The sequence below is a fragment of the Neorhodopirellula pilleata genome (genome assembly GCF_007859915.1).
Lineage (GTDB): Bacteria > Planctomycetota > Planctomycetia > Pirellulales > Pirellulaceae > Rhodopirellula > Rhodopirellula pilleata.
The window spans coordinates 113,502-228,844 of the sequence record NZ_SJPM01000001.1; the positions used below are offsets into that span (position 1 = coordinate 113,502).

Here is a 115,343-nt window from a genome sequence, read left to right on the forward strand (position 1 = left end):
GAGGGGGGGGGGGGGGGGGAGGCGACGAAATTGCCGGAAAATGCGGATAGTGGTTCCATCTTGGCCCGTGTGGTTATCTGTGTTATCTTAGAGGTCCTGTGCCGTCAGCGGGCAAGAACCCATCTTTCCAATTATTGGAGCGTAGCCGTCCGCGCTAACAGGCATCCATGCTTTTTGGGGACTGATTCCCGTCTCTTTGTTTCGCTTCAAGGGAAGTTAACCACATGCGATTTTCTTGTTCATCTGTATCGTCAGAAAAACGATTCTTCAATTCCGCTGCGGGGATGATCTTGTTGATCGTGTTCGCGGTATTGCCCGGGTGTGGCGGCGACGGTCCATCGTCGGCTGGGACAGACGAGATTTCCGAGTATGCCAGTAGCCAAACCGAGACCTTCGATAGCGGCGCGCAGCTTGGCCAGAGTGACAGTCTCGCTGAATGAATCCAGTGGGGCCTTAGTTCATGAGCCGCTAAAGCCCGACTAATCAAAATGGCTCAGCCGTATTAATCAACGATCGAATCGGAGAAGTTATCAAATGATTACGAGTCAGCGAAATCGGGCGTTCACGCTCGTCGAACTTTTGGTGGTGATTGCCATCATCGGTGTCTTGGTGGGGCTGTTGCTGCCCGCTGTTCAGGCCGCTCGCGAAGCAGCTCGGCGAATGAGTTGCAGTAATAATTTTAAGCAAATCGGTCTTGCCCTTCATAACTATCATGCCGCTTACAACATGTTGCCTGCTCATTCGGCGGGTACGACCAACGAAGGAAACTCAGGAACACCTAATCCAGCTTTGCGTGCCAATGGCGGTGGTGGCCACAATCGAAATGAATTGAGTTGGCTTCCGGGGTTAACCCCGTTCTTCGAACAGCAAGCAATTTGGGAGCAAATCAGCAATCCGATGGATTCAAATGGCGACGGCATTATCGACTTCCAGGCGATGGGGCCGGATCCGAGAATCAATGTTTCCGATCACGGTATCGCTGGGAATCGCTATGAACCCTGGCTAACGAATATTCCGTCGCTTCGCTGCCCGAGCGATCCAGGCACGGGACTGCCCGCGCAGGGACGGACCAACTACGGTGCCTGCTTGGGAGATTCGACGCACCATATGCATGTCGGGGCAGAAGATGACCGATCGGTTTCTCCATCTACTGGATGGCATACCGCTGAACGTGCCGCTTGCCGAGGTGTCTTTGTTTCCAGCCGAAACACGGACTTCAGCGAGATTCTCGATGGCCTCGCCAACACGATCGCTGCCGGAGAGATCTGCACCGATTTGGGTGACCGTGACTCACGCACTTGGCCAGCAGACGCGCCAGGCAGCATTATGGCGAGTTCAGGGAACCCGGCGGGACCTAACAACGCGTTAGAATGTCGGCCGATGTTGGACCCTCAGCGACCTCAGTTCTGGATCGCGGGAGCACCCTATGTGAATTCGCCTGGCGTCACAGGGCCCGACGTCGAAATGGCTCGTGGATATAAATGGGCGTACGGTCGCCCATTGTTTTCAGCCATGAACACGATCTTACCGCCCAACGCGGAGATCTGTATGCAGGGAAACCGGCACGATGAGGGTATTTTGCCGCCGAGCAGCCGTCACCAAGGCGGTGCCCATGTCTTGATGGCCGATGGTGCCGTGAAATTCATCACCGATTCCATCGAAGCAGGCAATTCAACCGCCCCTCCGGCGCGGCACGACGGATGGTGCCTGACTCCCGCTGGAACCCAAAGTCCTTACGGACTTTGGGGAGCGCTTGGAACTCGCGCAACCAAAGAGACGATCGACGAAGAATTCTAGTTCGTCGATAATGTAGGCTGGGTCGAAGCGATAGCGGAGACCCGGCAAGATCGGGCTATTGGCTATTGGCTATTGGCTATTGGCTATTGGCTATTGGCTAATTGCTAATTGCTAATTGCTAATTGCCGGGTGTTCGTCGCAGAGCCTCCTCCACCCAGCCTACGAGATACGAGCTTACGACGCGAATGCGGTTTCGACGTTTTTGGTGAGGTTTAAGAATTCATCGATCGAGGGCAAGCGATTGTCCACGTTGGGCTGGATCATTCGCGTGATCACGCGCGCCAGGCGTGGATCGATGTCATCGCGTTTCTCAAGGATGTCGGTCGGTTCTTCGGTGTCGTGTTGCAACGCAGCGCGGCCCGAGACGATCTCGCCTTGCCAAGGATGACTGAACGTCAATAGGCAATAGAACGTCACACCGAGTGAGAAGACGTCGACACGTTTGTCGGTGTGACGGCGACGAACGATCTCGGGCGACATGTACAACGGCGTGCCGGTGCGATTGCCCGGTTGCTGAAATGCGGGTGTCGCCGGGACGGTCAATCCGAAATCAATTAACTTGGCTCCCGTGACTGCCGTTTGGCCTTCGGCGGGCAGTTCGCAAATGAAGTTCCGTGGGCAGACGTCGCGGTGGATGAAACCCACCGAGTGCACATAAGCGAGCGCCTCGGCCATTTCACGCATCAACGTCATGTGCATCCCTTCGATTAATTCACCGCGTTTGCGGACGATCACGTCCTGTAAACTCGGTCCACGGATGTACTCCATCACGATGATCCGTTCGCCTTTGCTGGTGACGCCATGTTCGTAGGTCTTGACCACACGATCGTGATTCATCTGCAACGCGATCTCGCCTTCCATCGGTTTGTTCAGGCCCTTGAACCGGGCTTCGAACAACTCGAACTTCTCGGGGTCTAGGATCTTGACCCCGACGTCTTGTTTTCGCTCGATGTCATAGGCGACGAAGAAATTACTCATCGTCCCGGTTGCGGCGGTACGAGAGCGAGCGAAGCGCGCGTCAACGTCGATCTTTTTGAGCGACGTCCGTTTGCCACCGCCTTTCTTTCCGCCCCCCGACAGCATCCCGCGCAGGGAATCGAACAAACTCAAAATTCATTTCCCATCAAAAGAGGTAAGCACGTCTGGTGAAGTGATTCGGTTGATTAGCCGGTTTGGCGTTAGCGGGCTGTTGATTTAATCGTAACCCGAAGCGTCAGCGAGGGATCGAACGCCATCAATTCTCTTTTAAGTATCCCTCGCTCACGCTTCGGGTTTCGATGAGGACTAAATCAACAGCCCGCTAACGCCCAAACGGCTGATTCAGTTATGCGGAAAGATTTCACCAAACGTGTTTATTTGCCGCAATAGTCGATCACGCTAGCGATTTCGGTTTTCAAGTTTCGTCGAGGCACGATGCGATCGATGTAGCCGTGTTCGAGCAAAAACTCACTGGTTTGGAAACCTTCGGGCAATTCGATCCCGATGGTCGCCTTAATCGTTCGCGGCCCGGCGAATCCGATCAAGGCCTTCGGTTCGGCAAACACCAAATCTCCCAGCGAAGCGAAGCTCGCCGCGACGCCGCCCATCGTCGGGTTGGTCAGGACACTAATGAACAAACCACCGGCTTCGTGGTACCGGGCGAGCGCGGCGGAGACCTTGGCCATCTGCATCAGCGACAAGATGCCCTCGTGCATTCGGGCCCCGCCGCCGGAGGCGCTGATGATGATCAGCGCCAAATTTTGCTCGGTCGCCCGTTCGATCAATCGCGTCAGGCGTTCGCCCACGACACTGCCCATGCTGCCCATGATGAACGCGCTGTCGGTGACCGCGAAGGCAACCCGGCGGGCCCGGATCATACCGGTGCCGGTCAACACGGCGTCGGTCAATCCGGTCCGCTTTTGTTCGCCGACGAGTCGTTCGGCGTACGAACGACGGTCTTTGAATTCCAACGGATCGGTCGGTCGGAGTTGTTCGTTCATCGGCTCGAAGGTGCCCTCGTCGAGTACCTGCGCGACACGTTCCCAAGCGCTGACATAGAAGTGATGACTGCACTTCGGACACACGTTGAGTTGTTGTTGAACTTCCTTGCGATACAACGAAGCCCCGCAGCCGTCGCACTTGAGCCATAAGCCTTCGGGCACGCCGCGTTTGCGAGCGGATTGCTTGGCGTCTTCGGGCGAGGCGGCCGATTGAGCCGCCGGTTGGGCGGCGAGTTGAGCGGCAGATTCCACAGAAGTCAGTTTAACGTTCACGTGAGGAGAGTTCTCGGGAGCATGGCGACAGGCGTTGGACGGCCATGATGTTACGATAAAATCATGTCATCAACGGTCATCCCACCGGGGATCATCGGCAAAACATGCTCTTGGTAGGGTACTTCGACGTCCAACAGGAATGGCCCCTGGTAGTCGATCATTTCCTGCAACGCGCCTTCCAAATCGGCCTTGCGTTTGACCGTCGCCGCACCGCATCCGTAGCCCTTGGCGATCTGGACGAAGTTCGGATAGCGTTCGCTGGCGTATTCGAATCGGTCCGCCGTGCTGGGGCCTTTGGCCTCTTCGTGGCTTATCGGGCCGAGGTAGGTGTGAGCCCGGTTGCGACCCATGAAGCGGTCTTCCCACTGAACGACCATGCCGAGGTGTTGGTTGTTGAGCAAGAGCACCTTGACCGGTAACTCTTCACAAAAACACGTGGCGAGTTCTTGGATGTTCATTTGGAAACTGCCGTCGCCGTCGATGTCGATCACGAGGGCACCGGGGTGGGCCGCTTGGGCGCCCATCGCGGCCGGCAAACCGAATCCCATCGTGCCCAAACCGCTGCTGGACATGAACGTCCGTGGACGGCGGAACTTGAAGAACTGGGCCGCCCACATTTGGTGTTGGCCGACGCCGACGGAGACATAGGTTTCCCGATCGGCGGTCATCTTGCTGAGCGTCTCGATCGCGTGTTGTTGCAAAATTCCGTCGAACGATTTGTCGTACGTCAACGGGAACTTCGCCTTCAGCTCCGCACAATGCTTTTGCCATTCGCCGATCTCCGGCTTTTGGACGATCCGGTTCAGTTCCGTCATGACTTGCTTGACGTCACCGCGAACAGGGATGTGGGCTTGCTTGTTTTTGTTCAGTTCCGACGCATCGATGTCGACGTGGATGATCTTGGCGTCTTTGGCGAACGCCTCGACCTTGCCCGTGACGCGGTCGTCGAAACGGACGCCCAATGCGATCAACAGGTCACAATCCTTGACCGCGTAGTTCGCGTACGCCGCTCCGTGCATGCCCAGCCAGTCGAGGGAATGGGGGTTTTCCGGTTCGACGGCACCGATGCCCATGATCGTCGTCACGGTCGGGATGCCGGTTTTCGAGATCAAGGTCCGCAGCTCTTCGCTCGCGTCGCCCAAGATCACACCACCCCCGGCGTAGATCACCGGACGGCGGGCCATTTTGATCGCGGCGGCGATTTGGCGGATCGTTTCGGGCGCGACGACCGGTGGTGCCGGATCGTAGCCCGGCAGATCCATCGGCGGGTCCAAGTCGTTTGGCATTTCGTCCATTTGGACGTCTTTGGGCATGTCGATCAAAACCGGCCCGGGGCGTCCGCTCATCGCGATGTGAAACGCCTCCTTCATCACCCGAGGCAGGTCCTTGATGTCGGTCACGAGGTAATGATGTTTGGTGATTCCGCGGCAGATTTCGACCATCGGCGTCTCTTGGAACGCGTCGCTGCCGATCGCCTTGGTCGGCACTTGGCCGGTGATGCAGATCATCGGGATGCTGTCGAGTTTCGCGTCGGCGATCGCCGTCACCAGGTTCGTCGCGCCGGGGCCGCTGGTCGCCATCACGACGCCGATCTTGCCCGTGCTGCGGTTGTAACCTTGTGCGGCGAAGGCACCCCCTTGTTCGTGTCGCGGCAGGATCGTGCGGATCGAATCGCCGAACCGCGTCAGCGCCTGGTGCATCGGCATGCTGCAACCGCCGGGGTAAGCGAAAAGTACTTCCACGCCATGGTCGACCAAGGATTTGACCAGGATATCGGCTCCGTTCATCACGTGCGGCGCGGCGGCTTGGGACGTGCTCGAAGCTGTACTCATCAGCGTTTCTTTCGAAAGAAAAGGGGAACGGTGGCGGCGGTCAAGGAAATGGACCTTGCCGTGGCGCGCGGAAACTTAGGATTCTGGACCCCTCAACGTAAATTCCACACGGCAAACTGACAATGGCGAAAAAAAGGAACTGCTCATGATCGGCTGGCCGACCCAGATCCTCGCGGTGGCCATCGGAGGCGCCCTGGGGGCGTTGTCTCGCTACGGATTGACGGTGTTATGCACACAAACCAGCGTTTCTCGGGGGATTTCCGGCCTCAGTGCCCTCGTAGGCGGAGGACCAAGTTTTGCCACGACGCTCGCTAATTTAATCGGATGTTTACTCTTGGGGATCGTCTATCAATGGAGCGAAAGTGTGGCCGCGATGGCCCAGACCCCGCTCAACCCGAAGTTGCTGCTGGCGATTCGAGTCGGTTTCCTGGGAAGCCTGACCACGTTCAGCACCCTTATCGGCGACTGCGCGGTACTCGGAAACGAAGGCCGAACCGGCGTCAGCTTGACGTTATTGAGCGTCAACCTGATCGCCGGATGGGGACTTTTCTTGCTGGCGATTTGGGTGGTCCGGGGGGTGATGTCGTGACGCGTGGTTTCTTCTCAAGCGGATGGTTTCTAGCGTTGCTCGGCATTTTCGTCCTTGGAATCTCGGTCGGCGGTTCGGTTTTGTCGGCCGCGAACCCCGATCCCTTCGATTTAGCCAGCATCAATCTGCAGCCAATTTATCTTTCATCCTCGAACTGCCGTCCCGCCGCGACGTTGCACGCCGTGGCGACCTCCCGCGATCCTTCCGCCGCGGTTTCCATCGCGGTGGGCGACGGGGGCACGATCCTGCGGTCGACCGACGGCGGTCAAACGTGGAACCCGATCGACCGCATGACGCCGTTGGCCGAAACGCCCGGCGAACACGCGGGCCAACTGCCTTTTGGTGCCAGGCAACCGCAGCGTTTTGGTGCCAAACAACCGACTCGGCGTTTCTCCGCCATCCCGTTGTGGCACTTTTACGACGTCGCGTGGTTGTCGTCCCTCGATGTGATGATTGTTGGCGGTGCGTTCGAGCCGGTAACCGGGATTAGCCGTGGAGTGTGTTTGATCAGCGATGATGCCGGCGAAACGTGGTCGATGGGAAACGCTCACGAACTTCCACGGCTCAAAAAGATCATTCGCCAACCAGGGCAACCGGTCGGAACCGTCGAAGCGATCGGCGACGCTAGCGAAGCGTCTGGGATCGATCGGTTCTTAAGTTATGACGCCGGTCGGAACTGGGTCGAAGCGAATACGTCCGGCCCGGAATTGCCGGTATCGGACGAAGCCGAAGGGCCGATTCGTGTCGGCCAGTACGGTCACATCTCGATTCACGGCCAAGGACAGCATCGCCAAGGACAGCATCGCCAAGGTCAGTGGCAAACCGTTCGTGGGAGCGGGCGTCACGCCGCCGTCGCCATCGTTGCCGCGTCGCCTTATTCGGTCGTCTGGTCGCTCGTCGGCCGGGAGTCGTTGCACGAGAACCGACGCGTGGTGATGGCTTTGGCCGATCACTCGTCAGATGCACGAGCGGCCGATCGAGTGGCCGACGCCGCCAAGCTAATCGGGGTCGGTGTTTGCGACCACCTTCGTTCAGCCGATTCCGCCGAGGCACATCAATGGTTGGTTCGACATCGTCCCGCCGTCGTCGTGTTGGACGACAAACTCCCCGACGACCAATATCAAGCTTGGATGGCGGCGATCGAACGAACCCGGCAAGCCTCGTCAAGCGAAAGCGTATTTCCACAACGCGTACTCGTCTCACGCATCTCCAGTGGCGATCCGTCGACGTCGCGGCATCCTTCGATTTGGAAACGTTCTTCGGTTCTTCGTGCTGACGCATTGCTGACTGGGCCGGGGACGCTAGCCGGGGATTTCGCAATCGACGCTTGGACGATCGCCGCGCCCGGTTGCCCGACGCCGGCGAGCGTGGAAGTCGCCACACTCGACGACGTCTCCGGGACGGTGCGCCGCGACATCGCTTTGACCGCCGGTTTAGCGCTCGACGAAGGCCAAACGAGAATCGACGACGAAGTTTACGTCGCTGCGAATCGACGGCTGCAGATCGCCACGGCGAGGATTTCGCAGACGGCGAACCTGCAAAATCAGCTTTCCGCTCTAATCGAACGGGGATCCAAGCAAGATCAATCCGCCATCAATACGTTGATCCAAAACGCATTGGCGGTTACCGCATCGGAGGACCGGACACGCCTACTGTGGGGGCAAATGACCCAAGTGATGCGAATCCGGAACGCCACCGATGTCGGCGAACTTCCCGGGTTTTCGGCCGTTCGCGATGGCTTGTTGGAACAACTCAGTCAACACGCTTCACCGGCGTCCGTTCGACGGTGGGCCGATTGGATGCGCGAGATGTTCGCGACGCCGTTGCAGCCGATCGCTGCCGCCGAGATCCCCAAGCTGACTCGGGTGCCCGATACCAATACCGAGCCCGCAGCGACGCGCGTGGCTTCGTCGTCTCGCTTGCTCTCGCCATTTCAAATCGCACCGGTCGGGTATGACTCGCCGTCGGAAAGCTCGTCGCTCAATTCGGTCTCGCCGACATCGATTCTGGTCCCACAAACCAAGCCGACCGTTTGGCAATCGTCCAGAGGAATTCACGGCAGCTTGGTTTCGCCGAAATCGATCTCGCCATCATCGGATCACCCGCAATCGTCGGATTCGGCACCGCCCCAAATCATCCAACGCGTCAATTGGGACTTTCACCCGGTCGTGATGGCGGGCCGAAACATCGACCTCGCCGATCAGAACGTCGCCGCCGCCCGCACCTCCGGCGAGCCTTCCTCCTCAGGATCGCCGTTTGTCCCGATCTCCGCCCATCGGCCGATCCTCGACGGGGAATTCGACGATGTGTGTTGGAGGAATGGCTTAGTCCTTCGAGACGATCGGCAAGTGGCGAAGATTGCCCGAGATGCCGAGTACTGGTATTTCGCGATCACTCGCCCGCCGTCGACCGGGATTCGTTTGCAGCTCGATTGCGAAGGGAACTACGTGAAGCCAATCGAGTTCCAGGTCGATCCGTCGGGAAATCGTCGTGTCACGAGCGAAAATGGACGGGTGCGGGACGCACGATGGTATGTCGCCAGTTCCTCCTCGGCGACCGGCAACGGCCTTCCGGCTCGCGATCAACGAACCGAGATCGCGATCAACCGGTCGGATCTTCCCGCCAGGGTTCATCGGATCGCCGTGGAATCCGCCGCGCCGAGCAAGCCGCCAATTTGGCGCGCGATGCCCGACCCCAAGAGATGGTTGCCTGTGACACCGAACGGATCGAATTGATCAACTCGTGCTTCATGAAGACGTGCCCGACAAAAGTCTAAGTAAGCTGAATACGGGCTCAATGGTAACCCGCAGCGTGAGCGAGGGATGGGCAGGACCAACCTGAAAGGTGCCACCCACCGTTCGCTGCTTGTACTCGAAACACGCTGCCGATTACGAGCACCGCCGAAGGCTGAGCACTCTTTCTCCTACACAAGTCATTATGTATCGCTCCCCTGCCAGCTCGTCTGGCAGGAAGCCGAGGTGCGGAAGGTGCCACCCACCGTTCGCTGCTTGTGCTCGAAACACGCTGCCGATTACGAGCACCGCCGAAGGCTGAGCACTCTTTCTCCTACACAAGTCATTATGTATCGCTCCCCTGCCAGCTCGTCTGGCAGGAAGCCGAGGTTGGCAAGCTAGACACAAGCCGCTATTTGCGCAAACCACCGAGTTTCACTTGTGCTCGCCGCTTGAAGCGGCGAGCACAAGTGAAACTCGGTGGACTGGAAGGGCGTCGGTGTCTAGCTTGCGAACCTTATTCACCCACGAGACGAGCTCGTGGGGGTCAAAAAAGGTGTGGTATGAAAGGTGCCACCCACCTTTCGCGGATCGGAGGGCGGTTCGCTATTGGGCCTGAACACCACGGCCGGTACCACAAAATGGTTATTTGTTCGTACTGTTTTCAAAACCCCAGCGTTCTGATGGGGTTTGAACTAATCTGAGCCTGCAACTGACTACCAATCCAACGGACCGACCAGTGTTGAGAACCTGCCTACTGACCCTTTTTGTGATGTCGGCTTCGATCGTCGTCGCCCAGCCTCCTGGCGGTGGTTTCGGTGAACGAGGCGGCTTCGGTGGCGATCGGGGTGGTTTTGGCGAACGCGGCGGCTCCGGCGAACGCGGCGGTTCTGGAGAACGAGGTGGCTCGGGTGAACGCGGCGGATTCGGAGGACGCGGCGGTTTCGGCGGGCCTCCCGGCGGCGGGCCTCCCGGCGGTGGCTTTGATCCTTCGGGATTTTTGTCTCGGTTGGATCGCGACGGTGACGGCAAGCTGAGCCCGGACGAACAAGAAGGGCCGGCGGGATTCATGATCCGCCGGCTCGAGTCGATCGACCCAAAAATCAAAGCCGGATCGACGATCTCCGTCAAGCGAATCACCGAAGCTTTCGAAAAGATGCGGGGCGGCGGGGGAGGTGATTCCGATCGCGATGGGCGTGGCGACGACGGCGGGCGTTCCCGAGGCGGCGATGACTCGATGGAGATCGAGCCGCTCGTGCCCGGTTTCGGCGTCGACGAGCCCGTCATGCCGGTCCTCGGGTTCGGGCCGACGGCGGAAATTAACTCGGTCCCGGCGAGCGAAGCCGACCGAAACGAGGCGAATGAAGTCTTGAGACGTTATGACCGCAATCAAGACAAAATGCTCGATAAAGAAGAAATCAGCCGCGGTCGGTTTTGGGGAAATCCTATGGATTTCGATCGCAATTCCGACGGCAAGTTGTCGGCCGATGAGTTGGCAACACGACAAGCCGTCCGCCGCAGTCGCGAATCGTCAGACGACTCGGATCGTCGCAAGGACGCTCGGCGAGGCGGTCAGGAAGAGGAACGCAAGCCCGTAACCCAAGATTTCGAAGGCCGTCGCTCGTACCGGGTCTACGCCGCGGCGACGCCTGAAGGCATGCCGAGCTTCTACGGGGAGCGGGATCTCAACGGTGACGGGCAGGTTTCGATGAGCGAATACACATCGGCTTGGACTGACGCCTTGGTCGCCGAATTTTACAATTGGGATCAAAACAAGGATGGCGTCATTACCGCAGCGGAAGTCCAAGACGGCGTTAATCGGGGCTTGGTTGCCAGCAACGCTCCACGCGGCGTTGCCATGGCTGCGTCATCGGGAGCCTCAAGGTCAAGCAACACCTCGCCTTCAACGGACGGTTCGTCGTCTTCAAACAATGCCTTGTCTTCAAACAGTGCCTCGTCTTCAAGCAATGCATCGATGTCGCCCGCTAAGAATCCAGGCGATTCCGCTGGCGATACCAGTTCCACTGTTTCCGCCGGAGGTGCTGCCCCGAGCGAAAAGATGATCAGCTACGCCCGCAACATTATCGAGCGTTACGACCAAAACAAGGACGGTGCACTCACCGCCCAGGAATGGGCAGACATGCTACTCTCGCCGGCCGCAGCGGATGGCGACGGCGATGGCCGCGTCACCGTGCTCGAGTACGCCGTTCACATGGAAGCAAAACGCAAGCGGAAATAAGAAATCCTGGAATTGGCTCACCCTCCACCCGAGGGAACGGCTGTTTTGTGACGTACTTTCGGTTACAATCGCCCCTTCAACTTTAATCGAAAGTGGTTCCAAGACGCCTTAGCGTTTGATCTGGCTCCGCTCCCACCTTGGCTCCGAGATCCCTCCCACCCCTTTGGAAACAACATGGAAAACGCACAACCTTCCCAATCCAAGCTCATTCTTCCAGCTTCGTCCGCGTCGCGGCGGACGTTTCTGAAAGGGTCGTCGGTTCTGGCTGGAACGGCTTTGAGCACCGTCGCCATTCCTCACGTTCATGCGGCAAGCGACGACACGATCCGCTTTGCCGTGATCGGCTGCGGAGGTCGCGGTTCAGGGGCCGCAGACAACATCATGAAGACCAAAGGCAATGTCAAAATGGTTGCCGTCGCCGATGCGTTTGAATCCAAGGCACAATACGCCGTCAAACGATTGGCCAGCACTCACGGCGACAAAGTCGACGTTCCCGAGGACCAAGTGTTCTCCGGTTTGGACGCTTACAAGCAAGCGATCGACGTCGAATGCGACCTGGTCGTGATCGCGACACCGCCCGGGTTCAAGCCGCAACAGTTTGAATACGCGGTCAACAAAGGTCGCCACATCTTCATGGAAAAACCCGTCGCTTCGGACGCCACCGGGGTGAAACGTGTGCTCAAGTCTGTCGAAGATTCCAAGAAGAAAAACTTGATGGTCGGCATCGGTTTGCAACGCCGTCACGAACCCCAGTACATCGAAACGATCCAGCGGATTCACGACGGTGCGATCGGCGACGTGATCTCGCAACAGGTTTACTGGAACGGCAATGGCATTTGGTATCGCAACCGCGAACCTGGTCAAACCGAAATGGCTTTCCAAACCAACAACTGGTACCACTTCAACTGGCTCTCGGGCGATCAGATCTGCGAGCAACACATCCACAACCTCGACGTCGGTTGCTGGGTCAAAGGATCCTACCCGGTCGAGTGCAACGGCATGGGTGGCCACGAGCAACGCGAAGCGGGCGACGGATCGAAGTCACAGATTTTCGACCATACGTTCTGTGAATACACCTTCGCCGACGGCACAAAGATGTTCAGCCAAGGTCGCCACCTCAAGGGCGGATGGAGCCACGTGGGTGAGTTCGCGCAAGGCACCAAAGGCACCGCCGATCCATCGGGCCGCATCTTCGGTGAAAACGCTTGGAAGTACGGCGGCGAAAAGAGTCGTGGCAACGTCAACGGCCACCAACAAGAACAGCATGACTTGATCGAAGCCTTGATGCGTGGGGAAACCTACAACGAAGGCGAGTATGGTGCGCATTCGACGTTCTGCGCGATCCTTGGTCGTGAAGCTTGCTATTCCGGCAAGGTCATCAAGTGGGACGAACTACTCGAGAAGGGTCGCGAACTTGCACCCGGCATCGACGATTACACGATCGATTCGGTTCCACCAGTGGTCCCAGGCGAAGACGGCAAGTACCCAATCCCCGTTCCCGGCCAGTACAGCCCGTTCGCATAATCACGCGATTATCCATTACTGAAATCGGCAAGCGGTAAGGCGAAAGCCTTACCGCTTTTTTCGCATCATGATCCCCCTCCAAGCCGATCGGGAGAATGATGAACGAATGATGGAAGACTGGTTCGCGAACAGGTCGCCGCACTAACACGCTCAGGCAACTGTCGGTTAGGTTATGCAGGCGGCCTGTCATCTTCCACGTCATGCTTTTATCAAACCGCGATCGCGAACCATGCCACCTCTCGCTGCCTTTCCCAAAGCGTTCATGCAAACTCTTTGTAAAGACGGTTCGATGAACGTGTCGGAATGGATTGAGTTGGGTTCCACCCTCGACGTTCAAGGTCTCGAATGGTACGCGGGTTTCATCGAAATGGAAGATGAATCGAACTGGAGTCGATTCCGCCGGGAGGTCGAAGACAACGGCCAAGTCATTCCGATGATGTGCTGTTCTCCTGACTTCACGCATCCTGACGAAAATTTTCGCAAGAAGGAAATAGCCAAGCAACATCGCTGGATCGATATGACGGCGGCGCTCGGTGGCCGTTATTGTCGCGTCCTCAGTGGCCAGCGGCGTCCGAGTTTAAGCATCGACGAAGGCGTCCGCCTGGCGGCCGAATCCATTCGCACGTGCCTGCCTTATGCAGCCGATCGCGGAATCACTTTAGTGATCGAAAATCATTACAAAGATGATTTTTGGGAGTATCCCGAGTTCGCGCAGAAGATGGATGTGTTCTGCCAATTGGTCGACCAGATCGATCACCCTCATTTCGGAGTCAACTACGATCCCAGCAACGCTTACTTGGCAGGCGAGGATCCGATCGAGTTGCTTCACAGAGTGTCTCATCGCGTCGTCACCATGCACGCGAGTGATCGCTATCTCATCGAAGGGACGTTAGAAGATTTGCGACGAGAGGAAGGAGGCTCGGTCGGATACGCCCGACGGCTCAGTCACGGCGAGATTGGTAAAGGCCTTAATGACTACGACGCGATCTTCACGGAACTGAAGCGGGTCGGTTTTGACGGCTGGATCAGCATCGAAGACGGCGTCGACGGCATGGATCAATTGGCGCGAAGCGTGACGTTCTTGAAAGGGAAGCTAGCCGAGTATTGGCAGTAGTAATCACCGGGAGTCTTGGCGACTTTCGCTACGGCCTCCACCCGAAGCTCATAACAAAAATCAACGATTTCACTTGAGAGATATACTGCCCCCCCACGCTCGATTACACTTTCCAAGGCGGCTAATGCTATTCACTTAATCGCGGAGTCAGAGCCTCAGAGATGGACTCGAATCAGAATATCGAAATGGGGTCCACTTCCACCTCACTGCTCGAACGAGTGAAGGCCAATGAACAGGATGCTTGGTGCCGCGTAACGGAGATTTACGGCCCGCTAATCTATTCTTGGTGTCGCCGATCTCGCCTCAGTCCGGAGGACTCCGCTGATTTAATGCAGGATGTTTTTCGATCGGTCGTGGTTCATATTTCATCGTTCGAGATGAATGTTGAAAACGGATCGTTTCGCGGTTGGCTGTGGACGATCACGCGAAACAAAATACGTGATCGGGTGAAAACCCGCTTGGGCAGAGCTCAAGGACAGGGTGGTGCCGATGCGCAAGAGTTCCTCAACCAAGTTGCCGAACAGGATTTCGGTGACCTGTCGTCTTCGTCGAATTCATTGCCCGACGGATTGGCGTATCGGGCCATGAATATCATTCGCAATGAAGTGCAGGAGTCCACTTGGATTGCATTTTGGCGAACGACGATTGATGACGTCGCGCCCGCTGTGGTAGCCGAGGAGCTTGGGATTTCAGTCCACAGCGTTTGGCAAGCCAAGTCGAGAGTTTTGCGTCGTGCTCGCCAATTATTGGAAATTTAAAGTTTCGTGTCAGCCGCGATCGTTGTAATCGGTAGCTAGTCGTTGCGTCCTGTGTTGGTGGCCAACGACGTTGTCTCCGATTCGTGTATCAGGACCCTGGCATGCTTCACAAGCACTGCCCCAACGCAGAACAACTCACCGATTATTCGCTCGGCCGCTTGGACGATGCGTCCTGCGAGTACTTGGACAATCATTTGTCAAGCTGCGCGGCGTGTCAGACGATTCTCACGTCAAGCAATCCGCTGGCCGACACCCTAGTTTCGCAGTTGAGGCAGGGCGTCCGTGCAGGCCAATTCGACCGCGAACCAGAATTGCTCGAAGCGATCGAGAGGCTGAACGAGCTGATTTCGTGCGATCAGACTTTGGTCGGCGAGTATTCCGTTGTTGTGCGATGTGATGATTCGGTCGAGCGAATCGGCCCCTATCGGATTCTCAGCGTTCTCGGCAAAGGGGGAATGGGGCAGGTCTATCTAGCCGAGCATTCGCGATTGGAGATGACGGTAGCGGTGAAGGTGCTGGCCGATCATCTGACCGGGAACTCCAACGCGATCAATCGATTCGATCGAGAGATGAAGGCGGTCGGTCGCCTCAGCCATCCCAATATCGTCCGCGCCACCGATGCGGGTGAACACGATGGCAAACACTATCTGGCGATGGAGTTTGTGGATGGACATGACCTGAGCCAGATTTTGCGAGCGTGTGGAAGGTTGCGAATCGGTGATGCTTGTGAAGCGGTGCGGCAGGCCGCCGTTGGAATCCAACATGCCCACGAGAATGGATTGATTCATCGCGACTTGAAACCATCGAACTTGATGGTGACCAAGAAAGGGCAAATCAAGATTCTGGATTTGGGACTCGCTCGACTGCACTCGAGCGACACGGAAGGCCTGACTTCCGATTTCCAAATCATGGGAACGGCCGACTACATGGCGCCCGAGCAAGCGTTGAAAGCCCTGCAAGTCGACTCGCGTGTCGATGTTTATAGCCTTGGCTGTACGTTGTACGCGCTTCTATGTGGAATGCCACCGTTTGCGGGCGCGAAGTACGAAACATCGATCAGCAAGATCATGGCTCACGAACATGAACAGCCGGTGCCGTTGTTCTTGCGCCGCACCGACGTTCCGGCTGAACTGTCCGCAATTGTTGACCGAGCAATGGCGAAGTCGCCCGCGGATCGTTTTGCCACGGCGGATGACTTGGCAACTGCCTTGCTGCCTTTTTCGCGGGATTCGGCTTTGGCTTCGCTCGTGACATCGGTGACCGCTTCGCAATCCCTGCCTGGAGATACCAGTGACATCGGTCGACATTCGCTCGCGACCGTCACCATGGCGTCGCCGTTACCCACCAAGCCAACGATTCCGGCAGGACCCGGTAAACGGGTGTGGGTTGGCTTGGGTTTGATGCTCGTTGGACTGATGGCCGCAGCGGCGTTCGTGTTGCACTTCAGCTCTGGCAAAGGCGCGATTGTGGTCGAAATCCATGGCGATCAAATCAGTGCACAGATCGAAGGGGAGCGATTGGTCATTCAAGACATCGCGAAAGAGAACACTTACTATTTGTCGATCGAGGGTGACACAAGTTTGCAGCCATTAGCGTCAGGCGAGTACACGATCCAAGTGGAGAACGAGGCCACCGGGCTGCGACTGGAAACCGAGGAGTTCACCATATCACGGAATTCCGAAACGGTGGTGCGAGCATTCATTCAGCCGCCAACTGTCGTCGAACCATCGATGCCAGCTGTCGTCGAACCCTCGCAACCGGTGGAGCCCATCGCGGCAACCGAGCGAGCACTGGCGGAATGGGCTATCCATAACGGGGCCATCCTGGACATTTCCTTTGACAACCAAGGAGCCTTCGTCTCGACTCTTGACGAACTGCCTCCAGTTGAATTTCGAGTTGTCACGATCAACTTCACGCCGCAACTTGGTTTAACCGATGGCGACTGGAATCGACTGCGTCAATTCCAGTGGCTGGGTCGACTTGAGTTCCAAGATCCGAAAGATCTGGTCCGCCTAGTATCGGGAGTCGAGGGAATCGAAAGTGTTACCAACCTCAAACTGCGATATGATCAAACCCAACCTGAGCAGCTTCAGCAACTTGGCCGACTTACCCGTGTCCAGGACTTCGACATCGGTGGTCAGCTCGTGGGCGATTCGGAAGCCGAAATGCTTCGGGGGCTGAAGAAGGTCTTTCGCCTAACATTCTCCGGCAGGCAGGCAACTGACGCCAGCTTGGTTCCTTTGTCACAAATGCGACAACTGACGTTCCTGTCCTTGATCTTCACGAAAGTCACCGGCAGTGGTCTGGTTCATCTTGAGAATTTGCCGCATCTCGACTCTTTGCATTTGCCATACACACCGATCGACGACGCTGGACTGACAGACATTGCAAAGCTAAGGGAGTTGATCTGGCTCAATCTCGGTTTCACACAGATCGGTGACGAAGGACTGATACCGATCTCCGGTCTGACGAAGTTGGATAATCTGGACCTTGCTGAAACTCGTGTGACCGACCGCGGACTGGCTGCGCTCAGTTCGATTGCCAGCCTGAGAACACTGAATTTGGACGGCACTCGAATCACGGATGCCGCAGTTGATCAGCTCGCCAAATTCACGCAACTGACCACGCTTTCGCTCGGCAACCGATTATCCGCCGATGCACTTGAGCAACTTGGGACGCAACTTCCCAACTGCCAGATCAACTCGATACCGCGGGACGATTAGGAGTATCGACCCCGAACTGCAGAGCGGGGAATGTATGACTGCCGGTTTGCGGGCCTGTTGATTAAATCGTAACCCGAAGCGTGAGCGAGGGATTCAACGCCATTAAATCCTCTTTAGATATCCCTCGCTCACGCTTCGGGTTACGACGCAAACAAAATCAACACGCCGTTTGACGCGAAACAACAACACATAAACCAATGCAGACCAACCCATGTTCTGCCGAAGAAATCAACCATCGAGAATGCTAGCATGAAGAAACGATCAACGCGAAACACCCGCCGACGCACGCGCACGGCGTCGACGCGAAGAACTCGCCGGATATTCTTCGAATCACTGGAACAACGCGCGATGCTGGCCGCCGACATGCTGTTCGAGGGAACGAGTAATGACGATCAGATCGTAGTGAGGGATGCCGCGACGCCAGGCATGCTTACCATCGAGTCGACGAACGGGACGTTCAACGCAGTCACGTTCGAAATGCCCACCAACTCGCTGACCATCAAAGGCCTTGGAGGAAACGATACGATCACCGTTGCTTCATTCAACTCGCCCTTCAACGGCGACCTATTGCTTGAAGCAGAAGGGATTACCGTCAACCCTGGTGTGACGATCAGTACCACTGGCAAGATCACGTTGACTGCGAAGGCCGAAGACGACGGAAAGATTGAACCCAGGGTCAACCTTGGTCTGATCGAAGTACCGTTGCCGGTCGACTTGACCGGTTTCTACTACGCGAACCCTGCGGCGCTGATCGATCTGACCGGAGCGACGTTGGTTGGTACGGCGATCACATTGAGTGCGGATGCGTCGGCACCAATCAATGCAGCACCCGCTCAATTCAATGCGTTCGAAGGCACCGGCGTTTACGTGAAGTCGAAGGCCGAAATCAAGATCGTTAACACAACCGTAACTGCCGACAGTCTGAGTGCGATCGCGACGTCCAGTGTATCGAGTGACCAAGAAGACAAAGCCGACGGTACCGTTGCCACGGGTGATGCCGGCATCTCGGTGGCAGTTGTCGACAGCGACGCACTGGCTTATGTCACGGGAACGAGCACATTGACAATTTCGGGCAACGTGAATATCGAGTCGGTGAACACAATTGGTATCCAGAGTAGCGTGGACGGCGGTGCGACCGGTACCGTGGGAGCGACTTTGGCGGTCGCTGTGGTCGGTGCAGATACTCGGTCGTATATCTCCGGCAGCAGTTCCATTGCCGACGGCGCTGACTCGGTAACCATCACCGCAACCACGAATAGCACTGCGACAAGTTCTGCAACGTCGACCGCCGGTGGTGCCGAAGAAAACACAACTCCTGGGCAATCGAAAACTCAAAAAGTGCTTTCGGACCCGGATGGAGATGGAAACACCGAAGACAAAGCTTCGACGGGCGACGGTGACATCAAGTTTGCTGGCGCAGTCGCTGTCACGGTCGTCAACAACGACACGCTTGCCTATATCGACACCAGCGGCAGCATCGGGTCCGAGGGAAAAGTTACCGTGACGTCGGCCGCGACCGACAATGCATCCGCCACCGCCAGTGGTGAAAACACCGGCGGCGGGGCAACCGGCGTGGGCGTCGCGGTTGCGCTGAACATTGTGCACGTCGACAGCAACGCTTATCTAGCAGGAACCGGCAGCTTGAAGGCCGCCGAAACGATCGACGTCAGCGCGTCGTTGGGTGTCGTCGAGGGCTTCAGCGCCTCGGCAACATCGGGGGCGGGCGCGAGCGATAAGGTCGGCGTCGCCGGTTCACTCGCAATCAATGTGGTCAACACCAACGTCAATGCCGTGGTGAAAACGGGGGCAACGCTGACGCTAAGTGGCGGTTTGACCCTAACATCCACGTCGACCACCAACACTCAAACAAACGCCGATGCACAACAGGAAGCTGCGGGCACGACTGGGATCGGTGCCTCGATCGCGCTTGGTATCGGCAACAACGACACGAACGCATTGGTCGAGGATAACGCCAACTTCACCGGTGCCAGCAGCTTATCGCTCTCGGCGTCCGGCGCTCACGCGATGAGCACCGAATCGACTGCCGGTGCCGAAGGTGGCACTGCGGTGACTCCGGTAGTTGCGATCTCAGTGGCGCTGAACGATACGGTTGCTCGTCTAGGCACTGGTGTCGCAATGACGGTCGATGGTGACGTCACGATCGAAGCCACGCAAGAAAACGAATCGACGGCAAACGCAGAGGCTTCGGCCACGGGTGATACGGCGATCGGTGCCTCGCTCGGTTTAACCGTTGCCGAAGATTCAGTCAGCGCCACGCTGATGCGAAACTTGACGACGCTCGGCGGAAGTCTGGCACTGATGGGGCGAGGTGCCGCAGCGACGCGGACGACCGCCAAGGCGGGAGCCAAGGGAGCCGAAGAAGAGGATGAGACGACGCCCGCCGACGATGACCAAGTCAATCAAGAGAACGATAAACAACTCGCGTTCGCCAACAAGCGTTCTGAAATGGCGACCGGCGAAAAATCCAAACAGACGCAAACGCCCAAAGCCGAGACTGCCGACGAAAACGGCGATGGCAAGAGCGACTCGCTCAGTGTCGCGGCTGCCATCGCCGTCAATATTCATGACGCCACCTCGACGGCAACCATTCCGGACGGTTTGACCCTGGTCATCGATGGCAATGTCACGGTAAGCACAGGCGCGAACTCCGATGCCTCTGCACTTGCCGACGGAAGCGCCGTCAGTGGCGAAGGCGGCACCAGCGTCGGAGCCGCAGTGGCGCTCAACGTCGGCCAAACCGTCAATGATGCTACCGTCGGGAACGCGGCCATCACGTCCGATGGACTGGTCATCGAGGCCCTGATGACGGACCGTGAGATCAGCATCACGCCCACATCCACGGCCACGGCGGATATTGAGAGGGACTCAATTCTGGTCGGTGAACTCGATGATTTGGCGGTCGGCGATGAAGTCATCTACAGCAACGGCGGTGGCTCGAGTATCGGAGGCTTGAGCAACAACACGACGTACTTTGTTGTCTCATTGGAAGACGGCAGGATTCAGTTGGCGACCGCTGCCGATGGCGATGCGATAGATCTGACGTCCGTCGGCACCGGGGACAAACACAAGCTCGATCGTGCCGAGAAAGATGCGATCGAGTTCAATCCCGCTGAAGAGAATTTCGCGATCGAGCTCGGTGGCGGAACCGGTTTGGAAACGGGCGATGCGATCGTATATGGCAAGGGCGATGGAGCGGTGATTGGCGGGCTGACTGATGGCGAGACTTACTACGCCATTGTCGATGGTAGCGGCAAACTCGCGCTGGCCTCTTCTTACGACGAAGCCTTGGAAGGCAATGCGGTGGAACTCACCAGCGTCGGATCGGGTGAAGAACATACGATCACCGAAGCGACACACAGCGCCGGCGCCAGTGCGACCTCCGGCGCAAGCGGTGGCAATATCGGTGTCGCCGGGTCCCTCGCAATCAATGTCACCGACGGCTCGACGCAGGCAATCTTGAAGAGCGGGGCCGGCGTGACGCTGCGTGACGGGAGCGACGCAGGCACTACCGTGGGGGACGTCGCGTTGGCGGCTAAGGCGACCACGAACAACCGGGTATTGGCAACGCCTTCCGAAGACGCATCGGGTGCTAGTTTGGGCGTCGGTCTGTCGGTCGGCGTCAATGTGGGCGATCACGACGCCACGGCGAAGATCGAAGGTAACACAACGATAACCACTGCGAACAACCTAACTCTCGAAGCGGTCGGCATTCATTTCATGGTAACCGATGCGAAGTCGGGTGCTTCGTCCGAAAAGACGGCTGCGGCGGGCGCTGTCGCGACGACCATTTCGGACAATGATACGACCGCGATGGTCACCTCAGGGGGCGCAGCCTTGGACGTTCGCGGAGACGTTCTTGTTTCGGCTGATGGCTCTCACACTCAGAACACCACTGCAGATGGACAAACCGCCGGTGCAGGAGCTGGTATCGGGCTGTCGTTGCTTTGGGAATCATGGAGGACGACGTTTTGGCCGCGCTGGATCGCGGTGTTTCAACCGGAGCGACTGCAACAGCGGGTGACATTACCGTCCAAGCCAACTCGGTTGTTGCGGTGGCAACCGAAGCGAGCGCTGGGGCTCAAGGTGCCGAGGATTCGGAGGAAGCAGAGGACACCGCCGATGCACAGACGACACGCCAAACCGGATTCGCAAAAGAGCGTGGCGGCATGTCCGATCGCACTGATATCAGTGCTCCGACCACAGGTGATCGAGTCAATGATGCGAACACCAAAGCAAGTGCGCAAACCAAGGATCCCGGCGGCGCAGGCGCTGCCGGTACGGACACCACCGGCGCCGATGCGACCACCGAAACGAAAGGCAGCACGGTCAAGGTTGCCGCCGCGATCGGAGCCAGCGTGCTGCAGCCCGAGGTCACTGCGAGAATTGCCGATGGGATTACGATCCGCTCGAGCGGCGATGTCAAAGTCTCCGCGCTGGCAGACGCCGATGCGACGACGCTAGCGAGCGGGTTAGCCGTTGCCGATGACGCTCTTGGAATTGGAGCCGCCATCACGGTGAACGTTGCGTTGCTCGACGTTACCGCCGCGGTTGGCAACGGAACCTTGAATGCCGCTTCGCTCGCCGTCGAAGCCGGCACGCCTGAAGACGAAAGCAGCGACTTCAAGTTGCGAACGCTAGCCGGTGGTAAGTCGCAAGGCGGAACAAGCATCGCCGGTGCTGTGGGTGTGAATGTTGTCATCAGCGATGTGTCAGCAACGATTGCCAACGGCGCGACCGTGACGACCGACACGGGAGCGGTGGACGTTGCATCTCGCAATGACCTCGGTATTCAAACTTTGGTCGGTGGCGCGGCGCAAAGTGAGAAAGCAAATCCAACCGATGGTACGGGAACTGGTACTGGTACTGGTACGGGTACGGGAACAACAGCGAACGGAAACAGCTTTGGTGCCGCCATCGGTGTCAATGTCGTCGAAAATAAATCCGTCGCAGTGATCGGAGCCGGTGCAACGATCAATGCTGAAGGTGACGTCTCTGTCCAAGCGGATTCCTCGATTTCGCGATTGGAAATTGATTTCCCCGATTTTCCGATCGAGGAACTCCAGGAGTTGATCACCGAGTTGCAAAAGGCGATCGTTCCCGATGTGACCATGATTGTCGCGGGTGCGGGTGCTTCTTCGGGCGGTGCCGGAGTGGCCGGTTCGGCTGCGATTAGCGTGATCAACATCACGACCACGGCGGACATCGGAGCGGGTGCCCAAGTCGAAGCCCAGGATGTGATCGTTCGCGCGGCCGATCAGCTCGCGATCACGAACTTTGCCGGTGCTTTAGCCGCTGGCTTGAAAAAGGGAGGCTTTGGTGCCGGTTTGGATGTCGTGATTGTCAATAGCGATACCACCGCCTCGATCGCCGCGTCCAATAACCCAGCCCGACCAACGTTGGTTAATGCCAGTGGCAACACATTCGTCGAGGCCCTCAGTGAAGAGGACGTCTTCTCCTTAACGGTCAACATCGGCATTGGCGCCTCGACCGGCGTGGCGGGCGGAGCAGTCGTGGTCGTTCAGAACACCGACACACGTGCGTTCATCGGCGACGATGCCAAGCTTGTCCCTGCGCCAGCGGGCATCGCGGTCGTTAGCGCAGCGGGCAGTATTTACGTTGCGGCTGATAGCAACACGTCGATCGACGCCGCAGCCGGAACCGCAACTGGCGCATCGGGAATTGCACCAGCGGATCCGGGTAGTCCGAGCGGTGGTTCAGGTGGAACCAGCGTCGGTGCATCCGTCGCCGTCGTCGTCGACGACGATAATACGGAAGCGTTTGTGGGTGCGGGTGCCAAAGTGAGCGCCTTCGGCAAGAACGGCATCGCACCGATTGATGTTCGCAACGGCACGTACAACAACGACGGTGTTCAACAAACTGACAGCATCCGTGGACTCGCCGTCACCGCAACTTCATTGGACGATGTTCTCACCGTTGGGATCGGTGCGGCTGCGGCCGCTGGAAAGGAAGGCAGTTCCATCGGTATCGGGCTTTCGGTGACCGTCAATATCCTAGAAGGCAGCACTCTGGCGCGGCTCGATAATGCCGCCATAGTCAACGAAACCAACACCGATGCGGGCACCTCTCAAACGGTCGTCATGCGTGCGTCGGATAAAACGATTCTCAACAGCGATGTTGGCGGTGCGGCGTTATCGTTGGGAACCGGTGCCTCAAAGCGTTCCATCGGCGTCGGCGGGGCCGTCGCTGTCGGAATCGTCGAAAACGATGTGCGAGCGTTGATAGATGGGGCCACGGTCAACGCAATCGGAGCGCTCGTCATGGACAGTCATTCCAAGTCGAATCTCGACACTCTGGCGATCGGCGTGGGCGGGGCTGCGTCAGGAGGTTCCGGCGGTGGACTCGCACTAGCAGGTGCTGGCAGCGGCTCGGGGAACACGATCGACAACACCGTAGAATCCGTGATTCGAAACAACTCCCGAATCAACGTCGGTGGCCCAGCCACAGTGACCGCTGTCGACGATTCGTTGATCAACACCGTCGCGGGCGCAGCTTCACTGTCATTGTCTTTCGGCAGCAAGAGCAAAGCAGGTGCGGTTGGCGTCGCCGTGGCAGTCAACGACGTTGATAACATCGTCCGCGCAGAAATCGATTCTTCGACCGTCACTTCGGCGGGCGGTCTGACATTGACGTCCGACTCAAGTCCAACGATCAAAGCGCTGACGGTCGGAGGTGCAGTAGCGGTTGCGGCGGGCGGTGGAACCGGCGGGGCACTCGCCGGTGCCGGCGCTGCGGCTATCAACAACATCGGAGGCAGCGTCGAAGCTATCCTTCGCGGAAACAGCACCGTTACCGTTTCAGGTTCCGGTGAGCTGGAATTGTCGGCCAAAGATCGCTCGAAGATTACCTCGGATGTTGTCGGAGCGTCGATCGCGGCCTCGGCCACCGGCGGCAACTCTGGGGCACTCAGCGTCGGCGTCTCGATCGCCCGAAACGAGATTGATAATGACGTCAACGCATTCATCGACGGTGCGTCCGTGACAACCACTGCGGGCGGTATTGAAGTGCTCGTGCAGGAATCTTCCGAGGTCAACGCGATCTCGGTTGCCGCATCGGTCGCGCTTAGCGGCGGCGGATCCAACAGTCTTGCGCTCAGTGGCGGCGGTGCCGAGGCCAGCAACGTGATCCTGACGAAGGCGAATGCGTACGTGAAGGATAGCACGCTCACAAGCGGCAGCGATGTCGCGATCACCGTGACGAACACCGCGTCGATCGATGCGAAGGTCGTGGCCGCATCCGCCAGTGTTGGCGGCGGTGGATCCAACGCCGCAGCGGCCTCGATTGGTGCGGCGCGTGCCCGCAACTTTGTCGGCTGGAAACTAAACGGCGATTCTTCGCCTGCCCAGTCGCAGGCCTATGTGATGAATTCGAGCGTCAATACGGCGGGCGATTTGACCGTTCGCTCGATCGCCGACCAAGATATTAATGCGACCGTGATCGCTGGCTCAGCAGCCGTCTCGGCCGCTGGCAGTAACGCATTGGGATTGAGCGGCGCCGGTGTCGAAGTCAACAATAAGATTCGGGTCCTCAGTAACGCCTTCATTGACGGAGATGGCGCAACGGGCATCGAAGCGAACCAAATCACAGTTAGCACCGACGATAGCTCGCGAGTCACAGCATTGGGTGTTGGCGCTTCGCTGGCCGTTGCGGCGGCAGGGACGAACGCGGGTGCCTTGTCGATCGGAGTATCGTTGGCGCAGAATGAGGTTGACAATGATGTGCAAGCCTTCATCCAAAATGCTGATCAACTCTCGACACGTGCGGGCAACTTAACGGTATCGTCGGTCTCGCGTGGCAAGAAGTTGTTTGATCTTGATGCCACCGGTGCACAACTCGTGACGTCGGCCGAGCTCGACGACTTGGCGGTCACGCTCGAAGACGCCCTAACGACTTCGGAGAACGAGCAAGAACAAGACGTGGCGAATGATGCAGCGATTTTTGCGAAGTTACGATCGCAATTCGCGAGCAAAGGCCATGCCTTGTCCGAAGATCTGCGACTGACGGGAATCGACGACGAGGCCAGTTGGTCGCTGGTGGATTCCGGCGACAACCAACAGGCTTACCAGATTACGCAACTGCCCAGCGGTGCATTGGAAGTTTCCTACATGACCATCCAGGCGATTGCCGTTGCCGCATCGGCCGCCGCTGGGTTCGGAGGCAACGCAGGCGTGGCACTCAGCGGTGCCGGGGCTGACGCCAAAAACGTGATCGCCACGGACACGAACGCCTTCGTCGCCAACAGCGTGATCACGGCCAGTGGCAATTTGGAATTGGACGCAACCAGCTCGCAATCCATGATCGCGACGGTCATTGCCGCCTCGCTCGCCGCTGCGGGAGGCGGCCAGGGCGGAGCCGGAGCTTCGATCGGCGCGTCGCTGGCTGAGAATTTCATCGGCTTCGACCAATCTGGCGGAACGGATGCGAACAAGGCCGCTGAGGTACGCGCCTACATCGTCGATTCCAGTATCAACGTGGGCGGTGACCTTTCGGCGTCCGCGATCGCAAATCAAGGCATTGTGGCAGTCGTTTTTTCGGGTTCCGTAGCGATCGCCGCTGGCGGTAGAGGTGCCGTGGGGCTCGGCGGATCGGGCGTCAATGCGAAGAACAAGATTGGCTCGGTGGTCGAAGCTTCGATCACCGGCGATGGCGCAAACGGTATCACGGCGGACAACGTAACGCTGATCGCGAGGGACACTTCCGACTTCAAAGCTGACGCCGGGGCGGTTTCGCTAGCTGCCAGCTTCGCCGGCAAGGGTGCCTTGTCGTTGACGATCGGTGTGGCGCTGGCCTCGAACGAGATCAGCAACCAAGTCGCCGCGTTCATCAGTGGTGCTGATAACACGCTTCGTGCGGAAACGGGAGGTGTGGTGATCGAAGCAAGTGAGATGGCATCGATTCGGTCGCGAACGGCTGCCGCGGCCGCTTCCCTTGCGGTTTCTGCTGCGGGCATTGGGCTCTCCGGAGCCGGCGCACAAGCCACCAATGTGATTCTGGGCGGAGTGAATGCTTACATCCAGGACAGTCTCGTTACGAGTGCAAGTGCCATCACAACCAAGGCGTCGAACGACTCACTGATCAACGCGCAAGTGATCAGTGCCGCTGCCTCGCTGGCATACGGGGGGGCAATCGGCGTGGCGGTATCGGTCGGTGCTTCGATCGCAGAAAATGCAATCGGCTTCACCAGTTCTGGTTCGAAGAACCCGTTTCAGGTCCGCGCCTACACCGACAATTCGACACTGGATGCGACGGGCGCCATCGTATTCGATGCGTCGACAAACGAGAAGATTCAAGCATTGACCTTTGCAGGATCGGTTTCTGTCGCAGGTGGAGCCGGAACTCTTGCCGGTGCTGGTAGTGGCGTGAACACGACGAACAAGATAGCCAATGCCATAGAAGCGTACGTTCAAGGCAATCAAGCGATCATCACTGGTTCAACAGTGACTCTGCAAGCTCAAGACCAATCCGTCATTGACGCGACGGCCGATGCCGCTTCGATTGCCGCAGCCTTGGGACTCGGCGGCGCGGTCTCAATCGCAGTCACACTGGCGGAAAACGTCATTGAAAATGATGTCAAAGCTTTCAATCAAGGTGGCGCAATCACGGCCAAAACAGGTGACGTCCTTGTCAATGCGATTTCCAAGCCAACGATCGATTCGAAGGGCCGAGCTGGTGGCGTCGCTGTTGGTGTGGCCGTCGCAGCGGCCGCTGGCTTAAATGTCAAGAACACCGTCGGTGGATCAACGTCAGCTCGCGTCAACGGCGGCAGCGTGACGGCCACAGGTGGTGAACTGAAAGTCGTCTCTGAATCGATCGCCAAACCCAGCGTGGATGGTGCAGGCTTGGCGGCTGCCATCGGACTCGGTAGTGGAACCGCATTGGGCGCGGTCTTTACCGAGTCAACGGCTTCCGGGGTCACCGATGCGGATGTGGGTGGAACGATTATCGTTGATCGCTTGACGGTTTCCGCCAGCGGTACTACCACTGTCAACGCAAGTTCAACAGCGCTAACGGGCGGAATCTTAGGTGTCGGTGTCAATCAAGCTAGCACGACAAACACTCCACGCGTCACAGCAACCGTCGCTGATCAGGCGGACATCAAGGTCACGAACAGCGCAACGATCACCGCCGTGGCTTCGGCATCCGCCGAGTCCAAGTCGATGGGCGTGACAGTGGGATTGAATAACGTCGGACTGTCGATGGCCGATCTCACGCTGAAGCCCACCGTTCACACCGTTATCGGTGATCGAGCCAAATTGGTTGCCGACGGCAAGGTCACCATCGCTTCCCGTCTCACGGAAAACATGGGGAATGTAACGACGTCGGCATCCGGTGGTGGCATCGCAGGGGCCAGCGGAGCTTTATCGAAACAGACGGTCGTGGCCGATGTGCAGACCGTCGTTGGGCGAGCTGCCATGCTTGCCGGATCAACCGGGTTGGATGTGCTTTCCAGTTCTCTGGTCGAGCTGGTTGATGAAAGCAAAGTCGAGATCGGCGGTGGCGTGTCTTTGCAGAAGGCGGAAACCAAAGAAACCATCAACACCACCGCCCGCACGATGATCGGTGGAGCCAGCCAGTTGCATTCCGCTCGCGGGACCGTCAACGTCGATGCCACCAACCAAGCCGACGTGAAGTCGGAATCCAAGACTCGCTTCTACGGACTGGGATCCGGTGCGATCGCCAACGCGACGACGCGGATCACGGGCATCGCGGGGGCCGAACTCGCCGAAACGGTGTTGGGCGCCGGCAGTTTACTCAGCGGTCCTCGTGTCGACGTCGGCGCCTCGGTCTCGACAATCAAAGTTGATTCCGACGCCGACGGTCAACAATTTTCCGCTGGCGGCGTCGTCCACACGATCTCGGTGGTGGATGTCGCTGGGACTGCCGCCGTCGAGCATCAGACGGGTTCGCGAATCAACGCGGGAGCCGCCAACATCTTGGCCGAACAAGGCGTGATCGATATCAATGGCCTCGGCGAACAAAGCAAAGGCTTGGGGCTCGCACCGGTGCATGACGGTAACGTGATTAACGACGTCTCGCTGTTTGCCGAGGTCAGGGTGGGTGCGGACGCGGAAGTGGCCGCCAACACGATCGATATCAAAGCCAAAGGCGCGACCGGCAACGTCATCAACGACAAGAACAACGATGCGGTCGGAATTCCGGTCAGTAAGATTGATGTCGGCGCGAATGTCAACACCGGCGCGACGGTGCACGTTGCCGGACAACTGCTGCCCGGCAGCAACTTTGCCAACCTCGTCATTGACGATGGCGGGGCAGTGCTATTCAACCAGGGTTTTGACGGCCCCAACTTGACAACCGGCACCACGATCACGGGTGCCGATGCGACCATCAATGGTTTGCAACCCGCCGAAGCAGCACGATTGACAATTCGCGCCGAACGATCGCAACTGAACGTCAGTACCAACGAGGACGTCATCGCGTTGGGCACCAACGAAGAGGACTTCCGCAACACGCAAGCCCAAACCGTCACGATCGATAGCGCCGCTTCGTACGCGGTTCCCGATCGCTTTGCCTCGGTCACGATCGACAACCGCTCCGGCAAGCATCTGGACATCAACGGCATCGACGTCTTGCTGACTGGAACGACCGTCACCCCGGTCATCTCACCGGCGGCGACGCTGACCGATGCGGGCGTGAAAAAACTCAGCGGCGCGATCATCGAACTGAAGAACAATAGCGAAACGGCGACGGCGAATATTTTCCTGGACGGCGCGATCAACAATCCGACCGGGATGACCACGATTCACACCACCAGCGGTTCGATCCTCGATCGCGAGACGGGTGCCACGTCACGAATCAACACGGCGACACTGGACTTGAGTGCCGGATTGAACTTGGGTGAAACGACCGCCCCGATCCAAGCCGATGTCAGTCAGGAAACCGGTGCGACGCCCACGCCGACACTCAAAGCCGTGGCCGGTGGCAGCACGCACTTGGCCCTGGCGGCGACCACTCCGGTGCAGGCACTTGCCGTTCTGGGAATTGAAGGACAGACCGGAAACGTTGCGGCCGACTTTGCGGGTAAACCGATCACCCTCGCTGGAGCCATCCTGGCCGCTGATGCCGGCACCATTACGCTCACGAACGTCGCCGCGATCACCGACGAAAACGCGAACGGGCCGGATCTTTCCGCCGGCGGTCTTTCGATTCAAGCTAGCACCGGCGATGTCGGCGCATCAGCGAATCCGCTGGAGACGTCACTGAGCAACATCGAAGTCACGACCAGCGGCGGGTTGTTCCTGGACAATAACCAAGCCTTGACGGTTGGTGGTGTCGGGCCCGCAGTCGGTTTGAATGTGGGTGGTTTAACAAGAATCGCGACCAGCGTCTCGCTCAATGTCAACGAGAACGTCAGCGGGACCGGTGATGTTCGATTGAGCGTCCGCGACGAAGCCGATGCGACCGCTAATCAGATTGTGCTCGCTGACAATGTCCAAATCGAAAGCACCGGTGGGAATCTGCAATTGCTTTCCGGCGACACCATGTCCTTGCGTCCTGGTCACAAGTTAATTGCCAACAACGGTGCCGGCGAACTGACCATCGCGATCGACTGGTTAAACGCCGATCCTGGCGTGGCCAACGCGTTCATCGTCCCAACCTCGGCGGACGACATCATACGCGCCGCCCATCTGCGTGTGGTCGGCAACAGCGATGATGATTCCATCACCATCAATGATCTGTTTATGCCGATTTCGGTGGAGGCGTCCGCTGGTCAAGACCGCGTGAATGTCAAATTGATCACCGCGCCGGGAGCGTTAACACGATTAACCAACATCGACGTCGAGACGATCGATTTCCAACACATCAGCACGGCCGCAACGAATTGGCAGCTCGACGCGGAGTTTTCCACGCAATCGATCCCGTTGTTTGCGTTACCCAACGCGATCGTGAATGTGGCTCATCTGTCCTCCGGTGCCAATCGCATCGTGCAAAACATGCACACGGTGGGATCGTCTTTCGAAAACTTGGACGTTGATTACACCCTTGGTGACGGCGTCGACACGGTCACGGTGCTCGCCATGCGACATCCGGCGTTGCTCAATCTGGGCGGCGGCAACGACCAAGTCACCGTCGGCGGCATGCGGGGCAGCGGCCCGGACGCCGTACCGGTCGATCCAGGCAATGTGCTGCGCCCGCTTTCGATCGTGGGCGGTGCTGGACAAGATACCTTTGTCTTAGTCGAACCACGCACCGGTGCCAACGTCGTTCCGATCGGACGACTCGGCCGCACGCCCAGCGGTGCCGGTCTGGTCCAAGATTACGGAAGCCTGGAAACGGCCGGCTCACCACGACGAGTCGAATTCAGCCAATTCGAACAAACGACCGTGAATCTCGGTGAGACAGCCTCGATCTTCACCATCTTCGACACCGTTACCGCGACGACCATTAACTCGGGAACCGCCGACGACGTCGTGAACGTTCGCAAGTTGTCTTCGCCGACCATCGTGAACTTGCAAGCCGGCAACGACACCGTCAATATCCAAGGTGGAGGTGCCTTGTTGACGATTGACGGCGGTAACACGGAGGAAAAGTCGATTGACTTACCCGACGGTGGCGATCGTGTCTTGTTGGGAACGACTCGATCGTTCGACAAAACCGTGGTGAATGTGGCCGATGGACTTAACGCGATCAAGTTGTTCGGCACCGGATGGGAAGTCGGGCAAGAGTTGATCTTGATGTCCGACGACGTCGCACCCGGCGGACTGGTTTCCGGTGGGATTTACTACGCGGTCCCATCGGGACGTGACATCATCCGCTTGGCGCGAACACGTGCCCAAGCGCTCGCGGCCAGCCCCACCGCCGAGAACGATCCCAATATCATTCCGCTGACCGATGGCGGACAAGGCCAGCATTACTTCACGCTCGCCGTCGATGGCAAACCTCTGTGGCCGACGATCCAAGGCAGTTTGACCGGCACCGACGCCAGCCCGCTGTTGTCGTTTGCTCAACCCGGCGAAGTCGGCGTGACGGGAACCGCCACGTTCACCAACATCGAAAAAGCCAACGTGTTGCTGGGCTTCGGTGATGATACGTTCGAGGTCAACAGTACGATCGAGACCCTCGCGATTGAACTGCGTGGCGGCCCGGGCGACGATGAATTCTTATTACGCAATGTCCCCGGACGTTCGATCGTGATCAGCGGTGACAGTGGCAAGAACGACCGCGTGCGAGTGCTCGTCAACGGTGACCCCATCGCGGATCAGTTCACGTCCTTGACCATCGGCGCCGGCATCGAACGGTTGGTGGTTGACAACACGTCCAACAACGCGGCCATGGACTGGATCGTTTCCCAAGGCTCGATGCATTTTGTTGCCGGTCAGTCGACGGCGACCGCTGACACGGCGACGCACACCTTTACCTACGACACCACCGCCTTTGCGGCTTCGCGATTGGGCTCAAGGCCTCTGGCCAACGGGGACTTGGTGCTACTCAGTTCGACCGGTGAGCTACCGCAAACGCCTTTGCTGACTGGACCTTCACCGCGTCCGCTTGTCTCGCTTGACGCCAGTCAGTTTTATGTCGTTCGCGAGCTCAATGGCAGTACGTTCAAGTTGTCGTTGCCTGGTGTGACGACACCTTTCGACCTGACGACCGGAGCGACGGGGACGATGTCGATTCGGCGGGTTTCAGAACTGGTCAGTTTGGAAGTGGCCGCGAACTCAGACTTGCTCGCCGGAGGTAACGATGTGGCGACGTTGTCGGTCGTGACGCCAGGAGACACGACCGTGGACGTCAACGCGAACCAACTCCGCATCATCGAGGGTGCGCGAGTTCTCGATCACGAAAGCAATCTGTCTCGGCAAAGTTTCCCCTCCGCACGTGTCGACGGATTGCAGGGCGTTCGCAGTGTGGTCACCACCCGTAACCACTTCGTCTTCGCGGCGGGCACGGCCGAAAACAAGATCGCGATGTTTGTTCGGCAAGTCGATCCCAACGACCCATCCAAATCACTGTTGACGTTCGTCAAAGCGATCGAAACGGGGCAGGAAAGTGGTCCCAGCAGTCCGAGTGTCTTGAAACTGAGTCCCGATGAGCGATTTTTGTATGTCATTGGCGGCGCAAACTTCAGTGTCTACGCCATTGACAATGTCAACGGTCGCCCAGATTTGGTGTGGGTTCAGGATGTGTACGAAGACGGCAGCGGCGGAATTTTGTCGTTGTCACCTGCAACACCCGACGGTCAGTTGCTGCCCCAGTCAGTCAACTTGCACCTGCGATTACAAAACCCGACGGACCTGGATTTCAGCCGCAGCTTGGATCTTTTCGGTAACGAAGACGACGGTGGAACCCACGTTTATGTCACCGACGCCGGCGACGAAGACGGCATCGCGGTTCTTCGTCGCGATCTCAACAGCGGCATGATCACCGGTGCGGTTCAGAAACTGCGAGCCGAAAACAGCTACGGCAAATCGATCGATGTCGGCAATGATGTGGTGGACCGACCGAATTTGGATCTGATATCGGGTGCCACGCATATTTTGGACGAGCCGATCCCGGGCACCATCTCGACCCGCGGTGTTTATCAGTTCTATGCCAGACCCGGTACCGTCGGGCAACGCATCACTCCATTGCTGCTCCAGCCGATCGGAGAGGATGACCATACTTCACCAACGAATCGCCAATTCCAAATCTTTGCCATTGGCGAAACTCGCACGATCGAACAAGTGGGCGTCAATGAGTTCGAATTCAAGCTGCCGAGTACGCCGGCGCAATTTGGTTCCGGTCTGTATTTCGGTTGGACCGATGGGTCGTCCTCTTTGACTGGCAATGCGATCGTCCCCTACACCGATGGCACGTCGAGTAATACCTATCTCTTCAATTCAGGCTATAGCGTTGGCAATGCGACGCCGCTGACCTCGTTCCAACCTGGCCGGGCATACTCCATGGATGCCAATTTCCAGACCGCAGTGGTTCAAGGTTTAGACAACCCTCTTTCCATTGCTGTTTCACCCGATGGCAATCGTTTGGTGACGGGCGACAGCTTGGGGCGAATCGCCACCTGGGTTGGGGCAACCGGTCAACCGTTTCGATTGCAGGCCAACTCGGGTTGGTTCCCCGAAACGGCGGGCCTCCCCACAGCGGTCAACAACCCTGATTTGGGGCGTCAAATTGACGTGAGCTTCACCGCGAACCGTGACTTGCGGATCGTGGCTGACGACAATTTGGTCCCAAGCCAAGTGCCGGCCGGATTCGTACTTTCACCGGCTACCGCATCGGCCGGTGACATCGTTTACGGAGCCTACTTCAATCCGATCACAAAACTCCAAGTGATCGTCAATCGTGCCAATCCCGGAATTGCGTTGGCTCAAATTCCAGGAGGTTATATCTCGTTGCCCAACGGCGAATCCGCCGGCGCGCTCTTTGATATCGATGGACCGATCGCTTCGATGGCCTCCAACGGCAGCTTCCTGTTCGTGGGCCTGCCGGTTAGCGATCGATTGCGACCGGCTGGCCAAGAGGCCGACGATGTTGGCGTTGTGCAAGTCTATTCAATCGGTGCCCTGGGTCAGCTCACTCCGTTCCAACATCTCGTCGCTTCGACCGATCTGAATGTGCTGAGTAAAAACTTCGGAGCGAGCATTTCAGTCGATGGCAACCGAGCGGTCATTCCTTATACGGCCCAAGATGGCTCGCAAAGGCTTCAAATTTGGGAACTCACCAATGGTATTTGGGTGCGAAGCGCTGACTTGGCCGGCGGCAGCTTAGTGGATCTGGATCGTGACACGTTCATCGTTGGTCGTGAACGATTCAATCCCGGCGATGGAAATGCGACCATCTTTCGACGCAATGTTTTTGGACTTTATCAACCAGAATTGGTGGTCAACGTGGATCCCATTGCCGTTTCGATTGGTGGCAATACTGCCACGATCGTGGGTGAAGATGGCACGGTTTACATTTACCGCCAAACCGCCACCGGCTGGGAAGAACGCGATGTCTTTGACTCGATCGCAACAAGATCCGTCGCAAGCATTCAAGAAAACGGATCGCTTCCGCAACGAACACAAATTCGTATCACGGGACTCCAGGTCAATGCCACCAACGAAGGTAGCACTAACGAATGGCAGATCCTGGTGCAATCGCCCGCCAACACAGGCCCTATCGTAGGTGACTACAAATTTGATTCGACAACGACGGGCGGGGGCATCATCAATCTCGACCTTCCGATTTTGGAGGTGACCAGCGACATTCGCATCGTTGTCATGGAAAGAGATACCGGGCTGGGTGATTCGGATGACTTCATCGGCCAGTTTTATCTTGGAAACGGAACCGGGTTGCCAAGAATTCCCGCAACCACTGCTTTCTCACCCAACTTGACAGGCGAAGATGCCAATGTCCGCGTTCGTTACGATGGCATCCACATCGACGATATGGACGACATCACCATGACGACCGATTTCATCGATTCACTCGGTGATCTTGTCGTAATCGGTGTGCCACGTACGCCTGGTTTTGCCGGCATCAATTCACCCGGTGAGGTCATTGCGTACCGCGAAGCCGAACAGCAATCGGGCTGGTTCTCCTCCGGTGGACAAATTTCTGACATCGCATTCAGTCCCGATGGCACGACGGTGTACGCCACCGACGTGTTTGGCAAGGTCTTCGTGCTGCACGATGACAATGGCAGCGACGTGCGGACACCTGCTTCGCTGCTGCTGGACCCATTGCAGAATCCAATCGATACGAATGCAATTCCATCGCTCGCCGGTGCTAGCTCGGTCCATGTCAGCCCCGATGGCAACCGCGTCTATGTGACCGCCGAACAATCCGGCGCGGTGACGGTCTTTGATCGAAATGGCGCACTCGCCACACCAAACGATTTGGGTACCAATACGTTGATCCCGAATAATGGCGGCAACTTGAACGGAGTTGCCGATTCGGCGCTCGAGTCTCCCTTCAATGTTCAAGGCGGTTTGCAACAGTTTTTGGTCACTGCCAGTTCCGGTTCGTCAACGCTTGCCACGTTTGAGTTGGTTGGGAATCAGTTCGTTCCCTCTCAAGGCAACAATCCCAACGGTGGCAACGGTCTGGGTGATGGCAATCCGCTCGACAGCGTCACCCGCGTCCAAGCGTTGACGATCAACCCTCTCAACAGCAACGTCAATAACGTCAATCAAGTCTTCTACGCGGCGGCACCGCTCGATGACGCCATCTTTGTCTTCAACCGCAACGCCGCCGGCGACACCCGAGTCGTCCAGCGACTCAAGGACGATCGCGCCGGAGCATCCGGGCAAGATGACCTGAGTCTCGCCGGCGCGAGCGACATCGTTGTCAGCCCCGATGGTAAGTTCGTTTACATCGCCGCAGTCAAAGAGGGCACGTCAGGCGAAATCAGCGTCTACGAACGCGTCACGCTTAACGACGAAACCGGCACTCCGTTTGACGGCTTACGCTATGTTGGTAAGACGCCTACGAGCGTATTCAATGCGACGGGTAACAACGACGTCATTACATTGCGTGCTCCCATCAATGGCGGTCACGTTTACGCCAGCGGCCCCAACGGGCTGCAAGTCTTCGCCCGCGATGTGACTAACGGCAACCTGACGAACGTCGCCGCAACACTGCCAATTACCGTTTCGGACATCAAGTTCGCGAGTACTTCGCGGGCTTATGCGGTTCGTCCGTCGACCAACGAACTGCTGGTCTTTGATCGCGCCGCCAACGGCACATTGACCCAAGCGGCAGCCTACACGACGCGGCTTGATAACCCTCGATCCGTTGAAATCGGCAACGCGATCAACGGACAAGAAATTGTCGAAGCTCGCTTCGTTTATGTCGCTTCGGCGGGAACGAACTCCATTTCGGTGTTCGACGAGTTCGCCGCCGATGGCAGCGATACGCAAATCAACGGTACTCTGCATCATGTGCAAATCATCCGCGAAGGTGTCGGCGGAGTCCGCGGTCTCGGCGGCGTCCACGTGTTGCAAGCCAGTGCAACAGTCAACGACACCGTGTTGCAGTTTTCCGGCAGCGAATTGGACGTGGCCGAGTCAACGATCAACACCGATTTGCCTCATGGATTGCGTACCGAACAACTGGTTTCGTTCCGAACGGCAAGCGAAGCTCCCGGTGGCGTGCAAACCGAAGACACGACGCTGTATTACGTTCGCAAGATCGACAAGAATCGTTTTCAACTCTTCACGACGCCCGAGTCCGCCCGCAGTGGCGATCCCACGGGCCGAGTCGCGTTCACTGCAGGCGATGGCAGTTACGCGTTGCACACGAGCTTGCCCGAAGGAGCTTTCCTCTACGCGCTGGGTCATGATGCAAACTCCATCGTCGTGTTCCAACGCGAGTTGGATGCGGCGAGTCCCGATGTCGGTCAATTGACGTTCCTGCAAGTCATCCGCAATCGAGTCGGAAACGCCACCGGTGGCGCGAACAACGGTTTGTTCCGCCCCGATTCGATCGTGGCCCCGAGCGGTGATACCTCGACCGTGTTTGTCAGCTCCAGCTTTGATCCGCTGCTCGTCGGCGCTCCCGGAGGATTCGTCTCGTTGCACAACAACGCCGACGATAGTCCGTCGTTGCCCCCGATCGAAACCCGATTATCCTTCTCGGGAATCAAGTCACTCAACGTGACGACCGGCAGCGGTTCGGACATCATCACGGTCAATCAGGCTCCGATGAGCGGCGGCGGAGTGGGTGCCACCTCGATTCCGATCACCGCAAACACGGGTGGTGGCGTAGATTCATTGACCCTCAATGATGCTGCCGAAGGCGTGTTGACACAGGCGGACCTTGGCGCGGGCGACGATGCGTTCACGATCCGCACGCTAGGCGATGCCGCGTCGAACATTCAGGTTCGTACGGGCGATGGAACCGACTCGGTGTTGATTGAACAGGTCGCAACTCGCTCCGGCGTGACGGTCTGGACCGAAGGCCCGACTGACAACAGCGATTGGGAAGATTTCGTGCGGGTCGCCGCTCGCGGAGTCGGACGTGACGGCAACGTAACGTTGAATGCATCGAGCGAAGATCAATTTTCCTACGAAGTCGAAGGCGAAGAAGGCAACGACCAAATCGTCAATGCCAACAACGCTGCCGGCAACCAACTTCAACTTTTCTGGAATGACGAAAACGCGAGACTCGGTAGCGTCTTCACCATGATTGATGATAACGCGCAATTACCCGGAAACATCGAGTACCAGACCTCCGACAGTGTCGTGTTGGCTTCGGTGGCGAACCCCGGTGCGATCGAACAAGGATCTCAAGTCACGTTCGCCAGCAACAGCACCGGCGTCGATGATCAAAATGGCAGCTTCGTCACGTACGCCTGGGATCTCAACGGCGACGGCCTGTTCACGGAACTAATCACGACCGAGCCCTCGGTCACGTTGTCGTGGCAAGACTTAACCGAATTCGGCTTCGCCGCTCGCGGTGGTGGCGACTATCGAGTTCCCCTTCGCGTGACTCGAAACTTCGAGACGATCGACCCGAACACCGGCGAAACTCGAGTATCTAGTACGCAGCAGAGCGATTCCGAAGTCACCGTCACGGTCAATGACTCCGCCCCGGTTGCCTTGGTCAATGGAGGTCAAACCGAAACAAACCACACCGTGCGTCTGCGGGGCCCATCGTTCACGCTGCCACTGGCCGTCACTGGGAATGATCCTTTAGGAGACGAGATTGTCAGTTGGACCATCAACTGGGGCGACGGGTCACCTGCGCAGACGGTTGGCGCGGTGAACATCGCCAGCCATCTTTACCCGCGACCAGGACGGTTCGATGTCGTCGTCACCGGACTCGACGAAAACGGTTTACAGACACAACCGGTGACAACGGTCGTCAACGTGGCGTTTGATTCACAATCGGTAAATGCGGGCTCCGCTTACACAATCAACGAAGCTCAACCGATCATTTTATCGGGTGAAATTGCCGGTTCCCCCGAATCGGCCACTTGGATTGTCAACGGTCAAAACGCGGGTACGGCTGTCTTGCAGAGTTACAACGCCTCGACCAATCAAACCGGCGCGAGTTTGTCATTGACGTGGCAACAGTTACAGGCCATCGGTGTTGCCAACGATGGAACGTTCAGTGTCGTCCTGCGAGCGACTTATGCGGGCACCGCCAATCCGATCGCATCGGCGTCGGTCAACCTCGTCGTTAACAACGTGGCTCCTGAAGCGACGTTCTTCCAAAGCGGCCCGATCAAACAAGGTGAAACGGCCACAGTCGGATTCCGCGACATTGTCGAACCCAACGACGTGCTGACGTTCAGTTACAACTTCGGTACCGGATTCGTGGTTGGTGAAGCGAACACATTGGTGCCGTCGTCGCTCGGACCTGGAACGCACTTGATCCGAGGCCGCGTTTCCGACGGCACGGTCACGCAAGATTACGAAACCACGCTGATCATCAACGACTTGCCTCCCAGCATCAACGTTAACGGCGGGTTGCCTGATCTGATCGAAGTGAACGAAGGAGCCACGACCACCCTGACTGGAAGTTATGAAAATCCCGGTGGAGGTGCGGTCTCGCTAACGACCTCGATCGGATCGATTACCAACGATCCGACAACCAAGACTTTCACGTGGACCTACTCGCCGGCGGATAACCGCGTCGGTGTGGCGAGGGAAACGATCACGATCACCGATGCGGAGGGATCCAAGGCAGTGCTTGATCTCAACATCGTCGTCAGCAATGTCGCTCCTCAAGCGGTCTTCGTTGTTCCCATGAATGTGCTCGAAGGCGCGACCGGTGTCACGGTTTCATTGACCGACCTCACGGATGTTTCCGCGACGGACTTAGCGGCCGGTTTGCGGTTCTCATTCGATTTCGGCGACGACGGTAGCTTTGAGATCGGTGACGGAGGTTACGCTGGTGGAGTCGCCGCGGCCTCGGCAGCCGTCCCGGCAATCTGGCTGGCCGATGATGGCGAGGTTCCGATCCGGGCACGCGTGGTCGACAAAGACGGCGGTGTCACACAGCTAACCCAGACGTTATCGGTGGCCAACGTGTCGGCGACACTCGGCCCGCTCACCGTGACTCCGGTGCAGTTCACTGGTTCCGGGGCGGTCCGCGTGACAGGTACCTTCTCGGGAGCCCCGTCCGCAGTGGACACGCATACGATCCAAGTCGATTGGGGAGACGGCCGAACGCATCGCTTGTCCGCCGACAACGTGATCGGGATCGCACAGCCGGGTAGCGGCTACTCGAATGCCACCGGCGTCGCGGTGACCGGCGGCAGCGGTACGGGCATGACCTTCAATATCGCGACCGAAAACGGACGGATTATCGAAGCGATCATCCAAACGCCCGGTAATGGATACCAAGTGGGCGACGTGCTGACGGTTTCAGGCGGCGGCGGCAATGCGGTTCTGACCCTGGGTGGATTCAATCAGGCCAATGGTACGTTCACGGCGGTCCATTTCTATTCGTTCGAGACCCAATCACTTCCCAACCCAATCCCCGTCACCGTTCGCGTCTATGACGACGATGGCGGCGTAGATACCCGTACGGCCTCCATCGCGATCTCCGGCGCACCCACCATCACCAGCGACCCCAACGTCACTGTCGATGAACAACAAACGCTGGCCGTGGATGTTCAATCAACCGATGCGACCAACACCGAAGGTAGTGGATTAACCTACCGCATTACCGGCGGTGCCGACCAAGCTCGATTCTCGATTCAAACTGCTAGCGGTATCGTGAGCTTCAACGTTCCGCCGGTTTTCGATTCACCGATCGATGCGAACCAGGATAACGTCTACGAGGTTCAGGTTACCGTCACCGACGGTGCGGGGCTGACCGACGTGCAAGATTTTGCCATTACGGTCAAGGAGGTGGTGGACGAACCGAACCTCGCACCGTTGGATGTGACCGGCAGCGGACGCCCCAATCCGTTCCAAGACGGAATCATTATCCTGCGTTATATGTTCCAGTTGGGAGATGATGACTTGCAGGGCCTAAGTCCTGCCGGAGCAACGCGAACGACAGGGGCTGAGATCAAAGCTTATCTCGATCAGGTTCGGGATGCACTGGATATCAACGGCGACGGCAGCCTCAATCCGTTCCAAGATGGCATCATGATCTTGCGATATCTTTTCCAACTCGGTGAAGAGGACCTCGTCGGTTTCAGTCCTACCGGATCCACCAGGACGACCGGTCAACAAATTAAGCAATACCTCGACACCCTCATGCCCTCCGGCGCGACAGGCGAACCGTTGCCGGGGCCGATGACCGGTGATGCCGAAGGGGAATTCAGTCGGTTCTTACAATCGGTTCTCGATCCGGCGGATGTCAACGGCGATGGTCAAGTCACCGCACTGGATGCTTTGAATGTGATCAACGAACTCAATCGTGATCCTGGTTCACTCGACGTTGGAGAGTGGTCAAAGTACGACGTCAATCGCGATGGAGTAGTGACGGCGAGCGATGCCCTCTTCGTGATCAATCGCTTAAACGAGCAGCCAGCCGAGTCTGAACAATTCGTGGCGACGTCGAGCGACGACGAATACGAGTCAGAAGATATCGATCGGTTATTCGCCGATAGTACGTTCTTGAATAGTCTGTTTTAGAACTCCAACCAATTCACCGTGATTTATCAACTTTCGATTTTTAGGAAATAAAGAGCTTACGATGCGCAAGCAAATGAAACGACGTCGAAGATTAACGGCCGAACGTCTTGAGAGCCGACGATTGCTGGCGGTCCTGGTTACGGCTGCTCAACCGTCGCAGACTGTCCAGGTGAGTGATCAATTTACGATCGCAACCAATTACGCAACGACTCCACCGGAGCTGACGACTGGTGTCGCAATTCGGCTTCATTTTGATCCAAGCAAAGTCGATTTTGTTCTCAGTGATGCGACGTTATCGCAGGAGTCCGTGCCGTTCAAGGTTGTGGATCCTCGTCTATTTGATGAATCCGCAAGCTCCGACGATGGCGATGCTCGAACGACGAAATACATCCAAGTTCAGTTTGCCGACTTCGTTCCACCACCGGATTTCCCGGCGAGTTTCTCCCCTTTGTTCGAAGCTAAGTTCACGGCAAAGGCGGCTGGAACGGCCGCGTTTAATTACACGTTTCCGTTTGATAGTTCGATTCCCGCTTCGTCAGCTACGGTGACGATTAACGAATCATTGCCAACTGTCTCGGTCGCGGTAGCCCCGTCGTCCGTCAACGAAGACGGCACCGGCGCGTTGGTCTACACGTTCACACGAACCGGCGAAACCACGGCCGCGCTGGCGGTCAACTACACGGTCGGTGGTACGGCCAACTCGGGCAGCGATTTTACAGCGCTCTCGGGAACGGTCACGATCCCGGCCGGTCAGTCGTCCACCACGATCAGCATCGACCCCACCGATGATTCCACCGTCGAGCCCGATGAAACGATCATGCTGACGATCACCGACGCGGCCGCGTACGATGTCGGTACCCCTGCCTCCGCGACCGGCACGATCACCAACGACGACGTGGCGGTGGTCACACCGACCGTCTCGCTCACGGTGGCCCCATCGTCCGTCAACGAAGACGGCACCGGCGCGTTGGTCTACACGTTCACACGTACCGGCGAAACCACGGCCGCTTTGGCGGTCAACTACACGGTCGGTGGCACGGCCAACTCGGGCAGCGATTTTACAGCGCTCTCGGGAACGGTCACGATCCCGGCCGGTCAGTCTTCCACCACGATCAGCATCGACCCCACCGATGATTCCACCGTCGAGCCCGATGAAACGATCATGCTGACGATCACCGACGCGGCCGCGTACGATGTCGGTACTCCGGCCTCCGCGACCGGCACGATCACCAACGATGACGTGGCGGTGGTCACACCCACCGTCTCGCTTGCTTTAGCCCCGTCGGCTGTCAACGAAGACGGCACAGGTGCACTGGTCTACACGTTCACACGAACCGGCGAAACCACGGCCGCTTTGGCGGTCAACTACACGGTCGGTGGTACGGCCAACTCGGGCAGCGATTTTACGGCGCTCTCGGGAACGGTCACGATCCCGGTCGGTCAATCGTCCACCACGATCAGCATCGACCCGACCGACGATACCACCGTCGAGCCCGATGAAACGATCATGCTCACGATCACCGATGCTGCTGCGTACGACGTCGGTACCCCGGCCTCCGCGACCGGCACGATCACCAACGACGACGTGGCGGTGGTCACTCCCACCGTCTCCGTTGCAGTAGCCCCTTCGGCTGTCAACGAAGACGGTACCGGCGCGCTGGTCTACACCTTCACCCGAACCGGCGAGACCACGACCGCCTTGGCGGTCAGCTACACGGTCGGTGGCACGGCCAACTCCGGCAGCGATTTTACGGCGCTCTCGGGAACGGTCACGATCCCGGTCGGTCAATCGTCCACCACGATCAGCCTCAACCCGACCGACGATACCACCGTCGAGCCCGATGAAACGATCATCCTCACGATCACCGACGCTGCCGCCTACGACGTCGGAACCCCTGCCTCCGCGACCGGCACGATCACCAACGACGACGTGGCGGTGGTCACACCCACCGTCTCGCTTGCTGTAGCCCCTTCGGCCGTCAACGAAGACGGCACCGGCGCGTTGGTCTACACCTTCACCCGAATCGGAGAGACCACGGCCGCGCTGGCGGTCAACTACACGGTCGGAGGCACGGCTACTTCGGGAACCGACTTCACAGCGCTCTCGGGAACGGTCACGATTCCGGCCGGTCAGTCGTCCACCACGATCAGCATCGACCCGACCGACGATTCCACCGTCGAGCCCGATGAAACGATCATCCTCACGATCACCGACGCGGCCGCGTACGACGTCGGTACCCCGGCCTCCGCGACCGGCACGATCACCAACGACGACGTGGCGGCGGTCACTCCGACCGTCTCCGTTGCAGTAGCCCCGTCGGCGGTCAACGAAGACGGTACCAGCGCGCTGGTCTATACCTTCACACGAACCGGCCAGACCACGGCCGCGCTGGCGGTCAACTACACGGTCGGAGGCACGGCTACTTCGGGAACCGACTTCACAGCGCTCTCGGGAACGGTCACGATTCCGGCCGGTCAGTCGTCCACCACGATCAGCATCGACCCGACCGACGATTCCACCGTCGAGCCCGATGAAACGATCATCCTCACGATCACCGACGCGGCCGCGTACGACGTCGGTACCCCGGCCTCCGCGACCGGCACGATCACCAACGACGACGTGGCGGCGGTCACTCCGACCGTCTCCGTTGCAGTAGCCCCGTCGGCTGTCAACGAAGACGGTACCGGCGCGCTGGTCTACACCTTCACCCGAACCGGCGAGACCACGACCGCCTTGGCGGTCAGCTACACGGTCGGTGGCACGGCCAACTCCGGCAGCGATTTTACGGCGCTCTCGGGAACGGTCACGATCCCGGTCGGTCAATCGTCCACCACGATCAGCCTCAACCCGACCGACGATACCACCGTCGAGCCCGATGAAACGATCATCCTCACGATCACCGACGCTGCCGCCTACGACGTCGGAACCCCTGCCTCCGCGACCGGCACGATCACCAACGACGACGTGGCGGCGGTCACTCCGACCGTCTCCGTTGCAGTAGCCCCGTCGGCGGTCAACGAAGACGGTACCAGCGCGCTGGTCTATACCTTCACCCGAACCGGCCAGACCACGGCCGCGCTGGCGGTCAACTACACGGTCGGAGGCACGGCTACTTCGGGAACCGACTTCACAGCGCTCTCGGGAACGGTCACGATTCCGGCCGGTCAGTCGTCCACCACGATCAGCATCGACCCGACCGACGATTCCACCGTCGAGCCCGATGAAACGATCATCCTCACGATCACCGACGCGGCCGCGTACGACGTCGGTACCCCGGCCTCCGCGACCGGCACGATCACCAACGACGACGTGGCGGCGGTCACTCCGACCGTCTCCGTTGCAGTAGCCCCGTCGGCGGTCAACGAAGACGGTACCAGCGCGCTGGTCTATACCTTCACACGAACCGGCCAGACCACGGCCGCGCTGGCGGTCAACTACACGGTCGGTGGTACGGCCACTTCGGGCACCGACTTCACGGCGCTCTCGGGAACCGTCACGATCCCGGCCGGTCAGTCGTCCACCACGATCAGTGTCAACCCGACCGACGATTCCACCGTCGAGCCGGATGAAACGATCATGCTCACGATCACCGACGCCGCTGCGTACGACGTCGGAACCCCTGCCTCCGCGACCGGCACGATCACCAACGACGACGTGGCGGCGGTCACTCCGACCGTCTCCGTTGCAGTAGCCCCGTCGGCGGTCAACGAAGACGGTACCAGCGCGCTGGTCTATACCTTCACACGAACCGGCCAGACCACGGCCGCGCTGGCGGTCAACTACACGATCGGTGGCACGGCCAACTCGGGCAGCGATTTTACGGCGCTCTCGGGAACGGTCACGATCCCGGCCGGGCAATCGTCTACCACGATCAGCGTCAACCCGACCGACGATTCCACCGTCGAGCCCGATGAGACGATCATGCTGACGATCACCGATGCCGCTTCATATGACGTCGGTACTCCGGCCTCCGCGACCGGCACGATCACCAACGATGACCAAACTATCTCACCATCCAGCCTCGCGATCACTGCATTGAACGCCAACCAAGCAGAGGGCAATAGCGGAACAACGCGGTTCACATTCACTGTCGAGCGAAGCGGATCGAACTCGGAACAAACGACAGTGCAATTTTCCACTTCGGGTGTTGGTGCGAATCCGGCCAATGCCAGTGATTTTGTAGGTGGTGAGTTCCCATCGGGACCAATCACGTTCGAACCGGGTGAAACCCGAAAAGAAGTTTCTATCGAAGTCTTGGGCGACACAACTTCTGAACAAAATGAAGGATTCCAGGTCACCCTCAGCAACGCGAGCGGTGACGCGACGATTTCCAATGCTTTCGCCCAAGGGGTGATTGAAGATGATGATCGGCCCCAGATTCAGACGAGAATATTCACGCCATCGATTGTCGCGACCTATCACATCATCCCAGGTGATCGAATTCCCACTGCGATCATATTCAGAGCATTGGCTGACACCACCGTTACCGTGTCCTCGGTAGGAGGTGGGTCGTTCACTGAAAACATTCGCGTACTCGATGGTAACCTTCAATCGATCGGCGAATTTGCCAACGGAGCGACAAGGGCGGACGTCATCGCCGGCACGCTGAATGCGATCATTTTTGAGCCGCAATCGAGTGAGCGGATTATTCTCATTCGTTCTTCAAAGGGCTATGACACGCTGGGTCAACGATTTATCAATAACATTTTTCAACCAACAGACACCAGCGGCGACGGCGTCACGACAGCACTCGATGCATTGATGGTCATCAATGCATTGAATCGCAATCAGTTTGCCGAGGGCGAACCTCTTCCAAACACGGATGCCTTGCTGGACGTCAACGCCGACGGATATGTCAGTGCTCTGGATGCCCTGATCGTTATCAATCATCTATCGCAGACTTCAATGCAGCGTATTGCTTCGGGAGAGTATACCGCGACCAGTACCATGCCTTGGAAAACCGCTGGCGAGCCAATTCGTGAGGAAAGTCCTGGAGAGGTCAACCAAACGCCTCGACGGGTTTTGGCAACTTCGATCGAGTCGGACATTACGTCACCAAGCATGGTAGACATCGCGCTGACCGAAGAATCGTCCTGGTCCGCCTCTGGAATCGAGCCGGGTTTCGAAGAAATCCAAACTGCCTCGTTGGATTCTATCTAACCGTTCTAGGGATAGCCGATCTTACTACAAATTGCATGGGGAAGCAGTGCGAACGAGACAAACCTGATAATCGAAGTTTGTTCTTTGACAAAGCTCGATGCTGGCAACTTCGCTGCCTATGTCAAAGCGGCCGATGCAATTCTCGCCCACTTGGTCGACTTAAAATCGGCGGATCATCGAACGGTCTCGACCCTCTAAGGTTTGGGATTCAACAATTGGCTCAAACGCTCGGAAAGGTCCGACGGTGCATCGACGATACGAAACGCTTTGCGTCTGCTTGTTAGGCCGCTTGTCAATTCGATTTGACGCGGCTTCAAACACAGCGATTTTGCGATGGCTTTGATGATTGCTTCGTTGGCTCGCCCTTTGTCCGCCGGTGCGGTGACGCAAACGCGAAGCGCACCGTCGTGAACTCCACCGACCGATTCACGTTTCGCCCCGGGCGTCGCATGCACTTTAAGGACGGCATCTGGTCCGTAGCTGGATAGAAAGGAAACATCACTCATTGAGCTTCAATCATGGTTCATTGCTTATTGGAATAATCGCGAACCAACGTCACGCCCTTGAATATTGCCTGAGCAAAGTCGCCGCTGGCCACCGTTGAGGTGTCTCTCACATCATCGACTCAAGAAAATCGAGGTCAGCGAAACCGTCAAGAACTCAGCGGTGGATTTCTCGGCGAACGCTGTCACAACGCAGCACGCGTACCGACGGGATTGCGGCGGGCAATTTGCGGAAATGCAACGTCACGGATTCTATCGTCTCATTCAGGGCAAAACTCGGGATCGTTAACAAATCGTAGATTTCTAATTCACCCACTTCGAATCTTGTTTCTAGTAGATGGCCCGTAGTTTCACCGAATAATTCCGAATCCACGGAAACCGTGACGTTCCGATGGTTAACACTTTCTGTGCTCGGCCAGCGAATCGCAAGATAGCAACGTTCTTCCGGAGCCCACTCCGGATACTCGATGCGGATTCCAGTGTGGTCGTCTACGATTACTTCGCCAACTCCCAATTTGAATCCCGATGGCACCTTGTCAATTGAGATCGTGACCTGCGGCGTGCTTGAATCCGGCATGACATTCGCGACAATTGGCTGTAGCGTCGTAGGCAAACCATACAACTGTCTCGCCGGCTCGCTAGTTTGCAATAGCTTTAAAAACTCAGGGCTAACGTCGTCTCTCAGTGTTCGCGTTACCGTCACCGGTGGATAGGATTGTTGCTGGGGAAACAGCACTTCAAAACGCGACGGATCGTCGGCTAAAACGTCCAGCATATATGACATCGCGGGCTGGTACTGCCAGGGAAAGGCGAGTTCAGGATACCTGGTTCCCAGGGTTGAGCCTGGTATTTCAGGGATCGCCAAGTTGCCACGAACGGCCTGCTCCAGCGGTACGAAAAGGGTTTCCTTGATTTGTTGCATCGCAGCGTATTCACGCCGGTGTTCGCGAATTTCACCCCCGCGTGTTGTCTCGAAAAACGGCACTCCGAAATGACCGCAAATGCTCGCACCACCCTGAGACGACCAAACCAATGCGACACCAATCAGACACAATTTTTGAAACAACGGTCGACCTCGCTCGGGCAACCGATACCACCATCCATCGAACAAAAACGCGAACACGAGGCAAAATAGCGTTACTGGCATGAATAAATACTTCGGCGGTACGACGTTCCCAAGCCCCACCGTTGGTCGTCCCAAACAAACCATCAAGGTCACCCCGCTAACGATCAACAGAATAGCGACGAATCGAGAGTGCAGCGATCGTTTAACCAGCTCTGGCCAAGCGTATGCCGACGCTCCCGCAATGCAAAGTAGGCTGAACGCCATCGAAATCTCCATCGCGCCAAAATCGATCAGGTGATGGGGGATCGCGATTAAGATTGATAGCAGAGCGGTGCAGATCGTGTACGTCCATTGCAGAACCAGACCACCGAGACCATGACGTTCACCGGCCGAAGACAAAAACGTTGGCCCGCCAGGTCGATGATACGCGTCATTGTAAAACACAATCGCTAGCAATATGGGAATCACAATCGCGGCAAATTGGCTGAGCCAACGCAATGAAACGGCTTCAGCATCCAATCCACGAGAGCGTCGACAGTGCCCCCATGCTTCGCAAGCCAAAAATACCAACGCGGCACAAGCGACCCAGAAACCGCTGATATTCATGAAGCATGAGTACCCGACCAGCATAGCAGTGAAAATACTGTAGCGAAGCTGAGATGTTTCGCGCCATCGGATCGTCGCCCATCCTACTAACAAGGCGGCCGTCATGAACGATTCATGAAATAACAATATGTACTCACCGGAGGTTAGTTCACCCCACATCGTCCAGGATACGAGTAGCAGAAGGAAAACCGACGTCCCCAATCGAGAAACGCCGCTGCTGCGCAGATACAAACAACCTGACCAAACTAATGCCACGAGTGATCCGACGGAGATACAGTTGTAAAATATCGCGTTCGTGCCAAACATCCAGTGCAGGCCGCGAATGATCAGGCGGCCAATCGGATAAATATGATCATTCATCACGGCGTATATCAAATCAGGCAGCGGCAAACTGCGATTATCAATTAACAGATTGAAATCGTCCGATTCAAAGTAACCCCAAACCAATGCGCGCCAGTCAAAAGACAAGACCACAATCGCACACACCAAACCCCATTTCCACATTTCACGCGAACAAACGGGTGATGATGATCCTAGATGCAATTCCGTAAGGACGCGATCAAGTAGGCGATCAATTTGCGTGCCCCATTTCCATGCCACGAAAGCCAAGGCGAATCCTGCGACTGCGACGAACGCTGCGAGCCTGGGCAATAGATCAACGATAACTTCGGCCGAATCACCCGATCCGCGTGAAAGAACCGAGAGAAAGAAGGCACGGGGTAGGCAAGCAATGATCACACCAGCAATTGCACATGACAACGCTAGAGATCGCCCCCAAGGGAAACTCGGCTGCGGATCGCTCATTCGTTCGTTTAGTTGGGGGCGGTCGGTGAGTTCGGAAAAACTTCAGTTGCGGTGTCCAGCGATCGAAGACGTTCAGCCTGCACGTCGTCAGACATCAAAATGCGCTGAAAGAATAACATCATCAAAGTACACAGGTATCGTCGTCCCATCTCACGCATCCGTAGATTGCTTGAACCCCATGTGCGGCCCTCCCAATTGATGGGCACTTCTCGAATTTGATAGCCGCTAATCAAAGCACTGAGCGACATCTCCAATGTGATGTTGAAATGGCAAGCACGGTATGGACCGCAATGTTCGATCACTTCGCGTCGATAGGCTTTGAAGGCGTTGGTCAGGTCGTTCATGTCTGTCCAGAACATCCATTGAATCGACTTGTTGACGACTCGATTGACGACCAGCTTGATTTTTGGATATCGTTTGACCTCCGATCCCGCGACGAACCGAGAACCAAATACGCAATCGTAACCTTCGTGGATCGTGCGAAAGTAACGCAGGACATCCTGTGGATGGTCTGAGCGATCCGCCATGTAAATCACGATTACTTCGCCACGGGCGAATCGCAGTCCCGTCCGCAACGCGCGACCGAAACCACCCGGCGGCTGGCGGCGGACCAATCGTACCGTCGGCCATCGCTCAGTTAGCTTTAGAACTTCCGCTTCGGTATCGTCGTGGCTGTTATCGTTGACAACGATTACTTCCGTCTGGATCGCTTCCTGATCGATCAACAATTCAAGCAGTTCACGAACGCAAGGTCCGATATTGGCCTCTTCATTGTACGCCGGAATGACAATTGAAAGCTGTGGTGAAGTCATCTTGAGCATTTCAACCAGTCAGGGTTGGCGCGGGCGTGCGTGGCGATCTCGTCGAGAATCTGTTCGGTGCTGCGTGACGGCTCCCACTGCCAATGCGATTGGGCAAGTTTGTTGTTTAGGACAATCCAAGGCAAATCGAACGGACGGTTCTCGTTGGTTGATTCAACCTTGTGTGGCGAAAATTGACGATCACACCACTGCGTTAGCTGATACAACGAATACGCCGATTCAATACCGCCGCTGACGTTGACAATCGTTGGTTTACCAGGTGTGTCACCCGCATTGATTTGTTGGGAAATCAACGTGGCAACGTCAAGCGGGTGCAGGCAGTCTCGAACTTGAAAACCCGTGCCGTGAGCACCAATGTACTTTAACGGTTGTCGGGCAAAATGGGAGTGAATCCAATAACTGAAGATGCCCTGCTCGGCGCGACCAAACTGCCCCGCGCCCGCGAGCACACCACAGCGATTAATTCGCAAAGGAAAATTGAACATGGCCGCATATTCACATGCGATCGTCTCGCTTGCGACCTTCGTCGCCCCGTACAGCGAGACCGGCGGGAGGGTTGAAAAAGTCTCCTCGATTCCATCTGCGGAAACCCCCGGCGGCAAATTTTCTTCAGCCGAATTGAGCTGATACGCACCACCGCTTGCCAGCAACGGTAGTTCGGATAATGGCTTCAACGAGTAAACCCGGCTGGTGCTGAGCAAGATCAGTCCGGCGCAACGAATTCGACAGTACTCCAGCAGGTTCAGGGAGCCGACGAGATTGTGTTCGAGCAGTTGGCGGGCCGATCCATTGCCGAGGGTTCCCGCCAGCACGCTGGGCATGGCAGCGCAGTCGATCACCCAATCAACACTCGGCAACACCTCCAAATCGCTAGCACAGCGTAGGTCACCGTGGATGAACCGTACGCCACGCCGTTTCAATTCAGGCAGGTTGGATTGGCTGCCGGAACGACTCAAATTGTCAATCCCGACGAGTTGAATCCCCGAGTCGGACTCGGTTAGCACTTTGGCGATCCAATGGCCAACAAAACCGCAGACGCCGGTAATCAAGACTTTCAAATCGTTCGCTCATTTGGTTAGGCTGTCAAAGAAAGATTGTGTTGCCATTGACGCTCATTCTATTCGAACAAACGATCCTCGAGCGGGCTTCATGGCAACAAAAGTCATGCCCAAGGTTTTCGCAGTTAGGTCGGAACCGCTCAACCACTTTTCGTTGCGAATGATACATCTTCCGGCGGAATTTACGTTGATTGTATCGAAACTTGGGCGTTGCCAGTACTCATCCCGGCAGATTTCCCGTCTATCAGTCTTCGCAAGCACAAAGATCAAAATGCCGGTGTGTCAAGTCAAGTGCTAGGTATGCAAATCAACGAGATGCTTCTCCAAACCTTGATACAACCGTTTCAATCGATACGACTCTTCCATTCGACTGCATGTGATTTGCATTGCTAGCCCTCTCGATCGTAATGTTACTTCGTTCAGGTCGTTTCTAGCATAGCTTTGCTGTTGGGTCGCGAGGGTTCTCGCGAGTCCCTTTCGTTCAAAGTACACGCTCACTCAGTCTGCGTTCAGCATCCGCATTTCTCCCTCAACGATCCGAGTGAGTGAGGCCTGTGCCGAACGATGATCCAAGAGAAGAACTCGATGTCGAAGCGACTCTATCAGGGAACTTCCAATCGTTGGAAAGATCGAACGGGACGAAAACTGTCGTTCGAGAGACTTGAACAGCGAGCGATGATGGCGCTGGATGTCCTCGATGGTTATGTCGCCGACCTTCAAGCCGACTACACCGCCCCCGACTATGTTCTCGCAGGTCCTCAAGTCGCATCCGCACCGAGTATTGCAAAACCGTTGACCATTGTCGGCGGCTCGACGATTACCGGACAGTCTGCCAACTTATCGATCCTAGGACAACACAATGAAGGGGAAAGCGATTTAAAGTACACTTGGCAAACGGTGACCGCTCCGAGTGGCGCGCCGATTCGCTACCTGCGAAACAACGACAATCTCGCTAAGTCAAATACTCTCACGTTCAAGAAGCCCGGTGACTATGGCGTTCGGGTTACCATCACCGATCTCAATGGCTTGGCGACTTCTAGTGAACTTCGCTTTCGAGTCGTATCCACTCTAACGTCGCTTAGTGTCCGCACATCGACCGGAGCGACGGCAGTGGCAAACGCCAGAATCAACTCAACCGGACCTGTTGAACGTTTCACGGTCGTCGGACTCGATCAATTTGGACGTACCATGCCGACGGCTTCATCCGTGAGTTGGCGAGCGGTGAATAGTCCCTCCGGAAGCAGACTTTCGGTGACAACAAGCGGTACCGCATCCACAGCCACCTTCAATCGGACGGGAGTATACGGTCTACGCGTCTCCAGTGGGAATGTTAGTCACCAGTTCGATGTGAACGTGCAAGCGTCGCTAAAATCACTGTCATTGCGAACGTCAGCAGGAAATTCTTTGAATTCGTCAAAGCCTGTGACAGTCAAAGAGAGTTCAACACGATTGATCGTGACAGGTGTTGATCAGTTCAATCGAACTTTTGCACCGCTGCCTTCGCTCTCCTGGACCGTTGTCAGCAAACCCTCCGGTGGAAACGCCAAGGTCAGTATGGCTGGCTCCACAGCCACAGTGAGTTTTACCGGAGCCGGTAGTTATACATTGCGGATCAAATCTGGATCGTTGAATCATTTAGTGTCCTTTGATGTGAAGCAGTCGCTTACCAGTATCCGCGCCGCCAACACGAGCGGAACCGCGATCAACACCAACGGATTGTCGACCAACAGCCTGACCCAATCATTGCAAGCGGTGGCGTATGACCAGTTCGGCAAACCAATGAAAACGCAGCCAAAAATCGCGTGGAATGTATCTTCCAAACCATCGGGAGCATCTCCTGCGTTGTCGCAAAGTGCCAACAATGTCACGGTTCGTTTTTCCAAAGCGGGTGCTTATGTTCTTCGGGCCAGTGTCGCCGGACGTACTCAATTGGTGCCAGTGAGCGTCGGTCAATTGTTGACAACGTTCTCTTTGGCCGCAACGACCGGAGCGAACGTTCAATCGCAAAAGTCGATCTCGGTCAACGGCACGAGCCATCGTTTGACAGTACAAGGTCGGGACCAGTTCGGATCACCCATGGTCGTGAACAAGCCCATTGCGTGGACGAAGATTTCAGGACCCTCGGGAGGCTCGGCAAAGGCAAGCACTTCGGGTAACGCGGCGACGATTAGTTTCACACGTGCTGGAACCTATGTTCTTCGCGCATCGGCCGGCGGCTACAACCAAACGGTATCGCTCACGGTAAACCAAGTCTTTAGGAGCATTGCGGCGGTCGGATCGACCGGACAGTCGCTTTCCCCTGCGACCGCTTCAAGCCTAACGGGTACGAGCACTCGAATCATCGCACAAGCTCGAGACCAATTCGGTCAGCCCATGAAGGCACAGCCAACGTTTTCTTGGAGTTCAGCGTCCGCTCCATCAGGCGGAACGGCTGCTGTCAATGCACGCGGCGCACAGGCGACCGTATCCTTCAGCCGAGAAGGAAACTACACCGTCAGGATCGCTGCTAGCGGACGAACGATCAACGTTCCACTGGAGGTTGCCTCGACCCTGACTCGGATCAGTGTCGCGACGGGATCAAGCACCATGCTCGTCGGTGCCCAGCAGAACTTCAGCGTCCAAGGGTTCAATCAGTTTCAAAGAGCGATGACCATCCCGTCATCGACTCGCCTTTCTTGGACATCGACTCTCGGAACCATCACTAGCAGCGGAACGTTCACCGCTGGCTCCGCCGCTGGTTCCGCGACCATCACCGCGCGTGTCGGGTCGCTGTCAGCCACGACCTCGGTACGTATTTCAACGCCGACACCGGCTTCAGGACTGCGAGACGCATCCATTTCTTCGTTGGTGACACAACTATACGCCGACGGTGAATTGAGCCGTGTCGATGTGATCGGAATTCTGCGAAGCGCTGGTGCCGATGACAATGTCAACGCCACCGAACTGACCGACTTAAGATTTTTGGTATCGGCGAACTCAAACTATGCAATGCCTACTCATGTTCGAGAGCTTGGTAAGGATGTGGTCAACAGCAATCCGGCCAACCTTCGCTATCGAGGCCAATCGGCTGGTAATCTTGTCGCCGGAAGCAGCGCCGCGCTTCTCAATAATCTTGTCGACAAGTGGTTCCTTGGGACCGATCTGCCGTCACTAACGAGTTCCAACCTCAGTTACCGAGCTGCCACAGGCACACTTTTCGCTTCTGCTCCCGCGTTGCAGGATGCCAAACAGGGTGCATTGGGCGATTGCTACTTCATTGCTTCGGTCGCCTCGATTGCGCAATCGAATCCTGATGCCGTTCGAAACATGTTCATCGATAACGGCGACGGTACATTTACCGTTCGTTTCTACGCCGGTGCACTTGGCGGTTTCTTCACATCCTCCGGGCAAGTCAGTGCCGGCTTTCGATCCGGTACGGGAACCGCTGATTATGTAACCGTCAACACTCAGTTGCCGACCTACTGGAACGGTACTTTAGCCTACTCAGGAAGGGGCCTCAGCGCCGCGAGCAACTCAACGACGCTTTGGATCGCACTGGCTGAGAAAGCGTACAGCCAGTGGAACGAGACCGGCAACTCAGGTCGCGACGGGACGAACCGGTATCAAGCCATTGAAGGTGGCTGGATGTCCGATGTCAACGCGCAAGTTCTGGGATACAACTCGACGAGCTATTCGTTCAACTCATCAACAAAGCAATCGATGATCGCAGCGCTCAATGCAAACCGCGCGATCACCTTGGGAACGATCGGTAATGCGGGATCGGGACTAGTCGGTGGGCATGCTTATGTTGTGACTGGATACAATGCATCGACAGATCGCTTCACTTTATTTAACCCGTGGGGCAATACGCATCCATCGCCATTGACTTGGGCACAACTCCAAGCCAATTGCACGCAGTTTGTGGTAGTCGATCCAACCGGGTCGATTGCTGTCCAAAGCAGCACTGTTCGTTCAGACGTCATGTCGTCGATGCTGGTTGCTCAGATCGGCACAAACACGCATTCCGACTTCACCGGCAACGGTGCAAGCGATTCGTTCTTCGAAACGGGGTGGAGCACTCAAGATTTCTTTACACCGCCAACCGCAATGTCATCGCTAACTTTGAAGAAAGACTCATCTGAGTCTTATGAGGACATCTTTCGAGACGTAACCGACTTCACTTCCAATCGACCGCTTGAAGTGGGCTACCTGATGGACGATCTAACCGTGCGAACGCTCTAAAACACCTAAGTGCCCGAGCGACGTTGTGTCGAATCGTCGACAGAACTTCAGAATGGCTGGAAACGGCATCGGGTGAGGGGTAACCACCTGCATGCACTAGAGAAAATGCTTGGTTCTTTGCGTATCGGACGTCTACCTTGTTCCGCCGAACGAATCCGCCACCGCGTTTGCGTTTGGGCAATCCGAGGGCGACGCGGCAATCAGCCTCAAGTCGACCGTATGTGATTCTCGCGGAAACCGATCGCGATCATGTTGCGGCTGAATGGGTGGCGTGGTGGCGAACAAGCGTCAAGTCAATCGCCAAGTGGCTTGACGAAGCACCGCGTAGGCTTGGGACTTTGTTTTTTCATACCATACCGTTACCAAGCGTCCGTCATCGAGCTGGACGGTCGATGGATATCCCAGGTCGCCGTTGCTCGCGTCATCGCTAATCGTTAGCGGCGACGACCACGTCCGGCCTTGATCGTCACTCAGACGAGCCAGGTTTCCGTATGGCACGCGACGATGACCGTAAGTCATCAACAAGCGATCGTCTGCGAGGCGGATCAAATGCGAGGGCAGTCCCCACACGCCGATCGCACGAGGTGTGCTCCAGGTTTGTCCGCCGTCGATCGACTCACACTGCAATGTTTCGCCGCTATTGGCTGAATTGTGATTGCGGATCTGAACGATGATTCGTCCGTCAGCGGCTTCGATCGCATGTAACTCGTGGTACTGATTCGGCTCGTCGCCTGGGCGGGCAGTGATCTCCGCGAGCCATTGCCAAGAGATGCCATCGTCATCGGAAACCGCCACACCCACGCGTGGGTTGTCGTGCCAAAGTTGCTTCCCCGCATAAAGCAGTCTCCCGTCGCTCAGCTGTGTCGGTCCATGCGGGCTGTTGACGAGGCTGTCCACCCGGGACGACCAACTCATTCCGCCATCGGTTGATCGAATCAACCAGGTCCCCAGTTCCGCCTTGCGTTGTGAGGACCCAACACGGTATCCGGCCGAACGCCAACGACTCAGTCGATCCTCCGGCCATGAACCCTCTTTCTCGGCTTTGGCCAGAATGCTTTCGTATGCCAATGAAGAGAACGAGGTGACCAGAATCGATCCCTTCGCCGTTTGCAACACGCCGGCGTCCCGGTCATCAATGACGCTATCGATCAAGGTGCGGGGCCATGTCCACGACGCCCCACCGTCGTCGGAAGTCATCCATTGAACGGTTCCGAAAGGACAAACATGCTGTTCACGCATTCCGGACCAAGCCAACATCAGCTTTCCAGAAGTTTGCCTCGCAAGCGTCGGCCAGCCACAGTACTCCATCGGCCGAGGGCTGATCTGTTTCGTCTCGATGATTTCGGCAGTCACTTCAGGCTGCTTCGATTTTGATTCGGCGAAACAGGTACTCGAGAGCATCAACGCTCCAGAAGTGCACAAGAAATTTCGACGCAAAGGTTGGAAATCGTCCATCCGGATTCTCGTCAGCAAGGGGTATATCGCGAGTGTTATGCAAACAGGCATTGCACGATTCTAACCTGAAGCGACGCGTCCGGTGGATCGTGCCATTGTCGACGCTTTCCATGGTTTCGGAAGCATGACTCGGAATGATGGCGATGGAAGTAAAAGACGTTTGTAAGTTGTCTTTTGGAACACTGATCGCAGCGGCCTTGCGATGTCGAGGGTTTGAAATCCACCGACGCCCGTTTCAGTAAGCAGCACTCGCTGCTAGACACTTGCATTCCGTCTTACCCAAGGAAACTTACCCATGATCGCTGCAACCAACACTGACACGATTCATCGACGAACGCTTCTTGTTATCGTAGCTGTGCTCATGCTCACAGCGATTGGTCTTTCGTCGGCCAACGCGGACAAACTCGACCCGACTCATGTTCCTGCGGATGCCCAGTGGCTCATTCATGTTGATTACGAATCACTGAGCGATTCCGCCATGTGGAACAAACTCCGTGAGGAGAAACCCAGTATCACGCAAGCAGTCCAGGGCTGGATGAAGAAACGTTACGGCATTGATCCGCCCAAAGATCTGAAATCGCTGACGATGTTCAGCCTAGATTATCGACAATACACCGGTTCCGTCATCGTTGAAGCAGACTACAAGGCAGACAAAATCGAGACTCGGCTGCGCAAAGCCATGAACCATCGTACGACACCTTGGCAAGACCACACCTTACATACGGTTACACTTTCTAAGCAAAAGCCGTCTGACGATGGCCCCTCCGGTGATCAAGAGATGACGGTCGTGTTGGTGGACGAGGACACCAAGGCAAAACCAGCGGGTTCCATTGGGAAGGTCCCTCGGACCAAGTTTTAGCCGCGATGGATGATTTCTTTTCGCGAATGCAAACGTGGAAATCAATGTTTATGAAACAACACGACAGTCATTCAAACCAGACCAACCGTTGATCGATCAACGCGTTCAACCATTTCGGCTCTCTGGTTCGCCTGGAGCTGATTTGGTTTGGTAGCGAGTGCTAGCGGACGTAGTGATCCCAACTGCCGTAAGTTTGCGTCTTTTTTCCCCGGGGAATGGACATCGCAATGACAACCACAGCAAGGAGGCTACAGGACATCGCGTATCCTGTTGTCGCTTCGAAAAGCCATGGGCCGATCCCGACAATGGCCGCTAGCAGCAAGTTCAAATATCGCCCGATCCGAACGACTTCGCCCATGCAGATGACCGAGACGGTGACGATCAACGCACCACCCAGATGCGAGATGTCGGCGGCCGTGCTTTCGACGTCGACGGCGAACCAAGTGGGTAAGAATACGACGATGAGTCCCGCGAACGTCGCCGAGATGAGCGTCCAAGGGAAACTCATGCCCCACAGCGATGCTTTAAAAACCTGCCACGGCTTGGCTGGCAATTCGATGATCGCCGGAGCACGGTCTTCATCGGTACAGCCTTCGCCGCTGCCGCCTTTCCAAAAGATCGTCCAAAGCGATCCGCCACGGTCGCCTCGTTTTTTGGCTTGACGCACGTGTTGGCACATCGCGACGACTTCGTCCACTTCAAGAGGCAGCATCGGCAGCATGATCAAAGCCGCCAACAAACACAACGCACACCAGCTATGCACGAGCACAGGTTGCGAAATCATCAAGACGATGTGAACCAGCCCCAGCGGAATCACCAGGATCCCAAAGAACGCAACCATCCACGGCATCATTCCCAGGCCATCCAAGCCCGACGCGTTCAGAGGCCGAAATGATTGGCAAGCTGCGCTGAGTGCGATTGAACGAGCTCCGGCTTTTGTTCGGCGACGTTTTGCGACTCACTCGGGTCATGGACGTGATCATAAAGTTCTTGCCCGATGATCTCACCGCTGCCAATCGCCCGCCATTCGGTGTATCGCCAATCAGCGGTCCGAATCGAATAGCCCCAAGCTTTCCAATCTTTTGGAGAGCCGTAGAACGGATGTTGGTGTTGAGTGAAAGCAGCTTCCTTCACGCTAACGCTAGGATCAGCCACCACCGGAGCGAGGCTTTGCCCTTCGAGACGCCAGTTGAGATCGTCATCGATCCCGGCCAGTGACGCCAAGGTGGGATAGAGATCGACAAGCTCGGCGAGCGACTTTGTTTTTTGACCATGACCGACCGAATCGCCTGGGGCTGCAATGATCAGCGGCACGCGGGCGTCGAGTTCGAAATTGCTGGTCTTGCCCCACAATGATTTCTCGCCGATGTGAAAACCGTGATCGGACGTGAAGACCACGATCGTGTCATCGCGGTGTCCTCCCTCATCGAGTGCGTCGAGAATCTCACCGATCTGGGCGTCCATGAACGTGATCGAAGCGTAGTATCCGTGTCGGTAATGCTTGATCTCTTCGTCCGTGAAAGGCCGATCGCCGGGCACGCCGCCGTACCCTCGTATCTCTCTCGAATCATGCAACGCGATCTCCGGCGCATCGATTGGCACGCGTGCCGGATTGGGAAGTGCGATCGCGTCGGGATCGTGAACGTCCCAGTACTTCTTCGGCGCGACAAAGGGCAGGTGCGGACGCCAAAATCCGACGGCAAGGAAGAATGGCTGACCGTCCGGCGGATGATCCCGCAGCATCGCGGCAGCTAGGTTAGCGATCTGTCCATCGCGGTAAGCGGTGTCGGGTACGTCGAGCGCCTCGACGACGGGTGCTTTCTTCACGTTCAATGTCCGCAGCGCCACGGGCGTGTTGTTGTACACCGTGTCTGCGGCGTGCGTGCCGCTGTGAAGCACTTCGTCGATCGACCACGATCGGCGGTCTTGGGTCTCGCCCATGTTATGAAACATCTTCCCGATGTTTTGGCAAAAGTACCCGTGGTTCTTGAAATGCTGTGGCAACGTCACCAAGGTCGAGCCGCCAGGAGCCGTCTCACGAAAGCTCTTTCGCAAATCGTCCACCTTGACGGTATTGGGTCGTAGCCCGGTCAGAAACGAAGAACGCGACGGATTGCAAACAGCCTGTTGACAGTAAGCTCGCTCAAAAACCAAACCGCGCTCGGCGAGTCTGTCCAAATTCGGTGTCATGGCGGAGCGATCGCCGTAAGGACCGATCGCGCAATTAAGGTCATCGGCGATAATCAAGAGCACATTCGGTTGATCCCCCAGGGCGGAGCTCCACCAAAAGAGCAAAGAAGCCAAGATGCAAACGCCAGGAAATCGATATAGCATCAGTTCGCGCGGGAAGAAGGTAGTCAACGGCCGAATCAAGTATGATAACACGCCCGGTTCGGACCAAAGCGTTCCCAGGCGACGAATTGCCTGTCAACCATTCTCAAGTGCTTTTTGATTCAATTGATGCTCATGATCATACGCTCACTGTTTCTTGCGACCACGCTACTGGTTGCGTTTCCGCTGCTCATCCTTGATGCCGACGAGATATCGCTTCATCCGCAAGATCTTCCTGAGCCCGCCATTGCCGGCCTTCGCTACTATTACCCGCCCGAGAAAGTCGAACCACGAATGATCGAGACCGACGTTTGCATCTACGGCGGTACCTGCGCCGGCGTGGTTGCGGCGATCCAAGCGGATCGAATGGGGCAACGAGTGGTACTTTTGGAATTGGGAAAACATTTAGGCGGGCTCAGTTCGGGCGGTTTGAGTCACACCGACGGTGGCGATGCATCGGTGTGCGGGGGCATCGCTCGCGAGTTCTATCAATTAATCGGACAACGCAACTTTCGACCCTCCGAAGCCGAAGCCGCGTTCGACAAACTGCTCGCACCGACCAAGGTGATCGTTGAGAAACTCGCTCACTTGGATGAAGTGAACAAAGAAGGATCACGGATCGTTTCGATCACGATGGAAAACGGCTTGCAGGTACGGGCCAAGCAATTCATCGATGCGACTTACGAAGGCGACCTGTTGGCTCGCGCAGGTGTCTCCTGGCACGCCGGACGCGAAGCAAACTCGGTCTATGGCGAAACCTATAACGGCATCCGGACACCGGGCAAAGGCGGCCACAACTTTCCAACGCCTATCGATCCCTACCGCGTTCCCGGCGATCGTTCCAGCGGCCTGCTGCCCCGCGTCAACGACGATCCGGGAACTCCCGGGGACGGCGATGATCGGATTCAGGCGTTCTGTTTTCGAATGTGGTTGACGAAAGACGACCCACTGCCGTTTCCCAAACCGAACGTCTACGAAGAAGAACAATACGAGATCCTGGCCCGTCTGTTTGAATCGGGGGCCGATCCGAAGATCGGTTGGAGCCTCGACACGAACAATCATCATCTGTTCGGCGGAGCGTATTTCATCGACTTCGTCGGCGGAAATTACAACTGGCCCGACGCCAGCTGGACCGAGCGGGAACGGATATTCCAAGCCCATGCCAACTACCAAATCGGTGTGATGTGGTTCTTGGCTAACAGCGACCGCGTCCCCGAACCATACCGCTCGCAAATTCGCAAATGGGGGCTGCCGCGTAATGATTATGTCGACACGAGTGGTTGGACCCATCAGCTTTACATCCGCGAGGGTCGCCGCATGGTCAGTGACTACGTGATGACGCAGCGCAACTGCCAAGGCGATGAAGTCCCCGAGGATTCGGTCGGATTGGCGTCTTACAACATGGATTCACACCATTGTCAGATGACCGTCATTGACGACTCCGTTCGCAACGAAGGCAACGTCGAGATTCCGGTCGAACCGTACCCGATCGCCTATCGAGCGTTGACCCCTCGCCGAGACGAATGCACGAATCTATTGGTTCCCGTCGCGTTATCTTCCACCCACATCGCGTTCGGATCGATCCGAATGGAACCCGTATTCATGCTGCTCGGCCAAAGTGCCGCGACGGCGGCGACGCACGCGATCCAAAGTGATGTCGCCGTTCAGGATGTCCCCTACGATCGACTGCGTGAGCGGTTACTACACGACGGTCAAATTCTCGAATACATCGGACCGCGGCGGCATCGAGGCGGCGGAACGGGCATCGACGCAAAAAGCTTGCCTGGCGTGATAGTCGACGACGATGACGCTGAATTGATCGGCCCCTGGCAAACCAACAACGTCACTCACCCTCGCGTCGGCCCAACCTATGTTCACGACGGCAACGATGCCAAAGGGGAATGCGTTGCGAAATTCACGGCACAAGTCCCCGAACCGGGGCTTTATGAAGTTCGGGTCAGTTGGCCTCCCAACGCAAATCGTGCGACCAATGTTCCAATCACCATCGGGTTCGATGGCGACCAAAAACAGATAACGGTGAGCCAGCGAACCAGCGGCAAGGACGGGTTCAACTCATTGGGTCGTTATCACTTTGGCGAATCCGCGAGCGTCGAAATATCCAACCGTGACACCAACGGATACGTGATCGCCGACGCGGTGCAGTTCATCCCGGTCGGCGATGATGATTTGAAATCACTAGAGAACGAAACGGGTCTCAAGGACAAACAGGAAACCAACGTCGCAGATCCCGCCGAGACCAGTCACAACACACCCAATATCCTGCTGTTATTCGCGGACGATTTAGGCTACGAGACACTCGGTTGTTATGGCGGTCAAGACTATGCGACCCCCAACCTAGATCGTTTGGCGGAACAGGGCATGCGATTCTCGCGTGCTTACACCAGCCCCGTCTGCACGCCGTCTCGGATGAGCCTCTACACCGGCGTCTACGCTTCACGGCACGGATACGACCGCGTGCTTCCCGTTCATCAAGGGACGAAGAAAGCCGTTGATTTCCGTGGTCGCTGGACGACTTACCCCCGCCTGCTTCGCCAGGCCGGCTATCAGACATCGGTCACCGGCAAGTGGCAACTCGCCGCCTTGGAGTACCATCCACTGCACTGTCGTGACGCGGGATTTGACTCTTGGTGCGTTTGGCAGATTTGGCGTCAGGGATCGAAAACGACCCGCTATTGGAACCCCTGTTTTAATCAAGACGGTGTCATCCGCGACGACATCGCCGATCGCTTCGGCCCCGATGTATTGGCAGATTATGTGATCGATCAAATGCGTGCTGCGGTCGACGCGAAACAACCCTTCTACATTCATCACAACATGCTCTTGCCACACTGGCCGATCATTCAAACGCCTCATGACAAGGCGAGCAATCAAGCCGCTTCGCTGGGAAGCATGATCGGTTACATGGACCAACTATGTGGTCGCATCCTCGCCGAAGTTGATCGACTCGGTATTGCCGAAAACACCCTTGTCATCTTCATGGGTGATAACGGGACCGACGAGAAAGCACCTCGCCAAACCGATGCAGGGTTGGTGCGGGGCGGAAAGTCGGATCTCAACGACGCCGGCACGCACATTCCGATGATCGTGCGGCAAACCGGAAAAATTCGAGCGGGAGTTGTGGTCGATGACTTGATCGATATCGTTGATTGGTACCCGACGATCTGTGAACTGGCGGGCGTTGAGCTTCCTGTCACGAATTCTCTCGACGGAGTTTCGTTCGCTCGCCGTTTGCACGGTGGCGAACGATCAGAACGTTCGTGGGTCAGCGGCGGCATCGGGGGCGACATCAGCCTGTTTGACGGCGAGTGGCGAGTTCGTGCTCGCTCGGACCGCGTCACCGACGCTCGCCGACTGCCTTCGGAAGCCATCGCCGAGACCATTGCCGAAGAAGACGCCGATCGAGTTGGTAGGCTTCGAGCAACTGCTCGATCCCTACTTCCAAGCCAATAGTCCCGCTTAAGATCACTTCGAAATCCCAATTCTGAATCTCATGGTCATTCGTCAAATCAGCATAGCTACGCTCGTGGATCCTCCGCGTCAACCGGGAGCGCATAGCGGCGCTGAATATAGCGGAAGACCAACCACGAGGCGGCTGCCCAAGTGATCCCGAACAGCCATCCGGCCAACACGTCGGTGGGCCAGTGAACGCCCATGTAGACGCGGCTGACGCCGATCAAGATTGCAAGAAAGATTGGCACCATCATGAGAAAGGCCTTGGTTCGCCGGTCCCGTTCGGCTCTCGCCATCACGGCTCCGAGCGTTAAGTAAACCAGCGAGGACATGGCGGAATGGCCACTCGGAAAACTCTTGGTGTAGATCTGCGTTTCATGAGGGACCAAGTCCGGCCGAGGTCGGTCGAAGCCGGATTTCAACGCGGTGCTAACTCCCGTGCCAGCAGCAATCGAGACGACCACGAAGACGGCGACCCATGGTTGTTTTTTTACGAACAAATACCCGCCGAACGAAGCCGTGAAGAGAGTTAACGCCGCGACGCTTCCCAACGCGGTGACGTCACGTCCGGCTTCTTCGAACCAGTTCGGTCCGATCGGATCGGATGTATCTCCGGGGGTTCGCATCGAAAGCAAAATGGATTCATCGAGTCGATGCGTGTCGCCTTCGAAAACTTCATCGGCGATCGAAACGAAACCCCACGTTCCGGCTCCGATCACCGCCAGCAGGATGATCGTGGCCAGTTCGTGGGAAACGATCCAGCGATAAATCGGACGAAGTGATTGCATGAGCACCGGGCGAGCAGCGGGAAAGGGGATTCACGGCCGCAATTCCTGTACCGGCACGAGGCCGATTCTTTCCGATCGAACGCTATGCGATGATGTCGTGGATCGGCTGGACTTCTTCGACGCCCACTAACTTTTGATCCAGACCACTGTAGAAATACGAGAGATGATTCGGATCGAGACCGAGTTGATGCAGGATCGTGGCATGCAGGTTCTTGACATGCAGCGAATTCTCGACCGCCGCCGAACCGAGCTCGTCCGTCGTCCCGTAACTGACGCCGCCCTTGATTCCGCCACCGGCCATCCACATCGTGAACCCGAATGAGTTGTGATCACGGCCGCTGCCTTGCGCGTATTCGGCCGTCGGTTGGCGTCCGAATTCGCCGCCCCAAACCACCAATGTCTCATCGAGCATGCCACGTTGCTTGAGATCCTTCAGCAAAGCGGCGACAGGTAGGTCGGTGTTGCCGGCGTGCTTGTTGTGGTTGGCTTCCAGGTCTCCGTGTGCGTCCCAATTGTCATCGTTGTGCGCACCGCCGCTGTAGAGCTGAATGAAACGGACGCCCCGTTCGACCAATCGCCGGGCCATCAAGCAACGGGTGCCGAAGTCTTTGGTTCGTTCTTGATTGATGCCGTACATCTCTAGCGTTGCGGCGTCCTCGGTCGATAAGTCGACCGCGTCGGGGGCCGTCGTCTGCATGTTGAACGCGAGTTCGTAACTGGCGATGCGTGAGGCGAGATCATCATTTCCGGTGCGTTCGGCCAAGTGATCCGCGTTGGCGGTCTGAATCGAGTCGATCAGTTGCCGTTGGACTCCCGGCGGCAAATCAGACGGCGGTGCCAAGTCAAGGATCGGGGCTCCTTTGCTACGGAAGACGGTGCCTTGGTAGGTTGCCGGCATGTAGCCGCTGCTCCAGTTCTTGGCACCGCTGATCGGGCCGCCGGTTGGATCGAGCATCACAACGAACCCTGGCAAGTTTTCGTTAACGCTGCCCAAACCGTAATTGACCCACGAACCGAGGGCGGGACTGCCCGACAAGATCTTGCCACTGTTCATCATCAACATGGCACTCCCGTGGATCGGCGAGTCGGCCGTCATCGAGTGCAAGAAAGCGATGTCATCGACATGCTCGGCGACGTTCGGAAACAATGAACTGACCCACTTGCCGCATTGGCCGTGTTGCTTGAAATCCCAACGTGGCTCGACGATTCGACCGCCGGACTTGTGTCCCCCGCGACCGAAGGTGGCCACGTCAGCGGTCTTGCCGTCCATGCCTTTCATCTTCGGTTTGTAATCGAACGTGTCGATATGGCTCGGACCTCCGTACATGAACAGGAAGATCACCGACTTGGCCTTGGGCGCGAAATGAGGCGGCTTGGCGGCGAGCGGATTCCGATAGGTCATCGGGCCGGAAGGCAAACCGGCGTCGCTCGCGTGAACGGAAGCTCCCGGAAACCCATCGGCGGCAAACATCGATGCGAGCGCAGCGGCACCGAAGCCACCACCGGCTTGCCAAAGAAATTCTCGACGGGTGCGACCGCAAAATCCGATTCGTTTTTGGGGTGAGTTCATGTGATTCAATTCAGGTAAGGTTTCACGTTAACCGTAGTGGCGGAGGCAACAACGCCCGCCCATTCACAGGGGGCGAGACAAACAACCCTCTAATCCAGAAACAAAAATTCATTCCAATTCAGAACCGACAAGCAATACAATTGGGTCGCCCGTGAACGAGACAATCCATGCTCGTCAATCAGCGATTGAATCAATCGATCGCCGCGAGACACTTCTTCCGCCGTCGCCGAACGTTGCAGCGCGGCGAAAATCGTACGCTCGACCACGGCAACATTGTCCGTTTCGGCAGCACCGATCGACTCAGCCAGCCGAGACGCTTGAGAGTGAGCGAAATCCCCGTTGAGAAGTGCCAACGCTTGGCCCGGTTGCAACGTTGCGAACCGCTCCTCGCAAGTCAGGTCCGGATCGGGAAAATCAAATGCGGTCAGCAATGGAGTCAACAGCGAACGTTTGACGTGGATGTAAAGGCTGCGTCGGTCACGCTGTTGTTGAGGCGAGTCGCCCCAACCATCGCCGGGCCGAGATTGTCCGGCTAAGACTTCCGCCGACAGTTTTTCGTAGAAGCTCGGGCCGTAGGTTTTTCGGTTCAGCACGCCGGCAGACGCCAGCATCGAGTCGCGAACCTCTTCGGCACGTAATCGTCGTGGATCATATCGCCAAAACAGATCGTTATTGGGATCCTGAGAGACCGCCGGTTCGATCGCCTGCGATGACATTTGATAAGCGCGGCTGTTCATGATCAAACGGTGCATCGACTTGAGCTTCCAACCTTCATCGATCAACCGATGCCCCAACCAATCGAGCAACTCCGGATGAGTCGGCGGCACGCCGAGTTGACCGAAGTTGTTGCTGCTACGAACAATTCCACGACCGAAATGGAATTGCCAAATTCGGTTCGCCATGACGCGGGCTGTCAAACGGTTCTCTGGGCTGGTGATCCAGTCGGCCAGCACTCGTCGACGACCGGCCGAACGTGCGTCGGGTTCGGGTTCAGGGATCTCGGGAACGGTTTCATCGAAAATCGAAGGGAACTGCGGGACGACCGGATCGGCGGGCGAATGCGGATTGCCGCGGAAGAGAACAAACGTTTGCCCGGGACGCGGGTTGCAAACCGCCAAGCCCATGACGTTCTCGCGCGGCGGAAGTTTCGCGGCGGCGTCCTTGACGGTTTCAAATTGCTGTTTGAGTTCCTGGTACTGCGACCATTGTTGCCCCGACAAATTGTCTTTGAGTTTGTCTCGCAAGACCCGATCGCGTTCGCGTTGATTTCCTTCGGTAGCACGTTGATCGGGGGCGGACATCTTGACGATGCCAGCTTGTTCGATCTCTCGCATTTCGGATTCGAGTTTTCGCCGTTGGTCATCGTTTTCTTGATACAAACGATTGACTTCGTCGGTCGATACGTCGATCTGGTTATTTTCGTTATTGTTGCCACGTCGCCCCCATGGCGTGATGTCGGCCAAGAACGCCAGCATGCCGTAGTAATCCGTTTGTGGAATCGGATCGATTTTGTGATCGTGACAGCGGGCGCAATTGATTGTCAGACCCAGGAACGCTTGGCCGGTCGTCGTGATGATGTCATCGAATTCGTCGAATCGTGCCTGCAATGGATCGGCGGGTTCGTCGTCCCAGATGCCAAGACGGTAGTACCCCGTTGCGGTCAATGTCTCGACCGTCACTTCGTCGAGTTCGTCGCCGGCGAGTTGCTCGCGGACGAATTGATCATAGGGTTTGTCGTCGTTGAGCGACTTGATGACATAGTCGCGATACTTCCACGCGTTCGGCTTGACGCCGTCCCGTTCGTAAGAGTTGGTTTCGGCATAGCGCACCAGGTCGAGCCAATGGCGTCCCCACTGTTCGCCGTAATGAGGCGACTGCAACAATTCGTCGACGAGTCGTTCGAACGCCTTCGGATCGGGATCGTTCACGAAAGATTGAACTTGTTCTGCAGTGGGTGGCAATCCGGTCAAATCGTAAAACGCACGTCGGATCAACGTGGCGCGATCGGCGGGTGGATTGGGTTTCAAGTTCGCTTGAGCGAGCGAATCGTAGATAAACGCGTCGATCGGATTCGCGTTCCACTCATCCGCGTCGACCTTGGGAGGTGCCGACTGTTTCATCGGCTCAAACGCCCAGTGCTTGTTCCATGTCGCGCCCTGCTCGATCCATGTCTTCAATGTTTGAATTTGCGCCGCCGTCAAGCGATCACCCTCGGGGGGCATTTGCTCGTATTCGTCGTCGCTGGTGATGCGAGCGATCAGATGACTGGCCTCAACATCGCCCGGCACGATCGCGAATGCTCCAGATTCCGTTTCGGCCAACGCAGCTTCGGCGTCGGTAAAACGTAATCCGCCTTCGGCGACATCGGGCCCGTGGCAGGCGTAACAATGCTTGGCAAGAATGGGTTGAACATCTTGGGTGAAATTCACCACCGTTTCCGCAGCGATGACCATCGGCGACGGTCCATCAAAGGCGACCAACAACACGATGGCGATCGGCCACAGAGACGGTATTCGAAATCTTCGCAATGGAATCATGACAATTGATCTTGAGAAACGTATCGGTCAAACTCCACAAGTTCGCGGAACCTGGGACATCCCGGACTCAAAGAATTATAGAGCGAATCCTTCCACAAGGGATGTGTTTAAGCGTATAAAACATTTGAATCTGCGTCATCCACCCGGCTCATCGAGTCGAATTCCCTGTCCCACCTTAACCGCCACTCGACTTACAAAGTCAGGTGGCGACCGGCAATTAAGATCACAAGGCATGCCCCCAATGAACCGTTACCAATCATCGAGACCGAATTCCATCCATTCACGCGGTATTCGTCGCCTCAACGCGATCGGGTGTTGGAGTTTGTTGTTGACCGTCATCACAACGACGTCCGTGGCGACGTCCGCCTTGGCCGAGAATTGGTTGCAATGGCGCGGCGCCGATCGAGCCAATCGTTCTGGCGAAACCGGATTGTTCCAAACTTGGGGCGATGACGGACCGCCGTTGGAATGGATGGCCGAGGGCCTCGGTGGCGGCTACGCGAGCGTTTCGGTGATCGGTCGGGGGGTTTTCACGACCGGCAATGTCGACGGCAAGCAATCCGTCGTGGCGATCAACTCTGACACCGGCAAGGTCGTTTGGAAACAACCGATCACCGGCAACGAACCGGATCACGGCTATGGCGGCAGCCGCTGCACGCCGACGATCGATGGCGACCGTCTCTATGCGGTCAGCAGCGACGGCCGTGTTGTTTGCTTGAACATCCGCGACGGTTCGCCAAAGTGGAGCCGTGACTTCAAAGATTGGAACGGCAAAATGATGAGTGGATGGGGATTCAGCGAATCACCGCTGGTCGACGGCGATGCAGTCATCTGCACACCCGGTGGCGATCGCGGTGTGGTGGTCGCACTGAACAAAATGACCGGCGAAGAACTCTGGGCTGCCGTTCTCAACGGAACCGCCGTCGATCAAGGTGGTCCCGACTTGAAACAGGGAGCCGGATACGCGTCCCCGGTGATCTCCAATGGTGGTGGCGTGAAACAATACATCCAATTGGTCGGTCGCGGGTTGATCGGCATCCGTGCGACCGACGGGGAAGTCCTGTGGCGATATGCACGGGTCGGCAACACGACGGCCAATATCCCGACCGCGATCGTCGACGGCGACTACGTGTTCACAAGCACCGGCTACAACACCGGCTCGGCGCTGCTGAAACTCACCTCGACCCAAGGCGGCGTGTCCGCCGAAGAAGTTTATTGGCTCGAAGGTCGTGAGCTGCAAAACAAACACGGTGGGATGACGCTCGTCGACGGATACATCTACTGCGGCCACGGCAACGGAGACGGCAAGCCGATCTGTATCGAGATGAAGACCGGCGAAGCGGCTTGGGGACCCGTCCGCGCTGAAGGCAGTGGCGAAACAAGCTTGATCTACGCAGACGGCCATATCCTGTATCGACGACAAGACGGAACGCTGATCTTAACCGAAGCGACTCCAAAAGAATTCAAAGTCGTCAGCGTATTCAAACCCGCCTTCCAAGAACGAGAAAGCTGGGCACATCCCGTGATTGCCAATGGCAAGTTGTATTTGCGCGAGCAGGACAAGCTGATGTGCTATCAGTTGAAGTGACCCTCCCGTCTCTCGTAGCGAAAGACGCCAAGACTTTCGGCCCCAAAGGGTGGAGTATCATCATTTATGCAAGGTGGACGTGTCACCGGAACACGGCTAACAAGCGCAGAGTTTGACGCACTACGAAGTGTTCTAAGCAACGACGACGTATGGCTATCGGTCGGAAAGTTGGACGCCAATGGAAACGTAGTCATCAAATTCCGTCCGAATGAACGAGGGAAGGCGGAACTGCATCTTCCGACAAACGCAACCAGCTACGAAAAACTGCACGAACTCGGACATTTCGAACATTGGAAGTCTCTTGGAAAGAACTACAACGAATGGATTAAACTTTCGCAAGTTGATCGTGAACGCTGGGTTCTCGATTGGATGCGGAGCAATCACTGGAATTCAATCTCAAGTGCTGAACGAAAGAATGCAATTGAGCAACTGCTACACGCTTTAAGGGAGGTTGGAGAACTATGAAAACAATACCTGCCATCCAAACGGCGATCGATATTGCCGAAAAACACTTAGAAAGAGCAGGAATTCGCGGGTTTTTCATCAGATCGGCGAAATATCACGAGAGCGAGTCGCCCGCTGAACTGCTCGGAGACCATGCGGACTTGCTTGCCGAATTCGATCATGATGAGATTCAGATCGTCGAAAGTTTTGGGCGACCTTGCTGGGCGATATCGTACGAGTACGAAGACCGTGGTGTTGATCCATCACCGAATGCTCCTACTGTTTATGTGTACGACGACGGCGAGGTAAAGCATGTAGTCCCCATGTAAGTACGTTCGCTTGTAGACGCCCCAAAAGAAGGAACGTCAGCATTTGTGCAAGGTGAACGTCTCGCCGTAACTCACTCTCAATTGATGAACGGACGAACGCAGTTTAGAGCCTATTCGAAAAGGTACTAAGCAACTACTACGCGCCTTAGAACTGCAATTGCAAACCGGCGTTCAGGCCGTGGGCCCAGTAATCGCTTTCAATAAAGCGAAAACGTGGTCGATTCGACCCGGTCAGCGGATTGTCTTCGGGCGGCAACAAGCCGGGGTTAATGTCAGTATCGATTTGGTCGCCGGCCCGAATGACCGCCGGCAGATAGACAAGCGAATAGCCGCCCGTGGCGTATAACCAATCGAACAACCGCACGCCGAGGGTCAACCCGACCTCCGGAATCATGGTGAATTGTTCCCGCTCGAACTTGCCCGAATTGAAACGCTGCGCCAACAAGCCGCCGTCGTAAGTCTCAGTCGTCCCGAACTCCGTGATCGAAGTCCGACCGCTGATCCGAGCGGTTTGTTGGTTGTTTCCGATGGCGACTCGCAATAACGATTCCAGCCATACCCGACGCAAGTTGGCTTGGTAGGTCACGCCTAACTGCAATCCGTTGAATTCGTTTTCGGTTTGAAACGATTCCGACAATTGAATTTCCCCGGGAGCGGCCGGATTCAAAGAGGTGAGATTTTCCGAAAACGACAATCCGTCCTCCAAGGTCAGGTGCCGATAGCCGACGATCCAATCGACGCGGTCGGTGTTCTGACACGTCACGCAGTTCCCGCCACAGGTCGGACACAACGAAGCCCGTCCTGCCAACAAGAAAGAACGAAGCTTGGAATCCGATGTGATCGATAGTGAACCATCGACTACACCAGGGAAGTCGATAAGTTGTGCGGTCTCGCGGTCGAAGGTCGTGTCGTAGAACGGCCGCCCAAGGATGGCGCGACCGGTCGACGCGGAAAACCCGTCGTCTTGGCTGGCCAGTCCGAAGTACTCGCCTTCGATCCCGAACGCACCCGAACGATTCAAGAAGAAGCCGCTCTTGATCCGCAGGCCGCTGGTTCCGTCGTCGTTGATCTCGCCGCCACCGAACAACACGCTTGTATTGGGAAGTCCTAAGATCGCGGCGCTGGCCTGAGCCGTGGCATCGGGACTCGTCGTCACCAGCGCCGGGGTTTGCATGCCTTCGGTAATCCAGTACAGATACTCGGCGCGGAGCCAAAGCCGCGTGGAAGTGGCCCCTTGTCCAGGTAGGTAGCCGAACGGGTTGCCCACATTAGGCATGCCTAGGTTAGGAAAACGTGCTCCGGACAGCCACGTCGGTGTCGCCCCGGACCAAGTCGGCAGACCTTGAATCGCGATCGGCGGCCCGGACGAGTATCCGGTGCTGATCCCGGAAGTCGCGTAAGGATCGCCGCCATTTTGGGCCGAGGCGGGGGCGATCCATGGGTGCCATGCAACGACCATGATCGCGACCGTCCATGCGAACACCATCGACGCGGTCGATCGCGGGCGACCGTCGTTGCTTGTGCGTCGTCGATAAATCAAGGATGGTAACACCGGATCGTTTTCTACTTTTTTGAAAAAATGACTCAAGTTTGAAATCGCTCGACCCGAGCAATCGCTTTTTCGGCCCGCCGATGTCAAGTCCAACCATGCTCTGTACCCATCTGATTCGCCAAAAACGCGATGCGGGCGAATTGACCAAAGACCAGTGGGAGTTCCTGATTCGCGGTTTTTGCGATGGTTCGGTCTCCCCAGCCCAGATGGCGGCGATGGCGATGGCGATTTGCATTCGCGGTTTGAACTCGCGTGAAACCGTCGATTTGACAGCCACGATGCTCGCCAGCGGCACCCGCCTGCCTCGCGTCACCGATCGCCCGCGGGTCGACAAACACAGCACCGGCGGACTCGGTGACAAGGTCTCACTGGTCTTGGCACCGTTGCTCGCGGCGGTCGGTTGCGACGTGCCGATGATCAGCGGTCGCGGGTTGGGACGCACCGGTGGCACGCTGGACAAGCTGGAAGCGATCGAGGGATTCGAAACATCCTTGTCGATCGATCAATCGTCCGACGTTTTGCGCCGGGTTGGGGCGTTCATCATCGGCGCAGACGAATCGATCGCGCCGGCCGATCGCAAGCTGTACGCACTTCGCGATGTCACCGCGACGGTCGAGTCGGTCGGATTGATCACGGCGAGTATCTTGAGCAAGAAACTCGCCGCGTCGCTCGATGCATTGACGATGGACGTGAAAGTCGGCCGAGGCGGATTCATGCCTGATGTCGAACAAGCCCGCGAATTGGCAGGTCGCTTGGTGGAGGTTGCCGCCGGTTCGCACCTGCCCACTAACGCGATCCTGTCAGACATGAACCAACCGCTCGGCGAAGCAATCGGCAACGCCATCGAGGTCAACGAAGCCATTCAAATTTTGCGGGGAGGGACGTGCAATGAACGTGTCGCGCGGGTTCGCGACTTGACGATCCGATTGGCCGCTCAATCACTCATCGCGGTCGATTTGGCCGGCGGACTCGAGGAAGCCCAACAAATGCTCACGCGTGCCCTTGATCAAGGAGACGCGATGGAGCGGTTCGAGCGCATGATCACCGCGCAACACGGTCGCTTGCCCACCTCGGGAATCTTATCCCTTGAGTCGCGACGCGAATGGGGGGCACCGGTCGCCGGCTGGGTTTCTCGGATCGACTGCGAAGCGATCGGCGACGCGATCATTCTCGCCGGCGGCGGACGTCGGCGGGGTGGGGAAACTCTGAATCATCGCGTCGGAATTGAATTGATGGTTCAAATCGGTCAACGTGTCGAACAAGGGCAACCGATCATCGCATTGCATGACGACAAAAACGCAATGACCCCGGATCCAACCACATGGGTCACGATCGAGGAAGCCCCCAAGCCGATGGCCCACTTGATCGTTGAAGTCATATAGAGGAGCTGGCGATTCATTCGATGGCACGAGCTCGGGTGACAACTTTGGTTTCTCGCTCGTCGGACTTCAATCGCGTCTTTTCTCAATTGCCAGGTGCTTTCTCGGGCAAGTCGAACTGATACATGAGACGGCCCTCGTCGTTGAAAAATGACACCTGCGTCTTTGGACCGGCGGTGATCTCAATGAAACCGCCACTGGGTTCGGGCGAGATGTACGGTTGAATGACCATGGCATCCGGATCGGTGCCTTTTCGATCGCCGGGGCGGACTCCGTTTCGAGAATTTTCATCGTTGAGCGCACCGCAGGCGAACTCGTTGATGCCGCATGGATGAATGCTGTGATATTGCCAGTGACGATCTCCACAAAACAGAAAAACGTTATCGATCTCATTGGTCTTTAACCAATCAAAGAACGCGTTCGCTTCATGACGAAATCCTTCCAATGAAGCGTGGTTGTCTTTCTTGTACGCGTCATCGGGGCCGACCATCGGGGTGGGGTTGATCATCAGCTTCCATTTCGCATCACTGGCTTTGAGCGTCGACTGCAACCATTCGCGTTGCTCGACGCCCCACAACGTTTTGTCTGGACCGTCGGGCGACTTATTGGGCGATCGGTAGTCGCGGCCCTCGGTCAACCAGATTTGAACGTCGCGATTGATGCGAATCGTGCGATAGGTTTTGGGATCGGTCGCGTCGGCCGGCGCGATGGGAAGTTGCTCATGAAAGATTCGAATCCCGGTCTCGGGAAGCGGTAGTTTGGTCGAGCGATTGTCCGAATCGTTGAACCGAAAATCGTGATCGTCCTTGGACCAAAATCCCGGCACGTCTTGAAAAAACTCGATCATGCGGGGGAACCGAAATTGCTCGTGCCAACACCGACGCATCTCTTCGACGGTCTTGGCGTCTCGCATCGGATTGTCGTAGTAAACGATATCGCCGGTGCCGACAAAAAATAGCGGTTCCTTGGACTTCATGATTTCAAAAGCGGGAAAACCCTGTCGTTTGTCTTCCGGAGTCGCCGTCAGTGGACCGCTGGCTCTTCCCTCGCGTCCATGCATGAACTTGATGTAGTTCATGCAACTACCGATGATGAATTGAACAGGTCGATCGCTGTCGGGGCCCGGCAATGTTCGGAACGAACAGGTCGGCCCATCTGTGCGTTCATTCTCATTGCGATTGTAGGAAGCTCGATAGAAATAAAGCGTATCGGCCTCAAGCCCCGTCAGTTCGGCGCGAACGACGTAATCGTGTCCGGGAAGCGCGGGTTGAAGGGGTGTTTCTTGCGAATTCGTGAACTTGGGATCGGTGTCCCACTTGAACGTGACGAAACCTTCGGCCCCCGGTAAATCACCGTCGTCATTCAAGTCAGTGCCGCGAGTGAGTCGGGTTTGCAACAGAGCCGAATGATGGGTGACTTCCCCGGCCATGGTTCCTTGCCCGAGCGCCACATCCGATTGCGGTTCGTATTGGGCGAAACCGATCTGGCAGAATGCCATGGTGATGACGGTCAACGCGGTGGGGATTAAATGGTTTGATTGATTCATTCTTACTTGAAGCCTATCTGAAAGGGGGGCTGACTTCTCCGGCAATACCTAAGCATCGCGTGAACATTAACTGCCACTTATTATTCACGCGATGATAAACGCACGTCGCAGCGTCTCTCCGAGACGTTGAATGCCGCGGATTTCGGAGAGACTCGCCTACGTGTTTTGCTGATTTACTGGTGCGGTTGTGCTAGCACTTAAACTTCAATGGATGCGTTGATCGAATGCAGTTCCTTGACGCATTCTAACATCACATCTCGATCGATCTCATGCACGTTGATACTGCGACCGATTGCGGTGAGCATGGTCACGGTCAGACGTCCACCGAGGTGTTGCCGGAACTCTTCCAGGCCGCGCAAGATCGCATCACTGTCTTGAAGTGCGTCACACCACAGCGGCGTCCCCAATCTTGCCAGCGTCTGACAGACTCGCGCCGCATCGTCCGTCGGGAACCCAAACATCCTCGATGAATACAACGTATCGATTGCAACCCCGATGCCGACCGCCTCGCCGTGTCGCAGCGAGTAGCCCGTCATGGGTTCAAGGCGATGAGCGGACCAGTGTCCGAAATCCAACGGACGGGCCTCCAAGGCTTCGAACGGATCGCCACCCAGTGTGATGTGATCGAGATGCAAGCGGCAGGACTCCGCGATCGCACGCGTGCTGATCGAAAGATCGCGGTCGTGGAGTTGTTCCGCGTGATCAAAAAGAAATTCAAAAAAGTCACGGTCTTTGAGCAGAGCAACTTTGACGGCCTCGGTCAGTCCGCTGCGGAAGTCTCGGTCGGGCAACGTTTGGAGTATCTTGGCGTCGTTGATGACTGCCCATGGCACCGCGAACGTTCCCACCCAGTTCTTTTTGTTGAATTGGTTGATCGCGTTTTTGACCCCGACGCCGGAGTCGGCTTGCGCGAGGGTGGTCGACGGCAAACGAATCAAACGCACTCCGCGATGCGCGATCGCGGCCGCAAAACCGGCTACGTCGAGCACCGCCCCACCACCCGCGACGATCACATAGCTGCGCCGGTCTAGGTTGTATTCATGAATCAATGAAAGCAGCGTTTCCAAAACGGCTTCGGAGTTCTTACTCGCTTCGCCGCCCGGGATCACATGCAGTGGTGCGGCCAATTCGATGCGGCCGCTCGACCGCAAGCTTTTCTCGAGTCGATCGCCGAACGATTCGGTGCGAGAGTCTGACTCAACGCCGTTCGCCCGCTGCAAATTCGAATCGACCCACAACAACACTTTGGCTGGTTGGTTTTCTTCGGTTTGCAGTACCGACAACAGCGTTTCAAAATCGCTGCCGGAGATGTCATGGGTTTGGCGAAGACGATGAGTGAACGCGACGGTAAAGGGGACGTCGATGTCGCTCACGGGGTTTCTTCTTTCCAGTCACGCCATAACCAACGCAGCGCGTCGGGGAAAATCGATCCCGCATGATTGCCGTTATGGGCACCCTCGCCATAGACGAATTGATAGTCGTAGTCTTTGAACGCGAGAGCTTTAGCCATTTGCTGATTGGCCAACGGCCAGTTTCCAAACTGATTGTCCAAGTCGGCGCTGCCGTCTTGCAGGAACACACGAATCGGTTTGCGTTCCGATTTGCGAACCATCGGCGGATAATTGTGGCCACCTCGAATATCTGTGAAACTGCCGATGTTTGACAACACCTTTCGGAACGAATCGGGGCGATGCCAAGCGATCGTGAACGCACAAATTCCGCCGGAACTGCTACCGCAAGCGGCACGCAGTTCTGGATTCTTAGTAATCGAAAACTTCTTCTCGACTTCCGGCAAAATTTCCGTCAGCAGGAACTCGGCGTAGTCGCCGCTGACGGTGTCGTACTCGAAGCTGCGGTTTTGCGGCTTTGGATTCCAACCTCGATTCTCCGGGAGGTCGCCCTTGTACCCGGGATCGATCATCACCGCGATCGTCGGTGGCATGGCTCCTTCGGCGATCAAATTGTCGAACACGACCGGGACCCGAAAGTCTCCCTTGACGCCTTCGTAGGCGTGCCCGTCTTGGAAGACCATCAATGCGGCCGGCGCATCCCCCGAATACTGTGCCGGCACGTAAACGCTGTAATAGCGTTTGGTTCCGGGGAAAACTTGGCTGTCCGTCCAGGTATGCTGCGTCACGGTGCCATGAGGAATGTCGTCGCGATACTGCGAATCCACGCCGTGTTCGTATCGTTTTTCGGCCGCTGCCGGGCGGGTCAAGAGGGCGGCACTGACGAGTGCCAGGATCCCGAGGGAAAATCGCAGTTTGGGGGAGAGCATTTCGGTGGGGTAAATCGGTGGGGAACGGGCGGGGATTGCACGTTGAGGCACATTCAGTACAACGCGTCGGCGATGATCGGCGACTAGCGGACTCCATTGTAGCCCAAAAATGTTTTTTGGCTTCCCGTCGGTCTTCCATATTCGATTTGCCCTCTCAAAGTTTGAAAAAAGAAATCATGCAACAACGACGTTTAGGCTCCAGCGCCATCACGGTCTCGGACATTTGCATGGGCACGATGACTTTCGGATCGAGTTGCCCCGAACCACTGAGCCACCAAATCTGCGACGTCGCCTTGGACGCGGGTATCCAGTTTTTCGACGCAGCCGAGATTTATCCGGTACCCCCGAGTGCGGAAACGTTCGGTGTGACCGAAGAGTTCTTTGGCCGGTGGCTGGCGACGAAACCGCGTGATTTGATCACGGTGGCCACGAAAGTCACCGGCCCGGGACACGGTTGGTTTCGACCGCCCGTTCGGCATGGCCGCACGACGCTGGATCGACACACCATCGTTCGGGCTTGCGAAGATTCGCTGCGACGCCTGCAAACCGATTACATCGACCTCTATCAGATCCATTGGCCCGACCATGGGATGCCGTACGAGGAAGTTCTCGAAGCACTAACTCATCTGAAACGATCCGGCAAAGTCCGCGTGATCGGTTGCAGCAACGAAACCTGCTGGGGCGTAATGAAAAGCTTGTGGGTGGCGGAATTGCATGAAGTCGAGCGATACCAAACCGTGCAGAACAACTTCAGTCTGATCAATCGACGTTGCGAGAGTGAACTGGCACAGGTGTGTCGTCGCGAGAACATCAGCTTGCTGCCCTACTCACCACTTGGTGGAGGCGTGTTGACGGGCAAGTACAACGACGGGCCTCCGCAGGGTGCTCGATTCACGGATTACTTGACCGGTGGCGGCGAACGTCAACAACGGATGGCCAAGCGTTTCGTCAACGATCGCACGATCGAAACGACTCGGCGGTTGATGGTGATCGCCCAATCCATCGGTGTCAGTGTCGCGGCGATGGCGGTCGCATGGAGCAAGCAGCATGATTTCGTCGCCTCGACGATTATCGGAGCCAACACGGTCGCTCAATTGCAGGAACTGTTGGTCGCTGATGATTTAATCCTCGACGCAGAAACCTTGGCGAGGATCGACGAGATCGATTTTGAAATCCCCAACCCGATGACGGAAGACGGACTACGCCGCTTGGCGTAAGCAAGGTGTTATTTAGAACCTATCCGAAAAGGGGTCTGACCCTTTGGAGGCGAGTCGTTATTCATTCGTTTGCGGGTATCGCCGGAGAGGGTCAGACCCCTTTTCGGATAGGTTCTAAAAAACAAACCATTGTCGTGAAACTGCGAGCGATTCGTGACGTCGATTCGACTTTAGCCAATTTTTGAAAAACGCCAAAGTTTCGTCTTACTTTTGGGACGCCAATTTGATTAATCCTCCAAGAGCGGGCCGTTGATTGACTGAGCCGACGGCGCTAGCGGGCTGTCGGTTTAGTGTATCCATAACATGAGGGGACAGTACCCTGTTCGCTTGAGTTGAAAGGTCTGGTATTCTTTAGCCTCACGGTCACGCCGCCGGAACCAACTCACCAAGGAAGCGACCAAGTGAGCCAGAGGCAACGCAAGGCCAGCTATTGGCAAGACGCTCCCACACCACGTGGGCAACTCGTTCTAATTCCCACGGCCCTGGAAGAACTCATTCCCCAGGAGCACCCCGTCCGACTGGTCGACGAAATCCTCGACAAAATGGATTGGACTCCCTGGGAAGCCGCCTATCACGGCACATTCGGCCAACCACCGATCCACCCCAGCGTCATGGCAAAGATCTTGCTCTTCGCCATGATCCGCCGAATCCGCTCCAGCCGCAGCATCGAATACGAGTTAAAGCACTCGATCGATTTCATGTGGCTCACCAGCGGTCGCCGCATCGACCACAGCACCATCAGCGACTTCCGCCGCAAAAACGCCACCGCCCTCAAAGACATCTTCCAACAGATGATCAAGTTGGCGATCAACCTTGGCATCGCCAACCTTTCAGAAATCTGCATCGACGGCACTCGAGTACTCGGCGATGCCAACAAGTACAAAACCTGGACCGCAGCACGTTTGGCCAAAGCACTCGAGCAACTCGATAGCCAGCTCGAAGAGGCCTTGGCCGTCTTGGAAACCAACGACGCTGTCGACGAAGATCTCATCGGCCAAGACGTCTCGGCGGATCGACTGCCAGCGGCCGTCGCGGACTTGCAATCACGCCGCGAGCAACTTGCCGAGCACATGAAGACCGTCCAAGACATGGATGAGGTTCGCAAGAAGAACGGCACCAAAGGACCGGCCCAACTTCCCAAGACCGACCCCGACAGTCGCATCCTGCCCAACAAAGAAGGCGGCTACGCACCCAACTACACACCGATGGCGACGACCGAAACATTGGGCGGTTTGATCGTCAGTGCTGACGTGTTGATCGGCAACGTCGAGCACGATCAATTCAGTAGCATCGTTGATTGCATCGCCGAAGACTTTGGCATTGATGTCGAGCGTGTTCTGGCTGATTCGGCCTACACGACGGGCCAAAACCTCAGCGATGCCGAAGACAAAGAGGTCGATTTAACCGGGCCGATCGCGGAAACCAATCGCGAAAACAACCCCGCCCAACGAAACGACCTGACCCAGCCGGTTCCCGAGGATCAACTAGGCCAGCTTCCGATGAACCCGCAAACGAAGCGATTTGATAAAGCTGCCTTCATCTATGACGAGGAGCTTGACTGTTACTTCTGTCCAGCCGGCAAGGTGCTTTCGCACCGCACGACCGAGAACACGACGCATAGCAATGGTTCTCCGGTGCAGTCGAAGGTTTACACTTGTCACGAATGTGAAGACTGCCCCTTGGCCGCCCTTTGTCGCAAGAACGTCCATGCAAGCGAGTCCCCTTCCAAGGCGAGCGAAGCGACAAGCGATCCGTCCGCAAAGGCTGCCACGGCTGCTGGGGAGAACAACCGACGCAGTCGCCCGCCGCGAGGCCGCGAGTTGAAGGACGACCAGCATGAAGGAGCCCGCCGTCGTCAGCGAGAAAAGATGAAAACGAGTGCAGCGAAAGAAGCGTACTCGCGTCGTCAGCACATCGGCGAGACCCCCTTCGCGGTGATCAAAGTGATGTTTGACCTTCGCCGCTTTCTGCTTCGGGGCAGCGACGGCGTGAATCAAGAATGGAAGTGGGCGGCAACCGCGTTCAACTTAAAGAAGATCATGAGCCATCTAGCGGAGCTGCGCGCCGAGTCGACATCGGCGACGTCCGAAGTGGCAGTCTAGGGGCAATAGGGGCGTTGCACGCCGAAATAGGGCGTTTAGTATCGTTCCTTACGCGTCGAGAGAGCCCGGAGGCAACCGCAGCCCCCCCACAACGCGATCATCCGAAGTCAACAAAAAACTTTTTCGAACCACCATCAACATCCACTAAACCGACAGCCCGCTAGCCACGGGCCTCGACGCATTACATTCTCACCATAAGGTCTGTGGCTAGCGGGCTGTTGATTTAATCGTTTAACGGCAAGCCGCAGGCGACAGAGCTTGAGAACGCAGACGCCTGCGGCTTGCCGTTAAACGAAAACGCCCAATCGTGCACTAAATCAACAGCCCGCTACCGCGTTCGGCTCACAAGAATTGCTTAATGCACTTAATCAACCGTCCGCGAGGACGGTGGGTATTGTTCAAGTAGGAAACGATGGAATGTTTTTAATCAAACGACTCGTGCTATGGTTGGTGCTTTTCGCAATCGGATCGGTCGCGGCGCAGGCCCAGCAAACGGTTCCACCGTCATGGTTAGTCAAGCAGTCTGAGGAATCGCCTAATCAATTCGAGATGATCGATGACGACGACACGGCTTCGACCGTGCCAGCATGGCAAGGCCTTTCCGCCGATACGCCGGTCGCCCAACCAACGCCTTCACCAGCGTCTGCGCCGTTGCCGATCCCTCTGGCGACTCCGCCGATCCAGGGTTCTCAGGATATCTCGCAGATGTCCGATAGTTTTGAAATGCACTCCGGCGATGTCTGTGATTTGCGACCGATTCGATCGTCACGACATGTTCGGTCCGACGACTTGTTCGGATGGCAAGCTTCGCCATGGCGGATGGGCGGTTGGTTGCAGCAAGGCTTCACGATCAATCCCGAAGACCCGGCTAACGGATCAAACGCTCCGGTTCTGTTCAACGACGCCGCGAACGACTATCAGCTCAATCAACTGTATTTTTATCTCGGCCGGGAAGCCACGATCAACGGCCAGACGTGGGATTGGGGCGGTCGCGTCGATGTCAATTACGGCACCGACAGTCGTTACGTGACGGTCCCCGGACTGGAGCGTCATGAAGATCGTTCACGTCGCTGGAATAGCGAGGATTCCGACTACGGCATCGCGTTGCCCCAAGCTTATTTGGACTTGGCCACACCGATCGGACCCTACGGCAGCGTGATCCGCGCGGGCCATTTTTATGCGTTAGGCGGGTACGAAACGTTCGCGGCACCGGAGAATTTTTTCTATTCACACGCTTACACGTTTCTCTACGGCAATGCCTTCACTCAGTCGGGCGTGATGTGGTCGGGCAAGTTGAGCCCGACGCTCGCCGGTGCGGTGTCGGCGACCACGGGTTGGGATTCGTTCTATTCCGACGGCGACGATTGGGGCGTGCGGGCAGGGTTGATGAAAGAACTCGGCGGCGGGCAAACGACGATCGCATTGACCGGTCATTACGGCAATGACTTCACCGGATTCACCGATGCCAGCGGTTCGATCAACGGCGACCGAGTTTGGGCGAGTTTGGTCCTGAAACACTATTTGCGGCCGAGCACCTATTACGTCATGCAAGCGGACTACGGATACCAAGAGGGCTCGACCTTGGAACTGAATACCGCCACCAACACGGTCGAGTTCGGTGACGGGAATTGGTGGGGCATCAATCAGTATCTCGTGCAACAGCTTTCGGAGAAATGGTCGGCGGGTTTGCGAGTCGAATGGTTCCGAGACGACTCCGGCACAAGGTTGGGAGTTCCAGTCGAATATTCCACCGGCGGCACCGTCTTCAACGGGGAAGATTATTTCGCGATCACCGGCGGTGTTCACTATCAACCTCACTCGAACGTTCTATTGCGAAACGAAATCCGTTGGGACACCTCCAACGTCGAGAGCAATCCGGCGGTACCCGGCGGTGTTGCCGGGATCAAGCCTTTCAATGACCGCAGCGATGACAACCAGCTCCTGATCGCACTCGATGCGATCATTCAATTCTGATCTTGAAACACTGACACTCTGATACGAATACCAGGCAAGGAAGCCTAACGATGAAGTTCCCTTTTTGCGACATGATGGGTCACCCGTTGATGCGGTCCCGGCAACGGACTCGGCAACAGACTCGTCCGCGAATTTCGAAACGACGCTTACTCGTTCAGAATCTCGAAGATCGGCATTTGCTCGCCGTCGGCGGATTTACGATTAATCTGAACGGTAGCGGCAACGTCGACCTGTTCGATCCCAACGGCGGGGGACTGATCCAGCAGGGTTATTTCAACGGCATCGGCGGAAACGGCGGCGATGTAGGAACATCGATCGGCACAAGCAACACTCCAGGGGCCAATAACCGAGACCCGCTCGCGGTCGACGACACCGCGACCGTCGGTGAGGACGGGCCTCCGCTGGTTATTCCCTTTGATGACTTGTTGGTCAACGATACCGACCCGGACCCCGATAATGTGTTAAGCATTCTCGCGTTTGGGAACGTCGGGACGGTTGGTAACCTTACCTTGGACGCCCAAGCCCGCACGATCTCTTACGATCCGAATAACCAATTCGAATCGCTAAACGTCGGTCAAACCGCCACAGACGTTTTCGAATATTTGCTCAGCGATGGAAATGGTGGCCAAGCAGCCGGCCAGGTGACCGTCACAATCACGGGAGTCAACGATGCCCCCACGGTAACCGGAGCGGCGACCTCGACGGCCGATGAAGGCAACCCGCTTACCAATTCAGGTACGTACGGGGACGTCGATGCTGGAGCCACCGTCACACTCACGGCTGATGTCGGCACCGTGGTCGATAACAACGACGGAACTTGGGCGTGGTCAGTGACAACCACCGACGACGTGGTCGGCCAAACGGTTACCGTCACGGCCACGGATGAACACAGCGCAGCCACCGAATTCCAGTTCAGCATTACGGTCAACAATGTGGCGCCGTTGGTTGCCGCAACCTCCGCAAGCATTACCGTCGACGAAGGCCAAACGGCCAACAACACGGGCACTTACTCCGACGTCGTTGCCGATACGGTTGCGTTGACGGCGAGCGTTGGAAACATCGTCGACAACAACGACGGCACTTGGTCGTGGTCGTTGAGTACCACGGACGGTCCTGACGATACTCAAACGGTCACGATCACCGCCACCGATGACGATGGAGGTATTACGACGACAACGTTTGACTTGATCGTTAACAATGCGGTTCCCATCGTGGCGGCGGACACAGCCTCCGTGACGGTCGACGAGGGCCAAACGGCGAACAACACGGGCACTTACTTCGATGTTTCTACCGATACGGTTGCGTTGACGGCGAGTGTTGGAAACATCGTCGACAACAACGACGGTACTTGGTCGTGGTCGTTGATTTCCACCGATGGTCCCGATGACACTCAAACGGTCACGATCACCGCCACCGACAGCGATGGCGGCCTTTCGACGACAACGTTTGACTTGATCGTCAATAACGCGGTTCCAGTCGTCGCGGCGGATTCCGCCTCGGTGACGGTCGATGAAGGCCAAACGGCCAATAACACCGGCACTTACTCCGACATTGCGACCGACACGGTCGCGTTGACTGCGAGCGTTGGGAACATCGTCGACAACAACGATGGCACTTGGTCGTGGTCATTGAACACGACCGACGGTCCGGACGAATCTCAGACGGTCACCATCACGGCAACCGACAGCGACGGCGGAATTGCGACGACCACGTTTAGTTTGACCGTCGGCAACATCGCGCCGATCGCGCAGGCCAAGACGATCAATGTCCTCGGCAATGTCCCGGTCACCTTGCCGCTTTCGCACCTGCTCGTCGGCGCGACCGACGTGGGCGACGACGTGATCAGTTTTGATTCGATCGATGACGCGTCGACGAGCGGTACGGTCGTCGTTGACGTACCGAACCAGACCTTCACGTACACACCTGTGACCGGAGCAAGCGGAACGGATTCGTTCTTGTTCACCGTCATCGACAGCGACGGGTTGACACACCAAGAAACCGCAACGATCCAGATCGGTCCTTCGCTTTGGGTGATCGATAACTCCGCCGCACCCGGCGGTACCGGAACGATGCTCTCGCCATTCGATTCGTTTGCCGCGGTCAACGACGACGGCAATGATCCCGACGCCCCCGGCGACATCATTTTTGTCGTTGGTACCGGAGTGAACTATGACACGTCACAAGGTGTTGGCGATTCACTCGGTTTCGAATTTGAAGAGGATCAGTTTCTTGTTGGTTCGGGCATCCCGGGTATGACCTTGGAGGCCTTCTTAACCGGCCAGGGCATCGCGATCCCGACCGGTACCGCGTCACTTCCGGCGACCGACGGCACGTCACCGCTGATCTTCAGTTCGACCGGCGACGTCACGACCGCAGCAAGTGGCAACACGGTTGCCGGCGTGACATTGGACCCGCAAAACAGCGCCGGTATCGCCGGCGATGGCGTCGACGACTTGGTCGTGCAGTTCACGATCATCATCACGTCCGGTGGAGGCAACGACAACGAAGGCATTCGTTTGTCCAACGTTACCGGAACGATTCGGTTGTCCGGCGTGCAGATTCAAAGCCAAAACGGACAGAGCGTCAACGGAACAGCCATTCAAATTGACGGAGGCACCGCGAGCTTCGAACTCGATGACGTCGACATCGATCAGGATGGTGGTTCATTGATCGAGATCCTCAACACGGTCGCGTCCACGTTCGTGTTTGATGAGAACAGTCAGTTGACGCTGCGTGGTAGTAACGAAGCCGCCGTCACGATCACCGGCAACACCGGAGGTACGGTTCAACTAAACAACGCCGGATTAAGCGCCGACACAACCGCCTTGGTCACGTTCAACATCACCGGCAACACCGGCTTGCAAGCAAGCACACCGGTCAACGACGCACCCGAGTTCACGTTACCTTCGACGTCGTTGCAGACGCTCGAAGACGGCGGCCCGCAAAGCCTTGTTATCGCGACCGAGATAACTCCCGGTTTGGACGCGACCGAGGCCGCCCAAACGGTGACGTTCATCAACGTTTCGGCCGACGATCCGTCCTTGTTTGCGGTACAACCCGCGATCGCGAGCGATGGGACTCTCACGTTCACCTTAGCGGGCGATGCCGTCGGGACGGCCACCGTATCGGTGCAACTACAAGACGACGGAGGAACGGCCGATGGTGGGATCGACACATCGGAAACGCAAACCTTCACGATCGAGATCATCCCGGTCAACGACGCACCCCAGTTCACCATCGCGGGCGACCCGCTTACGGTAGCCGAGGATTCTGAGTCTCAAACCGTCAACGCTTTGGCAACCGTCACGTCAGTGGGGCCGCTTAACGAATCAACCCAAACGGCCGTTTTTGAGATCACCGGCAACTCCAATCCGGCGTTGTTCGCCGTCCTCCCCGCGATCGACGCGGCGGGCAATCTGACCTACACGCCCGCCGAAAACGCCAACGGGATCGCCGAAGTCACCATGGTGGCCCGCGACAACGGAGGCACCTTGAACGGCGGCGTCGATACGTCGGTTCCGCAAACGTTCACGATCACGATTTCCCCGGCGATCAATGACGCGCCCACCTTTGATTTGGTATCGGATATCGCTGGTGACCTTTACGATGGCATCCAAACGGCAACGTTGGTTACCAATCTCAGCGCCGGCCCGTCCGATGAATCGGGGCAAACCGTGACGCTTTCGGTATCGGTCGACACCGGCGGCGCGTTCTTCAGTCAAGCTCCGACGATCGCGAGTAATGGCGAAATCACGTTCGAGCCGAACGGGGTTGGACAGGCGACGTTGACAGTCACGGCAACCGACGATGGCGGAACCGCGAACGGAGGAATCAGCAGTACCTCGCAATCATTCACGATCACGATCGGCGAACGAAACCGCGAACCGGTGTTGGCGGCGATCGACGATCTGACTGGTGATGAGTCATCGTTGATTACGTTCAACGCCACCGCGACGGACCAAAACCTTGCTGATACTTTGACGTTCAGTCTTGATGGCAATGAACCGAGCGGAGCGGCCATCTCGCCCGAAGGCGTATTCACGTGGACCCCGGATGAACAGCAGACCGGCGTGCACACGTTCGACGTGATTGTCAGCGACGGGGCCGCGTCAGATTCGCAAACGATCACGATTACCGTCAATGAAATCCTACCGGCAAGCACGTCACAGGCTGAGATGTTCGCCGGGCTGGCCCAAGAACGCGTCAGCGAAGGCGACCCGAGCTGGTTGGCTGTATTTGAATTGCAGCTTCAGCAAGCCGAATTCGGTGTCGCGTCGGCTGTTTACGTGTTGTTGCCAGGTGCGAGTTCGTATCTATCGGCGGACACGTATATCTACCACGTTGATCACGACAACGACCAAGGAACCCCGAACGTGGATCTTGCCGAGGCCTACATCGAGGTCGAGCAGACTCAATTGTCCGATCAAGAGTTTCGAACATTGGTTCATGGGGATTGGACGGTGTTGATCGATTACGACGGCAACTTCGATCCGCTCTCGCCAGCGGACGACTTCAACGATGCCAAATTCACGATCGACTATGACTTCGACACCGCTGCTGCTAACTTCGTCGCCGAAGAAGTCACGGTCGTGAATGATTCGTTCGACAACGGTGCCGACAACGACGGCGTACCGACGGGGTGGTCGATTCTGTTTGCGGGTGAGTTCTCGACATCCGACGGGGCCGTTGAGCTGAACGACATTATCGGCGACGACGAATCTCCGGTTCTGTTGTCCGACGCGTCGTTTGACCCGGCCGGTAAACAGATTGAGTTGGCGTCGTCGATCGAGTCGATCTCCGAACGCGATTCCGCGATGATCGGGTTGTACAACGAAACAGCCCAAACCGGCGTGGTTGCCGAAGTCGTTCGATTGAATGCCACCACGGCATCGCTTTCGGTGAACCTGTTTGACATTTTGTCTGACACCGAAGAGACCGTCGTTTTGACCAATTCGCTGGCCTATGACGGGACGACCTTGGACTTGCAATTCACTTTCGACGAAGCCGCTTTCCGAGTCACGGCGAACGGACTTGATTCCGGGCCACACTCGTTCGAGGCCAACTTTGTGGAATTGGACCCCACGATCCTGGGCACGTCGGTCCGTCCGCTGCTTGCTTCGGTGAGCGACGAGCACACCGAACCGAACGAGCTATCTGGACCGGCCGGTTCGATTATTTTCGGCTCGCTCAACGTCACGACGCGATCGGGGCAGCCTCAAGTCACGATCACTTCGCCGGTAGTCTTGACGGATACCAATCCCGTCGAGATGACTTGGGATGTGAGTGATGGTCCCTTCGACGAACTGGACGCTAAGGTCGTTTTGGACGACGACACCGAGGTGTTTTACGCCGAACTTGATTCGTCCGATCGAAGTGTCACGACATCGACGCTCCCGATCAGCACGCCGTTGTTCGCCGAGGTGGTTGCCGTTGATTTGGGTGTTGGCTTTGTCGGGCAACCCCAAACCGCGAACGGGTTTGCGGAATTGCCGTGGGCTCCCTTGGACGGCTCAGCGATTCCTGACCAATGGTCGCCGGTCGAAGACGCCACCGGCTCGATTCACAGGATACCGTTCCAAATCGAACTTCCACCGTTTGCCAGCTTTGACATGGCGATCGAATACATCGAACCACCGGGTGTGGATCCGTTTTACCAGGCGATCTTGGACCTGAACCTCAACGACGATCGGGTTTCGTACCTGACGACGATCGAAATGACCACGCCGGACAATGAAACGAACTTTCAATTCGGAAACTACTTGAGTGCCGATTTTGAACCAGCGGAGAATCAATCTGCCGAAGATTTCATCGCATCCCTCGGCGGCACGTACACGTTTGATGTCGACTTTGAAAACGACGGAAACGTCGACGAATCGTTTGCGGTCACGGTGGATGTTTCTGGAATCACGACGTCAACGTTCCTTGATACCGCTGTCATTAACTCTCCGGCCCAATCGGCAACCTTGGCGTCGGGTAGCCGCAGTGTCGCGATCCAATGGGATGCGGTGGCCGGGGCAGATGGTTACTTCGCGGGCGTGAATGACTACACGGCCGTAGAGACGACATCGGAATCGCGAAACGTGGAGATCGGGAACCTACCGACCGAACAGTCGATGCTCGCTTTCGTTGGTGCGTACGTTGCATTGGATGTGGCCACGGTCAACGCCGGGAACCTGACGATTGAAACCCGCGTTGTAGCAACTACGTTTACCGGAAACGATTTCGAGATTGAACCAACCTTCACCGCCGTTTCGTCCGGATCGAGTGTGGGAACGCATGGTGGCGGCGCTTCCACCGTCGGTGGTGTGAGTTTTGAATTCGTATCGCTCTCCGAGGATGCGCAATTCAATGCCGATTACTTGACACCCGATGAGCCGTACGGATTGGAAGCTTTGGCGGGCGTTCCTGAGGAAGATCAAACGGGACTCAACGGTAACGGTTTTGATTTCACCGGCGAGACCTTTCAAGCCTGGGATTTGTCGCTCGTTGATACGGCGGGCACTGCCGATGTAACCACTTTCACCCACGTTGATCTAACCTTCCGATACGATTCGTCGTTGTTGGATCAATGGCATAGTGAACTGAGTTCCGATCAGATCGAGGAGGACCTTTATCTGTTCCAGTACGACTCGTTCAGCGGGACTTGGGACGCGGTTCCTCTGACTGGTCGCGATACGAACAATGACACGTTGACGGCTCGAATCGATGAGATGTCCCTTTTGATCCTCGGTCACGATTTGTTTGGTCCCGGAATCACCAGTTTCGATCCGTTAACGGCCGCGGCGACCGCAACCAGCGACACCTGCCATGCGGTGCTGAGCAATGAACAGCTGGCACCCATCGTCGCCGAAGCGATCGAACGTTTGGCCGCCACCGGCTTGAACGGAGAGCAGATCGAACAACTCCGCAGCACACCCGTCGAGATCGCCGACTTAGAAGACGACTTGTTGGGACTAGCGTCGCCTGATTCCATTCAGATCGATATCAACGCAGCCAACCATGGTTGGTATGTAGACCCAACACCGAGCGTTGATGATGACAATCAGTCCGACGAAAACTTTGCGGATTCGATGGACCTGTTGACGGTCATCATGCACGAGATGAATCACGTTCTCGGCCACGTCGAACATTCAGAAATCGCCGATGATCTGATGAACGCCGTCCTCCCCACCGGAACGCGACGTCTCCCCGACGGGCCGACATCACAACCGATGAGCAGCGAGTTGGTGGACGAGGCATTGGCGGATCTGATTCGAGTCCAACAATGAATTGAAATGGCTTAAGCAACGCGTGTTCGGCGGCCGATCGATGGCGAGATTGACGGCGCAGGAATCGCTCGTTTGATTTGAATTTCGGGTTCTTGGGCAAGATTGACTAAGTTGGGTTCGTATATTTGATGCTTCGGATTCCAAAATTCGATGACCGGGCGCATGTAGGTCTCGCCCGTTGAACGCACCACGCGGGCGACTCGACCGTCGTGCGTCTCGACAAATGATCCGATCGGAAACAGCGACATCGCATGCAATAGCCCCCGCACGGCCTTGGCATCGAACTTGCCTTCGGGAATTGCGTTGAGGATCTTGGTGATGGCGTGGTAGGGCATCAACGCGCGGCGGTGCGGACGGTTCGAAACGAGTCCGACGTACATATCAGCCACCATCGCGATCTTCGATAAGCTATGAATATGCTCGTCACGCATCGCCCGTGGGTACCCGCTGCCGTCACATCGCTCGTGAACCTGGTAGGCCACGATTCGTGCAATGCGGGAAAGTTCGACTCCTGAGTTTGCCAGCGCATCGAGTGTCAGAATCGGATGTTGAGCGAGGTACTCCAGCTCCTTGGGGCGTAGTTTGCGTTTGGCGCGATAAAAAGTCGAATCAAGCTTTAGCATTCCGATGTCGTGAACCAAACATCCGGTACCGAGGTCATGCAGGCTTTGGTCTTCCAGCCCCAGCATCACGCCGATCGATATGGCCACTGAGCTGACATGCAAGCTGTGTCGTGATGGGTATTCGCTGTCGAACGGATTGAGCCCCAAACGCATGAACAGATCCTTGTCTTCGAGCACCGATACGATCGAACGTCGGCACACGACGGACAAATCGCCGTCTTCGGTTCCGCCGTGAGTGATCAACTCTCCAAAAACCGATTCAACGTACGAAATGTGGCTTTCGCGTTCACGCAATTTTTCATTGACCGCAGCGGGATCATATTTCGTTGTCGGCGGATTGTTCCAACGCGGATCGAGAGATGTCGTTGGCAACTCGCCGCTAGGAGTTTCCGCAATTAGCGATTCGACTTCTTGCGAATGCTCGGTTTGCAATTCCACCGGTCGGTATTCATGGTCGTCGACCTCCTTGCGGTTGCCTTGAGGTTGACCCGCCGTCATCGCCGCTAGGTCACGTTTGCTAACCGATACATAAGCGACTCCGCGAGAAGCGAGCTTCTGAAGGACACCACTGTCAATCTGGACGTCCTTGCCAAGGAGTTTCGTGCGTTCAGATCCCGGCTCGAAAATCGGAGCCGAAAGAACGCTGCCGAGGGTCAGTGCGGAAAGAGGTACTTGCGCGAATTCAGATCGATTCGAAGACACTGAGGGCATTAGAACTAGGATTGGGGGGGAACAACAAAGATGTCGACCGCCTAGCCCGATTCCAAAGTGCCCTTTTGGTAGCAGCGTCCGCCCACTGGGCGTTGTGTTAGATATCGAACTCGCTGCGCAGCAGAATGAGCCGACGTCGATAAAACGAAGCCGATGGGGCGGAACGGACGTGTCGGTTCGGCGCATTCCTTTCGACCGGCACCCGCCCCGAAATCATCCAATCAAGTTCGGTTGACGATCAATTGGTCGGTCAAGTAATCAGCCATGTCAGCCGGGGTTGGGTCGCTAGTCGCAAATTCAATCGGCAAGACGATCCCGAGCCAATCTTCCAACTCGCGGCTCAATTCGATCGCGGCAAGAGAATCCAATCCGTTTCTTGAAAACGGCGTGTCGGCGAGTACATCCTCATGCGACAAGCCACCGCGGGCGATCATCCAAGCAATCAGCCATCGTTGGATTTGAGACCGGGTCTCTTCACGTGGCGGCAGATCGCTCGGTTGCGGCAACGGGGGCAGTTGTTCGGCGAGCACCCCGTCAATCACCGACGGGCGAGACCAGCGATATCGTTCGTTGGGTTGATTGGTTTCCAGTAAATGCTTTGCCGCTTGCCGCTGGACCTTGCCACTCGTTGTGACCGGGATAGCGGCCGGACGCGTTAACAACACGACGCGAGGATCGATCTCGTGGTCTTCGATCACGCGTCGCCGAATGACGCGTGCCATGTCGGGTAACTCGTCGTCACTCGAATGACGCGATACTTCGGCGATCACCGCGAGCGATTCGGACTCGGCGTCCACCGAAGCCACCGCGACACACTGGGTGATGACACCATCAAGACTCTCCTTGGCCGACGATTCGATGTCTTGAGGGTAGTGATTTCGACCACGCAGAATGATCACGTCTTTCATACGTCCGGTAATGTACAATTCGCCTGCGTCGAGGTAACCAAGATCACCCGTGCGAAGGAACCGGCCGCCATCGGGTTGATCCGAAAGTATCGCTTGAAAACGTTCGGTCGTCGCGTCCGGTCGTCCCCAGTATCCGGTCGCCACCGATCGGCCTTGCACCCAGACTTCTCCGACCTGTCGTTCGGGTAGGCCGCGAGAGGTTTCCGGGTCGACGATGGCGATTGTCGTGCCTTCGCCCGCCGGGCCACACGCGACGATTCGCTTGACATTGGCAAGCGGTTCTTTAAAGGACGCTTCGGTCGCCTTGCCACGCATCAGATCATCGCGGCGGATGAGTGTCGTTTTCCATTCGGTGTACCGGGGTTTGCACGCCGCCAAAAGGGTTGATTCGGCCAATCCGTAACACGGAGTGAATGCGGTTGTGGAAAAACGCGAGACTGCGAAATGTTCGGCGAACCGAGTGAGCGTTTCGGCGGCAATCGGTTCCGCACCGCAAAACGCGATCTTCCAACCGGCGAGGTTCAACTTGGCCGCTTCGTTTTGATCAATTCGATCGACACACAATTGATAAGCGAAGTTGGGCGCGCCACTGATCCAAGCATCTGTCTTTGAGATCGCGTCGAGCCATTCGAGCGGACGGGTCAGAAACGTTCGCGGTGACATCAACAAGGCGTGACCGCCGACATACAACGTCTCTAAAATACCGCCGATCAATCCCATATCATGAAAGGGAGGCAACCAGAAAACGCTCTTGACCATGTTCTCGGCCGGCGGTTCGTCGTCGGTCATCAAAGCGTCTGACAAACCAAACGCGAGACGAATCGATTCCAAGTTCGCCATCAGGTTCGCGTGCGACACCATTACCCCCTTGGGCTGGCTCGTCGATCCGCTCGTGTATTGCAACAACGCCAAATCATCGGGCACAACGGATTCGAGCCGATCGCCGAAATCGATCCGCTGGCCAGTGTGATCGGCGATCGCGTCGGATGCGACAAACTTCGCTCGGGCGACTTCCGCACCGACACGCTGTAGATCGATGCCGGCGAGGGTTTTCGAATCGGCGATTAGGCGAGAAGGTCGGCAATCGCTTGCCGCCGTATCAAGCCTCGGCATTGCCCGGCCGGGTTTGGGAAAACTCGTCGGAACGGGAATCATCCGGCAATACTGACAAGCCAAAAAGGCAACGATGAATTCAATCCCCGCGGGAAACAACAGCAGCGCCCGATCACCGGGGTGGATCGGGTGGTCCGAATCGGTCATCATCCGCCAAGCCAATTCTTCGACGCGCGATTCCAGTTCACCATAGGTCAACACGCTATCGCGGTCCGTCGATCCGTTCGCTTCGCCGCGAAACGTCAACGCGATCCGTTCGGGATGAGTTTGAAATCGTTGCCGCAAGCAAGCCGGGAACGTTCCCAGCGTGGCGACGTTTGGAACTGGAAGAGGCATATGAAATTGAGAAAGCGACTCGGCGAATTGTGAGCCACTAACATAGACCCCACCCGGATGGAAGAAAAGCGAACGACCAACCCCTGCTACCGCATCATCGGCGATTTTTCAGCAGAGCGTTTAACGATGGTTTGGTTCCCCCACGCAGGTGGTGGAGCCTCGGCGCTCATCCGATCCTGCCGCGAATCACCGCTGGACGTGAATTTGGTCTTCGCTTCGATGCCCGGTCGGGAAAGTCGATTTCACGATCCACTTTCAGGATCGATCGAGGAACTCGTTGACCAACTCGTCGCTCACCTGCCCGAAACCGAACAGCCTCCCGTGTTGGTCGGACATAGCTTCGGTGCCTTGGTCGCTTACCGGATCGCCCGAGCCTTGTGTGGGGATGAGACCGTTCGGCATCGTCCCGTCGCAGGATTAATTGTCATGGCCATGTCGGCACCCAACCGATTAGGCCAGCAATCACCGATCACGCACTTGGACGACGAAACGTTTGCCGACCAACTCGACGAGCGATTCGGCGGGATCCCGAAGGCTCTGCGCGAAAGCAAAGAAGCGATGGCGTTGTTCCTGCCGACGGTTCGGCACGAGCTAAGCTTGTTGGAATCGTACCAAGACCAAACCGAAACTCCGCTCGACCTTCCAGTGATCGCCTTGGCCGGATCGCAAGATCGCGCCGCTGACGCATCACGAATGCGAGACTGGTGTCAAAAGACGACCGGTCCGTTCGATTTGAGAATTCTGCCCGGAGATCATTTCTTTCCGCTGGCGAGTTTGAATGAGGTCCAAACGATGGCCCGTAGCATGCGATAAACTTCTCAAAGCGGCTGCGCCACGCCAATACAAGCCCGACGCGCGAGCGAGTGGGCTCGATTCGCTCTTTCACATCCATCGGAACCACTCGCTCGCCGGTCTGTTGATTGAATCGTTTAACGGCAAGCCGCAGGCGACAGAGTTTGAACACGCAGGCGCCTGCGGCTTGCCGTTAAACGAAAACGCCCAAACGTGCACTCAATCAACACGCCGTCGCGCGTCGGGCTTGTGTTGCGAACGCTAGAAAAAAATCCCATAGATTGACATTCGCGAAACTTTCCGTTCCACCGGGGGTTTGACCGAATACTCCTCTAATCTTGTCGACTCGCTTCTCTGTGTGCCGAGACCCCAGCTATGCGAACGTGCGTCCTGCTGTTTTGTGCTTTCGTCGGATTTTCGAGTGCTCACGGTCAAATGGGACGATCGTTTCCGATCACGCGTCTTGACCAAGACAACGACGGAGAGTTAACGCTCGAAGAGTTTCGAAAGATCGGTGAATTCGTGCCACGCTTGCAGGCCGAGAATGCCAACGCGGCCACGTTCGCGGGTCTGGACCAGAACAACGACTCGGCGATCGACGCCCGCGAATTTGAAAGACTTTTCACGTTGCGGCGGGATCAAACTCGCGCGGATCTTCCCTTCGATCCCATCGCCGGTCCGGTCGCTGGTAATCCATTGCGGGCGGTACTGCCGAATTTCGCCGACGAATCGCTCGATGAGGTCACGCCGGCCCAAGCGAAATTCTTTCACGATCGAATCGAGCCGGTCCTCACCGCGAAGTGCTATTCATGCCACTCCGAATTGTCGGGGCAATTGCGAGGCAGTTTGCGTTTGGATGACAAACATCACCTTCGTCGAGGAGGCGCGAGCGGTTCGATCTTGGACGAAGATCCCGCCGACAGTTTGCTCGTCATGGCGTTGCACGGCGAAGATTTTTCGTTGATGCCACCCAAAGGCCGTTTGCCGGACAACGTCATCAAAGACTTTGAAACCTGGGTGTCGATGAACGCGCCCGACCCACGCGAATCGGAAGACCGACCGGTCGAGGTGGAACTGCCCGAGTCGTCGATCGATTGGGAAGGCGGACGAGCGCACTGGAGTTACCAGCAACTGCGCCCGAGCCAACGCATCGAGACGTCGTCCGACCCATGGTCGACCAGCACGATCGACCGATACCTGTACGACGCGATGAAACAGCGTGGGCTGAATCCTGTGGCCGATGCCTCTCGCGGTCAACTGATACGCCGAGTAAGCTTGGACTTGACCGGACTTCCGCCGACGCCCGAGCAAGTCGAACGTTTTGTCAATGACTCACGCGATGACGCTGCCGCATTGAATGCGTTGGTGGATCGCTTACTCGAGTCGCCTCAATTCGGTGAGCACTGGGGGCGGCACTGGCTCGACGTTGCCCGATTTGCCGAATCGAGTGGCAAGGAAGTGAACATCTTTTATCCATTCGCTTGGCGTTATCGCGACTATGTCATCAACGCGTTCAACAACGACACGCCCTACGATCGGTTCATCACCGAGCAACTCGCCGGCGACCTGATTGCGGCAAAGGATTCAGTTCAGAAGGCCCAGTCGATCATCGCGACCGGATATCTCGCGATCGGTCCGAAATCTCACATCCAGCGTGATCAGCGTCAGTTTCTGTTGGACGTGATCGATGAACAAGTCGATGCGGTCAGCCGAGGGATCATGGGGATGACGATCGCGTGTGCTCGTTGCCACGATCACAAATTTGATGCCGTTTCGCAAAAAGACTATTACGCCCTCGCGGGAATTTTCGCCAGTAGCGAAGCGTTGTTCGGCGGAGCCCGCACGGTGCAGGTCAACCGGACCACCGGCTTAATCGAGCTGCCTCGATTTGTCGACTTGCCCGTCGGGGCAACCATGACGTCTCGCGAACGAGAGTTCTTGGAGCGTCAGTTGGAACAGACCGAACAAATGCCAGCGACGCAAGCCGGACGAGTCGCAAAAATTGTCCGCACGGCGACATTGAAATCCAAGTTGTCCCATTACGATGACGATGGCAACGCGAGAAAGTTGGTGATGTGTACCCGTGAAGCGGACCCGATCGATTTGCCCGTGTTCTTGCGAGGCGAACTCGATCGCCCTTCGGAGATCGTCACTCGCGGTTTTCCAACGGTCATCGAAGGTCCTGAGTTGCCGGAGATCCATGAAGGCAGCGGGCGTTTAGATTTAGCGGCTTGGTTGACCGATCCGAATCATCCGTTAACCGCTCGGGTGATGGTGAATCGTGTTTGGCAACACCTGTTCGGTCGCGGATTGGTGGCCACGCCGGACAACTTTGGAACCACCGGGCGACTGCCCAGCCATCCCGAGTTGTTAGACTATCTTGCGAAGTCGTTCATCGACCAAGGTTGGTCGGTCAAGACGTTGATTCGCGAGATGGTTTCCACGCGAGCTTATCGTTTGGATTCAACCACCGAGGCGGCCAACGAATCGATCGATCCGGACAACGTTTATCTTTGGAAACATCCGCGCAAGCGACTGCCGGCCGAATCGATTCGCGATTCCGTCCTGCATGTTTGTGGCACGTTGGATTTGGAGCCTCCAGTCGGCTCACCGGTCTTGCGTTTGGGTGAAGGGCAGGTCCGATCGCTCGAAAGATTTCGCGGGCGTGCGGGCTTCGGCATGATGGGATACGCCGCGTCGGAAACGAGCACTCAAGAATTCCCCGAGCTATCGCAATCACGCTCGGTTTATCTGCCTGTTCTCCGCGATCACATCGATCCGATTTTGGATGCGTTCGATTTTCCCGATGCGAGTTTGGTGACCGGAGAAAGAGAAACAACCACGGTCGCGTCGCAATCGTTGTTTTTCATGAACGATCCGTTTGCCATTGAAAACGCCACGCATCTGGCGCGTTCGTTGATTCACGAATTCGATTCCACCCAACAGCGCGTCGAGGCGGCATTCGAAACGATCCTCGCGCGGAGTCCGCGTGCGGACGAACGCAAATTGGCGATCGGGTTCATCGACCAATCCAAACGGACGACCCCGATCCGAGCATGGACGTTGTTTTGTCAATCGTTGATGGCGACCGCCGAGTTCCGGTCTACGCCATAACGTGAGATAGGTTTCTAGCCTTTTTATACCACACATCTTTTTTGACCCCCACGAGCTCGTCTCGTGGGTGAATAAGGTTCGCAAGCTAGACAACGACGCCTTCCCAACCTTCTCACCAATCCGCTTACCGACACTTTCAACCAAGGCAACCACCCATGTTATCTCGACGCCACGTGCTTCAATCCATGTCGTCCGGGTTCGGATACCTGGCTTTTGCGGGAATCGCTTCGAAATCCGACGCAGCCGACCGGCGTGAGTCGGCCGGGCCGCTATCGGTTCGTCCGACCCACTTCGCGCCGCGTGCCAAGCGTGTGTTGTTCTTGTGCATGAGTGGCGGCCCGTCACACGTCGATTCGTTCGACTACAAACCTGAATTGCAACGCAACGACGGTCGAGCGATGTTTTATCCAGGGGCGCGAACCAGTCACGGCAAACTGATGGCCTCGCGTTGGAAGTTTCGTCAACGCGGCGAGTCCGGTCTTTGGGTTTCGGATCTGTTTCCCAAGATCGCCGAGCAAGCCGATCGGTTGTGTTTGCTGCGTGGGATGAACACGAACGTTCCCGCGCACCCGCAAGCGTTCTTGGAGATGCACACGGGAACGTCGCAGTTCGTTCGACCGTCGGTCGGCGCTTGGACGATTTACGGTTTGGGAACCGAGAACGAAAACTTGCCTGGCTTCATCAGCTTGAACCCGCCTTCCGGCAACGGCGGAGGCCAGAACTACGGCAGTTCGTTCCTGCCCGCCGCGTACCAAGGCACGCCGATCAAGATCCAACGCGGTGTCGCCAAGTTCCCTAACATCGCCAACCCGTTGATCGATCCACCGACGCAGCGGCGACAGCTCGACTTCGTTCAGTCGCTCAACCAATCGCATTTGACCGCCGGCGGTGATGATCGTGAAGTCGAAGGCGTGCTCGAGTCGTATGAATTGGCATTCCGGATGCAAGACACGGTGCCTGAAGTGATGTCGATCGACGACGAGACTCAAGCGACCCAAACCCGCTACGGGCTCGACCGTGACGAGACGGCGGGGTTCGGGCGTCAATGTCTGATGGCGAGGCGGTTTCTCGAAGCCGGAGTGCGGTTTGTCGAAGTCAGCCATGATGGATGGGATCAACACGCCAACCTGACGACCGATCACGCGATGCACGCCGAAGCGGTCGACCAACCGATCGCGGAGTTATTAAACGATTTGGACGAGCGTGGTTTGCTCGACGACACGTTGGTGTTGTTCGGAGGTGAATTCGGGCGCACCCCGGTGGTCCAAGGCGTCGACGGACGCGATCACAACCACAAGGGCTACACGATGTGGATGGCCGGCGGAGGAGTGAAGTCAGGTTTTTCATATGGGCAAACCGACGAGTTCGGCCAAGAAGCCATCGAAGGCAAGATGCACACGCATGATTTACACGCGACGATCCTGCATCTACTCGGTTTGGACCACGAGCGGCTCACGTATTCTTACGCCGGCCGCGATTTTCGGCTGACCGACATCCACGGCAGGGTCGCCGAGGCCATTTTGGCTTAGTACGAGCGGCGGAAGCGATTCGGCGGCCGCTCAAGGCGGCTACGCCGCAAACATACAAGCCCGACGCGCGACGGTCTGTTGATTGAATCGTTTAACGGCAAGCCGCAGGCGACAGAGAATTAAAACGCTGGCGCCTGCGGCTTGCCGTTAAACGAAAACGCCCAAACGTGCACTAAATCAACACGCCGGCGAGCGAGCGGTTACGCTGGTGTCGGGACAACCCGCGAGATCACGTTGCGAAAAAACAACGATTGTGGCGACGATTAAACAGTCTCGGCAATCTGGCGAATTTACCCCATCGGGGGTCTAGCAAAAGTGTCGTTTTTGGCCGGTTTTTTCCACAATTTTCTGAAGTCTTGCCTACGCTTAAGCAGTGTGTAACTTTTTGACTTCGGTCTTGCCCGAGCGGGGTTCCCTCCGCGTCGGACGATGCAATGATTCCGACCGAACGTCAATGGCCCAAGATTTGTTGATGGGTTTGTTCACCCTCGTTCAACCAGGAACATCATGAATCGGACTGTCACCTCTCCCATGTGTACTACCACCTTGAAGTCGCCCGCCGCTCGTCGTCGTCTGTTGACCGCCCTCATTGTAGGTGCGATCGGGATAACCACTTCGATCGATACGACCGCTGAGGCTCAAGAAGGTTGCTGTTTTGAACCGGCCTACCGGCTCGAGTGCGAGACCGTCATGCAACCTGAATTAGTTGAGCGGATGCGGGTCACCTACGAAACGCAGATGGTCGAAGAGGAAGTCACAAGTTATCGCCCGGTGCTCAAGACACGCGTCGAAGAACGAGAATACCGCGTCGCTAAACCGGTGACCGAAACCAGTTTCCGCGAAGAACGATACACGATCTATAAACCGGTCGTCGAAACGTCCTACCGCGACGAGACCGTGACGCAAACACGCTACGTGACCGAGACGGCTGAGCGCGAAGAGCAAGTCACGACCTATCGCCCGGTGACCGAAACTCAAGTTTACCAACAACAATACACGGTCCAGCGTCCTGTCACCGAAACTCAAGTTTACCAACAACAGTATACGGTGCAGCGTCCGGTTGTCGAAACTCAGTACCAAACCGACACGGTCACGTCTTATCGCCCCGTCACGACCATGCAAGCGCAAACCGTCGACGCGGGCGGATACGTTCCACAAACGACCGTCACGCCCGGCGGCGTTGGAACGGCGCTCGGTTGGAATCCACGTGCCTATGCCGCGCCCGGACCTTTGGGCATCCTGTGGTGGAACCGTGGAGCTCCCGTCGCGATTCCCGTGGCCACCCCGCCTCAAGTGCAAACCCAAATGGTCTATCGGCCCAATTTGGTTCAACAACAAATCGCACAAACGTCCTACGTGCCGGAAGTGCAGCAGGTCCAACGGCCTGTGACCGTGATGAAGATGCAACAGGAAGTCGTCACACAAAACGTGCCCGTCCAAGTGCAACGCATGCAATCGGAAGTCGTCACGCAAAACATTCCGGTTCAGCGTACACGGATGGTTCCCGAGACGACGGTCCGAAAAGTTCCCTATTCGGTGCAACGCCCGGTTACCGAAACGCTCACCCGCAAAGTTCCCGTTCAAAACCAACGTTGGGTCGCCGAAGAACAGGTGCGTAAAGTTCCCGTTCAATCGACCCGCATGGTCTACGAAACTCGCCGCGAGCCGGTCACCGTGAAGTACTACGAACAAGAAGAGGTTCGTCGCAAAGTGATGCGTCCGGTCACGGTACCGAAGTATGAACCGTATACGGTGCAGCGAATGGTCCCCCGGCAAGTCGTACAGCGTCTTCCGCTATCGTACGTCGACCCGTTCAGCCCGGCGATCGGCAGTGGTTATTCGTCGTTCTCTCCGGTGATCAGTTCCTCGCCGATGCCATCGTATTCGTATCCATCAACGGACTACCCCAGTTCGTCGTCGATCGTGACACAACCGGACGACTCTTCGGTCCGCAGCAACCGGGTGGACCCCGAGGACGACGGCGACTCGGTTCTCGAACCGCCCGCCCAAAGCGACTCCCAGAAACCTCAATCACGGATGGGTGGCGTTGAGTTTGGTGCGCCCGAGCGAGACGATACGGACAAGGATCGCGAAGAGCTCAACGATCTGTTCGACGCCCCAAGCGATGACACCAACTCGTCCGATCCTCGAGACACCGACCCGGTGGATTTGCCCGAACTGAGCGAACGCGAAGCGTCCTACCGCAGCGGTAGCTACCGCAATCACTCCCAAGCTGCCCGCCCGCAATTCCGCCCGATCGGCTACCGATCAATGTGGAATCCGACCTTCGCCCGCGAGCTGTGAATGTCACCGCCTCAGCGGCTTGTTGAGTTAGCGGTTTAGGCAATTTCTGTGAGCCGATGGCGCTAGCCACGGGCCTCGCATGTCGGCTTACTTGCCATAAAGCCCGCAGCTAGCGGGCTGTTGATTTAATTAGCCGTACCGCGTTAGCGGCGGTTTCCACGGCCGTTAACCGGGGCTAACGCCCATCGGCTAGTTGTTGTCATTCGGTGTACAACTAAATCAACAGCCCGCTAGGCGCTGTCGGTTTAATCGTTTAACGGCAAGCCGCAGGCGACAGAGCTTGAGAACGCAGACGCCTGCGGCTTGCCGTTAAACGAAAACGCCCAATCGTGCACTAAATCAACAGCCCGCTAGCAGCATCCGTCACAATGCCGCCCGGCGATCGCGGCACGGAAGGCAAGTGGGAACATGGGGAGATTGATTTCGATAAACTATCGGCATTCTTACCATTCGTTTCCCATTGCCGTTTGGTCAATTCATGCTGCTTGGAATCCGTCCGACCGTCGATTTCGCGTTCAAGATGATCTTCGGCTTGCCTCAGAATTCGGCCGCTCTGATCGGGTTGCTCAATGCGATCCTCGATCTTAAGCAGGCGATCGTTGCCGTCGAGGTTCTTAACCCGTTTAGTTACCAAGAGTTTGCCGAAAGCAAACTGATCGTGCTCGATGTCCGGTGTCGAGACGATTCCGGCCGTTGGTTGAACGTGGAAATGCAGGTTTCCGTTTACGCGGGTCTGATCGAACGACTCGTTTACTATGCCTGCAGCATGTACGTCGACCAACTGTCTCCCGGCAGCAACTATGCCCTGGCGTCCCCGTCGATCTCGATCTGCCTGCTCGATCGTGTGCTTTTTCGAAATCCGAGCAGCCACACCATCGGTTCCAAATGATCGATCGCAAGAGCGGCAAGGAGTTATCCAACGCGATCGAAGTCCATACGGTAGAATCTCCACGATCGAAATCATTTCCGCCAAAACGGAGAACAAACAAATGTACGACCAACGCGAAAAAGCCCAACGAGACTACGAATGGGCCATCTCAGGTGCCCGTGAAGAAGGACGAGAAGAAGGGCTTGCGGAAGGTGAGCGGGTAGGGCTTGAAAAGGGCGAGTTGATTGGGAAGGTTAGATTACTACAAGATTTGCTCGGTGAGGAACCATCGGCGGTGACCACCTTGGCTCAAATCAGCGTGAGTACACTTACAACCCAGCTTGCATCTTTGCAGCAACGCCTCCGAGACCGTCAAGCGTGACCCATTAACTTGCGATGACCGCAGTGCATCTACGACTGCCCGGATCGGGTCTTGCTCCAGAGACCCGATTCGTAGTTGGAAATGGTACGTATCAGAGCTTCCAAAACCTCGACAGCTTCGATACTGCTAATGGCGGGGGAAAACAGTCGAATCCGATCGCGTGGGGTCAAACGATGCGTTTCGGGTCCGCCACGACGCTCGACCCACCGATACCTTTTTTCCCATCGACAGCCTCGTTGGCGTTCCTTTTTTTGACAACTTGCGTAGAGTTAATTAGTCGAAACGCTGCGATTTCTTTTTTCGCGGCGTCTGCCATCACTATTTTCTCGAACTGAACACTTGATCGCTGATGCCGAACGAGCAGGATATCTACGAAGAGCACGTCTTGGATCATTACGAAGATCCTTACCACCGCGGCCCTTTCGAATCGGCGACGCACGCCCACGCGGGAAAAAACCCCCTGTGTGGTGATAAAATCCATGTCGATCTGCGGCTCGACGAGAACGGTCGGGTCGCCGAAGCCTGGTTCGACGGGGAAGGGTGCGTGATCAGCCAGGCGTCTGCGTCGATGCTGATCGAAGCCATTGAGGGCAAAACGATCGAGGAGGTGAAGGAATTCTCCGCCAACGAAATGCTCGATCTGTTCGGACCCAAATTGACCCCGAACCGCCAAAAATGCTGTTTGTTGGTCTGGAAAGTGGTGCAAACGGCGCTGCACAGCCCGGTTGGCGATGAATGTGAAGAAGAGGATCTGTCGTCCGCTTTGGGCGGCCCGCTCGGTGGCAGCGTCGGCGGCCCGTCGCTGGGAGAGGAACAGTGAGTACGCTCGCCGAATCGCTCGACGTCGCCAAGATTCGCCTGGAATTCCCGGTCTTGGAGCGCCATGCCAGCAGCGGCGAACCGCTCGTCTATTTCGACAACGCGGCCTCCACGCAGCGGCCCGTTTCGGTGATCGAGGCGATGAACGATTGTTACCGACATTACTACAGCAACGTCCATCGCGGCATTCATACGCTCAGCGAAGAATCCACTCAGGCCTACGAGAACGCCCGCCAAACCACCTGTGACTTTTTGAATGCCTCGTCGGTATCGGAAGTCATCTTCACCGCCGGAACGACCGCCGGAATCAATACGGTCGCTCGCTCATGGGGCGACGCGAATCTCAGGCAAGACGACGTGATCCTGTTGTTGATCAGCGAGCACCACGCCAACATTGTGCCCTGGCACCAACTCGCCGCTCGGACAGGGTGTCGGGTGGAGTTCGTCCCGATCGACGACAACTTTTTGATCAGCGATGAGGTCGTCGGCGAATACCTCAACCGCCATCGTCCGAGATTGTTCGCGTTCGGGGCCGCCAGCAACACGTTGGGATCGGAGTATCCCGTCGAGCGTTGGACAGCGATGGCTCACCAAGCGGGGGCGACGGTGTTGGTCGACGCGGCTCAAGCGGCACCACACTGGGCCATCGACGTGCAGTCCTGGGACGCCGACTTCGTCGTTTTCAGCGGTCACAAGGTTTGCGGTCCCACGGGCATCGGTGTGTTGTACGGAAAGCGGGCGATCCTCGAATCGATGCCACCGTTCCTCGGCGGCGGCGGGATGATCTCATTGGTCACCATCGACGGGTTCACCACCCACGAACTTCCCGAAAAGTTCGAAGCCGGCACGCCCCCGATCGTCGAAGCGATCGGGTTGCAAGCGGCATTGAAATACTTGCAAGACTTGGGCATGGACCGAATCCACGAACACGAAAAGCAACTCGGTGCACGTTGCGACCAAGGCTTGCGAGCGATCCCCGGTGTGCGGATCATCGGACCGGATGCCGAGTTCAAAGGTGGAATCAATAGTTTTGTGATCGAAGGCGTCCACGCCCATGACGTGTCCCAGTTTTTAGATAGCCGGGGCGTTGCGGTGCGGGCAGGTCATCACTGCACCATGCCCTTACACGATGCCGTCGGAATCACAGCTTCGGCGCGAGCGAGCTGCTATCTTTACAACACCGACGAGGAAGTCGATCAATTCTTGCAAGCCGTCGAAGACGTGCGAGCCAAGTTCGCCAAATCAGGACGACGTCGGCGCTCACGTCGTTCGCAAACTTCGTCGGCAAATCAATCCGAAACGGGCCGAACGACTTGATGAGCGGGGACCCTCAACAGTTCGCGTTCAACTTCGATGGTGGCGAAGACGGCGGAGACAACGACGCAAGTGGTGGGAGCTCGGTGGGCGAACCGGTTGCATCACGCCTTGCAAGCACGACGAGCAAACGGTTGGTCAAAAAGAAATCCGTCCGGCCCAAACCGGCATCGACCCCGGAAGAAGCACTCAGCGTTTACGAGATCAATACAAAGATCAAGCAGGCGATCGAATCGTCGTTGTCGAGTTTGTGGGTGGCCGGTGAGATCACGGACATCGCCCGTCCCCGCAGCGGCCATTTGTATTTCACGCTCAAAGACGAGCGTGCGGTCCTTCGCGGCGTGATGTGGCGCAGCGTTGCCGAGCGGCTACCGTTTGAACTCGACGACGGACAAAGTGTGTTGTGCTACGGCGATGTCGAGGTTTATGCGGCTCGCGGTTCAGTGCAGTTGGTGGTGCGCAAGTGCCAGCCACAGGGCATGGGATCGTTGCAACTCGCGTTCGCACAGTTGCAATCCAAACTTGAAGCGGAGGGTTTGTTCGCGGCGGAACGAAAACGCCCATTGCCGCGATTGCCTCGAAAGATCGCGATCGTGACGAGTCCCTCCGGTGCGGCGATCCGAGATTTCTTGCAGGCCGCCGCGGCACGTCATGCGGGCGTCGAAATCGTCGTCATTCCATCGAGCGTGCAAGGTGCGGGCAGCGTCGATCAATTGATCGAGGGACTGAAGTCGGCCCATCGTCTGCGTCCTCGACCGGACGTGTTGATCGTTTCGCGCGGCGGCGGGTCGCTCGAGGATTTGTGGTCGTTTAACGAAGAGCGTTTCGTGCGCATGTTAGCCAAGTCGCATATTCCGACCGTTTCAGCGGTCGGTCACGAGATCGATGTGACGCTTTCGGATCTCGTCGCGGACGTGCGAGCGTTGACGCCGACCGATGCGGCCAGTCGCGTGTTGCCCGACCGGGAAGTCTTGGTCGATGTGCTCGACGCGCTCGGTGCGACGATGCGTCGGTCATTGTTTCGCCGCGTTGAAAACTTCACCGAACGTTTGCGTTGGATCGAATCCCGGCCGATCTTCCACAACCCCATGGAGCTGATTCATGAACGCAGCCGGATCGTCGACGATTTAGATTATCGGCTTCGGGAACTGGTGTGGAGGCAATGGCGCGAGCGTCAACACCGACTCGGCCGAGCCGCCACGGCGGTCTCGGCGCTGTCGCCGCTGAGCGTTCTGGCGCGAGGTTACAGCGTGACCGAGACCGAAGCCCGCCAAGTCATCCGCAGCGTTGATCAGGTTAAGCCGGGCGATACGTTGATCAGCCGCGTCGATGACGGCGAAATCCGTTCGACGGTTTCGTCGGATTGATATCGCATCCATGGACCCCACTGATTGTTCATTGACGTTACGGCAACGGTTCTCGCAATCCGCAGCACATCCGGGAATCTCGGTTGGGATCGCTTGCGGTTTCATTTCGGCGGTGTTCTACACGTTGTCCAATATTGCGCTGCGGCAATCAGTCTCGGTCGATTCGTTCTTCGTCGCCGCGATGAAATCCGGACCCACAATCGTGTTTTTGACGCCGTATTTGTTGGCGATGAAATGGACCGGCCGCCGCGTCGCAGTCAGCCCGCATTTGATCCCTCGCTTTATGCTGGTCAGTTTGATCGGCCAGGTCGGCGGCAATGGTTCGTTTCAGTTCGCCTTGGGAAAGATCGGGCTGGCCGCCACGGTGCCGATTACCTTGGGATCGTTGTTGATCGCCAGCGCGGTGTTGGGCCGATGGATATTGGGCGAGTCGGTGCAACGACGCACGGCGATCGCGATCACGATTTTGATCGCGGCCGTGTTCCTGTTGTCGCAATCGGGCGAAACTCCGCTGACGGGCATTGCCGGGGATGCCTTGCGATGGGAACAATTCAGCGGGGCGATGTTCGCGGTCGGGTCGGGGGTTAGCTTTGCGATTTTTAGCACGACGATGCGCTTGAGCATGCAGCAGGGGCTTCAAAGCGCGACGGCGATGTGGATCAGCGGCATGGTCGGAACGACCGCGCTGCTGGCAATCGCTTTTTCGCGAATCGGTTTGGAAAGCCTCGATGGACTTACGGTGGGGCTATGGCAATCCATGATCTTCGCCGGGGTTTTCAACTTCGTGGCCTTCGTCGCCATCACGACGGCAATGCGAGTCCTGCCGATCGTCGCCGTTCATTTGCTCAACGCGTCGCAAGTTGCGATGGCGGCGACGGCGGGAGTGATTTTATTTAGCGAACCGACGACATGGAAACTCATCAGCGGGATCGTCTTGACGATGGCGGGGTTGATGGTGCTGGCGACCCGACGACCGTTGAAGACGTCGAAAGAGCCTATTCGGTGACACCCGTGCACGCGGGCGTTTCACTGTCAGTTTGAACTTAAACCTCAACTTAAACTTAAACTTAAACCGCTTTCTACCAGGATCGCCGCCGTATCGACGGCGGTGTTTCGACTGAGTTTAGGTTTAAGTTTAGGTTTAGGTTTAGGTTTAGGGCCAAGTGAAAGCTGGCCGGAAGGAATGGTGTCGTTGATTCGCACCGATTGACGGTTTTAGCCGTACCCGATTTTTGGCAATCCAGCCGATCGCGGGGTGGGGATGGAAAAAGGTGCACGTTCTGCCAGGCATTGGGGTCAATATCATCGTCCGTTTTTCCGATAGACACGTTAGGACCCGTCGTACCCGGAGAATCAGTCGTGCTCGTATCGAAACGCCCCACTCGTCTCGCGTCCCGCTCAAATCGCCGAAAGCTCGGCTTTTGGCTCATGTTCGGGTGCGTATCGACCGGGGTGATGCACTGCGATGTCGGATCGAGTGGTGTCGCGTTGGCGGACAACTTGGAATGGACCAACACCTTGAATCCGGCCAGTCCATCGGTGACGACGGTCTCGCAAAGCGGGCGACCGATTGATTGGAGTCAAACTCAAACACCGGCCCAAGAGAATGAATCGGAAAAACTGAAAGTCCCGTCCACGCTACCGACCGAGTCGGTTCACTCGGTCGTGGGAATTCGTGATGTCCAGGGTGCCAACTCAACGTCCCGTCCGGCCGGCACGACGATTCAACTATTGCCGCCACGACGCGACCCAGTTCCGCCAGCGGCACCAGCGAATTCCGAATTGACCCTTCAATCGCCCGCTTTTTCCGATCGTGTAGCGCCTACGGTCGGTGCATCCCAAGCGACTCCGCTGGCGACACCTCGCGCCGCCCGATTGGTCACCCGCGATGACGCCCAAATCTTGGGGTTTCGCACCACATGGCAATTGGACGTCCCCAGCTTTCGCCAGAGTGGCCAGGAAATCGTGCTTCACGTTCCTGAGAACGAAAGTCATGAAGACCACGGTCATACGCAAAACAAAGAGATTGCGGCGCACACGGATGCCCCACCCGCGGTAGCTCAGTTACAGGCTCCTGTAGCCGTCGGATCGGGTTTACCCAAAGGGTTGCCAGCGAAATTGCCTGCCGATCTGGCTGAAAGTAATGCCGAGCGAACGACAGAGTCGCGTCCTTCGGCGACTCTACCGGGCAGCTTGTCGTCGCTGCCGGTCGGCAACCGCCAGTACTTTCCTGCGTTCATGGCACCGACCGGCTCGCAAGACGATTCTGATAACGAAGCCCCACAACCCCCGTCGACCGGTCCCGTCACCGGCAGTGGGTTGCGAACCCCCGGGCCGGACTCCCTTTACGAAAACGTCCTGCGTCCCGAGGATTCCTCACCGAGTCAATCCTCGCTCGCTCCGATCGAAGAGATGCCTCCACTCGACGAATTGGTCGAACCAGAAATCGCGTCGTCAAGCACACCAGTTTCGCCGACCAAGATTGTCGACGAAGGTAGCAACGAAGGCGATGGCGAAGCCTCCGAACCGACCGAAGTCGAAGGCGACGTGTCTTTGCCCAACGATTTAACGATCGAAGATATGCTGTCCGCTGGCGATGCGAAACCAGCACGGCTGTCCCCGACGGATATCAAACCGCTGAAGATCGTGATCGATGGCCCACTGGCAGAAGCGTCCAAACTCAAGAACGCCGAATCAGAGATCGATTTAAAGGATGTCCAAGAAGACAAAGAGGCCCAAGACGACATCGAGCCGTTGCCCGTCGGTAGGTTGTCGCAGCTTGACGCGACCGGCCGTCTGAAACTTCACGCCGAGCCGACCGCGTTGGAAATCATCCCTCCGACGATTGCTCGATTGAAGTCGCCGGTTCTGCGGACGCTGCAAACCTTTCATGCCCGTACTGAAAACGCCGACTCGCGTAGCAATTGGGGCATGATGCACCAGATCATGGCCTACGGCGCGGACACTCGAATCATCGCACGAGGGCGCAACTATAGTGCGATCGCGTGGATGGCGGGCAACAACGTGTGCCGAGGTAGTCGCTTGATGACAACTGCGGGTGGCAAAATCCAAGTTCGCGAAGGCACCGGATTGCAAGGACATCAGGCGCAGTTCCTCGCCATCATGTCACTCGTGGGCGTTCCGTCGACTTATCCACTTTATGTCGGCAATCAACGTTTCCAAATCAAAGACCTCGTCGAAGTCGAAGCGGCTGCTTGCGAGGATGGCAAGGAATTAACGTTCACATTGATCGGCTTGTCGCACTACCTTGACACCGACACCACATGGACCGGTGCCAAGGGCGAAACATGGGACTTTGATCGTTTGATTGCCGCCGAGCTTTCGCAACCCATCGTGGGTGCCGCCTGCGGTGGAACCCATCGTTTGATGTCGTTCGCTCACGCCCTGCGAAAACGACGTCTCGAAGGCCAACCGATCACCGGTCAGTGGAAGCGAGCCGAAGATTTCCTGAATGAATTCGTACAATACACCTACTCGTTGCAAAACCGCGACGGCTCGATGAGCACGAACTGGTTCGAATCACCCGAAGACAACGGTGACCTAGCACGCAAGGTGCAAACGACCGGGCACATGGTTGAATTCTTATTGACCCATCTGCCTGACGAAGAACTTGGTGATATTCGAATGTCCCGTGCGATCACGTTCCTAGTCAACGCGATGGGGCGAATTCAGATTGACGATTCGGCGGTGGGCTATCGAGGGCATGCATTGCGGTCATTGGCCATGTATCACCGCCGCATGTACGGCATCGCCGCCGACTATCCCGCCCCGAGCATGGCAACGCAGCCCGCACGTAGCAGCGTTCGCCGGCAACGCTGACCCGCTTGGCATACCGTTTGCATTCGCTTGAAAGGGATTTCTCTTCCCAGTGGATGCGATGGCTATGGATTTTCTCAAAAAGACGTTCAACGAGTTTCTCAAGAACGACTGCACCACGTTGGCCGCTGCGCTGTCCTATTACACTGCGTTCGCCCTTCCTCCGCTGATGTACTTGCTGCTAACGGTGCTGACGTTTGGTTTGTCGACCGTCTATGAAGGTGAGCAAGCGCAAGAGAAAGCGATGTCGGTGCTGAAGGCCCAATCGTCCCAGATGCTCGGCAATCCGGCGGCCAGCGATGCGATCACCAAAATTCTTGAAAACAACCAACAGGCCGGCGGAAAATGGTGGAAAACGTTGTTGAGTTTTGTCGGCATCGTGATCGGGGCGACGGGCGTGGTGGCGGCCCTGCAGGCGGCACTGAACCAAGTCTGGGAGGTCAAACCAGATCCAGAAACGACCGGGATCAAGGACATCTTTCTCAAACGATTGCTCTCGTTCGGTATGATTCTCGGCCTCGGCTTCCTGCTGCTCGTTTCATTGATTCTGTCGTCAATCCTGTCCGCCGTGGGAGAACAGGTTTCTCGGTGGATCGGCATGAGCGAAACGATCATGGGAACGATTGACTTCCTCGTTCAAGCGTTGGTCGTGATGGTCGTCTTTGCGTCGATTTTCAAATTCATGCCGGACGTGGTCGTCCGCTGGCGTGACGTGCTAGTCGGCGCGGCGATCACCACGGTGTTGTTTATCGTCGGACGCTACGCGTTGCAGTGGTATTTTTCGTACAGCGACCCGGCGGCCCAATTTAGCGCCGCGGCGGCTTCGCTCGCGGTCCTGCTCATTTGGGTGTATTACACTTCGATGATCGTTTTGCTCGGAGCCGAAGCGACTCAGGTGTATTCCGTCCGCTACGGTCACGGTATTCGCCCGGAACCCAACGCCGTTCGCGTTTCGCAGAAGATTCAACGTCAGCCGACTTAGAGCTTATCCGGTGTACGTGTTCGGAGCCCCGTCAGTTAGGATAGCTGTCAATTTCAGTTATCTGACTCGGGAACGATCATGTTTAATATCCAAGATGGACGTGGAGTGCGGCGGTTTGCCGCCGGGCTGGCCGTTCTGAGTCTCATCGCGTTGATCGTGACCGCGTACCTGCTCGCGAACGTAAACCGAGAGCAGGAAATCCTTCAGCGGTTGATCGTGCATCTTCCCGAAAGCGATCTCGCCGTCGCCGAAGAACTCTCCGGCGATTTGAATCTTCAGAGCAGTCTGTCGTTCTTGCTAGTCCTCAATGCGGTCGGGACGACGATCGCATTTGCCGTCGTTGTACGTGGGTACGTCAGCAGCGAGCAGAACCTCCGGGACGTGAAGGTCTACTCGACGGACATTTTGGCCAGTATGGATGCGGGCGTCATCACCACGGATCGGAATGGAAAGATGACAAGCATCAACCCAAGTGGTCGCAATCTATTGCAATGCGACGACGACTTTATCGGGCGTCCGTTGTCGGCGATCGATGAACAACACGCACTGCTGGCTACGATTTGCGAAGAAGTCGGCACGTATCACCACCCCATTCGTGATCGCGACTACGTGGTCCACCAAAACGGACATCGCAAGACCTTGCGTGCCGGTTGTACGCTGCTTCGCAATCGCCGAAGTGATGAAATCGGAACGGTCATTCATGTCCGCGACGTCTCTGAAAAGGCGTTGATCGAAGAGCGGTTGCGACGCATGGAACGCTACATGGGGCTGGGTTCGCTCGCGGCGGGACTGCAACACGAAATCAAAAACCCGCTGAGCGCGTTGTCGCTTCATATTCAACTCCTATGCGAACGCTTCGCCACCAAAGATGACGACACCGAGGTCACCGAGTCGCTCGACGTCTTGCATACCGAAGTCAAGCGAATCAACAATGTTCTTGATGGTTTTCGCAATTATGCCACCGCAACCCAGATTGGTCGTAGTAGCGTGGACGTGCCGATGCTGATCGAGAAACTAGTGAGACTGTTGCGTCCTGAAGCCGAGAAGCGGTGTGTCAAGTTATGTGTTGAGTTACCAAAGGAAATCGTCGGATTGATCCAAGCGGATTCGGTCGGGATCGAGCAGGTACTCTTGAACTTGGCTCTCAACGGCATGGCGGCGATGCCCGAGGGTGGCGTCCTGACGTTCTCCGTTTCCCGTCAGAGCGACTGCGTCCGCATCGACGTTGCCGATACCGGGAACGGCATCCCGCCAGATATTCAGTCCAAAATATTTGACCCGTATTTCACGACTCGCAACGAAGGCACCGGAATGGGGTTGGCGTTATGCGATAAGATCATTCGCCAACACGACGGCAGCATCGACTTCCAATCCACTGAGCGAACCGACCAGCAAGCCGGCCGAACGGTTTTCTCGATCCGCTTGCCGTTGCAGTCCTCCTGAGCCCGAAAACCTCAATTCTACAATCTGTGAAACCTCAATTGAGGTCCGACCCAATCATATGAACGAAAACGAGTTTCGCGTTTTGATCGTCGATGACGAACCGAACATCCGATCCGGATTGGCCAAAGGATTGGTCAACGAAGTCGACGCGGCGGACTTAGCGGCCGACGCCGATGAGGCGATCGAACAGTTCAATCTCAGGAATTACCAATTGGTGATCGCAGATGTCCGTCTTGGCAGCGACATCGATGGAATCGAGTTGGTCCGTCGGATGCGGCAACAAAAGCCACACGTCATGGTCATCGTCATCACCGCGCACGGGACCGTCGAAACGGCCGTCGATGCGATGCGAGCCGGAGCATTCGATTTCATCTCCAAACCGTTAGATTTGAACTTAGTTCGGCAACAGGTTCGCAAGGCCCGCGACCATCTGATGTTGCGAACCGAGAACGTACAATTGCGGACACGTCTGGCCGACGCCGGAGAACTGTCCAGCATCATCGGCGGATGTGCCCCGATGCAGGATGTCTTGCATCAAATTCGACAGGTCGCCGCAACGGAGGCGACCGTGATGATTCACGGCGAGAGCGGAACGGGCAAAGAACTCGTCGCCCGAGCGTTGCACGACTTGAGCGACCGCTCCGACGGCCCGTTCATTGCGGTCAACTTGGGTGCCCTACCTGAAACGCTACTCGAGAGCGAGTTGTTCGGACACGAGAAAGGTTCTTTCAGCGGCGCATCAAGACAAAAGCCAGGTTGCTTTGAACAAGCAGCAGGTGGAACTTTGTTCTTGGACGAGGTCACCGAAATGTCGCCCAAGAGCCAAGTCGATCTCTTGCGAGTTTTGGAGACACGTCGCTTCACTCGTGTCGGTGGCGAAACCGTTCTCGAGGCCGACGCCCGGGTCGTCTCGGCCACCAACAAATCGGTGCAAACTTTGATCGACGAGAACTCATTCCGCGACGATCTGTATTACCGCTTGAACGTCATCCCGATTGAAGTCCCTTCATTGCGACAGCGGCGGGACGACATCCCATTACTGATCGAGCATTTTTTGAAGCATTTTTGCGGCCGACACCGACGTGAAATGAAACAAATTACCTCCGAGGCGATGCGTACGTTGGTCAACGCCAAGTGGCCCGGTAACGTCCGCCAACTCCGCAATCTCGTCGAACGTATGGTGGTCACTCACACTGGCGATATCATCGAAGCGGAGCAATTGCCGCCTGAGATTCAAGCTGGCATCGCAGCGCAAGGGAGCGGCGGCGAGCCGCTTCGGGAATACGCGACACTGACAGATGCCGTGGAAGCTCGAGAAAAAGAGATGATCCAATCCGCTTTGGTCGAATGCGAATTCCATCGCGAAAACACGGCGAAACGGTTGGGAGTCAGCGTCCGGACATTGCATTACAAGATGGGCCGCTACGGGCTGCACTAGCCTGGATAGTTCATTGCTCGACGCGCAAGCGGGCTGTTGTTTTGGTTTGCATCGTAACCCGAAGCGTGAGCGAGGGATATATAAAGAGGTTTTAATGGAGTTGAATCCCTCGCTCACGCTTCGGGTCACGATTAAATCAACAGCCCGCTAGTGCTTCGTCAGTATTCAAAATGAGGGTTCGCTTAAAACGTGGCACGGTGGTCCCCACCGTGATTCTCGACGGAGGACCGTCGAGCCACGCTGCTGACACCCTAAAGTCAAATGTGGCTAGCGGCATCGGCTCACAAGAATTGCCGAATACTTCTCATCAGGAAACAACGTGCAATCGGGTGCATGAAGGTCGGCAAAAATTTGCAGACGAGCCGTCTCGAGCCGATATTCGTTTCTTTCTGCTAACTTTTTTACCCGCAAAAATGCTTAGGAAATCGCGTGAAATGCCCTCTTGATGGATGGTGAAGGGATCCTTGGTACGTCCCGTGCTTTGCTTTGGCCGTTCGCCAATACGGCGAACGAATTCTCTGGCACTCACCGCACAAGCTGACGTCACCATGACGCCCCATTCGAACCAAGCTTCCGAATCCGCTTCATCATCCCATTCGGACCATCCGCTCGAGCCCACTCTTGGACATTCCCCAGCCGAGCCGCCACGAGGCAATCTGGCCGGCTTCAGTCGTTATTTCAAGTATGACTTGGTGGCCGGCGGATTAGTGTTTCTCATCGCCCTGCCGTTGTGTCTTGGGATTTCCTTGGCATCGGGTTTTCCCGCCATCGCGGGCGTCTTCACGGCGATAGTCGGATCGATCCTAACTACGTTTATCAGCAACAGCGAACTGACAATCAAAGGACCTGCGGCGGGAATGATTGTGATCGTGCTCGGGGCGGTTACGAGTTTCGGCTACACCGGCGGCGTTGATCCCGTCGCCGATAGTCGTGCCTATCAGATGGCGCTCGCCGTGGGGGTGGTCGCGGGCCTTTGCCAGGTCGCGTTCGGCATGTATCGCGCTGGCGTACTTGGCGATTTCTTTCCGACGTCGGCCGTTCACGGCATGCTCGCGGCGATCGGCCTGATCATCATGGTCAAGCAATTACCTGTTGCCGTAGGGCAGTCCGCCAAAGGCGAGCCGCTTGAGATCATTCGCGAGTTACCACACCTGATGATGAGTGCCAATCCACAGATTGCCATCATCGGCGGGGTGAGCTTGTTTATCTTGTTCGCAATGGCGTTCTGGAAGGCTCACAGCAAGAATCGACTGGTCGCATCGTTGCCCGCGCCGCTGTTGGTTTTGTTGGTAGCGATTCCTTTGGGGATGGCGTTGGACCTGACTCACGAACACACCTACACGATGTTCGATCACGAATACGCCATGGGGGAACAGTTCCTTGTCAGTGTTCCTTACAA

Annotated in this window: 57 protein-coding genes (1 of these 57 only partly in view); 38 read left to right on the forward strand and 19 right to left on the reverse strand. The window is 56.8% G+C overall.

Translation table 11 applies throughout. The features are described from left to right. Positions 1–224: 224 nt before the first annotated feature. Both Pla100_RS00380 and Pla100_RS00385 read left to right on the forward strand, forming a co-directional pair. Entirely contained in the window at positions 225–440 is a 216-nt protein-coding gene (locus Pla100_RS00380; RefSeq protein WP_146575736.1) for a hypothetical protein, read from the forward strand. 94 nt (positions 441–534) lie between these two features. After that, positions 535–1,797 carry a DUF1559 domain-containing protein gene (locus Pla100_RS00385; protein ID WP_146575737.1) on the forward strand — a complete coding sequence of 421 codons (1,263 nt, stop codon included), beginning with the start codon at positions 535–537 and terminating at the stop codon, positions 1,795–1,797. A gap of 174 nt (positions 1,798–1,971) precedes the next feature. Here Pla100_RS00385 and Pla100_RS00390 read toward each other — a convergent pair whose 3' ends face one another. The 3 genes from Pla100_RS00390 to ilvB form a co-directional block, all read right to left on the reverse strand. Beyond that, positions 1,972–2,901 (reverse strand): serine/threonine protein kinase, encoded by a 930-nt coding sequence (locus Pla100_RS00390; RefSeq protein WP_231602493.1) that lies wholly within the window; start codon positions 2,899–2,901, stop codon positions 1,972–1,974. A 248-nt stretch (positions 2,902–3,149) separates the two neighbouring features. Next, positions 3,150–4,049 carry an acetyl-CoA carboxylase, carboxyltransferase subunit beta gene (gene accD, locus Pla100_RS00395; protein WP_261344772.1) on the reverse strand — a complete coding sequence of 300 codons (900 nt, stop codon included), beginning with the start codon at positions 4,047–4,049 and terminating at the stop codon, positions 3,150–3,152. 50 nt (positions 4,050–4,099) lie between these two features. After that, positions 4,100–5,881, reverse strand: coding sequence for a biosynthetic-type acetolactate synthase large subunit (gene ilvB / locus Pla100_RS00400; RefSeq protein ID WP_146575738.1), 1,782 nt, complete (start codon positions 5,879–5,881; stop codon positions 4,100–4,102). Positions 5,882–6,026: 145 nt separating this feature from the next. On the opposite strand from ilvB, the gene Pla100_RS00405 reads away from it, so the two are divergent. From Pla100_RS00405 to Pla100_RS00445, 10 genes are all read left to right on the forward strand, one after another. After that, positions 6,027–6,470, forward strand: coding sequence for a fluoride efflux transporter FluC (locus Pla100_RS00405; RefSeq protein WP_146575739.1), 444 nt, complete (start codon positions 6,027–6,029; stop codon positions 6,468–6,470). After that, positions 6,419–9,205 carry a DOMON domain-containing protein gene (locus Pla100_RS00410; protein ID WP_146575740.1) on the forward strand — a complete coding sequence of 929 codons (2,787 nt, stop codon included), beginning with the start codon at positions 6,419–6,421 and terminating at the stop codon, positions 9,203–9,205. The genes Pla100_RS00405 and Pla100_RS00410 overlap by 52 nt, the downstream gene beginning before the upstream one ends. Before the next feature lie 769 nt (positions 9,206–9,974). Continuing rightward, a complete protein-coding gene (locus Pla100_RS00415; RefSeq protein WP_146575741.1) occupies positions 9,975–11,441 on the forward strand; it encodes a CREC-EF hand family protein in 1,467 nt (488 codons plus the stop codon). 174 nt (positions 11,442–11,615) lie between these two features. Then, positions 11,616–12,965: a Gfo/Idh/MocA family protein gene (locus Pla100_RS00420; protein ID WP_146575742.1), complete on the forward strand. Its 1,350-nt coding sequence runs from the start codon at positions 11,616–11,618 to the stop codon at positions 12,963–12,965. A 229-nt stretch (positions 12,966–13,194) separates the two neighbouring features. Then, positions 13,195–14,079, forward strand: a complete 885-nt coding sequence (locus Pla100_RS00425) for a sugar phosphate isomerase/epimerase family protein (RefSeq protein ID WP_146575743.1) — start codon at positions 13,195–13,197, stop codon at positions 14,077–14,079. Between the two features lie 185 nt (positions 14,080–14,264). Next, positions 14,265–14,837 carry an RNA polymerase sigma factor gene (locus Pla100_RS00430; protein ID WP_197167604.1) on the forward strand — a complete coding sequence of 191 codons (573 nt, stop codon included), beginning with the start codon at positions 14,265–14,267 and terminating at the stop codon, positions 14,835–14,837. A gap of 101 nt (positions 14,838–14,938) precedes the next feature. Continuing rightward, positions 14,939–17,560 carry a serine/threonine-protein kinase gene (locus Pla100_RS00435; protein WP_146575745.1) on the forward strand — a complete coding sequence of 874 codons (2,622 nt, stop codon included), beginning with the start codon at positions 14,939–14,941 and terminating at the stop codon, positions 17,558–17,560. 249 nt (positions 17,561–17,809) lie between these two features. Next, positions 17,810–22,042, forward strand: a complete 4,233-nt coding sequence (locus Pla100_RS31410) for a beta strand repeat-containing protein (RefSeq protein ID WP_231602494.1) — start codon at positions 17,810–17,812, stop codon at positions 22,040–22,042. Between the two features lie 53 nt (positions 22,043–22,095). Continuing rightward, positions 22,096–41,136 (forward strand): dockerin type I domain-containing protein, encoded by a 19,041-nt coding sequence (locus tag Pla100_RS00440; protein WP_261344774.1) that lies wholly within the window; start codon positions 22,096–22,098, stop codon positions 41,134–41,136. A gap of 73 nt (positions 41,137–41,209) precedes the next feature. Continuing rightward, positions 41,210–46,297 carry a Calx-beta domain-containing protein gene (locus Pla100_RS00445; protein WP_197167606.1) on the forward strand — a complete coding sequence of 1,696 codons (5,088 nt, stop codon included), beginning with the start codon at positions 41,210–41,212 and terminating at the stop codon, positions 46,295–46,297. Between the two features lie 194 nt (positions 46,298–46,491). On the opposite strand, the gene Pla100_RS00450 is transcribed toward Pla100_RS00445, so the two are convergent. The 4 genes from Pla100_RS00450 to Pla100_RS00465 all read right to left on the reverse strand — a co-directional run bounded on the left by Pla100_RS00450 (position 46,492) and on the right by Pla100_RS00465 (position 51,155). Next, on the reverse strand, positions 46,492–46,803 hold the full coding sequence (locus Pla100_RS00450) for a DUF167 domain-containing protein (RefSeq protein ID WP_146575748.1): 312 nt from the start codon (positions 46,801–46,803) through the stop codon (positions 46,492–46,494). A 154-nt stretch (positions 46,804–46,957) separates the two neighbouring features. After that, positions 46,958–48,940, reverse strand: a complete 1,983-nt coding sequence (locus tag Pla100_RS00455; protein ID WP_146575749.1) for a hypothetical protein — start codon at positions 48,938–48,940, stop codon at positions 46,958–46,960. A gap of 344 nt (positions 48,941–49,284) precedes the next feature. Continuing rightward, the gene (locus Pla100_RS00460; protein ID WP_146575750.1) at positions 49,285–50,088 is read right to left on the reverse strand and encodes a glycosyltransferase family 2 protein; all 804 of its coding nucleotides are present in this window, start codon (positions 50,086–50,088) and stop codon (positions 49,285–49,287) included. Beyond that, positions 50,085–51,155 (reverse strand): NAD-dependent epimerase/dehydratase family protein, encoded by a 1,071-nt coding sequence (locus Pla100_RS00465; RefSeq protein ID WP_197167608.1) that lies wholly within the window; start codon positions 51,153–51,155, stop codon positions 50,085–50,087. The genes Pla100_RS00460 and Pla100_RS00465 overlap by 4 nt, the downstream gene beginning before the upstream one ends. A gap of 585 nt (positions 51,156–51,740) precedes the next feature. On the opposite strand from Pla100_RS00465, the gene Pla100_RS00470 reads away from it, so the two are divergent. Beyond that, positions 51,741–55,376, forward strand: coding sequence for a C2 family cysteine protease (locus Pla100_RS00470; protein ID WP_197167609.1), 3,636 nt, complete (start codon positions 51,741–51,743; stop codon positions 55,374–55,376). Between the two features lie 288 nt (positions 55,377–55,664). On the opposite strand, the gene Pla100_RS00475 is transcribed toward Pla100_RS00470, so the two are convergent. Continuing rightward, positions 55,665–56,777 (reverse strand): sialidase family protein, encoded by a 1,113-nt coding sequence (locus tag Pla100_RS00475; RefSeq protein ID WP_197167610.1) that lies wholly within the window; start codon positions 56,775–56,777, stop codon positions 55,665–55,667. Between the two features lie 349 nt (positions 56,778–57,126). On the opposite strand from Pla100_RS00475, the gene Pla100_RS00480 reads away from it, so the two are divergent. Continuing rightward, positions 57,127–57,690, forward strand: coding sequence for a hypothetical protein (locus Pla100_RS00480; protein ID WP_146575753.1), 564 nt, complete (start codon positions 57,127–57,129; stop codon positions 57,688–57,690). Positions 57,691–57,850: 160 nt separating this feature from the next. Here Pla100_RS00480 and Pla100_RS00485 read toward each other — a convergent pair whose 3' ends face one another. Continuing rightward, positions 57,851–58,543 (reverse strand): hypothetical protein, encoded by a 693-nt coding sequence (locus Pla100_RS00485; protein WP_197167611.1) that lies wholly within the window; start codon positions 58,541–58,543, stop codon positions 57,851–57,853. 26 nt (positions 58,544–58,569) lie between these two features. Next, complete coding sequence (locus Pla100_RS00490; protein WP_231602495.1) at positions 58,570–59,937, reverse strand: sulfatase; 1,368 nt, start codon at positions 59,935–59,937, stop codon at positions 58,570–58,572. A gap of 219 nt (positions 59,938–60,156) precedes the next feature. Between Pla100_RS00490 and Pla100_RS00495 the strand changes: the two genes are divergently transcribed. After that, positions 60,157–63,492 (forward strand): FAD-dependent oxidoreductase, encoded by a 3,336-nt coding sequence (locus tag Pla100_RS00495; RefSeq protein WP_231602496.1) that lies wholly within the window; start codon positions 60,157–60,159, stop codon positions 63,490–63,492. Between the two features lie 65 nt (positions 63,493–63,557). Here the strand turns inward: Pla100_RS00495 and Pla100_RS00500 are convergent, their stop codons facing one another. The 3 genes from Pla100_RS00500 to Pla100_RS00510 all read right to left on the reverse strand — a co-directional run bounded on the left by Pla100_RS00500 (position 63,558) and on the right by Pla100_RS00510 (position 68,387). After that, on the reverse strand, positions 63,558–64,280 hold the full coding sequence (locus Pla100_RS00500; RefSeq protein WP_146575756.1) for a phosphatase PAP2 family protein: 723 nt from the start codon (positions 64,278–64,280) through the stop codon (positions 63,558–63,560). A gap of 82 nt (positions 64,281–64,362) precedes the next feature. Beyond that, positions 64,363–65,850 (reverse strand): DUF1501 domain-containing protein, encoded by a 1,488-nt coding sequence (locus tag Pla100_RS00505; RefSeq protein ID WP_146575757.1) that lies wholly within the window; start codon positions 65,848–65,850, stop codon positions 64,363–64,365. Between the two features lie 89 nt (positions 65,851–65,939). Beyond that, positions 65,940–68,387 carry a DUF1549 domain-containing protein gene (locus Pla100_RS00510; protein WP_146575758.1) on the reverse strand — a complete coding sequence of 816 codons (2,448 nt, stop codon included), beginning with the start codon at positions 68,385–68,387 and terminating at the stop codon, positions 65,940–65,942. Between the two features lie 232 nt (positions 68,388–68,619). Here Pla100_RS00510 and Pla100_RS00515 point away from each other — a divergent pair, with 232 nt between their 5' ends. The 3 genes from Pla100_RS00515 to Pla100_RS00525 all read left to right on the forward strand — a co-directional run bounded on the left by Pla100_RS00515 (position 68,620) and on the right by Pla100_RS00525 (position 70,748). Continuing rightward, positions 68,620–69,975, forward strand: coding sequence for a PQQ-binding-like beta-propeller repeat protein (locus Pla100_RS00515; protein ID WP_231602498.1), 1,356 nt, complete (start codon positions 68,620–68,622; stop codon positions 69,973–69,975). Positions 69,976–70,041: 66 nt separating this feature from the next. Continuing rightward, complete coding sequence (locus Pla100_RS32330; RefSeq protein WP_146575760.1) at positions 70,042–70,440, forward strand: zincin-like metallopeptidase toxin domain-containing protein; 399 nt, start codon at positions 70,042–70,044, stop codon at positions 70,438–70,440. Further along, positions 70,437–70,748 (forward strand): hypothetical protein, encoded by a 312-nt coding sequence (locus Pla100_RS00525; RefSeq protein WP_146575761.1) that lies wholly within the window; start codon positions 70,437–70,439, stop codon positions 70,746–70,748. Before Pla100_RS32330 ends, Pla100_RS00525 begins: the two co-directional genes overlap by 4 nt. Before the next feature lie 145 nt (positions 70,749–70,893). On the opposite strand, the gene Pla100_RS00530 is transcribed toward Pla100_RS00525, so the two are convergent. Then, positions 70,894–72,336: a BBP7 family outer membrane beta-barrel protein gene (locus tag Pla100_RS00530; RefSeq protein ID WP_231602500.1), complete on the reverse strand. Its 1,443-nt coding sequence runs from the start codon at positions 72,334–72,336 to the stop codon at positions 70,894–70,896. Between the two features lie 44 nt (positions 72,337–72,380). Here Pla100_RS00530 and Pla100_RS00535 point away from each other — a divergent pair, with 44 nt between their 5' ends. Beyond that, positions 72,381–73,682 (forward strand): thymidine phosphorylase, encoded by a 1,302-nt coding sequence (locus Pla100_RS00535; protein WP_231602501.1) that lies wholly within the window; start codon positions 72,381–72,383, stop codon positions 73,680–73,682. Between the two features lie 82 nt (positions 73,683–73,764). Here Pla100_RS00535 and Pla100_RS00540 read toward each other — a convergent pair whose 3' ends face one another. The 3 genes from Pla100_RS00540 to Pla100_RS00550 all read right to left on the reverse strand — a co-directional run bounded on the left by Pla100_RS00540 (position 73,765) and on the right by Pla100_RS00550 (position 77,503). Then, positions 73,765–75,225: an alkaline phosphatase D family protein gene (locus tag Pla100_RS00540; RefSeq protein WP_231602503.1), complete on the reverse strand. Its 1,461-nt coding sequence runs from the start codon at positions 75,223–75,225 to the stop codon at positions 73,765–73,767. 197 nt (positions 75,226–75,422) lie between these two features. Then, a complete protein-coding gene (locus tag Pla100_RS00545; RefSeq protein ID WP_146575762.1) occupies positions 75,423–76,598 on the reverse strand; it encodes a 3-dehydroquinate synthase in 1,176 nt (391 codons plus the stop codon). Further along, on the reverse strand, positions 76,595–77,503 hold the full coding sequence (locus Pla100_RS00550) for an alpha/beta hydrolase (protein WP_146575763.1): 909 nt from the start codon (positions 77,501–77,503) through the stop codon (positions 76,595–76,597). The genes Pla100_RS00545 and Pla100_RS00550 overlap by 4 nt, the downstream gene beginning before the upstream one ends. A 176-nt stretch (positions 77,504–77,679) precedes the next feature. Between Pla100_RS00550 and Pla100_RS00555 the strand changes: the two genes are divergently transcribed. The 4 genes from Pla100_RS00555 (at position 77,680) to Pla100_RS00570 (ending at position 90,064) form a co-directional block, all read left to right on the forward strand. Continuing rightward, positions 77,680–78,720, forward strand: coding sequence for an aldo/keto reductase (locus Pla100_RS00555; RefSeq protein WP_146575764.1), 1,041 nt, complete (start codon positions 77,680–77,682; stop codon positions 78,718–78,720). Between the two features lie 401 nt (positions 78,721–79,121). Next, the gene (locus Pla100_RS00560; RefSeq protein WP_197167612.1) at positions 79,122–80,822 is read left to right on the forward strand and encodes an IS1182 family transposase; all 1,701 of its coding nucleotides are present in this window, start codon (positions 79,122–79,124) and stop codon (positions 80,820–80,822) included. Between the two features lie 417 nt (positions 80,823–81,239). After that, complete coding sequence (locus tag Pla100_RS00565) at positions 81,240–82,796, forward strand: outer membrane beta-barrel protein (protein WP_146575766.1); 1,557 nt, start codon at positions 81,240–81,242, stop codon at positions 82,794–82,796. A gap of 50 nt (positions 82,797–82,846) precedes the next feature. Next, positions 82,847–90,064: an Ig-like domain-containing protein gene (locus Pla100_RS00570; RefSeq protein WP_146575767.1), complete on the forward strand. Its 7,218-nt coding sequence runs from the start codon at positions 82,847–82,849 to the stop codon at positions 90,062–90,064. An 11-nt stretch (positions 90,065–90,075) separates the two neighbouring features. Here Pla100_RS00570 and Pla100_RS00575 read toward each other — a convergent pair whose 3' ends face one another. Then, positions 90,076–91,389, reverse strand: a complete 1,314-nt coding sequence (locus Pla100_RS00575; RefSeq protein ID WP_231602505.1) for an HD-GYP domain-containing protein — start codon at positions 91,387–91,389, stop codon at positions 90,076–90,078. A gap of 230 nt (positions 91,390–91,619) precedes the next feature. Next, positions 91,620–93,755 (reverse strand): AMP-binding protein, encoded by a 2,136-nt coding sequence (locus tag Pla100_RS00580; RefSeq protein WP_146575769.1) that lies wholly within the window; start codon positions 93,753–93,755, stop codon positions 91,620–91,622. A 57-nt stretch (positions 93,756–93,812) separates the two neighbouring features. On the opposite strand from Pla100_RS00580, the gene Pla100_RS00585 reads away from it, so the two are divergent. From Pla100_RS00585 to Pla100_RS00660, 15 genes are all read left to right on the forward strand, one after another. Continuing rightward, positions 93,813–94,568 carry a thioesterase II family protein gene (locus Pla100_RS00585; RefSeq protein WP_146575770.1) on the forward strand — a complete coding sequence of 252 codons (756 nt, stop codon included), beginning with the start codon at positions 93,813–93,815 and terminating at the stop codon, positions 94,566–94,568. Positions 94,569–94,982: 414 nt separating this feature from the next. Continuing rightward, positions 94,983–97,661 (forward strand): PSD1 and planctomycete cytochrome C domain-containing protein, encoded by a 2,679-nt coding sequence (locus Pla100_RS00590; RefSeq protein WP_197167614.1) that lies wholly within the window; start codon positions 94,983–94,985, stop codon positions 97,659–97,661. A 155-nt stretch (positions 97,662–97,816) separates the two neighbouring features. Further along, on the forward strand, positions 97,817–99,190 hold the full coding sequence (locus tag Pla100_RS00595; RefSeq protein WP_146575772.1) for a DUF1501 domain-containing protein: 1,374 nt from the start codon (positions 97,817–97,819) through the stop codon (positions 99,188–99,190). 507 nt (positions 99,191–99,697) lie between these two features. Further along, positions 99,698–101,494, forward strand: coding sequence for a hypothetical protein (locus Pla100_RS00600; RefSeq protein WP_231602506.1), 1,797 nt, complete (start codon positions 99,698–99,700; stop codon positions 101,492–101,494). 478 nt (positions 101,495–101,972) lie between these two features. Beyond that, complete coding sequence (locus Pla100_RS00610; RefSeq protein ID WP_146575773.1) at positions 101,973–102,383, forward strand: Rpn family recombination-promoting nuclease/putative transposase; 411 nt, start codon at positions 101,973–101,975, stop codon at positions 102,381–102,383. Positions 102,384–102,483: 100 nt separating this feature from the next. Then, positions 102,484–102,744, forward strand: a complete 261-nt coding sequence (locus Pla100_RS00615; RefSeq protein ID WP_146575774.1) for an RpnC/YadD family protein — start codon at positions 102,484–102,486, stop codon at positions 102,742–102,744. Positions 102,745–103,093: 349 nt separating this feature from the next. After that, the gene (sufU, locus tag Pla100_RS00620) at positions 103,094–103,564 is read left to right on the forward strand and encodes a Fe-S cluster assembly sulfur transfer protein SufU (RefSeq protein ID WP_146575775.1); all 471 of its coding nucleotides are present in this window, start codon (positions 103,094–103,096) and stop codon (positions 103,562–103,564) included. Beyond that, entirely contained in the window at positions 103,561–104,880 is a 1,320-nt protein-coding gene (locus Pla100_RS00625; RefSeq protein ID WP_146575776.1) for an aminotransferase class V-fold PLP-dependent enzyme, read from the forward strand. The genes sufU and Pla100_RS00625 overlap by 4 nt, the downstream gene beginning before the upstream one ends. Beyond that, positions 104,880–106,244 carry an exodeoxyribonuclease VII large subunit gene (xseA, locus tag Pla100_RS00630; RefSeq protein WP_146575777.1) on the forward strand — a complete coding sequence of 455 codons (1,365 nt, stop codon included), beginning with the start codon at positions 104,880–104,882 and terminating at the stop codon, positions 106,242–106,244. The genes Pla100_RS00625 and xseA overlap by 1 nt, the downstream gene beginning before the upstream one ends. A gap of 10 nt (positions 106,245–106,254) precedes the next feature. Further along, entirely contained in the window at positions 106,255–107,250 is a 996-nt protein-coding gene (locus Pla100_RS00635; protein WP_146575778.1) for a DMT family transporter, read from the forward strand. 422 nt (positions 107,251–107,672) lie between these two features. Continuing rightward, positions 107,673–110,084, forward strand: a complete 2,412-nt coding sequence (locus Pla100_RS00640) for an ADP-ribosylation factor-directed GTPase activating protein isoform b (RefSeq protein WP_231602508.1) — start codon at positions 107,673–107,675, stop codon at positions 110,082–110,084. 64 nt (positions 110,085–110,148) lie between these two features. Next, positions 110,149–111,063 carry a YihY/virulence factor BrkB family protein gene (locus Pla100_RS00645; protein WP_146575779.1) on the forward strand — a complete coding sequence of 305 codons (915 nt, stop codon included), beginning with the start codon at positions 110,149–110,151 and terminating at the stop codon, positions 111,061–111,063. 78 nt (positions 111,064–111,141) lie between these two features. After that, entirely contained in the window at positions 111,142–112,506 is a 1,365-nt protein-coding gene (locus Pla100_RS00650; protein WP_146575780.1) for a two-component system sensor histidine kinase NtrB, read from the forward strand. 58 nt (positions 112,507–112,564) lie between these two features. Next, a complete protein-coding gene (locus Pla100_RS00655) occupies positions 112,565–113,944 on the forward strand; it encodes a sigma-54-dependent transcriptional regulator (RefSeq protein ID WP_146575781.1) in 1,380 nt (459 codons plus the stop codon). 548 nt (positions 113,945–114,492) lie between these two features. Next, on the forward strand, positions 114,493–115,343 hold the 5' portion of the coding sequence (locus Pla100_RS00660; RefSeq protein WP_146575782.1) for a SulP family inorganic anion transporter. Its footprint extends 895 nt past the window's final position; the window shows 851 of its 1,746 coding nt (coding positions 1–851); its start codon is at positions 114,493–114,495; its stop codon lies beyond the right edge, outside the window.

Bases quoted from the DNA above. Each gene is read 5' to 3' on its own strand.
- Pla100_RS00380 (WP_146575736.1), top strand. From the start codon at position 225: ATGCGATTTTCTTGTTCATCTGTATCGTCAGAAAAACGATTCTTCAAT.
- Pla100_RS00385 (WP_146575737.1), top strand. From the start codon at position 535: ATGATTACGAGTCAGCGAAATCGGGCGTTCACGCTCGTCGAACTTTTG.
- ilvB (WP_146575738.1), bottom strand. From the start codon at position 5,881: ATGAGTACAGCTTCGAGCACGTCCCAAGCCGCCGCGCCGCACGTGATG.
- Pla100_RS00405 (WP_146575739.1), top strand. From the start codon at position 6,027: ATGATCGGCTGGCCGACCCAGATCCTCGCGGTGGCCATCGGAGGCGCC.
- Pla100_RS00410 (WP_146575740.1), top strand. From the start codon at position 6,419: ATGGGGACTTTTCTTGCTGGCGATTTGGGTGGTCCGGGGGGTGATGTC.
- Pla100_RS00415 (WP_146575741.1), top strand. From the start codon at position 9,975: ATGTCGGCTTCGATCGTCGTCGCCCAGCCTCCTGGCGGTGGTTTCGGT.
- Pla100_RS00420 (WP_146575742.1), top strand. From the start codon at position 11,616: ATGGAAAACGCACAACCTTCCCAATCCAAGCTCATTCTTCCAGCTTCG.
- Pla100_RS00425 (WP_146575743.1), top strand. From the start codon at position 13,195: ATGCCACCTCTCGCTGCCTTTCCCAAAGCGTTCATGCAAACTCTTTGT.
- Pla100_RS00430 (WP_197167604.1), top strand. From the start codon at position 14,265: ATGGGGTCCACTTCCACCTCACTGCTCGAACGAGTGAAGGCCAATGAA.
- Pla100_RS00435 (WP_146575745.1), top strand. From the start codon at position 14,939: ATGCTTCACAAGCACTGCCCCAACGCAGAACAACTCACCGATTATTCG.
- Pla100_RS31410 (WP_231602494.1), top strand. From the start codon at position 17,810: ATGAAGAAACGATCAACGCGAAACACCCGCCGACGCACGCGCACGGCG.
- Pla100_RS00445 (WP_197167606.1), top strand. From the start codon at position 41,210: ATGAAACGACGTCGAAGATTAACGGCCGAACGTCTTGAGAGCCGACGA.
- Pla100_RS00450 (WP_146575748.1), bottom strand. From the start codon at position 46,803: ATGAGTGATGTTTCCTTTCTATCCAGCTACGGACCAGATGCCGTCCTT.
- Pla100_RS00460 (WP_146575750.1), bottom strand. From the start codon at position 50,088: ATGACTTCACCACAGCTTTCAATTGTCATTCCGGCGTACAATGAAGAG.
- Pla100_RS00470 (WP_197167609.1), top strand. From the start codon at position 51,741: ATGTCGAAGCGACTCTATCAGGGAACTTCCAATCGTTGGAAAGATCGA.
- Pla100_RS00475 (WP_197167610.1), bottom strand. From the start codon at position 56,777: ATGCTCTCGAGTACCTGTTTCGCCGAATCAAAATCGAAGCAGCCTGAA.
- Pla100_RS00480 (WP_146575753.1), top strand. From the start codon at position 57,127: ATGATCGCTGCAACCAACACTGACACGATTCATCGACGAACGCTTCTT.
- Pla100_RS00485 (WP_197167611.1), bottom strand. From the start codon at position 58,543: ATGATGCCGTGGATGGTTGCGTTCTTTGGGATCCTGGTGATTCCGCTG.
- Pla100_RS00495 (WP_231602496.1), top strand. From the start codon at position 60,157: ATGATCATACGCTCACTGTTTCTTGCGACCACGCTACTGGTTGCGTTT.
- Pla100_RS00500 (WP_146575756.1), bottom strand. From the start codon at position 64,280: ATGCAATCACTTCGTCCGATTTATCGCTGGATCGTTTCCCACGAACTG.
- Pla100_RS00505 (WP_146575757.1), bottom strand. From the start codon at position 65,850: ATGAACTCACCCCAAAAACGAATCGGATTTTGCGGTCGCACCCGTCGA.
- Pla100_RS00510 (WP_146575758.1), bottom strand. From the start codon at position 68,387: ATGATTCCATTGCGAAGATTTCGAATACCGTCTCTGTGGCCGATCGCC.
- Pla100_RS00515 (WP_231602498.1), top strand. From the start codon at position 68,620: ATGCCCCCAATGAACCGTTACCAATCATCGAGACCGAATTCCATCCAT.
- Pla100_RS32330 (WP_146575760.1), top strand. From the start codon at position 70,042: ATGCAAGGTGGACGTGTCACCGGAACACGGCTAACAAGCGCAGAGTTT.
- Pla100_RS00525 (WP_146575761.1), top strand. From the start codon at position 70,437: ATGAAAACAATACCTGCCATCCAAACGGCGATCGATATTGCCGAAAAA.
- Pla100_RS00535 (WP_231602501.1), top strand. From the start codon at position 72,381: ATGTCAAGTCCAACCATGCTCTGTACCCATCTGATTCGCCAAAAACGC.
- Pla100_RS00540 (WP_231602503.1), bottom strand. From the start codon at position 75,225: ATGAATCAATCAAACCATTTAATCCCCACCGCGTTGACCGTCATCACC.
- Pla100_RS00550 (WP_146575763.1), bottom strand. From the start codon at position 77,503: ATGCTCTCCCCCAAACTGCGATTTTCCCTCGGGATCCTGGCACTCGTC.
- Pla100_RS00555 (WP_146575764.1), top strand. From the start codon at position 77,680: ATGCAACAACGACGTTTAGGCTCCAGCGCCATCACGGTCTCGGACATT.
- Pla100_RS00565 (WP_146575766.1), top strand. From the start codon at position 81,240: ATGTTTTTAATCAAACGACTCGTGCTATGGTTGGTGCTTTTCGCAATC.
- Pla100_RS00570 (WP_146575767.1), top strand. From the start codon at position 82,847: ATGAAGTTCCCTTTTTGCGACATGATGGGTCACCCGTTGATGCGGTCC.
- Pla100_RS00580 (WP_146575769.1), bottom strand. From the start codon at position 93,755: ATGCCTCTTCCAGTTCCAAACGTCGCCACGCTGGGAACGTTCCCGGCT.
- Pla100_RS00585 (WP_146575770.1), top strand. From the start codon at position 93,813: ATGGAAGAAAAGCGAACGACCAACCCCTGCTACCGCATCATCGGCGAT.
- Pla100_RS00590 (WP_197167614.1), top strand. From the start codon at position 94,983: ATGGGACGATCGTTTCCGATCACGCGTCTTGACCAAGACAACGACGGA.
- Pla100_RS00595 (WP_146575772.1), top strand. From the start codon at position 97,817: ATGTTATCTCGACGCCACGTGCTTCAATCCATGTCGTCCGGGTTCGGA.
- Pla100_RS00600 (WP_231602506.1), top strand. From the start codon at position 99,698: ATGAATCGGACTGTCACCTCTCCCATGTGTACTACCACCTTGAAGTCG.
- Pla100_RS00610 (WP_146575773.1), top strand. From the start codon at position 101,973: ATGCTGCTTGGAATCCGTCCGACCGTCGATTTCGCGTTCAAGATGATC.
- Pla100_RS00615 (WP_146575774.1), top strand. From the start codon at position 102,484: ATGTACGACCAACGCGAAAAAGCCCAACGAGACTACGAATGGGCCATC.
- sufU (WP_146575775.1), top strand. From the start codon at position 103,094: ATGCCGAACGAGCAGGATATCTACGAAGAGCACGTCTTGGATCATTAC.
- xseA (WP_146575777.1), top strand. From the start codon at position 104,880: ATGAGCGGGGACCCTCAACAGTTCGCGTTCAACTTCGATGGTGGCGAA.
- Pla100_RS00635 (WP_146575778.1), top strand. From the start codon at position 106,255: ATGGACCCCACTGATTGTTCATTGACGTTACGGCAACGGTTCTCGCAA.
- Pla100_RS00640 (WP_231602508.1), top strand. From the start codon at position 107,673: ATGTTCGGGTGCGTATCGACCGGGGTGATGCACTGCGATGTCGGATCG.
- Pla100_RS00645 (WP_146575779.1), top strand. From the start codon at position 110,149: ATGGATTTTCTCAAAAAGACGTTCAACGAGTTTCTCAAGAACGACTGC.
- Pla100_RS00650 (WP_146575780.1), top strand. From the start codon at position 111,142: ATGTTTAATATCCAAGATGGACGTGGAGTGCGGCGGTTTGCCGCCGGG.
- Pla100_RS00655 (WP_146575781.1), top strand. From the start codon at position 112,565: ATGAACGAAAACGAGTTTCGCGTTTTGATCGTCGATGACGAACCGAAC.